Origin of the sequence: Spirosoma terrae (genome assembly GCF_010435915.1) — a bacterium.
GTDB lineage: Bacteria > Bacteroidota > Bacteroidia > Cytophagales > Spirosomataceae > Spirosoma > Spirosoma terrae.
Genome location: NZ_JAAFZH010000018.1, coordinates 1 through 115343 on the forward strand (window position 1 = coordinate 1; position 115343 = coordinate 115343).

The following is a 115343-nucleotide window of genomic DNA, read 5'->3' on the forward strand; positions in this document are numbered from 1 at the left end:
TATTCATTCAGGCATCCATACCATCATAGGGGTGGCAGACTGATTTTCCACCCCTTCAAGATAATCAGGAAACAGCCTCTGAAGGCATGCTACTAACTGCAATAAGCGTTTTTCAAAACACTCCCTGATTATACGTTTTATGAAAAATTGGCATAAGACAACCCTCTATGCACTTGGCAGTTTAGCGGTATTGAGTTTGATTGGCCGAGTCAACTATATAGACGACCTCAACCAGATTACCAGTCGACAGGTGCAGCAAAGAGCAGCCGTGACCCAGGCCTCCAGACCCAATGCCAAGCGAGATTTAGTGATCACTCGATTCAGGTGGCAGAAAAACAAAGTGGGTACAGTAGCCTATCATTGGTTCACAATTAACAATGGCTCCAGACGGCATACCTATTTAAGAATACCGGTACGATTTAGCTATTATTCAGAGGCAGGCGATGAGGTAGGTCGTATAGAAAGGGTGATTGTCAAAGCCATAAAAGTAGGGGAAACCATTCAGGTGGATAAAGTAGAAACAGCATTACCCTATCAGCATGCTGATGGCGCAGACCTGGAAATCATGGAATGAAGAACCTTGAAGATGACCCACCAATTTATTGGTTCGATTACACCACTTCCCCAAAACAAACCTGGCTACATGCTATTTCTTTCGCGCATAGGTAAGGAGTGATTATTAATTTGACTAAAATGTAATCCTTTTGCCTATCCAGTTGTTAGTAAGGTAATATTGCAATTCACGCGTGCTAACGGGCAGTCAAATGTCTATGATAATGGTGACCCTACCAGACGATGCCTGCACGATTCGCCCCATACTTATCTCCCGTCAAACTCAGCTAGCAGCTAGCTTTAGAAGTTGGGTAAGCCACCGAAAAATGTATAGGAAACCATTTTTCGTTCCTTGAAAACAAACCGTTCAGTTAGTCGACTAGTCAATCATGGTCTAAAACCAAATGAAACGGTGTATCCTGCTAGCGTATCGTTTCAGCCGCGTAAATCGCGCTACTAGACACGACAGTTGATTCATCCCGAATGGATTGATAGCCAATTCGTTGTATCGATTGATTCGATTCTTCTATGCTTTCCCCGATAGCTCTTGGGGCAGACAAGTACAGACCCTACAAAAAAGGCCTCGTTATGGGTGGGTTCTACTCCCATTACGTTGCTTCTCTTTCCGAATCAGCTTATCTCCATTTTATCTCCATTTGTTAACGAACGATCCTTATGGCTAATCAACAGCGGTCAATCAAAAAAGTGGCCACTAAACCAGTTAAAGTAGCGGGTACTTCGAAAATCCCCGCCTATAAACAACGCGAAGCCGATTCTGTCCCGATTCCTGCAACGGGTAAAAAAGGCGAAAAGGGCAAATGATTTTCAGACGAACCACCATGATAGTTTACTTAAAAAAAACCAATATATGCTAACCTACCTCATTGAAGTTATCAACTGGCTCACCCTACCAGACTGGATCATTCGACCGGTCTATACCCCTAACCCAATCCGAACCAAATGGACTGAATTCGTTGATCACAGAAGCAACTTTTTGTTTTAATCCCCTTTTCTTTCCCCTTAGAACACCTATGACTAACACACCGATTTCATGTAACGATTCCCTACTTCGGATATATACTCTAATCGATTCACCTGAGTTTCGAATTGATTCACAGGAGGATGGGCCTTGGAAGCAGGTATTTATTCAACTCATCCCCTTGGTTCATACGCTATTGCAACGGGCTGATGCGGCTGGCAAACGGATTGACTTTATACGGGGTGTTGGTGTCCATGGTAAAGTGCAGGATATCACTGCACTCGTAGCATGGATGACTAAACACTTACCAGAACTGGACAGTGATCAACCTGGCCAACTGTCTACCAATCATTTGAATCGCTACCGGAATGCCGGAACTGGTTATTTCGCAAATGGTGCTTTTTTTACCGTAGAATTTGATGATGAACTCGCTTTCTTTATTGATAATCAACGGATTTACCTCAATCGCCAGATCAAACGATCCGTTTTGGAAGCAGAACAAGCCCTTGCCAACCAGTTGTAGGGATGCCCAATGCTCAACAGATCGTTGTCTTTTTGACCACTCATCGTATGCCTGTGAGTATATTGGCAGCAGATTTTCTGACTACCAGCAGGCTTTGTTCGACTGCTAGAAAAGAATGGATTAATATAAAGAATATACCATTCAGCAGGAAGAGGAGCTGGAATGCTCGTATAGTCAGCCAAGTTTTTGAGATTAATTTCAATCGAGTGCGCAATCGCGGTACCAGATGTTGGCGACTCGAGCTTCACACCATCGATCCTAGTCTGTTGGTTCGGAAGTCCGGTAATAGTACAATACAGGTACCTAGAATAGCTGCAATAGCGATAGGAATCTGAAAAGTCCAGGGAATGAGCCAGTTGCTAGTAACGACCAGTTTTGTGATTAAGAAAATAAAGCAAGCCTGGCGAAGGATAATCGGAATATGAACGTACTAGAAATCGTGTTATGAAGCGGAATTGGCCTGTTGATTTACCGTTTGGTAGTTGTTAGTATAAGCTTGATAAACCCATGAGCTGCTGCCCACATCGTATCGTGACCCAGGGCAGCAGCTCAATACGACCGGTTATACATGGAGAATGCTTGATAAAGGAGGTAAGGATAGGCGTTGCCAGCGATACCTGTCCTGACAAAAAACCATAGTCGCAGATAGTCAAACCGCTTACATCAATCGATCAAGGAAAAACTCCCAACTATGTATGAAAGAAAGCCCAATACCGGCCAGGCAACGCCAAGCCTTTGTCAATCAAGCTATAGCGAAAAACAACCTCCTGGAACGGTATATTAAATCGGTGAAGAAAAGCGCCAAGCCGCCATTCACTGATGATCGACCCATCTATATCTGCTTGAAGAATAGAGTCGCTTTTATGGATATCCTCCACTAACCGTGAGTTATACTTTGCTAATTCAAGGGTCAACGAGCCCAATTCCTGGTTAGTCATCTGTAGCTGGCGTAAAAGCATCAGGTTATGCTACTCCCCGCATGTTGGACAGGTTTTGGGTTAAATTAAGCTTGCTGATAGCGGGGTAGAATTTGTACTTTTCCGTTTTCCTTGCCCCTTTCATACCACTCCGCAGGTGTCTGGTACCCTAACGACTGGTGCTTACGTTCTTGGTTGTAGAACCGAAAATAAGTACTCAACCCCTGATGCAAACTTCGACCATCCGGGTAAGCCCTCAAGTAAAGATGCTCGTGTTTAATCGTCCGCCAAAACCGCTCGATGAAAATATTATCCAAAGCACGGCCTTTGGAATCCATGCTTATCTTTATCTCATTGCCTATCAGTGGCTTAAGAAAATCATGGCTGGTGAACTGACTGCCCTGATCGGTCGGGGCCGCCCGCGCGGTTAAAGATTTCGGGTTTACCCCTCTTAATTAACGACTCCTCTAGGGCATCCACACAAAAATCGGCTAACAAAGTATTACTCAACCGCCAACTTAAAATAAATCGGCTGAACCAGTCGATGATCGCACATAGGTAGAGGAACCCATTAGCCATCGGCACGTAGGTGATGTCAGTGGACCAAACCTGATTGGGCCGCTCAATCACCACCCCGCGCAGCAGGTAGGGATAGACGGTATGGCCGGGCTGGGGCTTGGAGAGGTTGGGTTTGGGTCCAACGGCCTCCAGACCCATCAACCGCATCAGTCGGCGCACTCGCTTAACATTGATAGGCTGCTCAGGTGTGGTCAGTTCCTGGCACATCCGCTCAACGCCCAACTCAGGTCGAGCCGTAAAGAGTTTATCAATCCGCTCCATCAGAGCTAGATTCTGAGCTGATTCACCCACAGGCTGATAGTAATAAGTCGAGCGGGCCAGCCCCAGCAAATTACACTGTCGGTTCACCGACAGGTCTGCCTGAGTGGGGTCGATCAGCAGGCGCAGGTCGGTACTTAAGTCGTCCGTATTTTTTTTTGAGCCAATCGTTTTCGACCTTTAATTGCCCAATCTGTTGAAAAAGAGGCCCTTCGATTTCTTCGCGTTGTTGCTCGGAGAGTGCGGGTTTGACAGGGCCACTCTCGAAAAGGGAGGGGAATCTGTCGAGAGCTTGTTTTTTCCAGTCGGTGATTTGCTGGGGATGAATGCCAAACTCGCTGGCGAGTTGAGGCAGGGTTTTGAGTCCTTTCAAGGCTTCGAGGACAACTTTGGTTTTGAAGGCGGCATCGTGGATGCGCCGAACGGGATTGGCCATTGTTGGACATTTTATAGGTTTAAAGTTAACTGTTTCAAGTTATCCTACCTGTCCAGGTTTTGGGGAGTACTATAATAATCCACTCACCAGAAAGAAGAATGGTAGTGTCCATCTCCCAATTATTCCTAATGCTACCAGAAGAGATAAATGATCTGCATATACACTATGACTAATAAAGACTAAACAGGCAGCTATAAAGCGAAAAACATCAACACTTACATTTCGTTGATCCATAACTTATCTGATGCATGATGTGGCGGCAATACGTTTAATGGCTACCTACAACAACTAGTCTCATTAGGTGGACTATGTTCTGCAAGTAGTATTTTGTAGTCAACAAAAACTATATTGTATACTAATTAGACGCATTTACCACTTATAATATAATTATTCTATTTTTTATTTGACCAATACAAATAATTATAAACAACATATGTACAAATGATGAATATAAATTTACTATAGTATATACAGTAGATCACATCATCTATTTATATATAAATCAATAATGATATAGTATAATAATAAAGATAAAACCCACCACCTAAATAGATGTATATTTCTAATTATCAGCCATTTACAAACTATATTAATCCACTATGTATGCATGGGACTGCCTATCAATGCTTGTCGGTATTTTGTGCTTAGCTGGCTATATTTAAATTAGAGGGCAACTAAAAATTTTCTATCTTTTGTTTTATTTTCGCTACAAAATCTACAAAGTTTTATATGGAGACGCCCACAACTGAAAAGACTTACCCCTGGTTACGCTTTTACCCTAAAGGTGTTCCTTATACGATAAATCCCGACGCATATACCTCTATATCGGCCTTGATTGAAGAGGGCTGTCGACGGTTTAATGATAAACCGGCCTATGCCTGCATGGGAAAGCAAATCACCTACGAAGAACTCGATCGATTGTCGCAACAGTTTGCTTCATTTCTTCAGAATGATCTTGGCCTCCAAAAGGGAGATAAGCTGGCTATCCAAATGCCTAATACCCTTCAGTATCCGATAGCCATGTTTGGTGCCTTAAGAGCAGGCTTAGTAGTGGTCAATACAAATCCGCTCTATACCCCCCGCGAAATGCAGCATCAATTCAAAGACTCAGGTGTAAAGGTCATTGTCATCCTAGCGAATTTCGCAGCCAACCTGGATAAGATAATCGACAAAACTGATATTAAGCACGTTATTATTACACAGCTTGGCGATTTGCTGGGTTTTCCCAAAAAGCAGATTGTCAATGCGGTAGTAAAATACGTCAAGAAACTAGTTCCTACCTATACGCTTCCTGGTGCTATTTCATTTAATGAGGCTTTGAATCGAGGCAGCCGTCAGGCATTTAAACCCGTATCGATTCAGAGTAATGATCTGGCTTTCATTCAATATACGGGCGGAACAACCGGCGTATCGAAAGGTGCTATGCTCACGCAACGTAACATTATCTCTAACGTAGAAGGTCAACATGCCTGGATGAAGCCCTCCGGAATTCCGGAAGGTAGCGGAGTTTTTGTGGCGGCTTTACCCCTTTATCACGTCTATGCACTAACAACCAATGCCCTGGCCGCGCTGAAGAGTGGTTGTATGAATTTATTGATTACGAATCCCCGCGACTTAAATGCCTTTATCGATGATCTTAAAAAGTATAAAATTACTGCCTTCACCGGGGTTAATACGTTATACAATGGCTTACTAAATCATCCTCGTATTGGCGAGGTCGACTTTAGCCATTTAAGAGTTACCTCGGCGGGAGGTATGGCTCTGCAAACTTCTGTGGCAGAACGTTGGACTAAGCTTACAGGCAACACGCCCTGCGAAGGGTATGGATTAACTGAAACATCACCCGTGTTATCTTCTAACCCTATTGATGGTACGGTACGTGTCGGCACTATTGGTATTCCTTGGCCCAGCACAGAAATGAAGATTATTCGCGATGACGAATCCAATGCTCCTTTGGGCGAACCCGGTGAAATTGTAGCTCGTGGCCCTCAAGTATTTATAGGCTATTATAATCGCCCCGAAGAAACAGCCAAAGCCATGATGGGCGACTGGTTTAAAACAGGCGATATAGGTGTAATGAACGAGGACGGTTTTTTCAAAATCGTGGATCGCAAAAAAGATATGATTTTAGTATCAGGCTTCAATGTGTATCCAAATGAGATAGAAGACGTGGTGGCGCAGTGCCCTGGCGTTCTGGAGGTAGCCTGTATTGGCGTGCCCAATGAAAAATCAACCGAAATCGTCAAAATATTTGTAGTCAAAAAAGATCCAGACCTCACAGAAGATACTATAAAAGCCTTTTGCCGCGAGAACCTTACCCCTTATAAAATTCCTAAGGTCATTGAGTTTCGAAATGAACTTCCCAAATCGAATGTTGGCAAAATTCTTCGTCGTCCATTACGTGACGAAGAGCTGGCCAAATTAAAAAAATAAGCAAGGCAACTCTCTATGAAATTCCTTCCAGTCTCTCAACTGGATGGGGTTTCATAGAGAGTGACATAGGTAGTTTAACTAAACACTTCCTAGTGATTCAATTTCTTCATGAAAGCCTTTTACTTGCTTAATAAAGCGGCTGGCTTTACGACGAGAAACCTCTACTCGGTCTCCATTGACTAAACCAGCGCTCAATTGGGGTCTTCCGGAGTGTAGCGTATCTGGATAAATGCCCTCCAGATATAAAAGATTGATAATATTCTTCTTGTGAGGCCGCACAAAACACCTTGGCGACAGCCTGCTTTCCATTTTCTTGAGTGTTAGAGAAACCATGAGCTGGCTTCCATCCGAAAAATGAAATAAGGTGTAGTTACCTTCGCCCTCAAGACGAACAATTTGATGCATTGGCATTTTTTTGCGGTAACCCCAGAAAGGAAGTGTGAGATCAGGCATGCCGAACTGCTGTGCAATTTGTTCGACATAGGCATGCGATAGCGGCTTAGGCACTAAGACGGCTTTCATAACAGTAAATTAAAAGGTGTGAATAAGTATACCCTCTACCGAAAAAGTTAACTTTTCAGAAAACTTCTCTTCGAGTCTACAAGCAAGTTCATAAAAATTTCACTATCAACAAATTAAGCAAGCAAAAAAATTAATGCTATCTCCTTAGTGAGGGAGTAATGAATCACTAAATGCTTTGCTGGCGTTTAGTGATCATCGGCAACACGAACTTATTAATTGAATTTGTCCTTAAACTCAGACATAATTACTCCCATTACGTTGGCATGGCAACCCTCCTCGATTTTGTTGGCAATACGCCATTAGTAGAATTAAATCGGCTAAATCCAAATCCAAATGTTCGATTGTATGGCAAACTGGAAGGTACAAATCCGGGTGGCAGCGTAAAGGATAGAGCTGCCGTTAGTATGATTCAGGGCGCACTGGCCCGAGGAGAGTTAAAACCAGGCATGAAACTCATCGAAGCAACCAGTGGCAACACCGGTATTGCCTTAGCGATGATTGCCCGGCTATATAATATTGATCTGGAACTGATTATGCCCGAAAATTCCACGCGGGAACGGGTTTTGACCATGGAAGCCTTCGGGGCAAAAGTTATTCTTACTGAAACGATGGAAGCCGCCCGCGACTATGCGGAAGCTCAGGTTCAGAAAGGAGGCTATGTAATGCTCAATCAGTTTGCCAACCCCGATAATTACTTAGCTCACTACCGCTCTACTGGTCCCGAAATCTGGCGCGATACAGAAAGTCAGGTCACTCATTTTGTTTCCTCGATGGGAACAACAGGAACAATTATGGGCACCTCCCGCTACCTGAAAGAGCAAAATCCGGACATACAGATTGTTGGGTGTCAGCCAACCGATGGTTCCTCGATTCCGGGCATTCGGAAATGGCCCATAGAATACTTACCCAAGATTTTTGACCCCAAATGGGTAGATCGGGTTATCGAGGTATCCACGGAAAACGCTACGTTAACCACCCGACAATTAGCGAGCGTTGAAGGCATTTTTGCGGGTATGAGTAGCGGAGGGTCGGTATGGGCAGCTTTGCAGCTCGCTCAGGAGTTGAAATCAGGTGTTATTGTCTGTATCATTTGCGACCGTGGTGATCGGTATTTATCATCAGACTTATTTGGCTAAACAGCAACGGAATGAGTCACCTTATTCATTAAGGAAGTACCTTTGCATTCATGTACAAGCGCGTTATACTCCCGTTGCTGTTCCGCATTGATGCGGAGTCAATCCATCATTCTGTTACCACGCTGCTCAAGTTTGCGCTGGCGATCCCTGGCGTGTCGGCCATTTGCAGAAGGTTATATCTCGTCGAAGACCAGCGATTAAAGAGAACCGTTTTTGGTATAGATTTTCCAAATCCGGTTGGAATGGCAGCCGGATTTGACAAAAATGCAGACCTGGTCAGTGAACTGAGCGACCTTGGATTTGGCTTTGTTGAGATTGGCACCGTAACACCCAGACCGCAACCCGGTAACCCCAAACCCAGACTATTTCGCCTGAAGGCCGATGGCGGATTAATTAATCGAATGGGGTTTAACAATAAGGGAGTTGGTCCGGCGAGTGGCCGTTTACGCCATTTTTCGCAGAACAAAGACGGTAGAACGGTAATTGTCGGTGGAAACATTGGCAAGAACAAGGATACCCCTAATGAAAATGCCCTACACGATTACTTGATTTGCTTCCGCGAACTATTTGACACTGTCGACTATTTTGTTGTCAATGTCAGTTCACCAAACACACCGGGACTACGGGATTTACAGGAGCGAGAACCGTTGACCCGTTTGCTGGCTCACCTTCAGGCCGAAAATAATCAACGAGCAACCCCAAAACCAATTCTATTAAAAATAGCTCCAGATCTAACTAATGGTCAATTAGACGATATTATCGCTATTGTAGCGGACACAAAAATTGCCGGCGTTATAGCTACGAACACCACCATTAGCCGCGACGGTTTATCAACGGCTCAGGACGTAGTAAATCAACTGGGAGCAGGTGGCGTAAGTGGTCGTCCATTGCGAGATCGTTCAACGGAAGTGATTCGCTATTTATATCAACAATCGGGGGGTGTCTTTCCAATTATTGGCGTTGGCGGTATTTTCTCGGCAGAAGATGCTCAGGAAAAGCTACGGGCGGGTGCCAGCTTAGTCCAGATTTATACAGGATTTATTTACGAAGGTCCTGGTCTGGCCAAACGTATCAACCAATCGTTGCTAAACGAGCCAATTAGTACTCCGCAGCCAACCCTATAATTTCCTCTTTCTTCACTCTATAAGACCGTTCCCGCGTTTTCCCCGAAATCTGCTCATTTCAGTACGGTTTTTCGTTAAAAAATGGGAAATTTACCACTGCCGCTATAGCCCTACCCCAACGCATGGCACAACCAACGACATCATCCCGACAGAATACAGTCCGTCAAGCTATACCTGACCGTAATCGGCAAAACACGCCACGTTCAGGACGAGATGGCTCGTCATCAACTGGACCACGCGCCAAACAAACCTCCATTAATTGGGGAGCTGCTCTTGACCGTTGGTTCACTGATCAGCGATCAACACTTACCTTAGGCGTTTTATTTATGCTGGTCGCCATTGGCCTGTTTGTTTCATTTGTATCGTATATCATTTCAGGGCAGGCAGATCAGAGTGTTGTTGATGCTGCCTTCTCGCAACCCGTAACGGAGTCAGGAGCCGATACCCGTAATTGGGTAGGCCTGGTTGGTGCCTTTGTAGCCCACGTTTTTGTTTTTAGATGGTTCGGGGTTGGCGCACTGGCGCTGCCCATCATCATGTTTTTGGCGGGCTATAAACTTACTTTAGGCCGGGAGCTTTTACCATTAAAGCGAACAACCGTTGGGCTTCTTTTTCTGGCCATCTGGAGTAGCCTGGTGCTGGGTTACGTAGTGCTGGTAACCAAATCGGCGGAAACCTCCAGCGTATGGTGCGGTGGCATTGGCTACGAATTTAATGAAACACTTTTTAGCCTTTTTGGCTGGGGAAATCTAGCATTCATAGGCTTTGTATTATTTCTGTTCATCGTCTATTTCTTTGATGTACGTAGCATAAAGTTACCCCAATTCTCACCGTCATCTCTAACAGACAGCATTCGGCGCGAGCGGTCGCATCGTCCTGATGAAACCTTACAGTCTTATGAGGATAGCGAGCAGAAGGAAGACAGTAATGCTGATTTTTACGAAGAAAAGCAGCCCAGTCAGCCAGTAGTCGATCAGTTTACCACCGAAGAACCTACTACGGCCAGTAATCCTGTTTCTGAACCGGAAGTTACTACGGATATTCCTGTTCGGCAGGAAGAGCCAGCATCTGAATCGATAGCCAAATCATCAGGCGTTACGTTAACCATCAAGAACCGGGAATCAGTTTCTGATACGTCCCCGGAGGAAGAAGATGATTTATCGCAGACTTCTACATCAGCTTTTGAACCTGATCCATTTGAAGATGATAGTCTGGTAGCCACTCATGGTTTATACGATTCAACGCTCGATCTGCCTAACTATCAGTATCCAACGACCGATCTGCTAACCGAATACCAGAATAACCGGAAGGCGCAAGTTTCAGAGGATGAGCTAACAGCCAATAAGGAACGTATCGAAAACACGCTACGTAATTTCGGTATTGAGATCGACTCTATTCAGGCTTCTATTGGTCCTACAGTGACCCTCTACGAAATCGTACCAGCCAAAGGGGTACGAATTTCTAAAATCAAGAGTCTGGAAGACGATATTGCGCTTAGCCTTTCTGCCCTGGGTATTCGGATTATAGCACCAATGCCCGGTATGGGAACTATTGGGATTGAGGTGCCGAACAAAAACAGAGAAATGGTGTCCATGCGCTCCGTAATTACAAGCGATGGTTTTGTTAACAGTAAATTTGATTTACCCGTTGTTCTGGGGAAAACAATCTCGAACGAGATATACGTAGCTGATTTAGCCAAGATGCCGCACCTCCTCATGGCCGGAGCAACCGGGCAAGGAAAGTCGGTTGGTCTGAATGTGCTGCTAACGTCACTGATTTACAAAAAACACCCGTCTCAGTTAAAGCTAGTATTGGTCGATCCAAAAAAGGTAGAGCTAACGCTCTTTAACAAACTTGAACGGCATTTTCTGGCTACGCTTCCTGACTCAGAAGAGCCCATTATTACCGATACGAAAAAAGTAGTCAACACGCTCAATTCGCTGTGCATTGAGATGGATAATCGGTACAACTTGCTCAAAGATGCGGGCTGCCGTAACCTGAAGGAGTATAACGCCAAATTCACGAAGCGCCGGCTAAATCCAGAAAAGGGGCACCGCTACCTGCCGTATATAGTTCTCATCATCGACGAGTTAGCGGATCTGATGATGACAGCGGGTAAAGAAGTAGAACAACCGATTGCCCGACTAGCCCAGTTAGCACGGGCTATTGGTATTCATCTGGTGGTAGCAACCCAGCGGCCGTCGGTAAACGTTATTACAGGTCTGATTAAAGCGAACTTCCCCGCTCGGTTGTCGTTCAAAGTAACCTCAAAAATCGACTCCCGAACCATTTTAGATACGGGAGGAGCAGAACAACTGGTTGGTATGGGCGATATGCTATTGTCGTCAAATTCAGAGATCATTCGTCTTCAGTGCCCTTTTGTCGATACCAACGAGATTGAGGAGCTTTGTGAATTCGTAGGAAATCAGCGCGGCTATGACGAAGCCTATTCACTCCCTGAGTTTGTGGGTGATGAAGGCGGGCAAGGCGAAGAAAAAGACGTAGACCTTGGTAACCGAGACCCAATGTTCGACGAAGCAGCCCGTTTGATTGTTATTCATCAGCAGGGAAGCACATCGCTTATCCAGCGGAAGCTAAAACTAGGCTATAACCGAGCGGGTCGGCTTATCGACCAGTTGGAAGCAGCCAAAATTGTAGGGCCTTTTGAAGGAAGCAAAGCCCGCGACGTGCTCGTTCAGGACCTGCAGATGCTGGAAGAAACCTTAAAACGGTTAAAGGGCAATTAAACTAAACCAATAATCACCTAGTTATCAATAAGCTAGAGCGATTGCTACTGTTAAACTTTTCGTTGCGATTACGATCTAACTAGAGCACAGCAGGAAACAAACACGGCTGTAATACAATCTGAATTTTGGAGTAAACATATAAAAATGAAAAAAGCAATATGGATGCTGGTGCTGGCATTAATAACAATATTACCTGCCGTAGCCCAGAAAGATAAACGAGCGCAGACGATCCTGGATGCCATGAGCAAACAATATAAAGCGCTGAAGTCCTATCAGGCTGCCTTTACGTATGCTAGTGTAGGAGCAGGAGCCAACGAATCATATAAGGGCGATCTGGCAGTGAAAGGCTCTAAATTTCATTTAAAGTTAGGCGGCCAGGAAGTTTTCTCTGATGGACAAACCATGTCTACTTACATTAAAGAGTCAAATGAAGTAAACGTCCAGGATTATGAGGAAGCAGCAAACGGGGAATTGAATCCGACTCAAATCTATACAATATACAAGCGCGGATTTGATTACCGTTTTTTAAAAGAGCAAAAGTCTGGAGGTCGCACATTGGAGGTTATTGAGCTTACACCTAATCGCCAAAAAAGCCCCATTCAAACGATTCAGATTTCAGTAGATAAAGCCGACAAATCAGTACGTAATTGGCTTATCATCAATAAAGACGGAAAACGCACTACGTATACGATTACAAAGTTCACCCCAAACGCATCCGTTCCCGACGCTTATTTCCTATTCGACAAATCGAAGTATCCTGGTGTCGAAGTAGTTGATTTACGGTAATCACCTATATACTATCCGTTCCAGAGCAATTCTGGAACGGATAGTATGTTTTCTAGACTTTTGCTCCATACGCTAAGTCTCCTGCGTCGCCCAGCCCCGGCACAATATAAGAATGTTCATTTAGGTGTGTGTCAATTGCCCCCAGCCACAAATGACATTGTGGCAACTGCCGCTGAACGTAGCGTACTCCTTCAGGGCTGGCAATAACCGCTGCAATATGAGTTTGTGCCGGAATTCCGTATCGCAGGAGTGCATGATATACTTTTTCTAGCGAACGGCCCGTCGCCAACATAGGATCACTTAGGATAAGTGTTTTACCACTTAAATCCGGACCAACAATATAGTCCATAGCAATCTCAAATTCGTCCTGATCAGACGGGTTATAACCTCTATACGCTCCAGCAAACGCATTCTCCGCACCATCAAAATAATTGGCAAACCCTTGATGAAAGGGCAAGCCAGCCCGTAAAATAGTAGCCAGAACTGGCTGTTGTCTAAGAAGTTGCGTTTCAGACGTCCCCAACGGAGTTTTTATAGTAACATTGTTGTAAGGCAATGTTTTTGAAATCTCGTAAGCCATCAGCTCACCGATTCGTTCGAGGTTTCGACGGAAGCGTAAACGATCTTTCTGAATAGAAACATCACGAAGTTCGGCCACAAATTGATTGGCTAGCGAGGGCTGTTGCGCAAAAACAAACATAGACAATAAGATATCTTTCCCCGTAAATTAGCCCGATGACTGCCGTATATCCAAACCAATTGCCTAATTTGTCGGTCAGATGAAGCAAATTGAGAGAAAGAACGGGGTAGAGCGAGCTATCCAGTGACTTGTATGCAGCGTTTTTTTTACGTTTTCTTTTTTTTAGTAGTATCCTACTCGGCTCGGTCCCAAAGTCCATTCGTACCCTTAAACGTGGACTATTATCACCTGATCGATCGGTTGGAAATTAGGCAGGGCCGATGGGCTGATGGCTTTCATAGCTCAGTAAAGCCTTATAATCGTCAAAGTATTATTCAGCTTACGGATAGTATACTGGCTAAACCTACACGCGACTTTTCGGATACCGATTATTTTAATCTTGGCTATTTGCAGGACGACAGTTGGGAATGGGTCCGTGGCTCAACCGACTCTACGAAGCGAGATCCCTTTACCAAGCATTTACTGCCACCACCGGCTCCAGGCGATAGTAAGACCCTTATAGGCCAAAAAGTGCCCTTCCTTAAGCCGTTTTTTAAGAAGAAAGCCGATTTCTATAGCGTACAAACGCCCGACTTTGATCTGCACGTAAATCCTGTTGTTTCTTTCGGGATTGGTGGCGAAAACGTCTCTGATCAGCCTGGAAGCACTCCAGAATCAATGCGTTACCCATTCGTCAACTCCAGGGGCTTAGAGTTAAGAGGTACTATTGGAAAAAAACTCGGGTTTTATACATTTTTTGCCGAGAACCAGGCTATTTACCCGTACTACATTAGTGATTATGACAGCCTTTACCGTCCCAAAGATGTAGGAGGAGGCTTTGCGCCCGGAGAAGGCTTTACCAAAATATATCGTCAAAAAGGGGCTGATTTTATAACAGCACGTGGCTATTTCACCCTGAACATTCTCAAAATTATTAACCTACAGTTTGGGCATGATCGTAACTTTTTTGGAAATGGCTTTAGATCCCTATTACTGTCCGACAATAGTGCACCTTACCTCTTCTTAAAACTAACGACAAAACTCGGACGTAACATTCAGTATACCAACCTATTCACTGAGCTTCAGAATACACAGGGCAACCTCCAGCAGAGTATGCTTATACCTCAGAAATTTGCCGCCATGCACCATCTGAGTATTAATATTACGCCTAAGGTTAACGTAGGTATTTTCGAAGCAGAAGTATTTAGCCGTGATCGCGTGGATTTAAATTATCTAAATCCCATTATTTTATACCGGTTTGTCGAATCATACCGTGGGAGCGCTGATAATGCCATGATTGGTATCGATTTCAAAGCTAATTTCCTGACCCATTTCCTGGTATATAGCCAATTTATGCTTGATGAATTTATTCTAAGCGAGCTGACCTCAGGCAAAGGAAGCTATACGAATAAGTTTGCGCTACAGGCAGGCGCCAAATATATCGATGCATTTAACGTACCCAATCTGGACATACAGGCTGAGCTAAATTTAGCTCGCCCCTACACCTACTCGCATTTCAACACCACGTTCTCATCAGCCGGCCAGGGAAATTACGCTCATTATAGCCAGCCAATGGCTCATCCGCTCGGTGCCAACTTTCTGGAAGGTCTTGCGATTGCCCGATATCAATATAAGCGGTGGTCGGCTAATGGAATTTTTAGCTTGATGATGTATGGAGCGGATATTCCCGGCCAGAATTATGGAGGTAATATTCTTTTAGATTATAGAAGTAACGTACGGGATGAAGGTAATTTCATTGGTCAAGGACGTAAAACAATCGTTACGTATGCTGAACTACGAGCCTCCTACATGATCAAGCACAATATTTTTCTTGAAAGTCGTTTTATGTATCGTTTCAAGGATAGTCAATATCAACCGGCTAGCTATACCGACGCGTTAGCCAGTTTTGCGCTACGTTGGAACCTCCCCTACCGAAATTGGGTCTTTTAAATTAATTTTATTTTTTGCTTGTGAGCTTTCGGCACAGAATCAGCAACTTTGATACGCTTTTATAGTACTGCTTATTACGACTGACAGCCGAAACCCAAACTGCTTTCCAATGCTCGACATTATTCGTCATGAACTGACTGAAGCTCAGACCGTTTTAGATACCTTCATCACAAACCCAGATAATCTTAGCGCCATTGAGCAAGCGGCTATCCTGATGGCCGATGCCCTAAAAAGCGGTCGTAAAATTATATCCTGTGGAAATGGCGGGTCACACTGCGATGCTATGCACTTTGCCGAAGAACTATCAGGGCGTTACCGCGATGATCGTCGTTCTTTAGCCGCCATAGCCATTTCAGATGTTAGCCATTTATCGTGTGTTAGCAACGATTACGGATTTGAGTTTGTATTCTCCCGGTTTATTGAGGGCTTAGGTAATGAGGGCGACGTCTTATTAGGCCTAAGTACAAGTGGAAACTCCGCTAATATCATTCGAGCGGTTGAAGCCGCCCGAACCAAAGGAATGAAAGTTGTACTATTAACTGGTAAGGATGGCGGTAAGCTAGCCAATAAAGGCGATGTTGAGATACGCGTTCCCCATTTTGGGTATGCCGATCGCATTCAGGAGATTCATATCAAGGTCATTCATCTCTTTATTTTGCTGATTGAAAGGCAGCTATTTACCAGCAATAACTAGGGCTTTACAGCAAACGTAACAGCCTATACGTAGCCTATTAGTCTCTTAGTGTAAAATAGGTTTTTACGCTAAGAGACTAATAGGCATAGCCGTACATAAAGCCTTACGAATTACAGCCACTTAATACATTCGTTCTTCAGCAAGTTCATAAGTAGCAAGGCCAGTCTCATTAATCAATTATAGATTTAACATATAATCTACACATAGCATAAATCATTACTTGATACTACGTATAGCTGTAATCAACAGATACAGATTACCCAAAAGAAAACACAATCTCAATATAGTATACTTTTAGAGTAGCTTGATGCATTGAAAAAGTATCTATTGTACTCTTATTTTACCCTAGCAATAAATAGAGAGTTGATCAGTAAAGATTCGGTTAGTATATATTAACCACAACCCCTTATTTTAGTCAAAATTGCTATCAAAAAGCGGGCTATTTTATTCATAGCTAATAATCTCACTCTTTAGCTACAATTTCCAGGTTTATATTTAACATCTATTTAAAACTCAGGCTATGGCAAAATCCAGATGTCCTCGTTGCCAGCATACATCATTCGAAATGCAACCAGCTGCGGTGAAAAATAGTGTCTATCAATTATATTTTATTCAATGTTCGGCCTGTGGAACTGTTGTGGGAGTAACTGATGATAGCCTTCATCTAGTAACTACGTTACTTGAAACTCTGAATATTAAACTATAATATGTATCCTAGATTATAGTAAATGAGAGGGAGACGGAGCCATATCAGAGGAAGCAGGTAGAATAAATATAAATGTAGTTCCTTCGCTAGCCCCAGAATGTACCTCATAACGTCCTCTGACAGCATCCATACGAGCCTGAATATTACGTAAGCCCATCCCACTTGCGTCGGCAGGATCCATACCACAACCATTATCTTTGACAATCATATTTAGTTCGTTAGCAAAACGGCGGAAAATAATATCCGCTTCCGTCGCTTCAGAATGACGTAATATATTGCTACATAGCTCAATACAAATTGAATACAGATTAAATTCTGTTGTTTTGTCTAAACGCGGCAATTGAGCATTATCCAGACGGAATGTTATTTTCTGCGACAAATTAAGTTTGTTAATTAATCGCGTTAGCGCTTCTGATAAGCCTTGCTTTTCTAGCTCATCAGGCTGAAGATTGTGTGACAGATATCGGACTTCCGCAAAAGCCTCTTTTGTCATTCCTAATAAATTACGATAGATCTGTTGTTCTCGCTCCGGCATCTGCGTAGGATTCAGTGCCGACAAACTCACTTTGATAGCCGCTAGCAAACCACCCAGGCTATCATGTAAATCAGCAGCCATCCGCTTCCGTTCGAGCGTTTGGCCACGTAGCAAAGCTTCTTCTATTTCCCGGTTCTTAGCCCGTAGCTGATCATTGGCTAATTTAAGCTCGGCAGTACGTTCGGCTACTTTATCTTCCAGGCCTCGGTTAAGCTCTTCAATCTCCTGCTTCTGCCGAGCAATCAATCGATTTTTACGGTAATAAACAGCTAAGAATATTAAGACCATGATCAGGCCAAACACCAGAAACAGCCGCATTAATGACTCTTGCTCAATGGTGTGGCTTAGTGATTCAATACGCGCGCGTTGCTCCAGACGACTACGTTGAGAATCGGCACGTAAGCGCTCAGTTTCAATACGTTGACGAAGCTGATTCATTCGGCTTTCACCTTCAATTTGTTCGCGTTCAGCTTCAGCTCTTAGCCGGGCGATTTCAGCCTGACGACGTACATCCATCAACTCCCTTTGCTGAATTAATTGTCTTTTCTCCGATTCTTCACGTATCAACCGAATAGCATGCTCGTTTTGTAAGGCTAATGTTTCTTCAACTCGTTTTTGCTTGTTGAGACTGTCTTTAACCATATTAAACTCCTCAAACAGCTCAAGAGCTTTCTCAGTCTGCTTATCAGCCCTGTAAGCACGGTATAGAGCATGGCTGGCCATTTGCTGTATACGTAGATTATCCTGCCGACGAGCTACGGCCATCGCCCGCTCACCATAGGAGATTGCTAATTTACTATTACCAGCCTGGGCATGACATTCTGCCAAACGAGCCCAAACCGATGCCTCACCAACAGCACTGTTTAATTGTTTCCAGCCTGCCAGTGCTTCTTCATAGTATGGTATAGCTTTATCAGGCTGCTGGCGCGTATTATAAAAATCACCAAGTCGCTCGTCGGCGTAAATGATGTTGGTTAACGAAGAAGTTTCCCGGGTGAGTCGTCGGCTTTCTTCAAACTGGAGCCTGGCAGCATCGACTTTACTTTGCCGATCGTAAACCTCTCCGATCTGACTAACCACCTGAGCCATTAGCAATTTTTGATTCTGCTTCGACACAAGTGTATTGATCGGTAATAAGGTTAAGGAAGCCTGATAGCTTTGTAATGCTTTGGGATAATCACGTAACACTACGTATATATCGCCCATATTCATTTGCACCTGCCAAAGCGGAGAACTAGGTCTGGGTAACCCCGAGCACAATTTTGATGCTTCCTGGTTAATTTGTAAGGCCTTAGGATAATCGTTTTTTCGAACCCGGTAGAAATATTCCTCCAGCATTAGGCCCCGAACCTGATAAAGAGGGTTATTGAGGTGTTTTGCCTGTTGAACCAGCCGATTGGCGTAGTAGAAGCTACTATCGCTTTTATCATGGCGCCATTGTTTGAAGACAATGGCTAAATAACGTAACCCCTCTAGCCGAATAGTATCATTCTTTGACGTATGCGGTAATCGTTCTGTCGATTTTATATGTCGATGAGCCAAATTGCGTAGACTATCCATATAATGGAAGTCCCCTCTCCGGTCAAAGTTCAAATCAGGCAGAACCGGGCGTAGCTGTGCCCGACAAAACCCAATAGTATTGAACAAGAGGAACCAGATTACTAACCTTTTCATGAGTAGCCATTCAAACGGGGTTGCCGTTGATCTGGATGTTAAAAGTAAACACTAAAACCAGATAATCAATTATTTAACTCGAAAAACTTCCAACTCTATAGAACAGTACACTCTTAACGATCCTTCTCTGGAGTATTTCGTTTATACATGAATAGCCCGGTATGTATTTTTTTTTCGATTTATTTTAAACGCTACGACATCAATATGAATCTATAGTGTACGTTCTTTCGTAAATACAATGTTTTCTTTAAATAAGCCCTTACTGGTTTTATGTTTATTTTAGAAATCAATTCAACACCGCACGCGAAATTTTCCAAATATTACCGGCCGTTTGGCAACTTTTTTGCACTATTCATTTGCAAATGAGTGGGTAAACGATTTACTTTGATACTCTCATTACCTGGAATTACAAAAAACATAACCCCCACACACACTATCGGAACACTGCTCTACGTTACCTAATTGTCTTACTGAAAATGGAAAAAGCCCAGGTAAACGACAGTGAGTTGATTTCCCTGTATATCCGTGGTAATGAAAAAGCCTTTGCCAAACTAGTGCAGCGGCACAAATCGAAAATTTACACGACTATATACCTGATTGTTAAGGACCAGTATATAGCCGAAGATTTGATGCAGGATACCTTTATTAAAGCGGTAGACACACTCAAATCTGGTAAATATAACGAAGAAGGCAAATTCTTACCCTGGATTATCCGAATTGCTCACAACTTGGCCATTGACTATTTCCGAAAAGATAAACGCTACCCCAGTGTGGTGTTTGAGGACGGAAGCAGTGTGTTCAACACGCTTGAGTTTGCGGAGGATTCAGTAGAGTCCTTACAAATTCGCCAGGAAACACACGAGCATTTGCGCGAACTGATCCAGCGATTGCCGGAACAACAGCGTCAGGTGCTTATTATGCGGCACTACGAGGAAATGAGTTTCCAGGAGATTGCCGATGCAACCGGTGTCAGCATCAACACAGCTTTGGGACGTATGCGTTATGCGCTGATTAATCTGCGCAAACAACTGAGCAAACGTTCGCTGAGTTATGATAAAAACATTTACCCAAGATGATGTAATCCGGTACGTCTATGAGGAGACCTCACCAGAGGAAAACCTGCTCATTGAAGACGCAATGATGTCAGAACCGGAATTGATGACATTTTTCCTTGAAGCTCTTGAATTAAGGGCTTTGATGAATAAAATTGAGCGCCAACCCCGCGAAAGCACGGTTCAAGCCATCTTACAGTATTCTAAAGACCATCCGGCAAACCCACCGGCACGCTTGCGGCATACGTAAGCCTGAAGGTGGGTTTTGCTATGCTTCAGCATTGTTTACTAGCTTTTACGTGACGAACTTTAGGTTATGTTCAGCACGTAAAAGCTAGCATTCAGTGTTTATTGCCTTATGCAAAAAAAAGAGCGCTTCAAGCGATTCCTCGATTATTTCACCCAGCATTTTCCAGAGCCAAAGACAGAACTGAATTTCAGTAACCCGTTCGAGTTACTGGTTGCGGTTATTTTGTCTGCACAATGCACGGACAAGCGGATCAATCAGATTACTCCTGCACTCTTCGCTCGATTTTCAGAACCAGAATCCTTAGCAGCGGCTTCTGTCGATGAAGTGTTTACTTACATAAGGAGTGTGTCCTATCCTAATAACAAAGCCAAGCATTTAGTTGGCATGGCTAATATGCTTATGGATCGGTTTGGAGGTGAAATTCCGGCCACAGTCGATGAATTACAAACATTGCCGGGAGTCGGTAGGAAAACCGCTCATGTGATTTTGTCGGTTGTTTATAACGAACCAACCATGGCTGTCGACACGCATGTCTTTCGAGTGTCCCATCGCCTTGGACTAGCTCCTTTAACGGCCACAACACCGTTGGCTGTGGAAAAAGCATTGATGGCACATATACCTAAACAATACGTTCCCAAAGCGCATCACTGGCTGATCTTACACGGGCGCTACGTGTGCCTGGCTCGTGCCCCCAACTGTAAAGAATGTGCGCTAAAAGACTTTTGCAAATATTATGAGAAGTATCCGATTAGCATTTAGCAGCTTGAGGGATTAAGCTGCTAAATGCCGGTCCGGATTAGAATTGTTCAGTTGCTGCGAAGAAGAAACTACCCTCTATCTGGGCGTTCTCGTCAGAATCGGAACCATGAATAGCATTAGCCTCGATAGACTTCGCATATAATTTACGGATGGTCCCCTCTTCTGCCTGAGCAGGATTAGTAGCCCCGATCAATTTACGAAAATCAGCAACCGCGTTTTCTTTCTCTAAAATCATCGGAACGATGGGTCCCGACGACATATAGGCCCGTAGGTCATTATAAAACGGCCGATCGCGGTGGACCGCATAAAATTGTCCTGCCCGCTCAGCAGTTAACTGAGTTTTCTTGATTGCAACAATGCGGAAACCCGCTTCTTCAATCATTTTAATAATTGCACCAGTATGCCCGTCCTGAACAGCATCGGGCTTAATCATGGTGAATGTTTGGTTTGTAGCCATTAGGAATTTATCCAAATTTATTTACCCTAATCAGATTGGGCGCAAAGGTAAGTACTTTCAATAGAATTGTCACCCCTCTCAATGCACCCATACGTATCTAAATTATTCGTACTTTTGGGTTTCGATTACAGCCCAGGCTGTTTATTTATGCAAGATATTGACGCAATTGGCACAGTTCTCCAACAACCACAAACTGTGCTGATTACCACTCACCAGAACCCCGATGCCGACGCTGTGGGCTCCTCATTAGGACTGGCGGGCTACCTCCGGAAAAAAGGGCATCGCGTTACGGTTGTAACTCCGACCGATTACGGTCAGAATCTATACTGGATGTCGGGGAATGAGCAGGTGATTCCCTTTGATGAAAAAATACGGGTGTCTGTAAACCAGCTTGTAGAAGAAGCTGATCTTATCTTTTGCCTTGATTTTTCAAGTCTTGACCGCATTCGGGAATTAGCGCCAATGGTGCGGCAGTCGCGGGCTAAGAAAATTTTAATTGATCATCATCTAGAGCCTGAATCCTTTACGGATCTAGCCCTTTGGGACCCTACTGCTGCGGCAACCGCTGAACTCGTTTTCCGATTAATTGTCCAGCTGGGCGATAAGGCTTTAATTGACGTTCCGATTGCTGAATGTCTGTATGCTGGCTTAATGACAGATACAGGCTCATTTCGCCACTCCAACACAACTGGCGATGTACATCGTATGGCCGCTGATCTAATCGATATCCACATTGATGTCAGTAGCATTCATCGCCGAATTTTCGATAACGTCGCTATTGACAAATTTCGCCTTTTAGGCTATGTTCTTAATGAAAAGCTTAAGGTTTTACCAGACTATAAGTTTGCTTATATAACGCTAACTGACGCTGAGTTAAAACAATATCGCTCCAAAACCGGCGACACTGAAGGCATGGTCAACTACGCATTGGCGGTTGAAGGTGTTGTCATGGCCGCTATTTTAATTGATCGTCTGGAAGAGATTCGGATTTCATTCCGTTCCGTTGGTGATTTTTCCGTTCGAGAACTAGCCAGTAAACATTTTAACGGAGGTGGTCACCGCAATGCAGCAGGCGGCCGTTCCAAACTAACCTTAGCTGAAACCGAACGAAAGCTTTTGGAAATTTTACCTGAATATCAGCAACGACTCCTGGAAACAGTTTAGCCCCATCGTGTAATTGCTTATAGCCAAGTGGCCCACAGTTCGACAAGTGAAGACTATTAAACTGAAAACTAATTTTATTTATGTCTCTTAAAAATTTCGGGAAAGCCGCCCTGATCGTCGCTGTTGTAGCGGCTTGCGGTAAAAACCGCGTTCAGGTTACGGATAATGGCCTGAAGTACCAAATCCACGAACAAGCCGATAGCCCCCGTAAAGGTAAAGTAGGCGACATCCTGAGCCTCCACCTAATCCTGCTCAATAGTAAAGATTCTGTTTTACGTGATACGCACAAAGAAGGAGCTCCTTTCCAGATGTTACTTCAAGTGCCACCCTTTAAAGGTAGCTACGAAGAAGGACTAACAATGCTTGGCAAAGGCGATAGTGCTACGTTCTACGTTAGTGCTGATTCATTGTTTACCCGGGCCATGCAACCACTTCCTCCTGGTGTTACGAAAGGATCAGACATCGGTATCGCCGTAAAAGTGGTCAATGTTCAGTCGGAAGATGAGTATAAAAAGGCGCAGGCTGCCGAATTTGAGAAGCAAAAAGGTATTGATACCAAAACCATTGAAGCGTATATTGCTAAGAATGGTTTCGCTGGTAAAGCTCAGCAAACCCAGTCAGGCGTTTATTATATTATTAACCAACCTTCTACAGGCGCTTTACCTAAAGCTGGCGACGTAGTGAAAGTACGCTACACAGGTAAGCTTCTAAATGGTACAGTTTTCGACAGTTCGGAAAAAAGCCTTAACCCACAGGCCAGCGGAGATCCTATCCAATTCCCAATTGGCGTTGGTCAGGTTATTCCAGGCTGGGAAGAAGGGGTTATGAAACTGCACAAAGGCGAGAAGGCAACGTTGCTAATTCCATCAACGCTGGCATATGGACCAAGAGCCAATCCGAAAATCCCCGCTAACTCAGTATTAATTTTCGACATTGAACTCGTTGATATTCAGAAAGGTCAAATGGGCCCTCAGCCTGGAATGCCTCAACCTGGACGTTAATCTGTTCGACCGTTATTTAATTTGTATGAAAGCCGTTCGTAGTTTTACCTATGAACGGCTTTTCTATTACTTATGGAACTTTGCTTTGCTACGAATAACAATCACAAACTAGAGGAAGTATCTACTTCATTGGGAGATGCTTTCCTGCTTAAGACGCTCAATGACATTGGTTGCACGGATGAATTACCTGAAACCTCTGGCACAATCCCCGGCAATTCTCGTCAGAAGGCTGAATACGTATGGACGAACTTTGGTGTTTCCTGCTTCGCCGACGATTCTGGCTTAGAAATAGATGCGTTACAGGGCGAGCCGGGAGTCGACAGTGCTTTTTACTCTGGCAGCCGTAGCTTCGAAAACAACATCAAAAAAGTGCTGACTAACTTATCGGGCGAATCCAATCGTAAGGCTCGCTTTATCACGGTCTTCACCCTGTTGCTGCATGGCGTTGAACACCAATTTGAAGGTATTGTAGAAGGCCAGATTTTACAGGAACCTCGTGGCATTGGTGGGTTTGGCTACGATCCTATTTTTCTTCCCGACGGCCATGATCGCACCTTTGCGGAAATGTCGCTGGACGAAAAAAGCAAGATCAGCCATCGCTCAAAAGCACTCGCTAAAATGGTGGCTTATCTGAAAGATCAGGTAAAGCAATAGCTAGCTTGTTTCGCAAATAGAAAGCCCCGACCTTATTGTAGATCGGGGCTTTCTATTTATATGTGCAGATCGATACTAGTAGAACTTAGCGCGACGATCTTCAACTTTAGCCGCTTCTTTAATCGCTTCGTTGATGTAGAAGCCTGTCCGGGACATACTATTTTGTTGCAGCTGTGTTTTGTATAAGCTGTAATCAGCAATAGCCGGAGCTGGTGTAAGTTTCGTTGTTTCAACAACCAGAACACCGCCATCGCCAGCAAACGGCTTCGAGCGCTTACCTGGCTTCAAACCAAATGCTTTGCCTAGCGCAACCGGATCAACACCTGCACTACGTAGGAAACCAGTAGCTAACGATACATCTTCTACCGACTCAACTAATGCACCAGCACCGTATTTCTGAGCAATAGCCTCAAGCGTACCGCTTGCACTACCAAGTTTACTGATAATCTGTTCGCCTTTTAGTTCGTTACGTACCTTAGCCGTCAGTTCAGCCCGGTAATCATCAACTTTTACATCATCTTCGTCTGTTTTGTTGGTCAATACGGCAATAACGTACTGATCACCTATTTCGAATGGCTCAGAAACAGAATTCAGATCCGTTTTGTCATCGAACGCCCAACGAACAACCGAACGAGCATCTGCCAGTGCGTTAATGTTGGTCGCATTTTCGGGAACACGATCAGCCGTGGCTACCACGATTGACTTATCTTCCTTCACTTTAGCATCAAATTCTTCTTTCGTCCGAACTTCTGATGCAAACTGATCGGCTTTCCGAAGCGCTTCATCACGAGTTGTCTGGCTAGGAATGATCGTCTTTCCAATAGCAGCTACCCGATATAACAGATTCGTTTTCGGCTCGGTTACTTTAATAATATGATAGCCGAAATCCGTTTCAACTACGCGAGGTAACAATCCTGCCGACGTAGCGCCAAACACTGCGGTTTCAAACGGCTTCACCATCTGCCCATTATTCTTGAAATAGCCCAGATCGCCACCGTTCTGAGCCGATCCATCCGCACTGTTCGTTTGCGCCATTGCTTCAAAAGCAGCACCGCCCTGAATTTGCTTCAGGATGCTTTCTGCTCTACGACGCGCTTCGGCTTTGGCTGAATCGGTCTGTGCTGTTGGCCGAATTAAAATATGGCTGGCCCGCGCTGTGAAACTCGTGTCGCGTTTGGTACCGCCGTATTTATAGATAAAATACGTATTACCTTCCCGGAATGGCCCGTAAATACCACCTGGAGAGAAAGTTGGGATAGCGGCCCGGAGTTGCTCTGGCATTTCACCTGCCGTCATGTAAAGCGGAGTGCGAACATCACTATTCTGTAATGCAAACGTAGAATCGTTTTGTGCAGCGCCTAATCCACGCGCCAGTGATTTTATCTGGTTGTAGAGCGTTGCACTATCCTCTTTAGACGGTGCGATCGAAAACGTTACGTACTGAAGCGAGCGGGTATTAGCTCCCGGATACTCATCTTTATGTTTATTGAGATAGTCCTGCAATTGCGAATCCGTCACCTTAACCGTAGTATCGTTAATGGTGTAGTACGGCACGAACAGGAACTTAATATCCGCTTTTGCATTTTGAGCCTGATATTCTTTTTGTGCTTCAGCGGTGGTCACATAGGTCGATAAACGCATCAACCCTTCGTATTTCTCACGCAGCCGATCAGACTCCAGATTTTTCTCAAAACTTGCCCAGGCAGCCTGTTGCTGAGGAGGCAGATTTTTTAACCCTTTCAGGTAATTGATAATGGTACTTTTGTCGAATACGCCCGTCTGAGGATTCGTGAACGCCTGACGAACGGCCGGGCTAATATTATTCCCCTGAACCATGTCAACCAGCTCTTCTGGCGATACTTTCAGACCAAGTTTATCAAACTCTTTCTGATAGGCAATTTCAAAAAGTAACTGATTCCAGGCTTGTTCGCGGAGCTGAACCAAATCCTGCTCAGCTGGGGCACGGCCAGTTTGTTGCTCAAACTGAGCCCGAAGCTCGTCCACTTTGGCATTAAACTCTTGATAATCGATGGATTGGCCAGCAATTTCACCGACTTCCTGTTGGTTTCCGCCGAACAGCAGACTACGACCGCCGAGCAAATCCCCCCCCACGATGAACAGAATCAAACTGACGGCAATAACGCCTACAGCCAGTCCTGAACGTTCTCTGATCTTGTTAATGACAGACATTTCGCTTTATACGTACAATTTAGCCCGCAAAATAACAATTTTCCCTCCTGGAATACAAGGCTTTCTGAGCAGATCTTATCAACTTTTATATACTACGATCAATCATTGTATCAAGATTATACGACAAACCAAGAGGAAATCGATATAGACGAGTAATTCGTTGCTAGCTGAAAACAGCTATATGGCAATGATAAAAATTTACAAACAGGTCCTTCAGGAAAATAAGTCCATCACCGACTCGCGAATCTGATGTAGAAATATCTCCTCAAAATTCCACAAAAAGAAACGCTGACCGTGGCCACGGTCAGCGTTTCTTTCAACTTGTTTTATGCAGTAACCAGCACTTAGTTTTTATCCAGTTTGTCGCCCGCTTTGTCAAATGCGTCTCCAATGTTGCGACCGGCTTGTTTAAAACCTACTTTGATATCTTTCCAGGCATCCTCCGTAGCATTTTTTGCTTTATCGATGTCGCGGCCTAGTTCTTTACGTTCGTCTTCGAGTTTAGCCAGTTGCTCTTTTGATTTTGCCTTTGCTTCAGCACTTTCCTGCTTCATATCGGCTTTCATCTTCTCAATTTTAGCATCCAGCTTATCTTTCTGCTCATTCATTTTAGCAACGGCCTCATCGCGTTCACGTTTAAAATCAGCAACAGCCTCATCTTTTTTCATTTCAGCCTCCTCACCTGCTTCTTTCATATCCGCTTTTGCGTCCTCTGTTGCGTCTTTAGCATCGGCAGAAATAGCATCGCCCGTTTTTTCCAGCGCATCTTCTGTCCGGGATTCTTTTTTGCCATCGGAGTTACATGCCTGCAAAAAAACGAGTGACGAAGCCAGCATTATAGTACCAGCAATGTGTTTCAGTTGGCTAAAATTTAAGCGTGACTTTTCCATTAGGTTTTGTGTAGTTTGATTTTCATCAACCCATTTGGCAAATGGTGTGCCAGAACCTTACTACTTCCATTTGATCGCGCAGCCGATAGGCTTGGTAATGGGCGACTGAACGGGGCGACCAGCCAACAAACTAGTCACAGCTTCGTCAACGTAGCGTCGTTGTACATTAGCCGCATCCTGCGGATTATCATCAATTGTACCAACGTATTCCAGAATGAACTGACCATTGGTTCGTTTCATTACGTAAACCTGGGGCGTCCGGTTAGCCCCAAATGCCTTCGCGGTTGTTTGAGTCTCATCTATCGCGTACGGAAATGGAAACGCTTTATCCCGTGATCTGGCTTTCATATTCTCAAAAGAGTCGTCCTCATAGGCTGCCGGATCGTTCGGCATAATAGCCAAAACGGGATATCCCTGAGAAGCAAACTTACGGTCAAGCGCAATCAGGCGATCCTCATAGGCTTTAGAGAACGGACAGTGATTACTGGTAAAAACGACAATCAATCCTTTTTGCGATTGATAATCGTTAAGCGATAGTGTACGGCCATCTACATTTTTTAGTTGGAAGTTGGCAATGGCATCGCCAAGGTTGTATCCTTTAGACAATTGTGCCACCGCACTCAGTGAATTTCCACAAGCCAACCACCCAACCAGTAACAGGCCCATTAAACGGTTCATACGTCGTTTTTCTTTTGGCATTTGTGTATTAGATAACCGATGAAGCCGAAAGATTAACCAGCTGCCGTATATAATGACCCCTGTTTTTACGTTACCGTTCGCTCATTGCTCAAATCTACTTAGCCAATGGGTAGTATTTGTTACCGCAGACGACTTATTTCTCCACTTGTCGTATTAAAAATCACTTACTCAGTAATTAAAGCATATTGATTCACAGTGTTTCCTGTTTTCCGGCTCTCAGCAGTCCGCTCCAGTTTGAGCGTGGTTCCATCTGGCTGGGGTAAGATATAGTATTCGATAACTCCGCCCGTATTGGATGGTTTTGGATTCAGATTTTCCAGGATGAGCCGTTTATTATCGGTCGAAATGGTGTACGTTCCCGTAATCAGCCGTCCGTCAATATCAATAAGACTGACTTTGCTGGGTTGACTCAAATCGAGCCGAAAATTGACGTAGCCAGGCTTGGCATTGCTGGTCGCCCCTTTTGTGTAAACCAGAATATCGCCTTCTTTTACCGTTTCGGCCAGCCATACTTTACTGATCAGATCCGTAATCGGTTTTATCGTTTTAGGCTGGCAACCAACAAGCCCAATCAGTAAGGCAATAAAGAGCGCTTGTTTTTTCATGGCAGTACAATACGTTTGGTAAGCGTCCGATTATCAGCAACTATAGCTACGATATACACACCGGCAGGCCATTGATCCAGTCGATAGCTCCACGTATCAGCTATACCAACGCGCCGATGATCGTGCAACACCGGCTGCCCTGTTACCGTAACGACACGAATATCAGCCTGCATCACCTTATACCAGTTGGTAGCAACGTTCAACGTGCGATCAGTCGAAAAGATAGTCGTATGCGTATCAAGCTCATCTTCGATGGCAATAATGATCTCCTGAATTTTTGCAATGGCTATATTTGAATACGCTGAGCTTCCGGCAGCATTTTTAAGCTGAATCCGATAGTAGTACGTCGTAAACTCCTGTAGGCCTTTGTCGAGATAGGTCGTTTGCGTAGCTGGCTGTTCGTTAATGGGAACAAAACCGCTGTTTGGATTGGTGGAACGCTCAATAACAAGCGTTACGGCTTTCGACGAAACGGGGTCCCAGCTTAGCTTAGCCTGATCATAGTCGGCCACTTCGGCCTTCAGATTCGTAGGTGTTGCTGGCGGAGCTAATGGCGTTGTTGCACAGACTGGCTCTGTAAACGCCGACGGACCAGCCGCATTGACAGCCCGTACCCGGAAGCAGTACTGCGTTTCGTCAGCAAGCCCTTTCACTTCGTAGTTTGTCGACTCTGCCGGTAACCGCGTAATGGTTGTGAACGTACCCGTTGCGCTATTGCTCTGCTCAATCTCAAATCCGCTTTCATTCGTAGACAAATCGGCCCAGGCCAGATCGATCTGGCTAGATGACACGGGTTTAGCAGTTAATCGTGCTGGGGCAGCAGGAGGTACATCGGGAGTTGTCGCATCAGCTACGTTACTGACCGGGCTTGTCCCGCTTACATTGGTTGCCTGAATTCGATAATAGTAGCGCGTGTTGGGCGTCAGATTGTTATCCGTATAACTGGTTGTCGTTCCCGCTACAGTCGTCAGTGAAGTCCAGCCACTCATTCCGGTTGTGCTTTTTTCAATCAGAATAGTGGCGGCCGTAACAACAGTCGTCCAGGTTAAACTGATTTGGGTGGTTGAGATGGCTGTTGCTTTCAAATCCTGGGTTACGGCCGGAGGACCAACCGGCGTTGTTACGTCAACAGGAGTCGTATAAGCCGACGGACCGGCCGCATTGATGGCCCGTACCCGATAATAATACTTCGTTTGAGGCTGTACCGTTTTGTCAATATACGACGTAGTGTTAAACACGACTTCATCAATCTTAGTCCAGGCACTGCCATCTGGCGATCGTTCAATCTGAAAGCCTGTTTCGTTGTTGCTAAGATCGGCCCATTGCAGACTAACCTGATTATACGTAACAGCCGTAATAGCCAATCGGGCAGGAGCAGTTGGCGGAACGTCGGGCGTTATAGCCGATGCAACGCTGGAAAAATCACCCGGTACACCGGCACTGTTTAACGCCCGAACGCGATAGTAGTAACGTGTATTTGGCGTCAGACCATTATCGACAAACGTAGTAGCCGTAGCGGGTGATGGTCCAATGTTCTGCCAGGTATCGGCTCCATTCGGGCTACGTTCTAGCTGATACCCACTGGCGCCGGCAACGGCATTCCATGTTACGCTAATCTGGGTAGTAGACGTAGCAACGGCTGAGAGATTCTGAGGTACGCCCGCCGGTGGCGCCGGTGTAGTAGCACAGGCAGGCGGATCGGTATAACCACTGGCCCCAATCTCATTGACAGCCCGTACCCGGTAACAATACGTCTTATTCCCCTCTACGCTATTGTCAGTATAATTCTGCGTATTGGCATCAACTTCTTTAATTTTTGAATAGGCTCCCGATAGTCCATCAGCCCGCTCAATATCGAACCGACTTTCGTTGTTCGATAGATCAGCCCATTGCAGGTCGATTCGGTTATAGGCAATCGCCTGCGCCTGCATACGACCGGGCGAACTGGGCGCACTCTGTTGTGTTTTAGCGCAAACCTCTACTGAATACTCATGACCACTTTCACCAATACGGTAGCAATAGTCGGTATTGGCTTCCAGACCCGTATCGGTGAACTCGCCACTGTCGGCCAGCCAGTCCTTGATTTTGCTGAAACTACCGGTTTGCCCTTTCCGTCGCTCAATGGTAATGCCTGATTCTTTTCCGTAGGGCGTCCAGCTCAACTTAATGGAGCTGCTGCTAAGTGACGTAGCCTGTACGTTCTTTAGGTTGGTAGCTGCCAAGGGTATTGTCTGGCAGGCGGGCCCGGCGTATCCCGACGAACCACCTCCATTAACAGCCTGAACCCGATAGCAATATTGCTGTCCACCCTGTACGCCATTGTCGGTCAGGCCGGGTGTTCGACTATAGGAAACCGTTTGTAACAGGCTGTAGGCTCCTCCCTGAATAGATCGCTCCACGCGATACGTTGCAGCGGTACCCCCATTGCCATTGGTCCAGGATAGGACCACGCTGCCATTTTGCAGCGTCGCACTAAAACCGGTTGGTGTTCCGGGCGGCTCCTGCGGAGTTGTCACGGTGAGCGTATTGGAATACGTCGACGAACTCGTTGCAAAAACCGCCCGAACACGATACGTATACGTATTGAGAGCCGTAACCGACTTATCCTGATAAGAGGGCGTATTGGGTAAGGCTTCGCCAATCTTTACAAAACTTCCCGTCAAACCCAGCCGCTCAATGTCGAACTTGATTTCGTTCGTCGATTTATCGTCCCAGGCCAGATCGATCTGATTATAGGCCGTAGCCGTTACTCTCAGGTTCGTAGGCGCGTTGGATTGAGCAACCAGGCGAGTTAATGCCATCAGCACCAAGCTCAGTACTAGAAAACCGTTGCGTGATTTCATGGCTATTTGACATCAACTTTAACCCGATTGGATAGACCCGATTCGCGCCCATCCTGATAAATTACTTTGACCGCGTATTCATATTGCCCCTGCTGAATAGCTTTATCCGTAAAGGTCTGCTCCCGGTTAACGGCGTTGTAGGTACGCAGTGGCTCCCCACTAACACCCCGGTAGATGACGTAGCGAGCCAGGTTGTTCGGTAGTTTCCAGTTTAGCACTACGGCTTTCTGATCAGACGTCAGACTTGCTTTTAGCTGCTGTGCCGGACGCGGATACGCCTTAGGCGTTCGAACCTGCAACGGAAAGGATTCGGGCGACCGCAGACCGGCTGAATCAATCGCTATCAACGCATACTGATATGCCGTATTTGCCTTCGTAGCGGTGTCGATATACGTAAACTGGCCAGCCGATAGCCGGGCGTGTTCGCGCCAGCGTTCAGATGATTCGTTACGTCGAAGCAACAGCTGCTCCTTCACATCATCGCTGGCGCTGGGTCGCCAGGTGAGTTTGACGGTCGTATCAGTCGCGGCAAATGATTCGATGGCAGGAGCGGCCGGGGCAATTTTATCAGGGCGTGTCAGCACCAGAATATCCGATGGCGGACTGGGGTTATTTTTCTGGTCCCAGGCAATCACCCGATAATACAGCCGGCGAGTGAGGGTACGTAACGTAGTGCGATCATCGAAGGTACTGGCCGGCAAAAACCCCGCCGTTAGTGGCGTAAAAACATGGGTCGGATCATTGGCGAATACCACCGTATACCCCCTAATATCGCGGTCAGGACTAGGGTCCCAGACTACCCGAACGAAGCCCGTTGTGTCGATATAGCCCTGCAAGTTTTTAGGTTTAGCGGGTCCTTTCACATCGTTGAATCGGCAAAAGACGGCTGGTGTTGATGCAGCATTCCGGGCCGTATCGACCGCAACCACTACGTAGTACGTCCGTTCGTATGGGTCAGCATGTTCGTCAACAAATGTGGTCGTACCGGCTGGAAGCAAGGCAGTTGTTACGGGTTTGAATGGGCCATTGGCTTCTGAACCACGACCTACGGCGAATCCGGCCAGATCACCAGCAGCATTGCCATATTGCCAGTTGAGTTGAACCCGCGTACCCTGCTGATGCTTTACGTTCAGTTTTGAAACGGCTCTCGGTGGCGTCTGATCAATAGCCTGCGCCGTTAAGACAGCAGACAGACGGCTCAACTCAGCAAAAGGGGTTATCCCAACAATCCGATATTGATACGGATAATAATTCCGGGCCACAGAATCTTTATACTCAAAAACCGTAGCAAACTGCGCCACCGACGATTGCATCCAGGGGCGTTTGTTTAATCGACGAAAGCTACGTCCGCCATTGTCGGAGCGTTCGATGTAGTAAGCCGAAAACTGCTCCTGGGTTGCCATTCGATTCCAGCGCAGTTTAATGACCCGATCAGCAGGCTCAGCACTGACGGGAACCATGACGGGTGGTGGCGTCGGTCCATCGTTGACCACAGTAGCTTTTCCGAGCGAAGTAGGATAGTTTTTTGAGTTGGCCAACGGATAAATCGAATAGAAGTAAACCGCGTCTTTCTCAACGTTACGATCCGTAAATCGCAGGCCCATTCCCTCTGCATGACGGGCATTGGCATCGGCCAGCGTCAATCCAATCATCAACAATAAATCGTCCTGCGTTTTCTGCTGTACAAGCTGATCGAGCGTTACCGCCTGCCCCGCTTTTTGAACACTGGTTTTTCCATACAGGAGCTGCGCACACACGCCTGCCAACGTATCGCGCGGGCCTGCTTTCTGCTTCCACTCATCTAAAGTCCAGGGAGAAATTTTACGGGTAAAATCCGGTTTCAGTTTTTTGTCGGCTCCCAGGCTCCGGCGTGTCAGTACGTAACCACCGCCACGAACGGCAGCCCGAAACAACAAGGCATTGTTGGGTGCCCAACGTAGCACAATCGAGTCGCCATACGAACGAGTCAGTAGCATAACCTGAAACTGGCTCAGGCTATCAGCAGACGAATTTGTTGTTACCGTTGATGGAGCAACAGGTCGGGGTTTATTGTTTGGACGCTGTGCAATTGCCGAATAAGCAACCAAGAAAGCGATTAACAGGAATACGTAGCGATTCATCGATTGAGCAGATTACGGAATGATGAATGAGGATGGCGTGACGGACGACGACCAGGTGGTAAACAAATCAAGCTCCGGACAATCGCACTGATCGTCCCATAATAATGCACTACTCTGTGCATTAGCCGACTTGCCAATAAGCCACGAAAACGCCCCAAATTGCACGCCATAGCGCTTAAAAGGCACCGACGTACCGTGCCGGTTAGCAGCAAACTGATACGTACCAAGCTTATTGCCCTGTTTCCGGAGCACATAATTGTCATATAGTGCCTTGAAAACCGGATCATTTTGCTTCACTACGTTATCAACGGAAAACAAATAAACCAGCTTCAGAGCCGCCATAGCGGCCGCTGGCTTGCTGTTATTTTCCAGGGCATAGAATAGCAGAAAAGTATCTCCGTAACTGGCCCCGGCCTGCCCCGTCGCATACTGAATGAGTGGCGCCAATATGCCTATCGGGTCAGGTCCTTCAATTAGATTTTTCAGGTTCAACTTATCCAACTGATTATGCATGTTCATCACAAAAGGCGTATTCTCCTTATAGATGTCTTTTCCTTTATACACCGCATCGCTGTATAACCCCTGCGAACTCCCCCAGGCTTTCGCAGACTCAATGATCGCATAGATCATTTGGTCGACCAGCTCCTTATTGTTGTTAGGATTCAAATTGACGCTGGCCGCTTCGATAAAGTTGTCGAGATTGTTCAGAATCCGTTTTTGGTACAGATCTTTTACTAAGTTGGCGTTGAAAGCGATCCCGTATTTGCCCGGCTTGGTTTTCGCGTAAGTATCCGGAAGGTTAAGCTGACCGTTGATGGATGCTCCCACCACCGTAGTCGTGTTTTTCTGTGAGTTCCCATTGAAGGATGCTCCCGGCGATGCCATTACGTCCGACAGATTCGTGTAGGTACCATTCTGTGTCTGGCTCTGTGTTGGCTGGCTCCCCAACGTACCAGCGTTGACCAAAAGCGTCATATCGGTTGCAGTCATTGCTGGTACGCCAGCTTTCATCGGCTTCGCCTGCCCCCAGACATTACTTGCGGAGACAACAGCAACGAAGAACGAGAGGCTGATTAGTTGACAGTAGTTCATGGCTGAGTGAGCTTATTTTTTGGTGGATAGAAGCATAATTTCCTGATCAGTAAGTGGCGCTTCGGCACCTTCCAGCAGCCAGTTGAACGACATGATGGAGCGCATCAGCCGGTCGTAGTCGACCGGTTCGAGCGTAGCCTGCTGACCAGCCGGACCTTTGGCGGTGAACAGTTTTTGCCCATTACTCTTGGTGGCCGTAGCGAGTTTGTTGATCAGATCGACAGTTGGTTTTACAAAGTCATTGAACCAGGGATTACCCGCATCGTCGGGACGGAAAAGCACCAAGGGAGGACGAACGATCCCTTTTTTCAGTGTTTCCCATTCAAGTTCATACGTATCGAATCCCTCCTTCCCTTTCATCGGCACCACGAAATAGCCATCGGTAGTAGGATTCCCATTGACCAGGTTTTTCACCTCATTACTCAGAATCTGGGTATCGCTGAGTTTTTCGGCCAGCGTGTTGTAGCGGCTCGTCTGGAACGGATAGCTGTATAGCAACTGCTCGTATTTCTTCTTGATCTGGGTAGCCTGCTCTTCCGGCGTCAGTTTGACTTTGCTGTTGTCCGTTTGCGCCGTTGCCGTAACAGCCAGCCCCATAGTCGTACTACCCAGTTTCCCCGAACCTAACTGCTGGTATTCGACCGCATTCGATACGTACTGCGTAGACAGATCATTAATCGTTTTTGCCTGTGCACCCAAACCAGCTCCCGGTTTAACGGAAGCGGTTAGGTTTCCTGAAGCCATCGGGTTTGGTACCGAATTTGAATTACCGGAAGCCTGTCCACCAGCCTTCATTTGACCGGGCATTGGCGTATTACCCAGATTGGGTTGCTTACCAGCCATCTGCCCGGCCAGTGCACCCGGTGTCGACACGCCAGACAAAGTAGTACCTGTTGTTTTATCCGGCGCGTTACTAGTCGCTGTGAAGGAAGAGAAACCAGTATAGAACTGGGTTTGCATATTGGCAGCAACAGCCACCATCATGGCCATTCGAGCTTTTTCTTTCTGCTTCTCCAGCTCAGCGATCTGCGCTTGTATATACTTATCGTTCGGAACACGTACTACGTCGATTCGGTAGATCATCTGTTTTTTCAACCCCACGGGAATCGTATAGGACACCCGAATGCCATCATAGTTGACTTTACTGGCCAACAATGCATTATCGACGTTGAACGCACCGCCTGTTGGAGCAGCGAGTGGCACAAACCGTACGTTCAGATCAAAGTTTTCATCGCTCTTGATTAACTCATTACAACAGCTGATGGCGGTCTTCTCCACATACCCAACAGTGGCATCGCCCACGGTGAAATACCGCTGACCTTCGAAGGGGAACGAATAATTAACCGTAGCATCGGAACCCTCGCGCGTCAGCGTACCATTACAATCGCCCGTTAGGAACTGAACGGTCTGCGTGTCATTGACACTAGCGGGTTTATCCAGCTTACCGTCTTTTCCCTTACTGGCAAAGAGATATTCGGCCCAGTTGCCCTGAATACTACCGCAATTGCCAGGAAGCCCACTGTTTTTGTCCACGCAGTTGCTGGCTTTGATGTATACCTGAATACCGACCGTCAGCGAATAGCTGGTATTGGGGATCAGTGCCGCATCGCGGTAGAACGTAGCGTTATAGCTTCCTTCTTCAAAGTCATCCCCCGCAGTCTGATCCAGTACAAGTCGGCCTGTTTCAACATTGACGCATTGGACGTATTGGCTATTTACGCTGCCGTTGGCCGGGGTCAACTTAAATTGTTGCCCTGGTTTAAAATCGAGCCGGAAGGTGCGATACGTATCCAGTACGTTTCCGTCTTTGTCCACATCATTGACTTCAATCAGTGTTCGGATCGGGTAGTTGAAGCTGGCGTAAAGCGCGCTGATCGTGCTGATCGGATCTTTGCCACTGGGTAACACCATCGAAATGATCGGCATGCTGGCAAATGGGTTTGGCTGTTGCATCGCCACCACACACCGATAGTTTTTCTGGTACCAGAACTCCGCCTTTACCGATCCTTTGATCCGGCCACCCAGCACCCGGTATTTCAGCAGGGCGCTACCATGCAGCCATACCGGATTGACTACGCCCCCCTCCAGCAGAGCGGCTGCCGTAATTTTCAGCGCTTCGACCCGCCCGGAATAGAACCACATATCGATTTCGATGCCTAACTCCAGATCCAATGCCGCATACAGCTGTCCGTTGGCATACCAACCATTAATACCTGGATTCATATTACCCTTAGCGGCTTCCGAGCCCGGATCGGCCGATGGGTCACCGGCACAGGTTAGGCCATTTCTCAGCAACAGATCGAATCCGGCCTGCGCCGTAAAATCAATGTAAAACGGCCCGAAGTTATCGTTGTAGGTAAAGTTCATGCCTGCGCCAAAGGCCAGTGCATCCTTCGGTACGCTGGAGCCGCCTACATACCCCAATTGCTTCAGTAGGGCTTCATCCACTTTATAAGGGCTGGGCGGCAGTTTATTGATCCCAGCCAACTGTGCCTTACCCAGAAAGAAGTACGACGCAAAATCAAGGCTAAAGATGTTTTTGTCTTTAACGTCCAACCCGAACGTTACCGTCACCCGATCCTTGTCGCTGACGGGTTTGCCGAGGTATACGTAGAAATTATCCGTATTGACCAGGTCGATATGTAAGCCCAATTCGCCATGACCACTGGCAAAGAATCCACCTAACCGATAGTCGGCCACCAACGTAGCATTTCCGGTAATCAGTGTGGGGCTGTTATTGACGAAATCAATAGAAAAGATACCGCGCCCTTCGGCCAGTGGCTTATCGGCAACCAATAGCTGCGCATTCGCATCGAGCGTTACGTTGTTGAGACTCAAATCGCCGTCGCAATTGTTGAAGCCGACCGAGAGCCGCCCCGTCAGGCCAACGGCCGTACCGTCGACCGTTGTAATACCCATAGCTGCCTGAAAACCACATCCGCCACGTTGTGGAGCAAATTTAATGTTACCCGTAGGTTCGCCTTTAGCCGTTGTGTCCAGGGTCATCTTCATGTTATTGAATGCCCCACCGCCAAATTTCCGGAGATTGATGGCGGGCGCAATGGGCACGCCGACACCGGGCAATTCGGCATAACCGCCTACCTGCCAGTAGCGATACCAGCCTTGTGTATCGTGTTTACTGCCGAAATAGCCTTCCAGGGTAATCCCTCCAAAACTGGCGCCCAGCATGGTCACCGTTAAGGAGGACGAAACCCCTTTACCGTATACCGGGTCACCAAATCCCCCCCCGTCGAATCCGTATTTAACCAGGGAACCGTCTATTGTTAGCGGCCCTATCGAGCCATGAACCGAAGCATCTTTAATATCTGATGTTACGTACTTCCAGTCGGGTCTGCCCTGTCCATTATTACCAATCGAGAAGCGAACGTAGCCTGTTGCTCCGGCCGTTACCGACGTAATTTTGGTAAGATTCATAGCGCCCATCAGATTGATGTCATATTCCCCTGCTTTGTTGCTGGTCGCTTTCGCTACGTTAACACTCTTCAGCTCCAGCGGCAGGCCGCTCTCTTCAGTGTCACCGGCAATGTAGCGCTGTGGCGAGTTCAGCCCGGCCGTAAACGCACCGGGATCGAAAACATCTTCCCCAGACGGTGGATTAGTCTGAAAAGTCAACCCCTCTACCTTCATATTGGGGGCAATCAATATGCCTGTGTTCAGGCTGAGTGTCATATTCAGCACCGCCTTCGCGTTAAAACCTACATCATTATACGTAGCGGTAATAGCTGTTACGTTGGGCTGGCCGTTTTTGAGTGTTTTCAGTGTCTGCCCTTCTTTCTCAATGGATAACTTTGCCTTCCAGATGTCGACTTCCGCATCGTTTTTAGGCGATACCACAAACTGGAACGAGCTGCCTTTCTGCTCATCTTTGGTGTAGGTACAGGTCCAGGGCCACACAGACGACTTACCGGCGTTGTCGCCGGCGGTATACTTGAAAATAGGCAACACAACCAGCCCGTTCAACCCGCCCCCCGTGAAGCTGCTCTGTACAAACGTCAGCGAGAGCTGATCGGTGGAACAATACCAGCCGCCCAGGCTCCCTTCGCCCAGCGCAATCAGCGGTTCCTGAGTGGTTCCCGCTAAGGCAACGCCAGTAAAACCATTGGCATCGTAAATCATGTTTTTCACCGCAACGGGTACGTTCTTCCCGTTGTTGAGCGCCTTCATAAAGGGCATCGTCACCGACAGAGTCGGTAAATACAATCCCTTCCAGGTAGGATCTTTGCCCGGATCGTAGTTGGCAGGCATTGTGCCAGGGTTGTTGATATCGTCGTGGTCGTAAATGGCGGGGTGAATAGTCCCATTCTCATCTTTCATCGACATCACAAAGTCGGGCAAAGCGGATGCATAGAAATCGTCTTCGGTTTGCACGTTGGCCGTCCAGTTTTTGAAATCGGGCTTTGGCAAATCGGCCGATGGCATATCAAAGGTGGCCAGGAGTTCGAGCGGCTGGCCGTTAGTGGCCGGATCGTTCGATTTACGGAGCAAGCCGGGTGTATTGATACCCGCCGATACGTGCAGGGTCTTAAACCCATTTTCGTCAAAAACTACATGCGTCACCTTGTTCTGAAGTATTTTCAGGGCTACAGCTCCACCTTTTAGTGTGAGCAGGCTCGACGCAACCATATCTTTCGCCAGATAGAGCACTTTATCGCCACAGGTGCCGTCGGGTTTAATGCAAATGTGATAACCCGCCAGTGGTATGCCGTTGAACTGGGCACTCATCCCCGGCGCTTCGATAAACGTAGTGGCGTTGAAATAGGCGTCTTCAGCCGTGAAAATCACATCAGTAATCGCAATGTTCGTACTGATCGGCCCTAGGTTTTTGTCGATCCCAAAGGGTACTTCCATGCCCACGCTCTTCGCGACTTCGCCAGCCTGCGAGAGCAATTGGCCGGGAAATGCTTGTAGCTGATCACTGAGTTTCTGGACCTGCGCTCCTACGCTGTCGGCATTCTCGGTGCTGATAGTCGGCATTCCGGGCGGTTTGACGCTGGGCTTGCTGGCCGCCGGGAAAATGCTGGGAAATTTATTACTACGAACGGCCTGCACATAGCCGTTGATGACTTCGCCCTTCTCATTACACTGTACATTCACCAGCTGAACCCGCAACTTGAAATAAGGATTGTTGACAATCGGCATAGGAATGGTCGCATTACCCGTCAGTACGCCGTCCACTTCCTTGACCCCGTCAGCTGTTTTCAGAAAGGTTATCGGGAAGCCCGCAACGGTAGCTTTTCCGGCCTCCAGAGCCGGTTTGTTATTGCTATCTTTATTACCGGTAAAGGTGTATTTACACGAGCAGGAAGCGCCAATTTCGCCTGATTTATAGACGTATGCCACCGGTTTTTTATCGCTCAGCGTGTCAGAAGCTCCGTAAGTAAACGCACATACTGGACTTTTGCCATCGTTCTGAAAGTTCAGTTTGCGCGACCGATCAATGGCCTGCACGCGCCAGGCGTAACGCTTACCAACCTGCAAGAGCGGCTGTGTAGGCCCATAGAGGAACGTACTGGTCCGCAGATTCCGAATCTCGACACCCGATTTGGGCAGTGCTATAGCATCGATAAATACGTTTGGATCAACATCGGTCTGCGGTAGTTCCACAACACGTAGTGTATACTCGACCGACGCTGGCGATACGCCTGCTGGCGGTGTCCAGGTGAATACCATTGCCTGGGGCATCGTAGCGGTTACGGTAGCCTCGCAGAAGGGCGAAATCAGAATGGGTGGCTCTACCGACCGAACCACGATTGGGGCCGAGCAACCGATTGGGAATTCGGCCGAAAGCGGCTGCCCAAACGCAACGGCAGCCGTATTGGTAGGAGTTTCGTTATACGCCCGAACGCAAAGCTGATACGTACCGTCGGGCAGTGGAAAACCTCTCGACAACAGATTTTTGTCGATACCGGTTACCTCAACCTGATTCAGATCGAAAAGTCCTTCGAGATCATTCCGGGTCAACAGCGTCTGGCCGGGCGGAATGGTTACGGGTCTGGGTGGCCGGTAGTTGGGCGACGTATGAATGTCGATACCGTTATCGCCCGTCAACTGGCCCATGAGCCGAATCTGATACGTAGTACGGCTGGTATTAATGATAAAAACGCGCACCTGCTGGCCCGTTCCGGGATAATCCTGCAAATAGGCACTGTAGGGAGGCATTACGTTTACCTGTATCTGCAAGGGGAAAACCTGCGCGAACAACGACTGACTCAGCGACGTACTAAGCCATACGATCCACCACATACAGACAACCCGCCCCCATCGATAAGGTCGTCGGTTGGTTATAACAGGCAGCTGTTTAGAAAGAAATTCCATAGCCGAGATTGCCTCTGAGTTCGTTAAAGGTCTGTTCCTGAATACCCGTATTTGAGTTCAGATAATTGAATGATACGTTGATCGTCTGCCGTTTGGCGATCTGATAGCCACCATTCGCCGACACGGTCAGTACTTTACCCGTTATTCCCGACTGCTGATTGACCAGATAGCTGGCATTGAAAGATGTGGTTAGCTTCTTCTCCACAAAAGATTGGGTAGCGCCAATCGTTGGTCCGAAGAACCGGACGGTCTGATTCGTATCGCCAACGGCAATGGGGAGCTGCGTTTGTGTGTACGACAACATGCCGTTGATACCCCATCCGGTTGTGGTCTGTTGGTAGAAATAGCCCAGATTCAGGTTAACGTTGTTATTCTCGGTCTGGCTGGCGGTAGTGGCGTTCAGATCGCTCAGTTTCTGATACGTAGTGGTCAGTGTGAAGACCTGCAATACGTCCTCTTTCTGAAGCGTATAACGCGTATTAACCGTGGCCGACAGATTGTTCTGAGCCAGCTTCAACGTATCGATTATCGGCCGAAGACCCGCCTGCTGGCTAATGCCATAGTTCGACAGTTGCACGTCGAGTCCGAATTTGTTAGCCGGATTATAGGAAACAACCAGCGAACCGATAGACCGACCAGTGCGGGCATTTTTGTTGTTGGCCAGATTGTCGTACTGAATACCATAGCTCCCCGACAGCCGCAGCTTTCCTTCCATCAGCGTCAGGCTGGGCGCAATGGCGTAGCTTTCGATATCGCTTTGGAAGTAATACGCTCCCATTGTCTGGAAATTCGGGTCAATCCGTTTGTATTGAAGCTTGAGACTAGCCCCCTGCCCCTGATAGCCAACCGATGCCTGCGTAGCCTGCGTTAGCTGGGTCGATAAACGCGGGGTCAGGAGCTTACCGAAAAAGCGGACCACCGGATTACTTCCTTCTGCCGAAACAATGGTGCTACGTACATCGCGCGTAAAGGCGCTAACCGCGCCATCTAATTCAACCGTAATGTGCTTCAGGATTAGCAGCCGGGTAGTTATGCCCACAACCAGATTCTCGGCAGGTGAAACGGTTTGTGTAACAGATTGAGGTGTGGTAGTAATGGAAGCCGAGTCGTCTTTGGCCCGTAGCATGATAAAATCGACGTAGTTGCCTGGTTTACCGTAGCCCACTTTCACGGCATAGCCGCTACGCTGATAGGCCGGAATGATATCAGGCTCAGCCAGGTTAGAAGAAATCGCCTTATTGAAGCGACCGTAGACAGCACCAAGCCGGAGTTTGCCGGGATTCAGTTCGACACCGCCACCCAGAAATGTATGGCCAGCCAGCGTAAAGGGCGAAAACGATACGTTCCGATAGCCCGCGTGAACCGTTGCCCATTTATAGGATGGCGATACACCAAACTGGTTGAATGGTTGCCGAAAGCTACTTCCCTGATTGCCCAGCACCGCCGAAAACGGAAGTGAAATACCGCCCGGTAACGCCACCGTAACCGATCCACTGATACCAAAAGGAGACGGTTGATTTCGGGCGGTAATCCCACTGGCTGTATAGAACCCGGCATAAGCATTCAAGCCGCCCGATACTTTTACCGGTAGGTTTTTACCAGCCGGGGTATCCGTCTGAGCCCGTACCGGACAGATCAGCCAAAGCCCATAAACAAGTAGCAGTAGAGAGGAACGCATTCGCTGACACAGATTAGACTAGACCGTCGAAAACCTGTGTCAAAACTACCTACGTCCTCTACGTCGATCAATCGGATAAATGTATGATAGGGAAACTACGCTTAGCAGCCAAACAAAGAATAAACCACTACAAATCAGCACATTATATCAAAACCCAAGAAATAACAGAGAAGACAATACACGTATAACTACCCAATCCGAGCGGAGCGTTTTGCCTTGATTTGGGAATATAGGAAGAGTAACAGAAAACAGACCGATAAACCAATGCTGAGCAATGGCCCCGCCCACTGCTCAGAAAATGACTGAATAGCTCCCGATTCGGGCGACTCCGGATCATAGATTACCGCTACCTGATCGCCGATTGAATAAGCGGCTGGACTGGAATAGGTGTTCCCGGCAAGTTCGTAGGTTTTTCCGTCAACGGAATACCGAACAATGGGCGCGCTTGTATTGCCTTTTATTTTACGGACCATATCTACTACGTTGCCGCTGGTGGTAACGCCATGCACAAGAAGCCACCATGAACGACCTATTTGCTGCACACTGAAATAGATAACCGTAATCAGTAAACCGCCAATAACGATACGCCACCCCCAGCCTCCCGATTTCGTTTCAGACGTAGCAGGCTTATCGACTTGCAAGCGAGCCATTCCTTCCTGAACACTCATCGAACCAGTAGACACTAAAACAAGCGTCTGCCGTACTAGCTCCGGTTCTAAATAGGTTCTTTTTCGGCTTAATGCGCTTATCCCCAATAGACTGACCACTACGAGCGCCCCTCCTAGGCCGCCAAAGAATAAGAGCGGTAGCCAGTTGATCCAGAAGGATTTGATTGCGGCTTTTTGGGGTTGGCCTGGATCATACGTAACAACCACCTGCTCACCAACTGTATAAGCTGGTGGGCTCGACGCTACTTCACTCTCAAACGAATAGGATTTCCCATCGACCTGATACGTAACGACCGGCGCCCACAACCGACGGCCCGTGGTTTTACGTACCATCTGGGCTACGGTTCCGTTGGTTTCCCGGATATTGGCGTTCTCCGACGCCTGGCTCATTGTTACCTGCCAGGCGTGATACACTAAAAAGATACCAACACTAAAAAATACCAGTAATAAAAGCCAGGAAAAACCCGCTTTCAGTCTATGCAACGACGATTTTTCATTGACCTGAACATACGATTCAGCTTCCGCTACGCTGAGCGAACCCTGAGCAAGCTGCTCTAGAATGGACTGAGTAGTCGAAGCGTTCATAGCAGAAAGAGCCACTGAAATAGACAGGCTAGCTTATCGGTCAAACCCAACCCCAATAGTAACAACAATAGGATTTAGTACTTGCAAATTCGGAATCGATGATACGAATTGGCTATCGCCCATAACCGAGTTATACGCTTTTTCCTGTTTGGCAGTCATTATGGCTGGCGGACCGAAGGTTATTGTAATGGGCGTTTTCTTAGCGAGCTTACTCATCTGACCACCCTGCCAGTCGGAAAGTACTCCGCCATAATCCCACGCAAAACCCCAGATTTTGAATGGCTTTCCGTTACGTTGTTCCAGCTCTTTCAAGGTCGTACCGATACGTAGTCCATCAGTTGTGTGCCACTGCGAAGCCGCTAAGCCGGGAATTGGATTACCCTCATCATCAACCAGCGTTGGCCGAATAAGTACCGTTTCGGGTTTACTACGTCGCTCATCGCTATAGATAATCTGCACTTCGTCTGGAGTGCCTTTGTAGAGCGTAGTGCCGGAAAACGTAGACCCTTCCGGTCCATACAACGTATCGCCTGCCGTTACGACCGATTTGCCCAACTGCTCAAGCAAATCCGCTTCGGATGTTGTGGCAGTAACCGGGCCAACACGTTCGCCGGGAACTACCAGAAAATCATTATCAGCCGTCCCCGCTACACGCGTAGAGGAAACCGTTATGGTTGAATCAGCCGGCAGCGAGTCTGTTTTCGATGATTTTGGCTGACAGGCCGATAAGGCTGTGATCAATAAGCAGAAAGCAGGGAACGCATTGATAGTCATAATCCGTCTTTTGCTGGTGTCGTAAAAACGTAGACCAGGCTTTATTTAAATAATCCCGTTTTCAACGCCTTAGCGACTGCTTCGGACTTGGAATTGACGTGGAGTTTTTCGTAGATATTGACAATATGCGTACGAACGGTTCCCATGCTAATGTTACAATGGTGCGCGATGAGTTTGTAGCTATCTCCTTCTACCAGACGTTGCAGTACGTCTTTTTCCTTGTCGGTCAACAAAAACTCATTTGCCTTTGGTTGCCGAAAGGCTTCCAACACTTTGAGCGCAATAGACGGAGACATAGCCGCTCCGCCCGACATGACTTCCCGGATGGCTTCGATAATCTTATCGGCGGGTGTTTTTTTCAGCAGATAGCCGACCGCCCCCGCCGAAATAGCCGCAAAAATCCGTTCTACGTCTTCAAACACCGTAAGCATCAGAATTTTAGGGCGTGTGGTACGTTCCCTGATCAGTTTAACCGCTTCGATACCCGTACGACCAGGCATGTCAATGTCCATCAGAATGACATCGGGCTGACTGTCAACGACATTCTCTACCGCCTGAAGCGCATTCGGGTATTGTCCCGTCACGATCAAATCGTCGGTAGCCTCGATAATCAGGGCCAGTGTTTCTCGTAACGACGTATTATCGTCAAAAATAGAGACTCGAATCATAGATTCTCTACGGGTACTTTAAAGGTTCCATTTGTTATTACCACCTCCCGTTTTTGTTGAGTAGTATAGGTTTTCATCGAAAAGGTACCTTCGATTGTAGACCCATCGAATTTTGTTACGTCTGCCTTGTCTTTCTTACCACATCCAGACAGCAGCGCCATCAGACTGATTAGTAACCCTATGATGATCTCTTTTCATGAAATCGTCCGTTTGCCAGCAATACCTGACAAAAGTAACCTACTCATGAATACCAATAAATCGGATAAATGTATGACCCTTATGGATTGACAACCAGTTGTAAACGAGTACCCTGACCCGGTGCCGACTGAACATCCAGCGAACCACCCATTGCTTCGGCCCGTTGCTTCATACTGGTCTGACCGGTACGTTCGCGGGGCTGCGTCAGGTCGAAACCCTGGCCATTATCTTCAATCACGACCTGAAGTTTGCTGTCTTTTCGTTCAAACCGAACGGTAGCTTCTGTCGCTCCTGAATACTTAACCAAATTATTGATAGCCTCTTTACCAATTAAATACAAACTCCGCCGAACCTCCATCGACATGGGGGCAGTCTCCAGGGTTGGATCAATCACGAACGAAAAACGAATAGCCTTCGATTCCATCAGCGGCTGGGCATATTCCTGCAAACGCAGAGCAATTCGTTGCAGCGAGTCGTTGCCGGGATTGATTGTCCAGATGATTTCATCGATCGATTCGAGAATCTGGCGCGCATCGGTATAGATTTTCTGCACCATTTTCTGAGCCGTTTCGGGGCGATTCTGGCTGAGCAGGGCATCAGTATGCCCACTCAGCATTGAGATGCTACTTAACGTACTGCCGACTTCATCGTGAAGATCATGCGCAATTTGCCTGCGTAAACGCTGGGCTTCTTCGAGCCGTCGAAGCCGGGACCGATTCAGCAGCCAGGCACTCACACTAGCCCCCAGCAGCAGAAGCAGCACACTGCCCGCAATCAGGACATTGGTCTGAAAACGGGTGCGCTCGTTCTCCTGCCGGTTGAGTTTGGCCTGCTGCTGCAGGAGCTTAATTTGAGCTTCTTTCTTCTCTGTTTCGTATTTGGCCATCATTCGCTGCACTTCGGCCGATGTACGAACGGTAATCGTGGAATCCATGTGCTGGTTTCGTTCGAGCTGAAAGACGTAAGCCTGCTGGAAATCTTTCATACCCCCGTACAGATCGGCCAGTCCCTGCGTGTAGATGGCTATTTTCTTACTGTCATCCAGCTCGTTGGCCAGCGCCAGCGCCTTCTTCATGTTCAACTCCGCCAGCTTATAGTCGTTGAGTTCCTCGTAGACTTGCCCCAGATTGAAATAATCCGTAGCCATTGCTCCTTTGTTCTCCTGCTCGATGGAAATAGCCAATGCCTGCTCGATAGCGCGTTTAGCTTCGTCCAGCCGTTTCAGCTCTCGTAAGACCAGACCCGTATTGACTAAGATATCCGACTGTAGCAACCTCGATTCAGACTCTCTGGCGTGTTTAAGGGCCGTACGGTAGTAAGCCAGCGCTTTGTCGTACTGGTTCAGGTCATCGTAGCATCGACCAATATTCTGTTCAGTAATAGCTATACCGTACGGCGCTTTCAACTGCTGGTTCAATGCCAATGCCTGTTGGAAATAGCCGATGGCTTCGCGAGGCCGTCGGGCCTCTTTCAACGCCAGCCCAACCCCATTGTACGTATTTTCGTTGCGCGGCTGAATGTTGTACTGTTCCTGCATACGAAGCGAACGTAAGGAAATGTCGATGGCTTTTTCGTGCTGATTCAGGTTACGATAAGCCGTTCCGAGGTTCGTCATCGCGTTGGCCAAAACACGCGGAGAAAGCTTCTTCGCTTCCGCAATGGCTAGTGCCTTCAGCAGATAATCCAGGGTTTGCTGCGGCCTGCCTGATAGGTAGTAGTTGGTCCCCAGAAAGGTGTTGGCCTGATAGATACCACGATCAAAACTAAGTTTGATGGCCAGTTTTTCGGCCACGCGTAATAAGGAATCAGCCCGGTCGTAATTGGCCCTGGCCCGTGTAGTCAGATTCCCCATTTTCAACAGAGCATTCACGTAATTGGTATCGGTTGGAGAGTGACTCTGAACATAATTTTCCAGCGAATCGAGCGAGCCGGGTATTTGCGCGATTAGCCTATCGCTACTGATCAGAAGCAGACAGAACGTAGTGAGCAGGCAATAGTAAATTGGTTTCATCGATGTCAGAGTAGACTTAGGTCGTTTTTATCCGGCAATAGAGGTTGTCAGCACTAAGCGGGTACCTTGCGTAGGAGCAGATTGCACATCCAATGATCCTCCTATGGCTTCAGCTCGCTGTTTCATACTGATCTGGCCAGTACGTTCACGAGGCAATGCTACGTCAAACCCCCGGCCATTGTCCTCAATCAATACCTCGAGCTGATTATCTTTCCTGGCAAACCAGACCTTGGCCTGCGTTGCCTCCGAGTATTTGATTAAGTTATTGATAGCCTCTTTACCAATTAAATATAAACTCCGGCGAACCTCCATCGACATAGGCATATCGACTAGCGCTGGATCAATCTGAAACGAGAAGCTAATGTTTTTGGACTCCATCAGGGGCTGAGCATATTCCTGAAGTCGCATGGCAATTCGTTGTAAGGAGTCATTACCGGGGTTGATCGTCCAGATAATTTCATCCATAGATTCCAGAATCTGGCGGGCATCGGTGTTAATTTTCTGAATAGCCCGCTCCACAGCCTCCGGTCGTTTTTGCGCAATGAGGTGGTTGACCATACCACTGAGCAACGAAATACTACTAAGCGTACTGCCGACTTCATCGTGAAGATCATGAGCAATTTGCCTGCGTAAGCGTTGGGCCTCTTCCAGACGCTGGAGCCGGGCCCGATTGAGTAGCCACGCGCTTACGGCTGCAATCAGCAAGAGCAGCATAGTGCCACCAATCAGTAACGCATTCCGTTGAACCTGCTCACGGTTCAGCTCTTCATTACGTAGCTGAGCCTGCTGACGAAGTAGTTTTATCTGTGCTTCTTTTTTTTCGGTTTCGTACTGAGCAATCAGCCGCTGCACTTCGGCATTGGTCTGAATGGAAATCAGCGAATCCTTCCGGTTGTTCTTTTCGAGTTGCAGAGCATAAGCCTGCTGAAAATTTTCCATACCACCGTACAAATCGGCCAGGCCCTGGGTATAGTCTGCAATTTGTTCTTTGTCGCCCCGCTCTTTTGCCAGTTCGAGTGCTTTCTTCAGGTTCGCTTCGGCAGGCTTATACTCTTTTAGTTCTTCATAAATCTGGCCCAGATTAAAATAGGCCGTAGCCATGGTGGCTTTATTGGCCTGTTTTTGGCCAATGGACAGCGAACGCTGCACAAAGGGGATACCCTCTCCGGGGCGGTTTGACAGCTTCAAGGCCAAACCAATATTGACCAGAATATCCGCCTGCAATAGGTCAAAATTAACTTCCTGCGCATGATTCAGGGCCGCTTTATAAAGACCTAACGACTTATCATATCGTTTCAACCCATCGTAGCAGATACCCATATTGTTTTCAATGATGGCGGCCCCTCTTCTGTTTTTTTCGGCATGCATCAAGACCAACGCCTGCCGATAGTAAGCCAGTGCTTCAGTGAATTTATGGAGCTCCCGGAGTGCATTACCAAGGCCACCGTAGGTGGTTGCGATGCGAGGTTGTATGTTATATTGTTCCTGAAGACGTAGTGAACGTAGCTGCATAGCTGCCACTTTCTCATATTGACCAAGTTTACTCAACGCGGCCGCTACGTTCGATATGGCCCCGCAGATAAATCGGGGTGTCAGCTTATACTCTTCTGCCGTTGTGAGGGCTTTCTGAAAGTACATCACGGCCAACGGCTGTCGGTCGGTCAGATAATAGATAGAACCCCGGTTGGTATAGGCTTTAGCCAGCCCCATACCGTACTGAAGTTTGGTGGCCAATTGCTCCGATACCTGTAATATAGAGTCAGCTTTATCATAGTCAGGATTAGCCCCCGAATGAAGTTCGCGACCCAGTACATTGAGGGCACGCACATAGTTTGTATCCTGACTCAGATGCGTTTTCAGATAAACCCGTACCGAGTCGAGCGAATTAGGAACCTGGGCTGCTACCTTATATCCACCCATCAGAGACAGGCCCATGACTACCAATAAATAGCACAAACGTAGCAGTCTCTCCATACACATATGAATTGCCGTTCAGCTATTTACCATTTTTTTTAAATAAAATAATGCATCGCTGATTCTACGGTAACTATTTACTCTAGTTTATTGGTCGTTTAATCAATTTTTAATCAAAAAATAAGACTAGCTTGCAAAATACTGAACAGTGTTCATTAAGTTTGCAATGTTAATAAATCAGATCATGGGCATTACAGAACGGAAGGAACGGGAACGAGAGGAGATGAGAAAGCTAATTCTTGATGCTGCTCAAACCCTATTTCTGGCTAATGGCTATGAGAAAGTTAGCATCCGCAATATAGCAGACACCATTGAGTACAGCCCAGCCACTATTTACCTCTACTACAAAGACAAAAACGAGCTGCTGTATGCCCTGCACCAGCGCGGTTTTGTCAAAATGGTTTCTGAGTTTCAGTCTTTAAGATCATTGAGTGATCCATTTGAACGATTAGTTGAAATGGGGCGGGCCTACATCCGGTTCGCGGTCGAAAACCCCGAACTGTTCGACCTGATGTTTATCATGACGGCTCCAATGGACAAACTCGATAAGGAAGATTGGGTTGAAGGCGATCAGGCATTTGGCCTGTTGATGACTATTGTGCAGGAGTGTATGGACGCTGGCATTTTTAAAAAGCACGACGTTCAGGCAACCTCTATGATGATCTGGAGTGGAATTCATGGCTACACCGCTCTGTTTCTGCGCAAACGATTGGGCATGTTCCCGGAATGCGACCGCCAACCCATTATGGATGAAGCATTTGACCTATTTTGCAAAACGTTACGGCATGGCTTGTAAATGAGCTATGCTATTTTTTTATCCGTCCACTAAACACTGTTCATTAACTAATGCATGATCATGAAGCATCTTCTAAGACGTATCCGCTTTTTGGGATTACTGCTTCCCCTCACGGCCATAGGCCAGCCAACACCGACCGGTAAATCGGTCATTCTGGACGGTTACATCCGGGATGGATTGGCCAATAATCTGTCGCTCAGGCAGGAGTCGCTGGAAATTAGCCGCGTGACCGAATCGCTGAACCAGGCAAAATCGCTGTTTTACCCACGAGTCGCTTTTAATCCTACGTATTCCATTGCAGCCGGTGGGCGACGATTGCAGTTTCCGGTGGGCGATATGCTTAATCCGGTCTACAAAACACTCAACCAATTAACCGGCGCCGATAATTTTCCCACCAACATTGCCAATGTCAATGAGCTGCTGGCGCCCAATAACTTCCACGACACAAAAATCAGTGTCAACTACGCAATTTTCAATACTGACATTCAGTATAACTACCTCATTCAAAAACAGCTGGTATCCGCTCAGGAGGCCCGGAAGCGCGTCGTCGAAAACGAACTCCGTTATACCATTGCTACGGCTTATTACCAGTATCTGCAGACACTCGATGCTATTCGGATTTACGCGAATTCACGTAGCGTTTTGAACGAGTTAAGCAGGCTCAACGAAAAGCTGGTCAGCAATAACGTAGCGACCAGAGAGGTCCTAACCTCGGCACGCTATGAAATCAGCAAAGTTGATCAGCAACTGGCTGTAGCCGAAAAAAACCGCGCAACGGCTCAGGCTTACTTTAATTTTCTGCTAAACCGCGACCTGACTACCTCCATTGATGTAGACTCATCTCTGACAAGGATTCTTCCAGAATCGAAAGAAAACCTGCCCGATCTTCAACAGACGGCTTTACACGGACGGCAGGAATTAGCTCAGCTGGGCGGTTCGTTACAAGCCGCACAAACTGCCGTTCGACTCAATGAAGCCAACGCTACCATTCCCAACGTATACATCGGCGGTAACACAGGGTTTCAGGGTTTTGGCTATACCTTTCAAAATCAGGCCTACGTAGTCGCTCAGATCGGTTTACAATGGGATCTGTTTCGGGGGTATGAAAAACGGTCAAAAATTCAGCAGGCTAAAATTCAGGCCGATGCCCTGCAAACCCGCCTGACCGAAATTCAGCGACAGATTCAGCTTCAGGTAGTCCAGGCGTACTACGACCTCAACGCGGCCAATGAGAGCCTTACCGCTACGCAGAGCGGCATGACCAACGCCGATCAGACGTTTCGCGTGATCGATAGTAAATACCGTAACGGACAGGCGCTGCTGATTGAGTTTCTGCGCTACCAGAACGACCGCCTGACGGCTCAGCTTCAGCATTCAGTGGCCCGAATGGACGTACTAATCAAACGCGCAGCACTCGACCGCGCTGTAGCCGTACCATAATCCATCCTATTCTCCTTAGCGTCAATATGTTCCTACTGATTTTACAATCATGAAAACACTACATCTTATTCTATCGCTGGCCCTGACCGTTACGTTATGGGCCTGTGGCAGCAAGGCTGAACGTAATCCCAACAACGACAAAGCCGATGAAGCCGTCGTGCCAGTCAAACTTACGCCCGTACAAACTGTCGTTCGGGCCGAGCCGGTTGTTGCTTCGGGACTCGTCTCATCAGCACGGGAAGCCCGGCTATCTTTCAAAATCGGAGGCATCATCAATCAGCTATTCGTTGAGGAAGGACAAACCGTTCGCAAAGGTCAACTATTGGCCACCCTCGACCTAACCGAAATCAATGCCCAGGTTAGCCAGGCTCAGTTGGCCAACGAAAAAGCCGAACGCGATCTGAATCGGGTGAAAAGTATGTATGCCGATACGGCTGCTACGTTGGAACAACTGCAAAACGCAACCACCGGAACCAACGTAGCGAAACAGAACCTGACCATCGCTCAGTTTAACCGCAGTTACGCCCAGATTCGCTCCACGGTAGATGGGACCGTAACCCGCAAAATGGCTAATGCTGGTGAGATGACATCACCCGGTGCTACCATTTACCAGATTTCGTCGAATCGGCCAAACGACTGGGTCGTTCGGGTTGGTGTTTCGGATAAAGACTGGGCCAGACTTCGGCTTGGAAACCGCGCCAGCGTGGCACTCGATGCCTACCCTGACCAAACGTTTAATGGCACTATCACCGAACTGGCGCAGGCGGCCGATCCCGTTAACAAGCTCTATGAGGTGGAAGTACGAATCAATCCCGGCGCAGCCAAATTAGCACCCGGCTTGTTTGCCAAAGTAACGCTCGTTCCGGCACAAAGCCGCAGCTATGCCGTAGTTCCTATTGAAGCCATTGTGGAAGGAAACGGAAAAGAAGGTTTTGTTTTTGTCTTAGCCGACGATAAACAGAACGGTGGATCATTACATGTCCGCAAACTACCCCTTCAGATCGGCTTTCTCGATAACGATAAAGTGCTGCTCACCAATGGCCTAAGCGATAGCCAAAAGGTAATAACCGCCGGATCAGCCTATCTGACTGAAGAATCAAGTGTAGTTGTGAGATAACCCTTTAACCACGGAGGACACAGATAATGCAGTCATCCCGCCTTGTAGACAGGTGGCGATTCCTGAGCAACTCTGTGTGGAAAACAACATGAACTTATCTGAATTTTCTGTCAAAAACTGGCAGTTTATGCTGGTACTTTTCCTGGGCGTAGCGGCCTTGGGCATCAATTCGCTGTTTAATATGCCGAGGGGCGAAGACCCTGAATTTACAGCGCCCAGTTTTGCGGTGGCGGTTATCTATCCCGGCACCGACGCGCTCGATATGGAGAAACTGGTTGTCGATCCCGGCGAAGCCCGATTCAACTCGCTCGAAAGCATGAACCACGTCATCACTAATGTTGACGATGGGCTGGCTGTTTTCCGCCTGGAATACGATTATGGTGTCGATCCCGATGAGAAATACCAGGAAATTATTCGGGAGGTTAACGCGCTGAAATCGGAACTCCCTACCGACATATACCGGATCGATATCAAAAAGTTTTCACCGACCGATGTTAACATTGTGCAGGTGGCTTTGCTATCGGAAGTAGCGTCATCCAAAGAACTGGGCGACTATGCCGATGATCTGAAAAAAGAATTTGAAAAACTAAAAAGTCTCAAAAATGCCGAAGACTGGGGGTATCCGGCATCGGTTGTACGTATCTCGCTGAACATCGAGAAAATGGCGCAGAACGGTGTAGCCATCAATCGGGTGATCGGCGCTTTGCAGGCCGAAAACCTCAACATTCCCGGCGGCAGTATTCAGGCAGGTACTCGTAAGTTCAACGTAAAAACGTCCGGGGATTATCAGTCGCTCGACGAAATCAGAAATACGATTGTGTCGACGAACGGGCAGAAAATTATCTACCTGCGCGACATAGCGGATGTTGATTTTAATTACGAAGACGAAACCCATATCACCCGCCTGAACGGCCACCGGGCCGTGCTGGTAACAGCGGGGCAGAAAACGGGCGAAAATATTGCGAAGGTTGGCGAGCAAATGAATCCGGTTATTGAGCGATTCGCGAAGAAACTTCCTCCGCACATTACGTTGGTCAAAAACTTCGACCAGACCGAGAGCGTCAACAAACGACTCGATCATTTTGTGCAGGATTTCGCCCTGGCCATTCTGCTCGTATCGCTGACCTTGCTGCCGCTCGGTTTCCGGGCTGCGGTGGTCGTTATGATTTCCATTCCGTTGTCGCTGGCCATCGGTTTGGCGGGCCTGGATTTTCTGGGTTTCAGTATCAATCAGCTAAGTATCGTTGGCCTGATCGTAGCGCTGGGCATTCTGGTCGATGACTCGATTGTGGTGGTTGAAAATATTGAACGATATCTACGCGACGGCTATTCCAAACGGGAGGCCGCCGTCAAGGCAACCAAACAAATCACACTGGCTGTCATTGGCTGCACAGTAACGCTAGTGCTGGCCTTTTTACCCCTTCTTTTTCTTCCCGAAGCTTCCGGCGATTTCATTCGGTCGTTACCGATGGCGGTTGTCACCACCATTCTGGCGTCACTGCTGGTTTCGCTCACCATCGTACCCTTCCTGTCGAGCCGTATCCTGAAAGAAGAGCATAATCCAGAAGGAAACATCTTCATGCGTGCGCTGAAACGAGTTATCAGTGGTTCGTATAGCCGGTTACTGCATTGGGGACTTCGCCATCCGGTTGTTACGTTGCTGTTTGCGGGCATCCTGTTTGCGGGCGCTTTATACATGTTTAAAATTGTCGGTTTCGGCCTATTTCCGGCTTCTGAAAAACCACAATTCCTGATCAATATCGAAACACCCGATGGCACCAGCCTGTCGGAAACCGACCGCGTGGCGCGTTACGTAGAAGGTCAGCTGAAGCGGGAACCCGATGTCAAATACGTAACAACAAACGTAGGACGCGGACAGCCTCGCATCTATTACAACATCATCCAACGTAACGAATCGCCCAATTACGCCCAGTTTTATGTACAACTGGTGGATATGGAGCCAGCCGTAAAACGAGTGATGATCGATAAATTACGCGACCGATTTACGCTCTATCCGAATGCGAAAATTGAGGTCAAGGATTTTGAGCAGGGCCCCGATCAGGAAGCACCGGTAGCGATCCGCGTTTTTGGCGAGAACCTCGACTCTCTGAAAGTGATGGCCGCGCGCGTCGAGAAAGCGTTTAAACAAACGCCCGGCCTGATTTATGTCAATAACCCCCTCGCCAATCAGAAAACCGACCTGCGCGTACGGATCAACAAAGAAAAAGCGGGATTGCTCGGCATCTCGATTGCCGACGTGAACCGTACGATCCGGTTGGCCGTGGCGGGTTTACCGATCGGTACGTTCAAAGAACCCAACGGTGATGACTACACGATCAACGTAACGCTGCCGAAAGGGAAAGTGGCTGATCAGCGTGTTCTCAGCAATCTGTATGTCAATACGCTGACAGGCTCGGCGGTGCCGCTCCGCCAGATTGCCGATCTCGAATTTGAAAGCAGCACGAATCAGATTCGTCACTACGATAAGGATCGCTACGTAACGATCACGGGTTTTGTCAAAACGGGTTATCTGGTCGATAATGTCTTCAACGACGTATTAGCGAAACTCGATACCATGAAGTTTCCGGAAGGATTCAGCTACCAGGCTGCGGGCGAATTAGAAAGTCGGGCGAAGTCGTTCGGTGGTTTGGGCACGATTATTCTGATTACGATTTTCGGATTTATAGCCGTGCTCGTCCTGGAATTCGGTACGTTCAAAAGTACGTTGATTGTACTGTCGGTGATTCCGCTCGGTATTATTGGCGCGGTGCTGGCGCTGTATTTTACAGGTAATCCGTTTTCATTCGTGGCTGTTATCGGTCTGATTGCTTTAATTGGTATTGAGGTAAAAAACTCGATCCTACTGGTCGATTTTACGAATCAGCTCCGCGAACAGGGCATGCCGTTGATTGACGCCATTCAGGAAGCGGGCGAAATCCGTTTCGTTCCAATCGTTCTCACATCGTTAACGGCCATTGGCGGCCTGATTCCGCTGGCTATCGAAGGGAATCCATTGTATTCGCCCCTGGCCTGGGTACTCATTGGCGGTCTGATTTCCAGCACATTACTATCCCGCGTAGTAACGCCGGTATTATACAAGCTGTTACCACCAGCAGTAACCGTGAAGCAGGAGACTGTAAACGAAGAAGAGCCTGCACTAGCGTAGCTCAATCTCAGTAGGGAGAGCTAATCTTGTAGAGGATTTTACGTGAATGATAAAGTAGGTTTGTTGTTACGCTATTTACCACCTACAAGATTAGCTATTGGAGCCGAATGGTTTAGTCTCTCCCTACTGAGGTGGAGTTCAACAACTACTTTACCATCACTTTCTGCACTACGCTTTTCGCTCCTGAATAAACACGTAGCAAATAAATACCAGTTGAAAGGGGTTGGGTGGGGATTAAAATTTGTGAGCCATCGACCTGCGTATCAGCTCTGACTACTATCTCCCGGCCAGACAGTGTAGTCAGGCGATACGTAGCATTGGGCATGTTACGTATCACTACGTGTATAGCCTGGCCGTTGGTTGGGTTGCCGATTAGCGCCAGCGAAGGCGTTACGTCGTCCATACTAACCGATACCGGTTTGAAATACGTTACCTGACCATCCACATCAATCTGTTTGAGTCGGTAGTAACTTATGCTATCCAGCGGATAAGGGTCAACGAAGGTATAGTATTGACGCTGATCAGTGGTTCCGCTGGCCGCAACGTCGCCGATTGATACGTATTCGCCCAGATCACGGCTGCGCTCAACGACAAATCGGTCAGCGCCACGTTCAGACGTTGTTTCCCAGTTTAGTTTAACCTGATTTCCCTCGGGTTTGGCGGTGAACGAAACGAGTGTAACCGGTAAAACTCCGCTAATATCGCGCATCAGTATATTCCCTATCTGCACCACACCGACGCCATCGTTTACCCGGAACTTAAAATTATTGATGGACTGTCCCGGCGACAGAACAGCCTGATCATTAGCAAATTTTGTTGACCCAACCCATATATCATACGTATCGTTCGGCAGGTTTTCCATTGCGCCGGTTGGAGATACGTAACGCAGTGTAGCACCCGAATTATTCATGGCAAACGTAATGGTTTGCCGCCCAGAAAACGTAGCACTCGTTGTACCTCCCCCACCCGACGGCACGGTACGAGCCTGAAATTGCCCGGAACTAGCTGGTGCCGGTGCTAACGCAATACCCAATCGGGCATACGTATCAGCATTGTTAGGGTTTGTAGGGCCGGAGCTGAATCCACTACCCACGTAAAACATGACGGCACTGGTGCCCGTTACGCTGGGATCGTGGGATATGACCTCAAAACTAAACTGGACATGTAAGGAAGTAGGTGTGCCAGCAAAATTGGAGGAGCGGGATATGTAGCCTGTTCCACTATCGGTAGGCCGCGTAAACTGGACGGCGTTGTTAGTGATCGTAGCACTCAGGCCCGACAAGCCATCCACCTGATTTACGCCGGGCGTAGCACTGACGTACGAAGCGGTGGTACCACCAGCCGCAAAGTTCTGGTCAAAGTAGGTTGTTTGCCCGTATACGTTCGCTGCTTGTATTAGTAAAAGCCCTGCACTGATTACGTATATCTTTTTCATAAAATGGTGCCGTCTGGGTGGAATAATCCTTTCGGCACCAAGTTATTGAAAAGCAAATAAGTAACCTAATAAATAAATTCACCTACTTCGCTCTGAATGGTCACTTTCTTACCACTATATGATTCAACCCGGCCGATTACCTGAGCATCAATACCGAACGATTTAGCCATATCGATAACGATCTGCGCTACGTCGCCGGGCAGATACACTTCCAGTCGATGCCCCATGTTGAAAACTTTGTACATCTCCTGCCAGCTCGTACCACTTTCCTGCTGAATAAGCGAGAACAACGGCGGCATGGGGAACAGATTATCTTTTATGATATGCAGATCATCAACAAAGTGAAGCACTTTTGTCTGTGCTCCACCCGAGCAATGCACCATACCATGAATATGTGGTCGCAGCTCGTCAAGCAAGGCTTTTGCAACGGGCGCGTAGGTACGCGTTGGCGACAGGATCAGTTGGCCAACGTTTACGGTTTGTCCGTTTCCAACAGCGATTTCGTCGGTTAGTTTTTTTGAGCCACTGTACACCAGACTACGATCAACAGCTGGGTCAAAGCTTTCCGGGTACGTATCGGCCAGATAATGTGCCAGTACGTCGTGTCGGGCCGAGGTCAGACCGTTGCTGCCCATACCACCGTTGTAAACAGTTTCGTAGGTTGCCTGCCCAAACGATGCCAGCCCCACAATAACATCGCCAGCCTCAATACGGTCGTTGCTAATCACCTGATCGCGTCGCATCCGGGCAATCACCGTACTATCTACAATAATGGTCCGAACCAGATCGCCCACATCGGCGGTTTCGCCACCCGTGCTGTAGATCTCAATACCATGATCACGTAGCATTTGCAGGACTTCTTCCGTTCCGTTGATAATCTCGGCAATGACCTCACCGGGAATCAGATTTTTGTTACGTCCGATCGTCGATGAAAGCAACATCGGTCCTGTAGCGCCTACGCAAATCAGATCGTCGGTATTCATAACCACCGCATCCTGAGCTATGCCTTTCCACACACTCAGATCACCTGTTTCGCGCCAGTACAGATAGGCTAACGACGATTTCGTACCGGCACCATCGGCATGCATAATGGTACAATAATCAGGATCGCCAGCCAACGTATCGGGTACGATTTTACAAAAGGCTTTCGGAAACAGCCCCTTATCGAGTTGGGCTATGGCGTTATGAACGTCTTCTTTGCTTGCGGAAACTCCGCGCTGAGCATACCGGTCTGTCATGCCACAAAGGTAAGGAGAAAAGGGGGCTAATACGTAATGCCAGCCTCAGCCCGAACGTCGTCAAGAATTTTTATCAGGTTCAGGCTATCGGCCAGCGACCAAAGCGGGCTTTCAGTTAACTGATCGGTCAGACAATCCATGACGTGTCTGATTTCGTACTCGTACCCGAACGTTTCCCTGTCAAACTCAAAAACGGCTGGCTCCTGCCCTTCCAGCTGTACCGTAATCGCTTTTGTTTCGTGAAAACGACTGTGGAGCCGAATCTGCCCCAGTTCGCCCTGAATAATTCCCACACAGTCGGTTTTGGCCTGAAGCGTGCAATCCAGCAAAGCAAGCTGCCCGTTTTCGTAAGTCAGTATCATGCCGCATTGCTCATCAGCACCGGTCTGCCCAAAACTGGCCGATGCTTTAATCGACTGCGGTTTTCCAAGCATCAAATAAGCCAGAAAGAGCGGATAGATGCCAATATCCAGCAAAGCACCTCCCCCCAGCGATTTGTTGAAAAGCCGTCCTTCGGGCGAAAACTGTGCCTTAAAGCCAAAGTCAGCCTTTACGGAAACAACCTTACCAATCGTGCCAGACGTAGCCAGATCAAGCGCCTTGACTATACCGGGCATAAACCGGCTCCAGAGCGCTTCCATCAGGAATACACGTTTCGTCCGGGCCGTTTCGACCATGTCGCGAACCTGTTCGCTGTTCATAGCAAACGGCTTTTCGCCCAGCACAGCCACACCACCATTGAGCAGCATCAAAACGTTTTCGTGGTGATGCGTATGGGGCGTTGCTACGTAAACCACGTCCAGATCGGGTAAGGTGAGCAGTTCCTGATAAGATCCCAAGGCGTGTGTCGCTCCGTATTGCTGAGCGAACTCCTGCGCCCTGCCCAGGTTGGACGAAGCTACGGCATAAAGCTGTGCATCAGGCACAGTGAGCAAATCCTGTGCGAATTTATGGGCAATTCGGCCCGGTCCTAAGATTCCCCAGCGGATCATGATAAATGGGTAGAGCGTGAAGGTAGTTTGGTAAATAGATGCCGTAGCTGTCGGCCAAATCTATAGTTTTTTCCTAAGTTGCGGCTGTTACCATCTCAACACTCCGTGAAAAATAGTCGTTTTTTTGTCGTTCTGCTCCTCTTTTTCCTCATCAATGTCTGTGCAATTGCTCAAATTGTTGAACAGCCCGATCCATTACGTCCATCGTTGTCCGATACCGTAAAAACAGTCAAATCCGACTCGATCACAATAAGCACAACCGATTCGACTCAGGTAGTTATCAAAAAAGATACGATAAAAGCGGAGCCACCAAAACCCACTCGTCCTCCCCTACGCTACCGCTTCACCGCCGACGGCACTATTACGGCTGGGAACGTAGATCGGGCCTTACTACAGCTAACCAGTGCCATCGATTATCAGCTCAGTAACTACTTCAAGCTATCCAGCAACCCGTCGTTTGTATACGGTAAGCAAAACGGACTCCTGGCCGAACGCGAGTGGTTCGGTGATCTGCGAACCACGTTACGTCATGAAAAGCGGCTCTATTATCTGGCGTTTGGTTCGTATGAACGTAGTAACCTGCGGCAGATTACGCATCGCTGGACGGTGGCGGCTGGAGCGGGGTTCAAACTACTTGATCGTAAACGAGCCTATATCTCGATCACCGATGTTGTAATGCAGGAGTACACCGACTTCGTAGAATTGGATGATATTAACATCTTCCGAAACTCAACCCGGCTCTATGGCGAATATACGTTTGATAAAGACCGCTTTACGATTTCTCATACGGCTTTTTATCAACCCGCTATAGGCCAGTATAACGTTCGATGGAATGCGAGTGTCAGCGTTCAGGTTAAATTAACGGCTGCTACCAGTCTGCGGACAACCCTGGCCAATGCCTACGAAAGTCTGGTCGTTCCCGGCCGGCAAAACAACGACCTCCGCTTTACGGTAGGGTTAGTCTACGAGAAGAAGTAAGTAGCCTGGACGTCCACGTCCGGGAGTAATCGTTTGTTCACTCCCGGACGTGGACGTCCAGGCTACTCTACTGTTTATCCGGATACGGAATAATCAGTTTCTCACCACGATTGGCAATATCTTTATCGCGCTTGTTGGCCCGCATCAAGGCTTCTTTGCTAACGCCATATTTCTGGGCGACTACACGTAATACGTCGCCGGGGCCAACCGTATGAATAGCCATGGCTTTTACTTTTAATTTCGTAACGCCTGCTTTTACGTCGCTTTCCGATACGTTGGGGTTCATTTCTTTCAACGTACTCAGCTTCATGTTGTACCGATTGGCTACACTGTAGAACGTTTCTCCCGCACCAACGGTATACGTACTGGATACGCCCCCCGGCTTGATTTTCGCTTTTTCGACAACAACCTCTTCTTTAGGTTTCTCCGTTTTCGGCTTTTCTTCCTTCTTCTCTTCGTTTATTTCTTTCTTAGGCGCTTCCGTTTTTGCCACAACTGGCTTAGCAGCAGACTCTTTCTCATCGGGAGCCGGCTGACCATCCGTTGTTTCCCGATTACTTTTTGCTACGTCTTCGGCAACGGCATTTGCTTCGGGAGCTTCAGCGGGCGCTTCGGCCTGCGACAGATCGACTGGAGCGGGCTGTGTCGACGTATCGGATGTTTCTTCGGGAGCCATCAACATCTCCGAGTCGTTGTTTTGAGCCAGCGGTTGCTGAGATGTCGTATCTAACGATACACTCGTCAGTTCGTCGGACCCGTTGGTATCATCGGCAATGTATTCATAGCCAACGTATAGCAACGCAGCAATCAATCCAACCAGCACAACAAGGGTTATGGCTGGCAGGCTGGTATTGTCACCTGGACGGGGATTTGTTGTTTGTTTATCGGCTTCCATTAATCCAATATGGGTTAGGATGTGGTTAGCTGGCGACTCATATCGGCCACTTTCTCTTTCAATTCTTCCTTAAATTTCGTCAGCTTTTCGGAAACCTCTTCGTCGAAGCTTCCAATAATTTGGGCCGCCAGAATGCCCGCGTTACGTGCTCCATCAAGTGCCATAGTCGCTACAGGAACACCCGCAGGCATTTGCAAGATCGACAAGAGCGAATCCCAGCCATCAATGGAATTACTTGATTTCACAGGAACACCAATCACAGGCAGGGTCGTTAAGGAAGCAACCATTCCGGGCAGATGGGCTGCACCGCCTGCTCCGGCAACAATAACGCGTATACCACGAGCACGTGCCGTTTTTGCGTACTCAACCATTTTTTCGGGTGTTCGGTGGGCCGAAACAATATCCATTTCCCAGGATATACCCAGCGTTGTCAGAAAATCAGCGGCCTCCTGCATCACGTTGCGATCGGAGAGGCTACCCATAATAATACCTACCATTCGGTGGAAAACAAATTGACTCTTTGCGAAATAACGCAGATTAACCCATACTTCTATACCGACAGGCTGAAATATTATCGTAATGCAGTAAGCGGCAACGGCTACTAAACAATTTTCAGCGATTCAAATTTACGCCCTAGAATAGCCGTATCATCCGCCTTCAGATAATCGCGCAGCAACGTAGCGTAAATCTGCCGAAAATCAACGGAATACGTCAGATCACCATCGGTCAGTTTCGTTAGATTCGGCGCTTCATTAAGCACCCGGCGCGATGGCATACCACCGCCAATCAGGAAGACATTATTAGCCGTTCCGTGATCGGTACCGTTGCTAGCGTTTTGCTTTACCCGCCGACCGAATTCCGAGAACGTCATCAGCAATACGTCGTTCTGACGGCCAATCAATTTCAGATCAGTCATGAACGCTCCGACGGCCTCGGCGTATTGTCCCAGCAAACGTTCCTGCTGACCGGGCTGATTGATATGCGTATCAAATCCGCTGATCGATACGTAGTAAACACTCGTTCCGACACCCGATTGAATCATTTGCGATACAGTACGTAGCCGATTACCCAGTTCATGGTTGGGGTAAGTCGTTGATGAGGACTGAATTTTCGCTTTACTATACACATACTCCGCCGATGAAACCGTTTCGGCCAGCGTTTTGTAAAGATAGGCTACCGACTCGTGGTCGTCGTGGTGCTCCTGGCTCAGCTTTGCGGTGAATCCGCTACGTGTCTGATTGTATAATTTTTTGGGGTCCAGTACGGCCAACCCATTCAACTGGCTACCCTTCAGGGCAAGGCTCAATGTATCGTCGACCTCGATGGTGCGAAATGGCTGCTGCTCTTTACCGGCACACGCAGCGTCCAGGAAACGGCCAACCCAACCCGTACGCAGGTAGTTGTCCGAATCGCTGGCGGTCTGCCAGATATCCATCGACCGAAAGTGCGACCGATCAGGATTCGGGTAGCCAACATTGTTAATGACCGTCACCAGACCATCATCATATAACGCTTTGAGCGGACTCATGGCCGGATGCAGCCCAATTTCGTCGTTCAGGGGCAACACCTTTTCCGAGCGAATAGCGATGGTCGGTCGCTCCCGGTAATAGATGTCATTCCGATAAGGCACTACGGTGTTCAGGCCATCGTTTCCACCCGAAAGCTGGACAATGACCAGAATTTTACCGTTCGATGTGTCCAGCCCACCCATAGCCTGCGCTTCGTAGGCTTTCAGAAAATGCGGGATCAACATGGTTCCCGCTGTTGTCAGGGCCGATTGCTTAATGAAGTCTCTGCGGTTCATACTGAATGTAGAATGAGTGACTGATAGGATGATTGAATGCTAGAATTGACAGTTTGTTACGTCATCAACTCTATCATTCACTCATTCTATCAGTCAACATTACGTAAGTTGATATTCGGGCAAACTCATGAGTGCGGCCGTTAGGGCATGAATCCGTTCAGACTGCGTTTGAGTGGAATTAGTCTGTTTGGCAATCAGTGTTCGCTGATCCGTATTGAGCGGAAAGGGCAGCAACGTAGCGGCAATGGCGTCGGCCAGATCGGCCTCGGGTGTTTTAAGAAAAGGCTTCTCAAAATCGTCCCAATTAACCTTTACCTGAAATCGCTGCCCGCCTTTTCGCGCCAGTGCCTGTACATTTACGTCGCCCTCATCTTTGGGACGTACCGTTACTTCCTGTGCTTTCAGTACGTAGCTTGGCAGTTGCATTCTGAAGAGCAGACTCGACGAATCAATCCAGTTCTTACCCCCTGGCCATCCGGCTACGTTGGGCGGATAAAATAGAATCTGCCCGAGTGTCCGCTGAACAAAAATTTGTGGTTGCGGCTGATCGAATGATAAACCCAGGGCATGACGCATCCCGGCCAGCAACTCAACCGGCGATTTAATATGCGATCCGATGTTTTTAGGTTCATAGAACCAGTCGGCCGTAAAGATGGACTCCATCAATCCGGTAATGTCGTAGCCACTTTTATAGAATTGGTCGGCCAGTTGATCGATCCGACTTTTATCTTCATTCTCATTGACAAAGAACCGGTAGATCTTGCTGGTTACGAAGCGGGCCGTTTGCTTGTTATCGAGGAGCATGGCAATAACGTCTTCGCCTTTGAAGGTTCCGGTTTTTCCAAAAACCGTCTTTTCACCTTCATCATGAACGCGCTCCCGAAAAACGAACTGCCCGTCGGGCGTAAACTGCCAGCCCGTGAAGGCCCGAGCCGCTTCTTTGATATCGTGTTCCGAGTAATTCCCCCGCCCGAGCGTAAATAACTCCATCACCTCCCGGGCGAAATTCTCGTTCGGTGCATTTTTTCGATTCTGCTGGTTGTTCAGGAATTGCAGCATAGCCGGTTCTTTCGACACCGCCATCAGCAAATCGCCGAATCGGCCGAGCGCATTTTTCCGAATCGTATTGGCATATTGCTGCATAAAGAGTGGATTCTGCCCCATGGTCCGGCAGGCAAAATGACCATGCCAGAAAAGGGCCATTTTTTCCCGTAGCGCTCCCCGCCCTGCCGTCATCTGATCGAGCCATTGCAGGTTTAGATCGCGAACTTTCTCGGCATTCAGACGGATACGTTCTTTCAGCATATCCCGATCCAGCTGTCCATCGCGCACCATGCCACGTAGCGTTTTCTTCGTTACATTGTCATCGGGCTCAACAACACGTAGTTCTACTACGTCCTCGCTATCCTGAATCAGCTGACGTACCAGCTTGCGCAGTGATTTCTGGGAGGCAGTCTCAAGTTCGGCGGGCGTAGCACCAAAGCCTGCCCGCGCTAACAGGTAACGAGTTTGTTGCAGTCTTGTCTGTTTGTCCATACACCCTATTGGTTGACTGTAGAGCTAAGACAATCCGCAGCGGTAAGCGTTTAATTCGCACCACTCCTTTTTTAGAAAATAGATCACCTACTTAGGCACTATCCCTGAGCACTTTGTGAAACGCTGGTACGTCATTAGGCCCGACTAACTATTGGCTGCTACCCTATCCAGCCTTTAGCTAAACGGCGCTACTCAACGATTATTCATACAGTCAAATCTGATTCACGGCCAAAGAATTAGAAGTATATTAGGGAAAAATCGCATTATTTTGTTCCGTGAAAGCTATGGGGGCAACCGATCAGGAAGATCAACTCTATTGGAATCGTTTCAGGAACGGAGAAGAAGTCGCTTTTTCCTGGCTCTATCAACGCTATGTCCGCGTGTTGTATAGCTATGGGATGAAACTAAACCGCGATTCGGATCTAGTGGAAGATGCCATACAGGATATGTTCACCGATTTGTGGCGCACTCGTTCGCAGTTAGCCGAAGCCCAGTCCGTTCGCTTTTACTTATTTCGGTCGCTACGTCGTAAAATTCATCGGTCGCTACGTCCTGACACTGAACTTGCCCAACCATTTGATGAGGGAACAGACCTCTGGCAGCCCACCCTTGCTTCAGTGGAAGCCAGTATGATTTCTGACGAAGAAATTGCGCTCCAGTCTTCCCGGTTAAAATCATGGCTAACCAGTTTACCGGCTCGCCAATATGAGGCCTTAATCCTGCGCTATTACCAGGATTTTAGCTACGCCGAAATCGCTTCAATCATGAATATAAGTGAGCAGGGGGCTCGCAACATGATTCAAAAGGCACTCCATACCCTCCGCCGACTAGCCATCGTTCTCTCGCTTTGCTTTTTAGGCATTGGCTGGTTGTTGAAAATTTTTTTCAGGTAAATAGGTTTAAACGAACGGAATGCAGTCTCTTGCTTAGTGAATTGAAATAATACTAATTTCTCACTAAAAAGAACTGTACTGTTGTACCAGAATTACACGGCTGATGATTTTTTGCAGGATACCGCTTTTCGCAAGTGGGTATTGCAGGGAGCGCCCAGTGACGATGCGTTCTGGGCGGATGTGCTGCTAAACCACCCGGAACAACGGGACACGATCAGGCAGGCACGGGAGTTACTGCTCATGTTGCATGAGCAGATCGAGGCTGATTTCCCATCGGAACAGCAAGTGGATTTACTGTATAAGCGTATTTGGGCAAACACGCAGGAAATCCCCGTTCCTCTCTGGCGGCAATGGCGTGTCTGGGCAGCCGCTGCCTCCATTAGCGTAGTGCTTGGGTTAGGCGGGTGGTGGCTTACTCAGAAAAGTAATCACCTGATTAACAACGATCAGGCCGCTAATCAGGTTGTTTCAGATCAACTTGAACAAGTTAACAACAATACATCCAGGGTATTGACCGTAAACCTGCCAGACGGAAGTCAGGCCTTTTTAGAACCTCGTACGCAACTCCACTATCGGAAAGCATTTGCCGATACCATTCGCGAGGTCTTTCTGGTAGGGGAAGCTTTTTTTGAGGTGCAAAAAAATCCGGATAAGCCTTTTCTGGTTCATTCGAATGCCATCACCACCAAGGTGCTGGGGACCAGCTTTCGGGTCAAAGCGTATCAACAGGATCAGCAGATCAATGTAATGGTGAAAACCGGACGGGTCTCTGTTTTTCCCGTTCAAAGCAATAAACACCTTGATCCCGAGCAGGATGGTTTGATTTTAACCCCTAATCAACAGGCTACGTTTACGAAAGCGGATGCCCACTTCACCCGGACTCTTGTTGCAAAACCAGCTCCTCTTCTGCCCCAGGCCGAGTTAAAGCTTTTTTCGTTTCGGAATGCTCCCCTGGTTGAGATCCTGCAGGCAATTGAAAAAGCGTATGGGGTAGAGATCATTTTCGACGAGGATCGGCTGAAGAATTGCCGACTAACCACTTCATTGGGCAGCGAAAATCTATTTGAAAAAATGGATATCATCTGCGAAGGAGTGGGTGCCAGCTATAAACTGGTAGATGCACAGATTATTTTCGACAGCAAAGGCTGTGACTAAACCCTATTTCGATAACCCCAAACCTATCTGCCTATGCTCGTATAGTTAAAGCGGCAAACTCAATAAAAAAACCGGTAACGGTACCAGCGTTACCGGCCATTACATGACCTTCTCTGCGCTCATAAACAGTATCCCGTACCAGCGGGTGTGAAGGTTGTTTTTGTGTCTACTACTTACAAAAACTGTCAAATCAATGAAAAAAACAGTACGATTCCAAAAAGAACTGATTCTCCTCATGAAACTATCGCTCCTGCATATTTCGATAGCGATCATTTTCGCGGGGGTGTCTTTGGCCCGGGATGTAACAGCCCAAGAACTCTTAGATCGAAAAATAAATATTCACCTAGCGAATCAGGATTTTATTCATGTCCTGACGGGTATTGAAACGCAGGCCGATGTTAAGTTTACCTACCGGCCTCAACTCCTGACCGCTACCCAACGTATAACGGTTAACGCTGTCAACGAACCGCTGAGACAGGTGCTCGATCGATTGCTCCACCCCTTACAGCTCAAGTATAAAGTCATCAAGAACCAGATCATTTTATCCCCCCTGATGACGAAGGCCGATAACCTGAGCAGTCAAACAGAACCGCCTATATCCATTGAAGAGCTTTCTGAGGTATCTATTTCCGGGACAGTTCGGGATGAAAAAGGGATAACGCTGCCGGGGGTTACCGTTATAGTTAAAGGAACCAGTCGGGGTACAACAACAGACGCGCAAGGTGTATACCGAATTGGCGTTCCTGATGCGAACACCATTTTGACGTTCAGTTTTGTTGGTTTTACTACAAAGGATATTGTCGTCGGCAATCGGACAGAAATCAATGTTCAGCTGGAAGCAAGTAATAACCAGCTTACCGAAGTCGTCGTAACAGGCTATACTACTCAGCAGAAAAAAGACATTATCGGGGCGGTATCCGTCGTAAAAGCCAGCGACCTGAACGCTACGCCTTCGGCGAACCTGGTCGCCCAGCTGCAGGGCCGGGCAGCAGGCGTTACGGTGAGTAGCACGGGCGACCCCGGCAGTTCGGCCTCCATCCGAATTCGCGGGTTTGCCTCGTATGGTAACAACAATCCGCTCTACGTCATCGACGGCGTTCCCACTACCGATGCGTCGCGTATTAATCCGCAGGATGTAGAGTCGATTCAGGTGCTGAAAGATGCTTCTTCGGCCTCGATCTACGGAGCCAGAGCCGCTAACGGCGTCATTATTATCACAACCAAAGGAGGCAAAGCAGGCAAAACGACGCTGTCGTATGATACGTATTATGGTATTCAGATAACGCCACTGAACCGGATTCCCAAACTGTTAAATACAAGTGAGTTACTGACGTATCTGGATAAAACAACGGCAACTACGTTTGTTGACCCGGTTTTTGGGCAGCATGGTTCGTTCGCCATTCCAGACCGTTACGTAGTCAGCAATACGTTCAAAGGGGGCGTATCAGCAACCGATCCCCGTGCCAATCCCGATTTATATACCATCGCTGACTACACCAATCCGTACCAGATTTTTCAGACCAGTCCGGGTACCAACTGGTTCGATGCCATGTCGCAACAGGGTGTTATCCAGAGCCATCAGCTATCGGCCAGTGGCGGCAACGACCGATCTACGTATTCGCTGGGGCTGAATTATTTTAACCAGCAAGGCACCTTCAAAAACACGAGTTATGATCGGTATTCCATGCGACTGAACTCGTCGTTTAAAGCCACTGACTTCCTGACTGTAGGAGAAAACCTTCAGGTATCGTACGACAATCGGCAGGGTGATGCCACTGTGATTGGCGAAACCAGCGCCTGGGGCTATGCGCTACGTAGCGCTACGTTTATACCGGTTTACGACATAAAAGGCGGTTACGGCGGCTCCTTAATTGGTGGTACAGCCGGGGTCGGGTATAATCCGGTATCGTATCTGGATCGCCGGAAAGACTGGTTCAACCAAAATCTGCGGGCTTTTGGGAATGTGTTTGCGCAGGTGAATGTCAACGCTGACCTGGCTTTCCGAACCTCTTTTGGCGTGGATACCTGGAACGGAACCCTTCAGCGGGCCTTCCTGAAAGAATACGAAGCCAGCCAATCCAGACGAGTAACCCAGCTAACCGAGGCCACCAACAATTTTCTGAGCTGGACGTGGACTAACACGCTGACGTATCAGAAAAAGTTGGCGCAGATTCATGATGTGAAGGTCCTGGTAGGTACCGAAGCCATTAAAAATGCCGGACGGGGGTTGTTTGGCGCCAAGAGTAATTACGACTTTGAATCAACCAATTTTCTGTCGCTCAACACGGGTCTGCCACAGTCGCTGGGCGATATTAGTGCCAACGATGCTGACATTAACCGAAATGCACTGCTGTCGCGTAGCTCGATGTTCTCGTATTTCGGCCGACTCGATTATAGCCTGAAAGATCGGTATTTGTTTAACGCTACGTTCCGTCGGGATGGCTCCTCGCTCTTCGGTCCCGATGTTCGATATGCCAATTTCCCATCGTTAGGGGTCGGCTGGCGCATTTCTGACGAAGCGTTTATGAAATCGTTCGGTTGGCTCGATGACTTAAAATTACGGGCTGGCTGGGGACGAATGGGCAGTATTTCTAACGTACCAGCCTTCAATCAGTATTCAACCTATAGCGCTGCCCCAAGTAATAATTTCTACGATATCAATGGGGTAAATATTGGCTCTACGCAGGGGTATGGAGCGAGTTCGCAGGGAAATCTGCAAACCAAATGGGAAACGACCGAATCGACCAATATTGGCCTGGATGCCAGCCTTTTGCGGGGAAAATGGAGTATCGCCGTCGATGTATACACCAAAAACACGCGTGATTTGCTGGTTCCCAGCCTACGTAACGGCCTGGAATTGCTCGTGACCAAACCATTGGTCAATCTGGGAACAATGCGTAACTCAGGTATTGACCTACAAATCACGAACCAGGGACAAATCACGTCTGATTTGAAATACGATGCAACCCTGACAGTTACCCACTACAAAAACCAGCTGACCAAACTAAATAACGAAAATACAGCGCAACTGGTAGCCGCAAGCCGGATCACCAATGCCCTGATTACAACCCAGGGACAGGCCGTCTCTTCGTTTTATGGGTATCAAATCGATGGGTTTTACAACAATCAGGCAGAGGTCGATGCGGGGCCTAAAATTAACGGAGCTCCGGGCGTAGTAGGTTCATGGAAATATAAAGACATAAACGGTGATGGCAATATTACCACGGCCGACCGAATCGTACTGGGGTCTCCCCACCCCAAATTTCAGATGGGATTGAATCTTGACTTCAGCTGGAAAGGGTTCGACCTGAGTACGTTTGTGTTCTGGAATCAGGGAAATCAGCTCTATAATTACACGAAGTACTTTACCTACATGGGGGTTTTAGGAGGCTCTGTGGCTTCTGGAAAGCTATATGACGCCTGGACACCCGAAACGGCGGCTACTGCCAAAACACCTCAACTGGGTGTGGGTGCGGCCAATGGCTATACCGCTTTTGTGACGGGCAATTCGAGTTCGTTTTACGTAGAGAATGGCTCGTATTTGCGGGGCAAAACCATTCAATTAGGCTACTCCTTTCCGAAGACATGGCTGAAAACGATTAAAATGAGCAACCTGCGGGTTTATGCGCAGGCGCAGAACTTCTTCACCATCACAAAATACACCGGAGCCGACCCCGATTTAGGACTGGTTTCGGGTGCATCGGTTGAACAAACGGCCAGCAGCGATCAGAATCTGGGCGTCGATTATTCGGGCTATCCTAATCCGCGTCAATTCTTACTGGGTCTAAACGTATCTTTCTAAACCCCACCATGTCTGTTATGAAACCGATTCTAAAATATACTGCCTATACCTTACTGCTTTCGGCCGTTACGCTTTCTGCCTGCAAGCAACAATTTCTTGACCTGGGTCCCCAGGGTGTCTATAGCGAAAGCGATTTATTGAGCAAAAAAGGAGTCGATGGGTTTCTGATCGATGCCTACGCTACGTTGGACGGCTCACAGGCGGCTAATTTCCTGGGATTCAGCGGATCATACAACTGGATATGGGGCAGTATCGCCGGTGGCGATGCCTACAAGGGAGGTACCAACTTTACCGATCAAAGCGAAATCAATCAGGCGATGCAATATGCAACTCCCAGCACGAACTCGCAGTTGCTCGCCCGTTGGAATGGGATTTTCGATGGCATTGGCCGGGCCAATATTGTGTTGCAGGCACTAGCCAAAACAACCGACCCAGCCCTGACCGATGCCCTGAAAAAACAAGTGGCCGCCGAGGCTCGTTTTCTGCGGGCTTTCCACCATTTTGAGGGAAAGAAAATCTTTGGCAACATTCCGTTTGTGGATGAGAAAGCCACCGACTACAAAATCCCGAATACCGATGCGAGTGGCAATTACATCAACATCTGGCCCCAACTGGAAACAGATTTCAAATTCGCTTACGACAATCTGGACGAAGTGAAAACGGGTAAAGGGCGGGTCAATAAATGGACTGCCGGAGCCTATCTGGCAAAGGCCTATCTGTACCAGAATAAATTCACCGAGGCCAAAGCATTGTTTGATGTAATTATCGGGCAGGGGAAAACCAGTCAGGGCGTTAAGCTGGACCTGACAGCGAATTTTGGTGAGAATTTCCGCATTGCCACCCAGAATAGCAAAGAGGCTATGTTTGAAGTTCAAAGTGCGATTGGCGATGGTGCCAGCGACAATACGAACGGGTTTCGGGAAGCAATTTTGTGTTATCCGAATGGTATTGCAGGGGGCACAAACTCCTGGTTTTATCGGCCATCGCAAAATCTGGTCAATGCCTTCCGTACTGACGAAAATGGTTTGCCCCTGCTCAATACGTATAACGACGTCGATGTTACGTCGAATGAGACGGTACCAGATGCCAGCCCATTTACCCCTTATTCGGGCAATCTGGACCCTCGTTTAGACCATACCGTGGACGTCGGGGCATTCCTTATCTGGACTGGGGCATGATGAGCGGCTTAGCCTTTACGGCTCCTCCGGGCGAGTCGATCACCAATGGCGGGCCATTTACGGGAAAGAAGCACGTCTTCTCATCGGCCGAGTATAGTTCCGGGCAGGTCGTTCGGGCGAGTTTTGGTATTGCCAGCGCGCTGAATTATGATCTGATGCGTTTTGCCGATGTACTGCTGATGGCGGCAGAATGCGAAGTGGAGGTGGGTAGTCTGGATAAAGCCCGTGAATACGTCAATCGGGTTCGTGCCAGAGCAGCGGCCTCACCCATCAAAACAATAGACGGAACTACCAACGCGGCTAAATACGTAGTAAACCCCTATACAACAGCCTGGGCGAGTCAGGCGATTGCCCGGCAGGCTGTTCGGTTCGAGCGGAGAATCGAATTAGGAATGGAAGGCCACCGCTTCTTCGATCTGGTTCGTTGGGGAATAGCCGATCAGGTGATCAACAACGAATATTTACCTAAAGAAAGCACCCGCCGTTCGCTGGCACTGGGCAATGGCGTTAAGTTCACGAAGAACAAGAGCGAATACCAGCCTATTCCAGACTATGCGATTACCCAGAGTTTTGTCAATGGACAACCAACCTTAAAACAGAATCCTGGTTATTAAGCGCTGATTCTCGGCTTTTGTTTCGAAGGCATTCTCCTCTCTCTACGGGGCTAATCGTGTAGTTTACCACCCCCAACCCCCTCCTAAAACAGGAGGGGGCTAAAAAAAGCTCTGGAGTTTTGGAGTCCCCTCCTGTTTTAGGAGGGGGTTGGGGGTGGTAAATAGGGTAAAACAAACCAAATTTACCATTCACATGAAGCCCTTACAAGACTGGCCCTAACAGAAGTTGAAAACTGGCCTCATTATCGAATACATATTGTTAGTAATCAACCTGTCCCTTCAGCATCCATTTGTTCCGAAACGTAATGAAACGCATCCTTTCACCTGTTCTTTTCCTGTCAGTGGTTCTCTTAACGGCTTTTCAACTAACCTATAAAGAACGAAAAACGGAGTTGAGTACCGAATGGCCTGAATATTTGGGCGGGCCTGATCGCAATCATTATTCGACCCTGGATCAGATCAACACCAGTAACGTTAACCAGCTTAAGATAGCCTGGGAATATCACTCCCGCGACTCGGGGCAGGTGCAGTGCAATCCAATTATTGTCGATGGCACACTCTACGCAGTGACGGCCTCGAATCAGCTGGTGTCGCTCGATGCAGCTACGGGTCAAGAAAAGTGGCGCTACGTAGAACCGGGTACCAAAACGTTCAATACGAACCGGGGTGTTACGTACTGGAAAAGCAATCGGGCCGACGATACCGAGCCCGCACGTATCCTGTACGCCTACGGCTCCTCGCTTTACGCCATTGATGCACAGACCGGGCAGCCAATCACCAGCTTTGGCGAAAACGGGCGAGTTAGTCTTAAGGCCGGACTAGGTGAATCAGCGAAAGATAAATTTGTTATTTCGAACACGCCGGGTACCCTGTTCGAGGATTTGCTGTTCATGCCGCTACGTGTCTCGGAAGGGGCGGATGGAGCACCCGGATCTATTCAGGCGTTTAATGTACGAACGGGTAAACTGGCTTGGGTTTTTCATACGATTCCGCATCCGGGCGAATTTGGCTATGACACCTGGCCTAAAGAGACCTATAAAAACACTGAAGTAGGCGCGGCCAATAACTGGGCGGGTATGGCCATTGATCGCAAACGCGGCATCCTCTATGTACCGACGGGCTCAGCCGGATTTGATTTTTACGGCGGAAATCGTAAAGGGCAAAACCTGTTTGCCAATTGCCTGCTGGCCCTGGATGCCCGAACCGGGAAACGGATCTGGCACTACCAACTTGTTCATCATGATGTTTGGGACCGTGATTTGCCCGCTCCACCAAACCTGATCACGCTTCGGATGAAGGATCGATCGGGCGCCACGAAAACAATCGATGCGGTGGCTCAGGTAACCAAGAGTGCCCACGTCTTTATTTTTGATCGGGTGACAGGTAAGCCGCTTTTCCCCATTCGGGAGGTTCCCGTTCCTAAATCGCCTTTACCGGATGAAGCGACCTGGCCTACGCAACCCATCCCAACCTTACCCGCGCCTTTTGCCCGGCAAACCATTGCCGAAACAGATTTAAACCCCTATGCTACAAACCGCGATTCGCTGATCGCGCAGTATCGTCGGGCCAGAAAAGGAACTTATCAGCCGCTGAGTAAAACCCCAACGCTACTATTACCGGGAGCAGATGGAGGGCCGGAATGGGGTGGTGCGGCCGTTGATCCCGAAGGGATTATGTATGTGAACGCCAATGAAATGGCCTGGATGTTTAGCCTCAGCGACAATCCTAAAGTAGATGAGCTGGCGCATTTAAGTCCCGGCAATCGACTCTATACAACCTATTGTGTCGCCTGTCATGGAACGGACCGAAAGGGGAATCCATCCAGTGGCTATCCATCGCTCGTAAACATCGGTCAACGGCGCGACCGGGAGTACGTATCCAAATTGATTACCAGCGGGAAAGGAATGATGCCCGGTTTCGCAGGTATTACGGCCGAGCAAAAGCAGGCGCTACTGGCTTTTTTGTTTAACGATGAGAAAGTAGAAACTGTCGCTACGTCTCCCGGTTCGAAGCCCAAACAGGGGCCTTACGTTCCGTATCGGTTCAACGGTTACACGAAATTTTTAGACAGCAAAGGCTATCCCGCCATCAAGCCACCCTGGGGTACGTTAACGGCCATCAACCTCAATACGGGACAGCAGGTTTGGCAGAAAACACTGGGCGAGTTTCCTGAACTAACCCGGCAAGGAATTCAGCCAACCGGGACAGAGAACTACGGAGGTCCGGTTATTACAAAAGGAGGGCTGTTATTCATTGCGGCAACGAAAGACGGTATGTTCCGGGCTTATGACAAAAAAACCGGCCAATTACTTTGGCAAACCCAATTGCCAGCCGCCGGTTTTGCCACGCCCAGTACGTATGAGGTGAACGGGAAGCAATATATCGTAGTCGCTTGTGGAGGCACAAAATTAGGGACTAACAAAGGGGATAGTTACGTTGCCTTTGCTCTTCCTTAAAAAGGATGACTAGGCTGCGTTACGTTTATGGGTAATGCTCACTACGTATCAATAACCACTACGTACTGGTAATCAGCACATAAAGTCGCTAACCTGAAAAATAGTAAAATACCTGTACTGTAAAATTTTTACCAGTTAGGATTAAGGATAGGTTTGTAAAATCCCGGCGGAATTTCTGCCGGTTTTTTTGTGCCTTAGCCCGATATCGAATGCTGGTACACCATTGGTATAATTACGCAGCGGAGTTCTTTTAGAATGAGTTACCACACTCATTATTCTCTATGCGCTGCTCATTCGTCATTGGCTGGATAACTGCCGTTCTATTGGTAGGATCAATCAGTATAGGTTATGGACAACCAACAGCTGTACTGACCGGCTATGTAGTGGATGCCGCTTCCGGAAAACCCATGCCGTTTGCCAATGTGTACGTGAATGGGAGCACGCGGGGGGCCGTAACCGACGAAAAAGGAGCGTATAGTCTTACAGGTATCCCCCTGGGCACGGTGGAGATTGTCGCTTCCTTCATTGGCTACCAACCCGATAAACACACCTTCCGATTTGATAATCCCTCCCCACAAAAAGCCACGTTTCGACTAACACCAAGTGAGCAAATGCTGGCGGCCGTAACCGTACGAGGCAATTCGAAACTTTGGGAGCGACACCTTCGTCAGTTTCAAAAACAACTCTTCGGCGAGCCGTTTGGTGGGCAGTGTGTGCTGGTCAACAGCGACGTTCTCAGTTTTAAAGAAGAGAACGGCCATCTCTATGCAACGGCAAACGAGCCTTTGACCATTGACAATCAAGCCTTAGGCTACCGACTCATCTATGATTTGCAACATTTCGATGCGGCTGCATCAGGTAATGTATATCTGGCCGGTACCGCCCGTTTCGAAGAAGTAAAACCAGAAAACGAACGCCAGGCCAACCGCTTTCGACGGAACCGGCTTACCGCCTACACAGGATCGATTCGTCATTTAATGGCTAGCCTGATTGACGATACGTTCGGGCAGGCTGGCTTTCAGGTTTATCAGGAAGATGTCTCCAAGGCGATCCCCCTCGACCATCGGACAAGTACACTTACCGCTGCTATTCATGACTATAAACGTCTGATACCCATTAAGGCATCTACGGCCATACAACCTGGTCGATTATCGACCGAGCGTCGATTGGTCTCGCCGATGAAGCTGATCATATTCTATACCCATGCCGTCTCGAATTTTTCGCCATATCCCGATGCACGCTACGCCTATACGGAAATAAAACTACCAACCGGGCAACTGCAAATGACCGTCGATGGAGTAATTACCATACCTGAAGGGATGGAAGCGAAAGGCTCGATGGGCAACGACCGACTATCAACGATGTTACCCGCCGACTGGAAACCCGATGGTAATCAGCAGGAGGCTCTGGCAACAGATCAGTTGGCAACTCAGGGCAAGCTCGCTCCACCCGATGCCCGCCTGGAACGTATCGCCACCACCTTCAACGAGCGCTTCAAACTACTGTCGCCCAGCTTGTTTGTACATATCGACAAGCCCCTTTACGCCACAGGAGATCGACTCTGGATGAGTACCTACTTGCTCGATGCGGCCAATCACCAGCGACCCAGTGGCGAAACGGCCATTCATGTCGACTTGCTTTATCCCGGTGGAAAATTGGTACAGCACCAGTGGGTACGTATCGCAGAGGGACGGGGCGAAGGTCATTTCCGACTATCGGATACGCTCAGCACGGGAACGTATCGCCTGCGCGCCTATACCGATGAGGATAATGCCCAACGGCGGCCAGCCTTCGAGCGATCGGTGGCGATCTATAATCTGTTTAAGAACGAGTTACCAATACGTAGTGATTCTATTTCTCCGCCAGTAGACATTCAGATTTTACCGGAAGGAGGCCGCTGGATGTCGGGACTACCCGCGCGACTGGGCATAAAGATTGTTCAGCCCGATGGATATGGTTTACCCATTGACGGACGTATCGTCGACGATCAGGGCGCTGACGTTGTTCATTTCAAAACGAATCGGCAAGGAATGACCAGCGTATTGATGGAGCCAAAGCCACAGCGGACGTACTACGCCGACATTACGTATAACAACCAGCCACAACGCGTTCCGTTGCCCAAACCCGACACGGAAGGATTACTGCTGTCGGCCGATGCCACCAGCGACACCACTCGGCTCGCGTTAACCATCTTAAGCACCAACCGATCCACTATCGACTCCGCCTATATACTGATTCAGCAGCGTGGCCGGGTAGTTGACCAGCGAAAGATTCTCCTGCAAAATGGGTTGGCGAAGGTAAGCTTGCCCATGATGAGCTGGTTGCCGGGACTAGCCCAAATTACCCTGTACGACGCCAGCGCTAAGCCGCAAGCCGAGCGATTAGTTTTTATACCCGAATTCATTGCGCCGGTACGAGTCTTCATGAGCGCTAACAAACCACGCTATCAGCCTCGTGAGCAGACCACGCTGAGTATCAACCTGACCGACAATGGATCGCCAGCACTAGCCGCTCTATCTGCGTCGATTACCGATGCGGATAAAGTACCCGCCGATACTGCCGACGCTACGTTACCAACGCACTTGCTGCTAACGGGCGAGCTCCGGGGACGTATCGAAAACCCTAACCAATACGTAGCGAATCGCTCTTCCGAGATCAGTAAAGCCCTGGACGATCTGCTGCTAACCCAAGGCTGGCGACGCGTGCGTGGCACATCCAACATGGATTCGCTGGGTGGCGTATCGCTGATGGGTCGCATTTTGACGGCAAAAAATCAGCCCATACCTGGCGCGCAGATTATGGTGGCGTCGACTGCGACCGGGCAATCGTTCGTCAAATCGGCGGGAGCGGATGAAAAAGGGCATTTCCGGCTGGCAGGGCTTGCCATTCGTGATACGATTTCATTAGTTGCCCAACTCATGGATCGTCAATTAAAGAAATTTCCGACCAACGATGCCCGTCTGATTCTGGAGACACCGGGCGCCCAATGGGAAACTGAAAAAATGACCCGTGTATCAAACTGGTCGACATTGCGCTCTCACCTGGATGCCGCCCGCGTCCGGCAGGAAGCAAACGTCGATTTATACCGCGATCAATCAGCGAAAGTATTGCAGGAAGTGGCGGTCCGCGCCCGAAAATACGAAGATCGGCCTGAGGATATCCAAATGCGTAGTTTGCACAATCAGGCCGATGCCGTTCTGGTATTCGACGATAAATCACCCGCCTACCAGAACCTATACGAAATGATTCAGGGGCGACTAACAGGCGTAACGGTTACTCGAGAAGGAGCCTTTGTCGCGCGTAGCTATAAGGTGTTTATACGGGGCGTGAGTAGTTTCAAAAGTGGTATGCAACCCTTGTATTTGATGGATGGGACGCCCATTCAGGACCCCGACGGCAATGCGTTGCTGCAATTCAACCCAGGCGATATTGAACGTATTGAATTAGTAAAAAATGCTGGTTCAGCCGGTATATATGGGGTTCGGGGCGGGAACGGAGTCATTGCTTTTTACACCAAACGCAGACGGTCTATGCAGGGCAAAGCGAATTCTAAGGAAGGTATGACCCCCATTCAATTCATTGGTTATCCGTCGTTGCAACGTGAGTTCTACGTACCACGCTATGATACGGACGTAGCGCCCGGCAGCATTTCTGGTCCCGTTGATCACCGGGACGTATTATACTGGAAACCACTCATGCAAACCGACAGCCAGGGGCGCAGCCAATTGCGTTTTCCGCTGTCGGACGTAGTACGAACGGTACGCGTGGAGATACAAGGCATTACAGCCGATGGCCGGCCTGTGCTGGGCGTTCAGTTAATCCGGGTTCAGTAACGTAGCTGGTTATCGATTCCGGGAGTTATTTTACCTGCGCTACAACTAACCCCGTATAAACAATAACCCATCGCATAAGCAACTTATCCAACGCTCACCTTTGACAAAGTTTTGAACCGCCCGGCGGTCCGATTTGTCAAAGGTGAGCGTAAAGCAGACGAAAATCAATTAAAAGTAAGTTAAGTCTTTTACAGAAAAGATTGACTACGCAACAGGAAGCCCTGTTTTATCGTACTATAGGATACAATTCGTCCTGAAGACGAACTGATCCTTATTTGATTAAGAACAGGTAAGCGTTATCGTCGTCGCGCGGGTCGTATAAGATAAGTTAATCTTCAAGCTCCTCAAGCTAGCGCAGAAAAAGAGGTAGCAGGAACTGCCCCCACTCCTTCACGCTTGTATCGCAAACGAACAGGCTCGATTCCTAAAACCGTTGATATTGAACGTTATTACGAGCTAGTAACAGCATTTTTTTCTTGCGATCCAGGATGGTGAAATAATGTTTGAATGCCGGTTTGAGCGTATCAGCCCGATTATCGCATAGATACAAGCTACGTACTTGGGTAAATGATGAATAGTAAGGATCGGGCCTATAAGTATAAAGCCAAAAGTCAATGCTGGTGTCATGATAAACTCCTGACACAAAGTTTCGATTCAGGAAGCTTAACAATAACAACAAGCGACGGACCTCCCCTTTTTTCATATCCTTAAAAGCCGGATTGGCAAAGGTGAGCGTATCGAAGCGACCAACACTTTCTCCTCGAAAATACATGATACTATCCCAAGGCTGAACAACACAATTCATAAATTGGGGAGCTTTGATGGTCTCGATATTTTGACAAATCTGCCGTAAAGTCCGTATAGAGTCCTCCATGGCTTGAGCAGAATCAACAAACCGGATTTGCTGTCGTTCGAGAGGGGGCTGATAATACTGATACAGTCCATAACCCAGGCCACTTAGTACAGCCAGCACCAGCAAAAACTTGATTCTCTTACGTTTACTCATTGCATTCCTTTAAAAGTAGTTTTCTCCCCTCCGTGCTTGAAACGTAGACGATTGGGGAGAAAACTACTTTGACTTAACCCTTTTTGCTCACTTTGCCGGAACCTTGGAGCTATAGTTCCTAGGCATATACAGCCGTTCAACCTCGGCATCTGACTTGTACAATATGAAATCGACGTGAGTATTAGGGAGGGTTTTACCTCCTATGCCTTCTGGAATCGCTAACCCGGTATTGCGCAATGTAATGGTCATGCACTCACTAACCCTAAGAATATACACATACATTGTACGACCTTTTAGATACCGTTGCCAAGGAGAGTCAGATGCCGAATAAACGGTCGCTGGAAATGCTCTAAATGTTTTTCCCGTCTCACGCTCAATCATGGTACGCAACGAATCGAACGAATAATATTTATTGCGAACAGTAAACCTATATTCCAGAATAGGTTCGTCATAATTATCCTCAGCACGCTCTCTAGGGTCATTATCAAGAGTAATTTGGTACTTCGCGTGCTTTAAAGAGAAGCTTATGATCGACTTATCTTTTTGCTGGAGGAGCGTCGTATCTTTCGTAAAGGTCCCTCCTCCCCAAAATTTCATATTGTATGATTGGGCAATCTGCCCGACTGTGGCTGGATAAGGAATTCGTAGATCGCCAAATCGAAATTCTCCTGCCAGGCAGATCGCTGGTTGTTGTTTTCTGATTTGGAATCCACTAATAACGCCAACCAATACAATGAATAGTACGCTGGATAGACGCATGAGCTATGAACTGAGTTAGTAATTGAGTTAATCTTATCTCCAGTCTTACTAAGGAGTTCGACATGGGCTTTCTTGTGGGCAACCTGATAATTTTATCATCTCATGATTTAAATATGCGGTACATAGATAGTCCAAAATCGCATCCCAAGAACAATGGCCACCTAAGGTGGCTTTATAACCAATAGCGTTATTTCAGAACGCTGCTGACCTTTGACAACGTTTTGAACCTCGTCAAAGGTCAGCGTAAAGCAGACGAAAATCAATTAAAAGTAAGTTAAGTCTTTTACAGAAAAGATTGACTACGCAACAGGAAGCCCTGTTTTATCGTACTATAGGATACAATTCGTCCTGATGACGAACTGATCCTTATTTGATGCGTATGTTATACCGTTTATGGTTCTGCGGAAGTCGGTTTTTAGCCATTCTCTTTCTTTTGATTTCCAGCCACTTATCCGCTCAGCAGCTTCCTTATTCTCTTGGGCAGCGCCAGCAGTTGGAAACACTTCGGCAAACCATACAGAAAACCTACGATGCTAACTATACGCGCGCCGTTTCGCTAGCCAATAAACTCGGACGACCGATCACTCAACTACGTAGCAATGGACAACAGATTACCCTGGCGGGGATCGATGATCGGGGGAATTTATTATACCATGCCACCAGTGTCGGAAACTCGCAGGTAGCGAATGCCACTCGTACGTCGGCCCTCTATGCGGGCGGTAGTCTTGGACTCAACCTATCGGGCAGTAGCGCTTCCGTTCAGAATAAACTGGGTATCTGGGATGGGGGTGCTGTCCTGTCGACTCATGTTGAGTTGAGAAATCGGATTACCCAAAACGACAAAGCCAGCACGGCTGTCGCTGATGAGGAACACGCTACTCACGTAGCCACAACCATGATTGGCACGGGTGTTAACGCATTAGCGCGCGGCATGGCCTTTGGTGCCAAACTACAGGCATGGGATTTTACCAATGATGTGTCTGAAATAACGGCAGCCGCGCCGAACCTGCTGATCTCGAACCACTCCTATGGCTATCAGGCTGGCTATCAATATAACCCTGATCGGCAGGGTTCCGTAAAATGGGAATGGTATGGCGATACCACCGCCAGTAAGGTATATGATTACAAATTTGGCTTATACGAATCCAACGCCCGATCGCTTGACCTCATCGCAAATTCAGCCCCCTACTATCTGATGGTCAAAGCCGCCGGTAACGATCATGGTGCCAGTGGTTATACGGCCGGACAATCGTACGTTCTGGTTAATCATGGCAATCAGATCAGTACCGTACCGCGCGATCTGCAAACAGGATACGACCAGATGTCGACATCGGCCATCGCCAAAAATATACTGACGGTAGGCGCTGCTTTCTACCCTGTTTACGGCTATAAACGACCAGCCGACGTAGTACTGGCCGATTTTAGCAGTTGGGGACCCGCCGACGATGGCCGGATCAAACCCGATATTGTCGGTATTGGCGTCAATATTTTATCCGCCAATTCCACCAGCGACAGCGCCTACGTAACGCTTAGTGGTACATCGATGGCCACGCCGAACGTATCGGGTTCGCTGCTGCTGCTTCAGGAATATTTCACGCAGTTGACTGGCCAGCCTATGCGCTCGTCAACGTTACGGGGGCTAGTGTTGCATACGGCCTTCGAAACCGGACCATCCATTGGCCCCGACTATCAGTTTGGCTGGGGCTTACTGAATACCGAACAGGCGGCTCGTCTTATTCGTAATGACGACAAAACGCATTTGTTGAGCGAACGGAGTCTCACCCAGGGTCAACGCGACTCCATTCAGGTCATTGCATCGGGAAATGGTCCGTTGGTGGCCACCATCTGCTGGAATGATCCGGCAGGAGCCATCACCACCAAGATCAATGATCGTACTCCCAAACTCGTCAATGATCTCGACCTGCGTATCACCAACGGCACAACCATCAACCTGCCGTGGATACTGGACCCCGACAACCCGAGCAAAGCCGCTACCGCTGGCGATAACACCCGCGACAATGTGGAACAGATACGGATCGAGAATGCCGTTCCCGGCAAAACATACACCATTGCCATCACGAACAAAGCAACGCTCAGCGGAGGCAAACAGGATTACGCGCTCCTTGTAAGCGGAGTTGGCGGACAGGTTTATTGTACGTCTGCGCCCAGCTCGTCGGCCGATAGCAAAATCAGCGGTGTTACGTTCGGTGGCATCAGTCAGACCGGCACCAGCGGCTGTACGACGTATAATGACTTTACACAACAAACAGTCGGTACGATTCAGGCCAGCCAGACATTGCCACTATCCGTCACTACCGGCACTTGTGGAGCGACCCGTAACGTAGTCGTTAAAGCCTTTGCCGACTGGAACGCAAACGGCAATTTCACCGACGCTACCGAAACGATTGCTACGTCTGGTGTTCTGAACGGTCCCGGCGTATTTACCACCAACGTAACGATTCCGCAAAGCGTAACGGTTGGCCAACTCATCCGGCTACGTATCGTAGCAACCGAAACCAGCGATCCGAACGCTGTTAACCCTTGCGGTACGTATGGCAACGGCGAAACCCAGGACTATCTGGTTCGGGTCGTTACGTCAACAAATGACATTGGCATCACGGACATTCCTTTCCCATCCAGTACATTCTGCGTGAACGACGCTACCGTATCGATACAGGTGCAGAATTTCGGTCCTCAAACGCAAACCAATATTCCGGTTACGGTACAGATTACCGATGCGGCCAATACAACCGTTGCTACGTTGTCGGGTACGTTGGCTTCGTTAGCTGCCTATGGAACGGGACAGGTAACGCTGGTGCCGACTACCGCCCTGAATCTGACACCCAATCAAACCTACACCTTTACCGCATCGGCGGTGCTGGCGAATGATCAGAACCCATCAAACAACCAGCTCACCGCAACCCGCACCGTCGCTCCACCGACAACGGGCGGTATTTTTACCGCAGCTACCTGTGGCATCGATACCGCTTTTTACCTGACCAACAAAGGCAATGCCACCGCCTTCTGGTATGATGCCCCAACGGGAGGCAATTTGCTGGCAGCGGGCAATGCCGTTTCCTTTTCGGGTAAACCAGCTACTGGCGTATTTTATGCTGCGCTGAATGAATTTAGTGGTCGGCTCGGCCCAACGGCGAAAAGTGCATTTGGCGGAGGCACATACGGCTACAATTACGGTCCGGCTCCGCTGATTACGACGACCGTACCAATTACGTTATCGAGCGCCCGACTCTATATTGGTCATTCCGGTACGTTAACCTTTACCGTAGCCACCCTAAGCGGATCAACGGTATCGTCGTTGACTATTCCCGTCACCGCAACCCGGACCTTACCGCTCAGTGCAACCGCTACGAGCGGCCAGCTGGCCGATGACCCCAACGATCCGGGTGCGATTTACGATCTGAATCTAAAAATCCCGCAGGCCGGTACGTATCAGGTTACGATTGACTACGCCGACAGCGCGGCCATTTTCAGGAGTAATGTAGGCGTTTCTGGTTTTCCATATCGGTTGAATACCGCCAATGGCCAAACCGTTGTGTCTACAAAAGGGTCGCTGTTTGAGAACGCATCGGGCGGTTATGATACACTGACTACAGCCTGGTATTATTTCTACGACCTGCAAATCCGTGCGGCCGATTGCCCATCGGCTACGCGGGTGGCCGTTACGCCTTCCTCAGGCCAGGCCTCTGTAGCCACCGTTACGCCCAACGTATCCACCAGCATTTGTCAGGGTTCCAGCGTTACGTTGCAGGCCAATACAGGTAGCGGATTGCTGTACCAATGGTACCGGAATGGAACAGTTATTTCCGCAGCAACCAGCAGTACGCTATCGGTGGCATCGAATGGTAACTATGCCGTGCAGGTAACCGGTATATGCGCCCCCGCCCGATCAGCGGCTGTGACCATATCGATTCGGGCCGCCCAAACGCCAACCATTACGGTCAATAGCTTTACGTTAACCACGAACGCTACGTCCGGCATTCAGTGGCTGCTCGACGGCGTTCCCATTTCTGGCGCTACCAGTGCTACGTATGCTGTCACGAAAACGGGTCGCTATTCGGTTCGGGGCAATGTAAACGGTTGCGGTGAACTCATTTCGACAGAAGTATATCTGGTCATTCTGGACGCGGAGCCAGTGGCCGAAGACAATACGTTGCTGGTTTATCCCAATCCGGCTACGAGCAAGGTAACGGTTTCGCTGTCGTCGGCTACGTCGTTTCCACAATCGCCAACCGTTCGGCTGGTCGACATTCGAGGGGTAACGTTGCATACAACCACCCTGCAACGGGACGGTAAATCATATTCTACGCAATTAGACGTAACAGGCTTAGCAGGCGGTACATTTTTTGTTATAGTTTCAGATGACAAAGCCCAGAATAGCTGGGTTAAACGCATCCAGAAACCATAAGTATCGTATCCTGAATCAGTTTTACACATCAAAGCTCATAAGCGTATTCATTACCGTTTGGGGTAACCTGATCAGGGCTAAACGCGCTGGCTGGATCGTGCTGTGTCTACTTATTCAACAGGCCAGTTTTAGTCAGTCAATACGTTCTGACTGGAGAACGGAACTTGTTCAGCGATACAGCGCGCTACGTACGCGAACGACCCAGTTGGCGAAACAACAGGGCTGGCCAGTCTACAGTCACTATGCTACTAATCGCCAATTGGTTTTGCAACGAATTGACTCACTCGGGCAGCCTGTTTACTACACCCTTCATAATACAGAAGCAGCCCGAGCCACCCGTACCCAGTCGCTTTACCAGAACGGCGTGCTACAATTGGCGTTATCGGGAAGTAGTAGCGCCTTGCGTGGTAAAATAGGCTTGTGGGATGGCGGGCGAGTTCTTACTACTCATCAGGAATTCAGCCCAGCTACTGCTGGCCCAGCTATTTTGCAGCAAATGGACACTACCGGTTCATACAGCGATCATGCCACTCATCTGGCCGGAACGCTGGTTGCCCGAGGCATCAACGCCCAGGCCAGGGGCATGGCCTACGGTGCCCAGTTGTCTATCTGGAATTATAGCGACGACATTAGCGAAATAGCTGCTGCGGCCCCAAACCTGTTGCTCTCTAATCACGCGTATGGCCCAGTGGTGGGCTGGGTATATAACCCGTCTCGCCCCGGCACCGACCCGGCCCAGAAATGGGAATGGTGGGGTAATACGAGAATCAGCACAACGGAAGATTATTTATTCGGTTTCTACACCTCACAGGCCCGTGATATTGACCAGATTGCAGCCAACAACCCTTTTTATCTGATGATCCGGTCAGCCGATAACAAACGCGCCGAAACCGGACCGCCCGCCGGAACGCCTTATTACCTAAGAAATACCAACGAAACCAGTACGTTAAACCGCAGCCGGAATGATGGGTACGATGTCATTCCTGCCGAAGCTACTGCCAAGAACGTATTGACCGTAGGAGCCGCCGACGTTACGTTTAATCAGCAGGATCAGCCAACCACTATTAACTCGACCGCCTATAGCGGCTGGGGCCCAACCGATGATGGGCGTATTAAGCCCGATTTGCTGGGTATGGGCACGAACGTGTTCTCAACCCTATCCGATGCGCCATCGTCTTACGGCACCTACACCGGAACATCAATGGCGTCGGCTAACGTAACGGGTTCGCTTGTGCTGTTGCAGGAACTCTACATGCAACAAAAAGCGGCCACATCAACCAATTCCACGCAGGCCAGTCAGTTTATGCGTTCGGCCACGCTGAAAGGATTGGCCCTGCATACTGCCAGCCGGACAACACCCGCAACTGGTCCCGACTATCGTCAGGGCTGGGGTCTGTTAAATACGGAAGCCGCTGCACGAGTCATTTTAAACACAAATCAGGCTCATCTGATTCTGGAGCGAACGTTAGAATCGGGCGGGACATTCACCCAACGAATTGTCGCCCAGGGCAATGAGCCGCTCATCATTACCTTGTGCTGGACTGATCCGGAAGGTCCAGCGACAGCCGTTGCAGCCGCTTCGCTCGACCTACAAACGCCTAAACTGATCAATGACTTAGATGTACGGGTTGCTGCCGGTGCCAATACGTTCCTGCCGTTTGTTCTCGATCCAGCAAATCCGTCACGAGTGGCCACATCCGGCGATAACATCCGCGATAACGTCGAGCAGATCTATATCCAGAATCCTGTACCAGGTCAGGCTTATACGATCACAGTATCGCACAAGGGCAAAATGAAGTACACGGGCCAGCCCTTTTCTATTGTTGTCAGCGGTCTATACCGGCTGCAATGTCAGTTTCCGGTGTCAATTACACCCGGGCGCGATACAGTTCTCTGTTCTGGTGCCCGTTTGCAACTCAGCGCTGATAATAGAGCAGGTTTTACGTACCAATGGCTGCTTAATAATTTGCCCATTGCCAATGCCACTACGTCGACTTACCAGACGGCCACCGCAGGAGCCTACGCACTGCGGATGACCGACGCATCCGGCTGTTCGGTTACCTCGTCAACTGTTCAGGTACGAACCATCGATGATGCAGTAAAAATAACGCCTGCCAGCACGCAATGGCTTTGTCAGGATGGCGCACCGATTCAGCTGACGGCAACGTCTACGACTAGTTCACCCCTGGTTTGGTTACGTAACGGAAACGTGCTGACCGATGTTCAGTCGACTACGTTAAATGCTACGTTGCCGGGTCGTTATCAGGTTCGGCTTTCGCAGGAAGGCTGCCAGGCGCTGTCTGATCCGGTCGTAATCAGTGCCACTACGGTTGACACTATTTCTCTAACGCCCGAAGAAACGGACTTAACCTTTTTGCAGGGAGCAACCGTAACTCTTTACGCAACCACCGGGAAAGATTATCAGTATCAGTGGTATCAGGACAACCAGCCTATTGCCAGCGCCACCCGCGATCGATTTTCGGTCAGTACGCCCGGCATCTATAAAGTACGTATTACCCAACAGACCTGCGTGGGCTGGTCGACAGAGCGCTACGTTCATTTTCCGATTGTTACCAGTGTGGCACCGCTTTCTGATTCGCTATTTACAATTTATCCGAATCCGGCCGAGCATACGATTGACATTCAGTATGCGTACCCCAATGTTCGCCAACTACGTATTAGCGTTATTGATCAGCAAGGTCGTGTGCAGCTCGAATCACAACTTTCCAACAGCCGAAACGGCCAGTTTCAGGGCTCGCTACGTCTCAATAACCTGGCTACCGGACTCTATTTTCTGAAGCTGGACGATGGCGAACGGACTCAGCTCAGGCGATTTATCAAGAAATGAGCTTGCCTCACATCATTTATTCCTGACCTTTCTACAAATCCCGGCGAAAAGATACCCCAGTCCGTATATTTTTCAGCAAATTCGTTGGCGATCTAAGTAAATTCATTTCTTGATTAGCTTACCTGTAGAGCTTGATTTGTAGACCGTCAACATGAAAAGTAAACGCCGAACGTTTATCCAGCAACTTGCTGCTTTGCTCGCCTTAGGTACTCTTAATGGCACCAAAACAGTTGCCAAAGCCTCAAAACCGTATGTAGTATTTGTCACTGGCGACCATGAATACAGTGGCGAACTAACCTTGCCACTTATTGCCGCCGAACTGGAAAAGAATTATGGCATGCGTACGACCGTGCTGAAGTCAGTTCCTGATTACAATGGCGAAAAAGATATTCCCGGCCTGGAGGCTTTGCGCGAAGCTGATCTGGCCGTATTTTTTCTACGCTGGCGTCTGCTCCCCCAGGATCAGTTGAACTATATCGACGAGTATCTTAAATCAGGTAAGCCGGTCATGGGGTTCCGCACAACGACACACGCCTTCAATTATCCGGACGGCGATGACCGAAAACGCTGGAATGCGTTCGGTGAATTTGCGTTCGGCGCTCCTCCGGGCTGGGGCGGTAAAGCGCAGCACACCCATTACGGTCACAACAGCACCACCGACGTAACGATTATTCCGGAAGCGGCTAAAAACCCTATTCTGACGGGCGTAGCACCATCCTTCCACGTAGCGTCCTGGCTATATCGCGTTCTACCCGATTACCCAGCCAAGGGAGCGGTGCCGCTATTAATGGGCAAATCGGTTAATCCCGACAAGGCCGCCATCGACAATCCCGTAGCCTGGACCTGGAAAAATCAGTGGGGAGGTAAGGCCTTCATGACGACTCTCGGCCATCCAGACGATTTTCAGGTAGAATCCGTCCAACGACTGGTTATCAATGCCATCCATTGGGAGCTGGGGTTGCCCGTTCCTAAAAAATGGAAAGGAAAGATTGCTATTAATGTTCCTTACGGCCACCCTAAAAAATCCTGATCATGATCCTAGCCAAAAAACGTAGCGTTGTTGGATTACTAGCCGGATTTGGGTTGGCATTCCTCGCCTTTACCGCTTTCCAGCCCAATCAATCTGATCCACTGAAAATCGACAAGGGATCACGTATCATTCTGCTGGGCAACAACCTGGGCTCCCGAATGATGAATTTCGGTTCCTTCGAAACGGAGATGTTTCTGCGCTATCCGGATAGCCAGTTGTTTATTCGGAATATGTGCGATGGTGGCGATACCCCCGGCTTCAGACCTCATGCGAGTCGCAATAATCCCTGGGCTTTTCCGGGCGCCGAAAAATTTCAGACAGAATACGCTAATCCATCGGAAAGCGAAGGGCATTTCGAAACACCCGACCAATGGCTCACCCGCCTGAAAACCGACGTCATTGTTGCCTTTTTCGGCTATAACGAATCATTCCAGGGAAAAGCAGGGCTGGAAAACTACAAAGCCGAGCTGGATGCTTTTATTAAATGGACGCTGAAGCAGAAATACAACGGAACCAGCGCTCCTAAACTGGCCATTGTATCGCCCATTGCCTTCGAAGATTTATCGAGCAAATTTGATCTGCCAAATGGTAAAAAGGAAAACGAAAACCTTTCCTTGTACACCAAAGCCATGAAGGAAGTGGCCGACCGCAACGCCGTCCTGTTCGTCGATGCGTTCACGCCCTCTCAGCAATGGTATGCCGCCAGCACCGAGCCACTAACAATCGACGGATCGCAACTCACGGAGGCAGGCTACCAGAAGTTAGGTCTTTTACTGGCCGATCAGCTATTTGGTAAGGCGCCATCCAAAGCCGAAACAAACCGACAGTTGGTTCAGAATGCAGTGATCGAAAAAAACTGGATGTGGCATAACGATTACAAGATTCCGAACGGTGTGCACGTATACGGACGTCGTTATAATCCGTTTGGTCCCGACAATTACCCGGCTGAGATCGAAAAAATTCGGCAGATGACGGCGGTTCGGGATACGGCCATCTGGCTGGCGGCCACTAAAGGCCAGAAAATGGATATTGAAGCGGCCGATAAACGGACCAGAAACCTGCCAGAGGTCAAAACCAACTTCAATCCAGAGAAAAACGGCAGTCTTACGTACCTCTATGGCCAGGATGCACTCAGCAAATTAAAAGTACCGTCTGGCTATAAAATTGAGCTTTTTGCCTCGGAGCAGGAATTCCCGGATCTGGCAAAACCCATGCAGATGTCGTTCGACAACAAGGGGCGGTTGTGGGTGGCCTGTATGCCTAGTTATCCGCATTACAAACCGGGCGACCCTAAGCCAAACGATAAGATCATTATTCTGGAAGACACCAACAACGACGGTAAAGCCGATAAAGAGACGGTCTTCGCCGATAAACTTCATTTGCCGCTTGGTTTCGAAATAGCACCTGAAGGTGTTTACGTTTCTCAGGGTACCAATCTGAAGTTTTTCACGGACACCAATGGCGACGACAAGGCCGACAAAGTCGAAATTCTGCTCAGCGGCTTCGACGATCATGATACGCACCACAACAGTCACGCTTTTACGGTCGATCCGTCGGGCGCTATTTATTCGGGTGAAGGTGTTTTTCTGCATACCAACGTCGAAACATCGTATGGCCCTGTTCGGGCTACCAACGGTGGTTTTTATCGCTACGCCCCCCAACTTAAAAAGCTGGAACGTACTGCTCAGTTGTCGATTCCCAATCCCTGGGGTATTGCCTTCGATGATTGGGGCCAACCATTTTTTGCCGAAACCTCAAGTCCCGACGTTCGCTGGATGATGCCTGGCAGCGTTCTACCTCGCTACGGCCAGGCAACGCACAAATCGGTTCAGTTGATCGAAGATGCACACAGGGTTCGGCCTACCTCGGGTCTGGAATTTGTTTCCAGCCGTCATTTCCCCGACGAACTTCAAGGCGATCTGCTGATCAATAATACCATCGGTTTCCTGGGTACGAAAGAGCACACGCTGGTCGATGATGGCACGGGCTACAAGAGCAAACACCGGATGGATCTGGTCGTGAGCGAAGACCGAAATTTCCGGCCCGTCGATATGGAATTTGCGCCCGATGGCTCCCTGTATGTCATCGACTGGCACAACATTCTGATTGGTCATATGCAGCATAATGCCCGCGATCCGCTACGTGACCATTCGCACGGCCGCGTGTATCGCATTACGTATCCATCACGGCCGCTCGTAAAACCGGCTAAAGTCGATGGTGCCAGCATTGACGAATTGCTGGATAACCTGAAGTTACCAGAGTATCGCACCCGTTATCGCACCCGGCGCGAACTTCGTGGACGCGACGCGTCGCAGGTGCTCGCCAGGATAAACAATTGGGTGGCAAAGCTGGATAAAAATGATCCCCGCTACGAACACCACGTACTGGAAGCGCTCTGGGTTAGTTGGGGATTGGATAAAGTCGATCAGAAACTGCTCCGGCAGATGCTTCACGCCAAAGACTATCACGCTCGTGCGGCTGCAGTTCAGGTAGTTCGTTATACCGGCCATCAGGTGCCCGATCAGGCGAATTTGCTGATGGAAGCCGCCAAAGACGAGAATAGCCGGGTTCGGCTGGCCGCTATTGTAGCAGCTTCCTGGATTGGCAAGGAAAAAGGTTTACCCATTCTGGCCGAAGCGAAGAAAAAGCCGCTCGACGACTGGATGATTCATGCGTACGAAACAGCGGTTGCGCACCTGAACGGCGAAAACGTTAAAAAGGAGAAGGACGTAGCGACGGCTTCAACCCTGAAAGGTAATGAACTGGCTCTATTCAACTTAGGCAAAGAAATATACACCAAAGAGGGCTACTGCATTACGTGCCACCAGGCCGATGGGAAAGGACTTACGGCTTCCGGCTTTCCGCCATTAACGGGCACGCCCTGGGTAACCGGCAATGAAGATCGTCTGATCAAGATCGCGCTAAAAGGACTTCTCGGGCCTCTGGACGTAGCGGGCAAAAAATATCCCGGACAGGTTCCGATGACTCCTTTTGGGGGTTTATTGAAAGACAACGAAATCGCGGCTGTGCTGACGTACGTACGGAACTCGTTCGGCAACAAAGCATCGGCCATTTCGCCCGAAAAAGTGAAGCAGGTCCGCGCGGCTACCGACAGTAAAAAAGACTTTTACTCGCCCGAGCAGTTGCTCAAGCAACACCCTATGGAGAAATAAATTAACCCTTTTCCTATGCCAACTTTAGAATCATCGCCCGTTGGATTCAATTTATTAGCCTGGTCGGCCCCGATTTCCGAGAAAATGCACCCCATCGCGGAACGCTTGAAAAAAATTGGCTACGACGGGATCGAATGCTTTATTGACTATCAGGACGTAGCGGCTTATCAACAGTTTGGTAATCATCTTCAGCAGCTAGGCCTGAAAAGTACCTGCGTAATGGTGATGAGCCCCGACGAAAATCCGGCCAGTGAATCATCGACCATTCGTGAGCAAGCCCTGACTCGACTAAAAGATGCCATTGATCGGGCACAGGCGATGGGCGCTTCTGTGATCTGTGGCCCGTTTCATTCCGCTTTTGCTACGTTCTCACGGCAGGAACCTCAGGACGCCGAATATTCACGTAGCGCTGAGGTGCTGAACGCTGCCGGAGAGTACGCCAAGCAGGCCAACATCATCTTAACGCCAGAAGCGATCAACCGATTTGAGTGTTATCTGTGCAACACAATGGCTCAATTGGCTGAATTGATTCGGCGTGCTGATCATCCGAATGTACGGGCGATGTTTGATACGCATCACGCCAATATAGAAGAGAAGCGATTCCCAGATGCTCTCCAAACCATAGCACCGGTTTTGGCGCACGTGCACATCAGTGAAAATGACCGGGGCACGCCGGGAGGTGGGCATATTCCCTGGGATGATACGTTCCGGACGCTAGCCGAGATCAATTACAACGGCTGGATGACCATCGAAGCCTTCACCCGCAACGATATTGATTTCGCGAATAGCATTAACGTATGGCGCGAATACAACGATCCGTGGGATATTGCTGAAAACGGCTATGCTTTTATTAAAGCCATGCAGAAAAAGTATTCGAATTAGCTTCATATAATCAGAAAGTTGGTACGCCATATCTCCAAGATATGGCGTACCAACTTTCTGATTATATGAAGCTAATTATGCTTCTCCTACCTCTTTTGGCCGTAACTCTTCAGCCAGCATCAGACGAGTTTGAGGTAGCCCCTGCGGATACTCATCGCGAATGAAGGCGATCAATTGTTCGCGCATGTGGCAGCGTAAATCGAAAGCCGAAGGGGCATCCTGCGCCGAAGCAAGTACACGCACCTGAATACAAGTCGGCGTGGTATCGGTTACCTGAACGGCAAAGCTTTCCCCGGTCCATAAGGGATCGTTCTCAACAATTTCGCGGGCCTTTTCGCGTACTTTATCGATGGGTACATTATAGTCGAGATAGAGAAAAATGGCCCCGATGATAGAAGCATCGGAACGAGTCCAGTTCTCGAACGGATTTTCAACAAAATACGTAATCGGCAGAATCAGACGCCGACGATCCCAAATCCGGACAATGACGCTGGTGAGATTGATTTCTTCAATACGTCCCCATTCTTTTTCGACCACAACGGCATCGTCCAACCGAATCTGCTGATTAAAAGCGATCTGAATACCAGCCAGTAGATTGGCCAGCGTTTTCTGGGCCGCAAAACCGATCACGACCGATACGACCCCCGCCGAGGTCAGAACGCTGAGTCCAACACGCCGGCTTCCCTGAAAAGCGATCAGCACCAACGATACGCCAATGACAATGACGCCGATTGCCACTAACCGGCGGGCAAACCGAACCTGCGTAACAAACTTCCGCTGCGATAGATTAACATCTTTGGTCGTATCGTACTGCCTCACAACCAGCAGCTCACCTACTTTCAGCAACTGAACAATAAACCACGTAGCGGCAATCAGGAATAGTACTTCGGCCGTTTTATCGGCAATGGGATGTCGGCGTAAAAAACGGCCGGACTGAATGCTTGTTCCCAGTAAAAAAAACAGCGAAGGTATAAATGACCAGAATGCCCAGCGCGCGTGTGCACTAAGCAATTGCAACGTCTGAAACTGCCGACGACGGGCAATAAATTGAATAATCTGTGTGATGACAAAATTGACAATCAGACCCAGTATTACCGACGTAATCAGTAATACCCAGCCCGATAGATCACGATTTGGTACGTAGCCAAACCAACGAACAATCGCCCGTATCCATGATTCCAATTGCTGTTGCATACAGTCTAAGATCTTGCTTCATCGTCTAGCAGAAGAAGCAAGCGGGTATGATGATAGGCACAAAAATAAGGGCCAGCGTCGAAGCGGCCCTTATCGAGGGCTATTTCATCCAAATAAAACTAGCGTCGGTAACGTAGTGGCTGCTAATTCCAGGAAAAGCAACATGTATCGGGCACCCACTAGCCGCCGAAACGACTGGTAAACATTGCTATCTATTTTTCCGGTGATATTAGGCTCGGATTTACACCGAGACCTGCCAGAAGATTCCATCCCATTCCTTGCCAGACTGCTTATTAAGTTGTTTTTTTAGGCATTAACCGATAGATCAAACTCGTTTCCATGAAAAGTTACAAAGTTGAAGGCCTAATCTACTACACCAAGCTCACACTCGACTCCAAACACATTTTGAACGATTCCCAGGCCGACGTACAAGCCAAACTTGATGAGTATGCGCAACAAGGCTATCGGCTTACTTCCACTAACACCGTTAGTTTTGGGGCGGCCATATACATCTATCTATACTTTGAAAAAGACCTGGATTGACTCCTGTGGGCATGACCCGATTTACACTAGATTTTCTACACATTCAATCGTCACCTAGATGCTTATTGCAGTAATTATGGAATGGGCCTGGTTTCTTATCAATATTGGCTTCATCGCCTTTGTTGTGGCTCTGCTCTATTATGCGTTTCAATTTTTCAGGAGAAGCTCCAGGAATCAATAAATTGAAGAGCAGAGGGAAATGGGGAGGCTCAGCCCTTTCCATTTCCCTCATACAATTGATAAATACGCCCTTTTTCTTAATTTCAGAACAGCTATGAAAGACTGGCAGTTTACCCTACTTAAATTGATTTGGTACGGCGTCGTCTACCTGTTGATCTGCGGGGTACTGCTCTTTTTCTGGATATTTTTTTTCCTAACCCCAAACGTCCCTCCAATTTGGCAGCAAGTGATAGGCTGTCTACTATTCCCTTTTGGCTTATTGATCAAAATACCCGCTGACTCCTATGGAGGTATTGCTATCTGTACGTTTCTAAATACGCTATTCTGGGCAACGTTTGTGCTGTTTATAAAAGAACGCGTCTTTTACAAGCGGTAGCGGCCCCTTATCAACAGGTTCGGCAGTACTAGTTACCTTTCACAAATCGTATCGGAATCTCGCCAGCTATAATAACCCGATCACTACGTCCATTTTATTGGCGCGCCGATCAGGTTTTCATTTTGCCTCAAGAGCGAAAAACGTTGGTTTAAGCAAGCAACGGCTTCACCACTTTGCCATGCACATCCGTTAAGCGATAGCGTCGGCCCTGGCTTTTGAAGGTGAGTTTCTCGTGGTCGATTCCCAGCAGATGCAATACAGTGGCCTGAAAATCGTGTACGTGGACTGGCTCCTTTACTATGTTATAGCCAAAGTCGTCGGTTTCGCCATAGACAAGTCCTTTTTTCACTCCAGCTCCTGCCATCCAGACCGAGAAAGCCCGAGGATGATGATCGCGGCCATAATTATCCCGCGTTAGCTTGCCTTGTGAATAAGCGCCACGACCAAACTCGCCCCCCCAGATCACCAACGTATCGTCCAGCAAACCGCGCTGCTTCAAATCCATAATCAGCGCGGCCGATGGCTGATCGACGCTCTTCGTCTGGATTTTAATATCGTTTGGTAAATTACCGTGCTGATCCCACCCCTGATGGTAGAGCTGGACAAACTTCACGTCTTTCTCGATCAGTTTACGAGCCAGCAAACAGTTGGCCGCAAACGTACCTGGCTTGCGACTTTCGGGCCCGTACATATCGAAAATATAATCCGGCTCTTTCGAAATATCGAGTGTTTCAGGAACTGAGGTCTGCATCCGATAGGCCATTTCATACTGCGCCATCCGGTTATTGATTTCCGGATCGAGGACATGCTTATATTGCTCCTGATGCATCTTCGTCAGATAATCCAGCATTCGCCGACGACTGGTTTTATCGATTCCCGGCGGATTGTTGAGGTAATAGACCGGATCGGGGCCCGACCGGAATACAACGCCCTGATGAACCGACGGCAGAAACCCATTACTCCAGAGCTTGGCATACAAGGGCTGATCACCGTTACGTCCTTTCGAAAGCAACACAACAAAAGCGGGCAGATTTTGATTATCAGCGCCGAGCCCGTAGCTAATCCATGACCCAAAACTGGGTCGACCCGCCTGCTGACTACCGGTCTGGAAGAACGTAATGGCCGGATCGTGGTTGATAGCCTCCGTGTGTAATGATCGCACGAATGTCAGATCGTCGGCAATGCGAGCGGTGTGTGGCAGTAGTTCGCTGATCCACATCCGCCCCGGTCCGTACTGAGCAAATTTATATTTCGAGGCTGCCAGCGGAAAATGGCTCTGCCCGGCACTCATCCCCGTCAATCGCTGCCCATTACGTACCGACGCGGGCAAATCCTGCCCCCACATGGCTTCCAGTTTGGGCTTATAATCAAACAATTCCAGCTGCGATGGGGCGCCACTCTGAAACAGGTAGATGACCCGCTTCACTTTCGGAGGAAAATGCGGTTTCCCAACCGATGGATTTTCGCCCGGCGTGGATTCGCCCGGCGTGGTTGTTCCTGCGAATAGATTTTTAGGATTCAGCAACGACGCCAAGGCAATGGTTCCTAAACCAGCACTCGTCTGGCCCAGAAACGTTCGACGGCTTAACTGATCATGTATTTGATCCTGAATGTCAGACATAGCTATTGCTTTTTTTCCGTTTGCGAAGCAAACCACTGAATGATCTGCGGATATAAATCAGCCAACGTTTTTCCCGAAGGTCGATCTCTATACAGCGGTACTAAAAACTGGTCGAATTCGGCAAATTTTTTGAAGCCCCGGTAATTGACCATCATGTTTTCGACATTCTTCTGCAGAACGGGTAAATCTTCTTTTGGCACCGTATCGACGTAGCGTAGGCACACCAGACCCCAGTTCATGTATTCGTTAAAACACGAATAAATATCGTTGTAAGAGCGTTTCGCGGGTTTGCCGTCGGCCAGCCACATATCCAGATTCGTGATCGCGGCCTTCAGTTGGTTGCTATACTTATCAGCTTCTGGATTGATAAAAGCATGATTCAATTCCGTAAAGACAATATTACCCCGTCGTATGTCGACAGCCGATGACGTAACGGATGTGTCTTTGCCCGAAACGAATGGATAATTGACGTGGGCCTGTGCTTCTTTGAACCCATTATTTTCAAACCAGTTAGCCGACTGATTGCCGCTCACCAAAGGCGAGAAAATAATTTTGAACGACTGATACGTAGTACCCGGAAAGTTTCGGTTTAGCCAGGATTGCATGCCTGCTACGCCCAGTGAATCCTGATAGGACGTAATGAGTTGCTTATAGAACGGACGCTGTTGTCTGTAAAACTGAACAAAGTTGCTCCGTTTAGCAAACTGCTGTAACAGTGGAATATAAGGACGTACTGTATTCAGGTAGCCCCACGAAGCCCGATCATACACCGAACTCTGGCGAATGTTTCCTTTCGCATCCATAGAAAACGCATAGGCGTCCATTTTCAACGGAAAGTACTGGCTTTCATCCTGTTTCAACACAGAATCTATTACGGCTACGATACGTTCTGAACGGTAGGGCTCAAAATAACGTAGCAACTCCTGATAATACGGCGTCTGTTTATTGATCAGATCCGGGCTTTTCCGACCGGCTTCGGTCAGCGCAAACACGACGTTGATCAGTTCGTATACCTCCGGAATCTCAACAAACGTTTTTCCGGTATGTGTCTGAACGTACTGTTTTGTGAAGACGGCTGGTTCATCGAAGGCCGTACTTTTTATTCGGGTCAGCGCGCTATCGCCCTTTGGCGTCAGAATAATAAAATCAATTATTTCACCACCGCGCAGGGTCCGAACCAGCGAGTCTTTCTCTGAAACAAAAGCAACTCGTAGTGTTTTGCCTCTGGGCACCCACACTTCATATACATCTGGTTTTACCGTAGCATCAACACCCCAGCGACCGGGGTAGAAATCATTTCCGATCCGCATTGACACTGCCTGGCCCGACGCCTTGAGAATAGGTAGTGCTTTTTGTGCAAACAGTGAACCACCGGCCAAACCGAACCCAATTACGCCAATCAATAAAACAAGCCTGTATGTCATTATCGCTTAATTATTGCTTCGTCGAAATTCATAATAGTGCTCGTCACCACTGTCCAGGCGGCTAGTTCGGCAGGATTGAGTTTTTTGTCTACCGGATACTCCCCTACTGCCAACAGTTCAGTGGCTCGTTTGGGATTCGTTCTGAAATCGGCAAGCTCTTCGTCATAGAGCTGTTTCATCAGCCGCGTCTCTTCCGGGCGGGGAATCCGGCTGATCACTGTTTTAAACGTAGTTTGAATAACATTATCAGCCGACGTAACGCCCACTCCCATGCTACGTTGTGCCAATACTCGAGCCGCTTCTACAAACTGAGGATCATTCAACGTAACGAGCGCCTGGAGTGGCGTACTGGTTTTCTGGCGTTTAACGATACAGGTATGCCGCTCGGCCGCATCGAAATTCAGCATCATCGGTGGTGGCGAACTGCGCTTCCAGACGGTATACATCGAGCGCCGATACAGGCTATCGCCGTGATTCTGGACATACGTAACGGCGTTACGTGTCGCTAGCGCTTCCCAGATGCCAGCCGGTTGATACGGTCGAACACTAGGCCCGCCAATACGTTGATTTAATATCCCACTGGCCGCTAGCGCATTATCGCGAACCTGCTCCGCCGACATCCGATAACTTGGCCCACGGGACAGAAAAATATTGTCAGGATCAGCTTCTCTTACTTTCTCCGAAACGCTCGACGATTGCCGATACGTAGCCGACATAACGATCAGCTTGTGCATGGCTTTTGTGTTCCAGGCCGAACCTGGCTCTCCCGTTCCTTCCCGGAATCGAACGGCCAGGTAATCCAGCAACTCAGGATGGCTTGGCAGCGCACCCTGATTACCGAAATCATCACTATTTTTGGCTAGCCCCTGCCCAAAATATTGCTGCCAGAACCGATTGACCATTACACGGCTAAATAGCGGATTTTCGCCCATTAAAAGCCATTTCGCCAATCCTAGTCGGTTTTTCGGTACGTCATCGGGAATGGGATTCATACTGTGAAGAACGGCTGGCGTTACGATCTCGCCCGGTGCGTCATAGGCTCCTCGTTTCAGCAAATGCGTTTCGCGCGGCACCGTCCGTTCGTGCATAACCATCACCTGATCCGAATTGGTATACAGCATGATCTGCTCACCCCGTAGTTTCATGGCTTTGGCAAATTCTTCTTTGTAAGCCGGATCGTGATTTGTTACGTAATAGGTATACAATCCAGATCGCTGAGCCGGTGTCCGCTTGGTAACAGGCGTTTGTAAAGTGGTTTTAATCGCATCCGGCCGACCAGCCAAAGCAGGCATTTCGAGCGGAGTGAGACATCGATCGTAAATCCGTAACTCATCGACGGCCATATCCCGGTAGAAATTGTCGTGCATCCGCCCCACATAAAACGGATGTTGCGCCCAATGCGTACGGTCTTTTCCAAATACGGTACTATGAATCAGATTATCGTCCAGTACGTTAGCCCGCATCGGCACTCCGTTCAGGTATAGCTTCAAACCACTGGCTTTGCCCATACCATCATAAGAAAAGGCAACCTGAAACCACTGGCGAACAGGCACTTTATCGACAGATTCAATATCGATGGCATTGGCGGGCCATACATGCGCAAACGTGAGTTTCAGCCGCCCATCGGCCAGCAGATCGAGCTGATAACCGCGCTGTCCATCCATCGGTCCGGTGGTACGTCCCATCAGCGTAAGCGCCATGTTGGGCTTGGCCAGATTAAACCAGCTACTGATCGTGAACGGTTGATTTTGCTCGAAGGCAGCCACATTGCCGGGCAGCTCAATATAACTATCACCCGGCAGAAAGCGAGCCTTCCCGAATCGGCCCGGAACCATATAGGGAACCTTGTCGGGATCGCCACCGAGCCGGGCGGGCAACGTACCGTCTACCGTATTGGCGAACGCATTACGTGGATCTTTCCAAAGTTCTTCTTTCGTTTTACGCTTGGCAGCTTCTTTCTTTTCCGGTTTCTTTTCTTCTTTCCTGCCCGCTTTCGCCCGAGCCTCTTCTTCCTGTTTACGCTTTGCTTCTTCCAGTTTTCGTTTCTCGTTCTGCACTTTTACGTAGGCGCTCACGTCCTCCCGGTCGGCTTCATCGAACGTATAATGCGCAATCAGCCCCGAATCAACCAGCGATACAGGCATATGTTGAGCCGTCGACAGCCACTGCCCAAACCGTTGCTGGTAATCGGGCCGATTCGGATTCAGTTTCTGCTGGATTGGCGTCAGCTGTTCACGAATAAATTTCAGTTTGGCGTCGGTTTCGGGCTTGGTTAACGTGATGGTTGGTGCAGCTTCGCCATTATACGGAATCTGCCCGCGTTCGTCATTGCTGTTAAAAAACGCGTACAGCGAGAAATAATCTTTCTGGCTAATAGGGTCGTATTTGTGGTCATGACAACGGGCGCATTCTACCGTCAGGCCAAGCATGGCTTTCCCGAACGTATTGGCCCGGTCGGCTACGTATTCGACACGGTATTCTTCATCCACAATACCACCTTCCTGACTCTGCTGATGATTTCGGTTAAAAGCCGTCGCAATGAGCTGGTCGCGGTTAGGGTTCGGTAGCAAATCCCCCGCCAGTTGCCACGTAACAAACCGGTCGAACGACAGATTTCGGTTATACGCCCGAATCACCCAGTCGCGGTAGGGCCACATTGTCCGCAAGCCATCATCCTGATAACCATGTGTGTCGGCGTATCGGGCTACGTCGAGCCATTCAACCGCCTGCCGTTCACCGTAGTGCGGACTATTCAGCAATCGATTCACTACGTTTTCGTAGGCTTTAGGTGATTTGTCGGCCAGAAAAGCGTCGACCTCTTGTGGCGTTGGTGGCAAACCCGTTAGGTCCAGCGTTACCCGACGTAGCAACGTGGTACGGTCTGCTTCGGGGGCGGGTGTAAGCTTACGTTCTTCCAGCTTAGCTAGCACAAATCGATCAATATCGTTTCTGACCCACTTTTCGTTGTTGACCTTCGGCAGTTCGGGCATCGTCGGCGCTATCAGCGACCAATGCTGCTTATACTCGGCTCCCTGCTCAATCCAACGTAGCAGTAATGCTTTCTCCTCCGCATTCAGACTTAAGTTCGACTGAGGTGTCGGCATTATTTCTTCGGGATCATCCGTAAGAATCCGATGAACCAACTCACTTTTTGCCAGATTACCGGGTACGATAGCGGTATGGCCACTTTTCGTCAGTGCTTCATAAGCCCCTTCGGACGTATCGAGTCGCAGACCAGCCTGCTGCTTTGCCTTGTCGGGGCCATGACAGGCGAAACATCGATCAGACAGGATCGGCTTTATGTGCAGATTATAATCAACTTTTTCGGGCAAACGAGCTTCAGCCGCAATAATATCGGCTGGTTTGTCAACCGAATGCTGGCAGGCCGTTAGCCAAACAGAGGTTATCAGCAAACCGCCTGCAGCCAGTAAAAGAGAAGTTCGAAAACGTATGTCGGACCAGGCTGACATGCAAATCAAGTTGTTGATTATTATACGATTTTACAAAAATATCAACCATATAAGCAACAGTTCAATACTATTTTACCCGGATATCGTTCAATTTTAACACTGGCCTATCAGGTTCAAGCAACGTGATAGCTATGGGCCAGAGGCTTCTTTCGCAAAATCGCACATTATGTGCGAAATCGCACAGATACACCCTCAACAAATCCAGCTAACATTCTACTAATCAATCGATTAGTAATTGGTACAGTGTTTGGCATACTAGTAGGCATACTACACTGTACTATGGACCGCGAACTAGCCCCCGAACTGATTACGAAATCTCGCCGAAAAAGCTGGACAATCGGGGCCATCCTGCTGATTAGCCTGATTGCCATCATCGCCTGGTTTAAAGGAATTCTTGTTACGTCAGTTGAAGCCAGCCGGATCAGATCGGCAGTCGCTCAAACCGGCTTTGTCGAAAACACAATCAGTGCTACTGGCGAGGTTATCCCGGCCTACGAACAGATCATAGCCAGTCCAATCCGCGCCAGTATCCGTCGGGTTTTACTGACGCCCGGCACTCGGGTAAAACCCGGTCAGCCTATTCTGGAACTGGATAAATCCCTGACTCAGCTGGAATATGATAAAATTGCCGACCAGCTGGCCCTGAAACAAAACAGCATTGAGCAACTTCGGCTCAAATTGAACAAAGAATTGTACGATGCCGATGTTAACGATCAGATTAAATCACTAACCATTAACAAGCTTAACGCGGAAGTTAACGATGCCAAACGGCTACTAAAAGTTGGTGGTCAGACACCGGAGGACGTAACGCGTGCCGAAAATCTGCTCCATATTGCTCAACTGGAAAAAAAGCAGTTGGAAAATACCCTGAGCTACAATCGTCAGTCGATGAGCGCCAGCCTGAAAGAGTATGAGATTGAGGCACGTATTGAAGCGAACAATCTGAAAGTATTAGACCACAAGCTTAAACAGGCCGATATTTTAACCGACCGGGCGGGCGTACTGACCTGGGTGAATGAACATGTAGGCTCGGCCGTCAGCGAAGGCGAAATGCTGGCCCGCCTGGCCGATCTCGGAAGTTTCCGCGTCGAAGGCTCCTGTTCCGATATGTATGCCGAACAGGTAAAAACGGGGCAGCCCGTTATCATCAAGATTAATGAAACGCCATTACGCGGCCAGATTACGCAGGTAAAACCCGCTGTCCAGAATGGGGTGATTCAGTTTGCGATTGAGCTTGATAATAATCGGCATACGGCGCTACGTCCAAACCAAAAAGTAGAAGTGTTTATTGTCACGAATCGGGCCGCCAAAACGATACGTGTGGCCAATGGGCCAGCTTTTAAGGGTAAACAAAAACAGTACGTCTACGTACTGACGAGTCCAAACGTGGCCAAGCGCCGGGAGGTTGAGATTGGGCTATCCAATTTCGACTGGGTCGAAATCAAGAGTGGTTTGCAGGTGGGCGAGCGGGTCATTCTGACCGACTTGAGTGAGTACGAGCATCTTGAACAACTCACGATTAAGCAATAACCGCCCGGTCATGAAGAAGCTATTACTCTTGCTTTTCTGCGCTCATCTTGCGCTGGCTCAGTCGCAAAAGCTTACGCTTGAGAACGTTGTGTTGCTTGCCCAAAATCAGTCGATTGCCTCCAAACAGGCTGCTACGTTGCGAAAAACCAATTACTGGAAATACCGCACGTTTATGGCCGATTTCAAACCACAGCTGAGCCTGGATGGATCATTGCCCAGTTTTACGCGTTCGTTTGTTCAGGTAACTCAGCCCGACGGTACGGTCGCTTTTCAGCAGGTTTCCAATAACAATTCGATTCTTAGCCTTGGATTGAGCCAGAACATTCCGTTGACGGGAGGAGCCGTTTATGTGCAGCAACAGCTACAGCGATTCGATAATTTCCTGAATAATACCACCTTATATAATGGCGTACCCTTTGAAGTAGGACTGAGCCAGCCTTTGTTTCGTTTCAACCAAATGAAGTGGGACCGGCAAACCGAGCCCTTACGCTATGCCGAAAGCACCCAACAGTATATCGAAGCCTTAGAAAAAGTGGCTCTCGATGCTACTGGCTTATATTTCGATTTATTGGTGGCGCAGGTAAATCTACAGATTGCCGAAACCAACCGGGTTAATAATGATACGTTGCACAAGATTGCGCTTCATAAACTCGATCTGGGCAAAATTTCGCAAAACGATCTGTTGCAACTTCAGCTCAGTGTTCTGAATGCGGAGAAAGATCTGGCATCGGCTCAACAAACGGCAGAAGTCGCTTCGCTTAAATTACGATCGTACCTGAATGCGCAGGATCATGACCCTAGCCGTCCACAAGCGTTCGAGCTGGCGATTCCCACACAACTAACACCGTTCATTGTCGATATTAAACAAGCGCTACACGAAGCCTTTACCAATCGGTCAGCCGCTACCGGCTTTCGGCGTCAGGTGCTGGAAGCCGATCGTGATCTGGACAAGGCCAAGAAGGAAAACGGGCTGAACGCTACGTTAGACGCTACGTTTGGGCTATCGAACCGGGGACTTCAACCACGCGATATTTATGTTCGTCCCCAGGATCGGGAATTCGTGGAAGTTCGTTTTACCCTCCCGATCATGACCTGGGGGCGCGCCCAGGCACGTACTGAAACCGCACGCGCCAACCAGCAGCTAACCGTACAGACGGTAGAACAGGCCAAGCGAACCTTTGAACAGGAAATTTATACCCAGGTAACCCTGCTCGACATGCTACGTAAACAGGTAAAACTAACAGCCGACGCCGATCAGATTGCGCAACGACGTTATCAGATTGCGCAGGACCGATTCAAGCTCAGCGATCTGAGCGTTACTGATCTGGGTATTGCCACGCAGGATAAAGACCGCGCCCGTCGCGACGCTATTCTTGCGCTGCGCGACTATTGGCAGGCTTATTACACACTACGTTTATTAACGCTCTACGATTTCGAAACAAACCAGAAAATTCATTACAACTAACCTCACCCCTGGCCCCTCTCCTTCGTAAGGAGAGGGTGACTTGCCAATAAAAACGAAGGAAGATAGCACAACTCTAATAGCCATGATTACACTAAAAAACATCGAAAAAGTGTACCGGACCAGCAGCATCGAAACGCTGGCCTTAACGAATATCAATCTCAGCATTCAGGCGAGGGAATTCCTGTCGATCATGGGTCCAAGCGGCTGCGGCAAGTCGACGTTAATGAACCTGATGGGTTTGCTGGATCTACCGAGCCAGGGCAATGTAGAAATTGGCGGCCAGGTTGTTACGCAGTATGGCGATAAAGAACTGGCTCAATTACGGAATCAGAAAATCGGGTTCATTTTCCAGAGTTTTCATCTGATCAACGACTTGTCGGTACTCGATAATGTAGAAATTCCGCTGCTCTATCGAAAAGGTGATCCCACCGGAAAATCGCGCCGGGACCTGGCTAAAGAAGCCCTCGAACGGGTTGGATTGAGCAATCGGATGAAACACTTCCCGAATCAGCTATCGGGCGGTCAGAAACAGCGGGTTGCCATTGCCCGAGCTATTGTTGGTCGTCCTGAAATTATTCTGGCCGACGAACCAACCGGCAATCTGGACAGCGCAATGGGCAACGAAATCATGGCAATTCTTCAGCAACTGAACGCCGAAGGCAGCACCATCGTCATGGTTACGCACGACGAGTCAATGGCGAAAAAAACGCATCGTCTGGTACGTCTTTTCGACGGGTCGATGGTAGGCGATTCAACACTTCAAACGGTCTAAATCCATGCTACTCAATTACATAAAAATTGCCTGGAAGGTTCTGCTACGTCATCCGTTCTACACCTTCATTACGCTCTTCGGTATCAGCCTGACCCTAACGGTACTGATGGTACTGACTTCCTTTCTCGACCATTTGTTTGGCACGCATTATCCCGAAAGTAAGCGTGATCGGTCCTTGTATATCATGCAAATGAAACAAATGGACTCTAGCCGTACCTCCCAAAACTCTGGGCCGATGAGTTTTAAGTTTTTGGCGGATCACGTCAAAACGCTAAAAACGGCCGAACGCGCTACGATCTGTACGTTTGTCAATAGCTCCAACGCATATGTTGGTTCGCAGAAAATTAAGCTCAATACTAAATTCACAGATGCCGATTTCTGGCGAGTTACTGATTTCGAGTTTCTGGAAGGAAAGCCGTATAACGAGCAAAACATTGCCAACAGTGACTACGTAGCCGTTATTACTGACAATCTGAAAAAGCAGTATTTCGGCAATGCGACGGAATCGGTTGTCGGCAAGTCGATCGAAATTGAAAATATTCACTACAAAATAATTGGCGTAGTACGTAGCGCGCCGATTACGCGGCTGTTTACGGCGTCGGATGTTTATTTTCCGTATACAGCGCCGAAAAGTAACTATCAGCAAACGGGCATGCGCGGAGGCTATGTGAGTATCATTCTGGCTAAAGACAAAGCGGATATGCCTGCTATTCAGAGTGAGTTTCAGAGCCGGATTGCCCAGATTCCTTTACCTGGTACGCAAAACGGATTTAAATATTGGTTAATCGATGTGAAATGCGAGCCTTACGCCACCAACTTCATTGAAACGCTTCTGGAAGCCGGACCGGGTTTGAAAGCTGTTTTCTTCGGAATCATAGGCTTCGTGTTATTCATGTTGCTTGGTCTGCCAGCCATCAATCTGGTCAACATCAACGTCAGCCGCATTATGGAGCGCGCTTCAGAGATTGGTATTCGGAAAGCATTCGGAGCCCCGGTGAGTACGTTGGTCTGGCAGTTTATTGTGGAGAACCTGTTCATTACGTTCATTGGCGGGGCCATTGCCCTGGTTCTAACTGCAGGTATCATTTACCTGATCAACACCAGCGGCATGATTGCCTATGCAGACTTAACCATCAACCTGACCGTATTCGCGATTAGTCTGGTCGTGTGTCTGGTTTTTGGCTTTCTGTCGGGGGTTTTACCCGCGCTACGTATGTCGAAACTCACCATTGCCGAAGCACTCAAAGGTTAATTTTCATTGATAGAATGAGTGAATGATAGAATGACTACAGCTGCTTTTTATTCATTTATTCGACTATCCAATCAACCAACATTGACATGATACGTCATCTATTTAAATTAATCTGGAATAAAAAAGGAAGCCACGCGCTATTGATCGTGGAAATCTGGGCTTCATTTATGGTTCTTTTTGGCCTGGCCACGCTCATCGTGATCAACGTGGGTAACTATCGTCAGCCGTTGGGCTTTTCCTACGATAATGTCTGGGCTATTAGTCTAAAAAGCAATCAGGACACCGTTGAGGTTGCCCAAAAACTGCAACGAGCTATGCAACGCCTGCAATCGTACCCAGAGGTGGAATCTGTTTCACGAATGAGTAGTAACTTTCCGTTTTCTGCCAGCCAGATGAGCAATGGCTATGAATATGGGAAGCAGAAAGTATCGGCTGATTCATATGTAGCGGACGAAAACTTTGCCAAAACGCTCGATATGACTGTAACGCTTGGCCGTTGGTATCGAAGTGCCGACAGCATAGGAAAATATACGCCCATCGTTATCAATCAGAAAACGCGTGAAGCGCTGTTTACCAACGAAAATCCGCTGGGCAAGATTATCGATAAGCGATTAAAAGTGGTTGGTGTCGTCGATAATTTTAAGGCTAAAGGCGAATTCATGACAAATAAACCCGCCATTTTTGAATTACTCAAAGCTGACCAGCCCTGGCACGATACCATGCTGATCAAAGTAAAACCAGGAACGGACGCCGTTTTTGAGGCCAAAGTGGTGAAAGACATTGCCATTATGATGAATGGCTGGAGCGTAGAAGTTGACTACCTGACCGATTCACGTAAGAATCAGCATAATCTGGTGCTAGTGCCTGTCATTATTGCCTTGATTATCTGTACGTTCCTGCTGATCAACGTAGCACTGGGCCTCTTCGGCGTACTGAACCTGAGTATTGCCAAACGCCGGGGGGAAATTGGCCTTCGCCGTGCTATTGGCGCTACGGGCAACGGAATTTCGAGCCAGTTTGTTGGTGAGATCTGGGTATTGGCGACCTTCTCCCTACTGATAGGTTTGCTCTTTGCCATGCAATTTCCGTTACTGAATGTCTTTGATGTGGAATCAGGTATCTACGTAACAGCCATACTTATTGCCGTACTGGTTATTTATGCCATCGTTACGTTATGCGCTTTATTTCCAAGTCGGCAAGCCGCAACCATTCAGCCTGCTGTAGCTTTGCACGAAGAGTAGAGACGCAATACCTTACGTCTCCAATGCGTCAGCATTAGCGTACAAACCACCCGATTCAATTAAGAGACGCAAAGTATTGCGTCTCTACAGAAAAATATGCTCCTCATCATTGACGACGATATTGCGATTCAGACATCACTTTCCTTACTTTTTCGGAAAGAAGGATTTACGGTACGTATTGCCGATGGGCCGTTCGATACGTTTGAGATTCTGAAGGAAGAAACGCCGGAAATTATTCTGCTCGACATGAATTTCTCGGTCGATACGTCGGGGGATGATGGGCTGAGGTTGTTACGTCGAATACGGGAAAAACTGCCCAACGTACCGGTCATTCTGATTACGGGCTGGGGCAGCATCGACCTGGCCGTTGAAGGCATGAAAGCCGGAGCCAGCGATTTTATTACCAAACCCTGGCAGAACGACTACCTGGTTCAGTCGGTACGCACTACGCTCAATCTGGCCCAGCCGGACGTAGTATCGCCCAATCGCCAGAAACTGGATCAGCAATTTCGGTTTGACAACATCGTTGGCGAAGATCAATCGTTGCTAAACGTATTGACCACCATTGGACGGGTAGCGGCTACCGATGCGCCAGTACTGATCACGGGTGAGAGCGGCACCGGGAAAGAATTAATAGCCGAAGCCATTCACCAAAATAGTCGGCGTAAGAATCAGCCCTTTGTGAAGGTCAACCTGGGTGGCATTTCCTCTACGCTGTTCGAGAGCGAGTTATTCGGTCATGTGCGGGGAGCCTTCACGGATGCCCGTACGGACCGGGTTGGGCGGTTCGAGCTGGCCAACAAAGGCAGTATTTTCCTGGACGAAATCGGTGATCTCGACCCGTCCAGCCAGGTCAAGCTTCTCCGGGTGTTGCAGGATCGTACGTTTGAACCGCTGGGCAGTAGCAAGAGTCGGACGGTTGATGTTCGTGTCATTTGCGCCACCAACCGAAATCTCGAAGAAATGGTCGCCAAAGGGCAATTTCGGGAAGATTTATTTTATCGGATCAACCTCATAACGGTTCGACTTCCTGCCTTACGGGAACGCGCCGACGATATTCCCCGACTAGCCAATTTTTTTATTAACAACCTGAAAACACTATACCGAAGGCCCAATCTTCATATCAGCAAAGAAGCGGTCAACTGGCTCAAAAATCTCTCGCTGCCGGGTAATATTCGTCAACTCAAGAACATAGTGGAACGTACTGTTTTATTGTCTGCCAACGACGAGCTTCAACCCGACGACTTCCGGCAGAATCTGGCCCAGCCCAATAGTATGACCATCGCTTCTGCAAACTCGCTGCCCGCCGTTGGCACCATGACACTCGAAGAAATGGAGTATCAGATGATTCAGCAGGCCATGGCTTTTCATAATAACCGGGTGGCCAAAGTGGCCCGTGCGCTGGGGATTACCCGCTTTACACTCTACCGCCGATTGGAGAAATTTGGCATTCCCTATAACACGGACAATTCTGAACTGTGATTAAGTTGAGCGTCTAATGCTGCTACGAACCAAATACCTGATTTACATTATCGTTGTACACCTCGCTCTGATCGTACTGACCTGGTTGGTATTGCAGGAGAACAAAATCGGGTTTATTGTTTCGGAGTTGTTTATTCTGGGATCGGCGCTGGTCGCTTATCGCCTATACGTTGCGTTTCGCCAGCCATCCGAGTTTATTACGGCTGGCGTTGAAGCCATTCGCGACAAAGATTTTACGGTTAAATTCGTACCAACCGGCAATGAAGAAATCGACGGGCTGATTACGGTCTATAATTTAATGATTGATCAGCTTCGGCAGGAACGTACCAAACAGGCCGAACAGCGGTTTTTTCTCGATAAACTGGTTGAAGCCGCTCCGATTGCCATTCTGATTTTTGATTACGACGACCGTATTGCGTCCATTAATCCGAGGGCTAGTCAGCTTCTATCCGTCCATGCCGATCATGTAGTTGGCAGACCTCTTTCCGAACTCGGTTATTCGCTGCTGACGCAAATGGCCGACATTGCCGATGGTCAGTCGCGCATCATGAAACCCAACGGGCTTGAAACGTATAAAGTCATTCGGTCTACTTTTATTGATCGCGGTTTTCGGCGGTCGTTTTTGATTATTGAAGAACTGACGCCCGAGATTCTGGCAACCGAAAAGAAAGCCTACAGTAAAGTCATTCGGATGATGGCCCACGAGGTCAATAACTCCATTGGAGCCGTTAATTCAATTTTGACCATCACCGAATCCGAAATTCCCGAATCCGATCTTAAACAAGCCGTTCGGGTGGCCATTGACCGAAATGATCGTCTGAATCGCTTCATGCGACGCTTCGCCGACGTAGTGCGCCTTCCGCAGCCCAACCTGGTCTCGACCAACATGACGACGCTCGTTCAGGATGTTATTCGCCTGATGCAGCCGCAGGCCGAAGCGGTAAACGTAACGCTGACAGTAGTGCCGTCCACTACGTCTATCACAAAAACAATCGACGTAGCGCAGATCGAACAAGTATTGGTCAACGTCATCAAAAATGCGATTGAAGCCTGCCGCCCCGGCCACTCAGTGGAGGTCGTGCTCACTACGTATCAGTTATTGATACGGAACAATGGCGAACCCATTCCCGAAGAAATTGCCTTGAGCCTGTTCAATCCATTTTTCAGCACCCGGCCAAGCGGACAGGGTATTGGTTTAACGCTCACCCGCGAAATCCTGCTTAATCATAACTTCACGTTTTCGCTGCAAACCGAAGCTAATGGCTGGACTGTTTTTGCCATCAACTGGTAACGCTACGTTAGTTCTTTTTGTCGGTTTCAGTTTTACTATCTGCGGCATTGGCTTTCGCAAATTCAGCAACGGCTTTTTCGTCGATTCCACCAACGATTTCCAGAGACGGCATTGCCTTTTTGAGATTATCAATCCCCTGCGCGGTTGCTTTCGTCTGCCACAGATAAACCTTTTTCAGGCTTTTAATTCCTGCTAATTCTGCCAGACCAGCGTCAGTCACTGCGGTTCCATACAGATTCAGGTATTCCAGATTCGTCAACCCTTTAAGTTGCTTCAGCCCGGCATCGGTCACGCCTGTTCGTTCGAGATGGAGTTTTTGCAGGTTTTTCAGTTTAGCAACAGCGGCTAATGAAGCATCGGAAATCTCCGTATCGCCCAGCTTCAACCACACCAGCTGTTGGCTCAATTTTGGCAACAAGGCTGCCTGGGCGTCATTGAACGTCCGCGCATTGACAGCGCTCACTTCCAGCTGATTCTGCTCCTTTGATAGCGGCAAAACCAGCAAGCCCGTTTTTTTCAATTCGTCGACCACCTTCGGATCGACTGCGGGTAATTTCATGGTCAAAACGGCTGATTCAGGAGCTGGTGATCCGGTATTACGGCCAGTAGTAGCTACGGCAGACCCATTCGTACCCGCCGACTCTCCACCCAGCGCGGCCAATACGGGTCTAATGGCATCATTAGTCGTTAAATCAGCTACTTTTTTATCAAATGAAGCACCCTGGTCAATCCACCAGGTCAACAAAGCAACCTGCCCTTCCGTCAGCTGTGTTTTTCCTTTGGGAGGCATGTGATGATCATCTTCTTCCGGCAACAGACAAACTTTCACCAACTGGCTCGCCGTACCCTTTCCCGCAACAAAGACAGGGCCATCTTCAGACCCTTTTCTGATCATATCGGGAGAATCCAGCCGCAGTCCCGCCTTCGACTTGTCCGCATTATGGCACTGTACACAACGCGTTTGTAGAATTGGATTGACGATTTGCTGATAGACCAGTGCCTGATTCACATCAGTGATGGGTTCTGCTTTAAACTCGTTTTGTTTGGCTGGAAGCCCGGCCATGGTACGGACTGATTCGGGAGCGTACTGAGTCAGAAAATCGGAGCCATGCGTTAAGTTTCCGCCCTGATGCCCAGCGGCCAATAGCATTACCAGCGCAACTGCCAGAGCGGGCAAATAAATCAGCTGAGCAAATGGGATCAATCGACCCAGATTCTCTGACTTCACGGCCCAGGCAAGCCAGGCAAACACCGCCACAGCAATACCCTGCCACTGATGAGAACTAAGCGCTTCAGCATCATAACCTCCCTCCTGCGACAGCATGTAGCCAAATACACAAGCCATTGTAGCACTCACCGCCGACCAGAACAAAATCAACGTAATGGTGTGTGGACTGACCGTATTCCGGCGGGTTAGCCGATCTAGTTCAAGCAAGCCGGCAATCAGCAGGAAACCAATCGGTAGATGAACGATCAGCGGATGAAAGCGCCCAAAAAACAACACCCAGTCGGCAGGCGCTGCCGGAGTAGCCTGTAAAAAAATGGATACGTTCGTCATTGAAGTACGGAGCTACGCAACACGTTCTAACTTAATTGGATAGGTTTTCCTGGAGGCCCACTGCGCCACGTAGATATTATCATCTTCGTCGACCAGCACATCGTGCGGATGCAAAAACGTTGATGTACTGCGATCCTTTCGCTGCTCGGTCAATTTATTACCCTGATAGATTGGCTCGGTCCCGCCGGGCGTTGAGATAACCCGGTCGTTTTTGTCGAGGATAGTGATATATCCTGAATCGGGATAACTGTCGGACGTACTTCTGAAAACAGCGCCGTAAATATTCTCCCGATGAATAACTGGGCGACAAATGTAGGAGCCGGGCAGCGCAATTGTCGATACGTATTTCCCATCGAGCGTAAACCGTTTCAGAGCGTTATGCCGACGATCAGTAATCAGCAGCGTTGAATTAGACGCATTACGTCGATCGACCACAATACCATGACAGCAATCGAACGTAGCGTCAGTATCGCCCTTACCGCCCCAGTAGCGGATCAACTTACCGTTTTTATCGTATTGCGTTACGTAGTTCAGGCCGTAGCCATCCACTACGTAAATGTCGCCATTAGCTGGGTTAACGGCGGTTTCAGTGGGTTTAAACTGAGAGGGATACGCATAGGCCCCTGTTTCTCTGGGATAGTCCAGCTTCATCAGCTCGCGCCCTTTCAGATCAGTTTTAACCACCTGATGCCGATCTGTATCGGTTATTAACAGGTATTGGTCGTTACCTTCTCCACCGAGCGTCAGGCCATGTCCTCCTGGATACTCATGCCCCCAGGACTCCAGAAGCTTACCTGACTTATCGTAGATAAGGATATTGTTTTTGGTTTCGTTGGTCAGCAGAATAATCCGTCCTTTAGCGTCCTGCACCATTTCGTGGCAGTCATTGACGGGATTTTTACCCGCATCTAATACGCCCCAGCCCGGAACAATCCGATACCGAAAGCCATTATGACCTAAAATGACCGCATCGGCCTTTTTTGAGCTGGTTTTAGCCGAAAGAATGGTAGGTGCTGCCATAGCGGCAGCCGTTATTGACGTATCCCGAATAAATTGTCGACGAGAAAAAAAAGACATAGCCCCTGGCGAATTTCTCAAAAAAGGAAACTCACCAAAAACTTTACTGCAATTGTTAATTTCCTGTCATCCGGCCGTTAGGACGAATCGTTTCCTGATCATCAATTCCTATTACTAACAATTAACCCCCAATCCTTGCCTAGAGGAAAGTTGGGGGTTAATTGTATCAATCGTTCTAAATTAGTTCTGGTCGTCCTTATCGCTATTGTTGCTATCTCGGCCCCTACGACCCCGCATGGATTCAAATTTGGTGTATTGATCCGGTGTCAGAATGCTCTTCATTTTACTTTTGAAGTCATCGGCATTCGCTTTCAATGCCTGGGCCTTCGTCTTATTATCATCGGAGCCTTTCTGAATAGCGTCTACTTTCTCGGCACGCGCCAGTAGAACATCGTATACTTTTTTAGACGTAGCCTGATCCAGTTCAAGTTGCCTGGTCATTCGATCCGTCATTTTCTGAGCCCGTGTAGCCGGATCTGCTGCCTGATACTGTTGCATACCCCGACCTTTTCCCATCCGGGCAGCTGGTGCATCCGGCGTTGTTGTTTGCTGAGCAAGCAGAGGTAGTGCAAACATCGTTAACACCAGGCCACTTAATGCGATTTTCTTAAGCATGGTTCGTTACAGTTATTTTGTACCTAAGACGACCAGACCAGTCAATCGTTTAACCTGTTTAGCGGATTTAATTACATCTTAACAACGCCCAGAGGCCAAAGTCTACTCAGCTCAAACACGAACGGGTAATCAAAGCGGCTATTTTGTCCAAACCTTTCACATCAATGTCGCAGAAGTCGTTAAGCTGATCACTATCAACATCCAGCACCATGCTGACCTCGCCATCAGCGCTAAACACAGGCACAACAACTTCAGACTTTGAGGCAGAACTACAGGCAATATGACCTGGAAAAAGCTCCACATCAGGCACAAGAATCGTTTCTTTACGGGTATAGGCCGCCCCACATACGCCCTTGTTAAATGCAATGCGCGTGCAGGCAATAGGTCCCTGAAAAGGCCCAAGAACCAACTGATTATCTTTCTTTAGATAAAAACCAACCCAGAAAAAGCCAAAGGCCTGCTTTAGCGCTGCTGCTACGTTAGCCAGATTAGCGATCAAATCTGTCTCACCCTCAATCAGTGCAGCAATTTGTGGTATCAGGCTATCATAAATGGCCTGCCGATCTGCGGTTTGGGGAATTACTAAGGTTTCTGCCACGGCGTAAGATGTATGAAGTGCGATGTATGCTATACGAAATTCTCTCCAGAGATATCATCGTTCATATACCATACATACATCCTACATCATTTAGTTTCTGGTAAAGAATTGAATCAGCACAATGCTCACCGTTGTAAACAGCGTACTGGCTGCTACGCGAATCAACGTTGGAATGAGTAAGCTGACGCTACTGGCTTCGATAAAGAAAAGAGCAGAATGATGAAGCAAAGCCATAATGAAGACGTAGCGAAAAAACACGCCTACACCCAGTTCCTTCAATGTGAATTCGATACGGGATTCCATA

General features: G+C 48.4%; 78 protein-coding genes and 1 pseudogene (1 of these 79 running past the window's edge). 42 read left to right on the plus strand and 37 right to left on the minus strand.

Features of this window, described 5'->3' with window-relative positions; genetic code table 11:
* Window positions 1-139: 139 nt before the first annotated feature.
* The 4 genes from GK108_RS26615 (at window position 140) to GK108_RS26620 (ending at window position 2054) form a co-directional block, all read left to right on the plus strand.
* A complete protein-coding gene (locus GK108_RS26615; RefSeq protein WP_163954633.1) occupies window positions 140-574 on the plus strand; it encodes a hypothetical protein in 435 nt (144 codons plus the stop codon).
* Between the two features lie 653 nt (window positions 575-1227).
* Window positions 1228-1374: a hypothetical protein gene (locus tag GK108_RS31115; RefSeq protein WP_170305421.1), complete on the plus strand. Its 147-nt coding sequence runs from the start codon at window positions 1228-1230 to the stop codon at window positions 1372-1374.
* Window positions 1375-1420: 46 nt separating this feature from the next.
* The gene (locus tag GK108_RS31450; protein ID WP_262887464.1) at window positions 1421-1555 is read left to right on the plus strand and encodes a hypothetical protein; all 135 of its coding nucleotides are present in this window, start codon (window positions 1421-1423) and stop codon (window positions 1553-1555) included.
* Window positions 1556-1583: 28 nt separating this feature from the next.
* On the plus strand, window positions 1584-2054 hold the full coding sequence (locus tag GK108_RS26620) for a hypothetical protein (RefSeq protein WP_163954634.1): 471 nt from the start codon (window positions 1584-1586) through the stop codon (window positions 2052-2054).
* Window positions 2055-3057: 1003 nt separating this feature from the next.
* Here GK108_RS26620 and GK108_RS26625 read toward each other — a convergent pair.
* A pseudogene (locus tag GK108_RS26625) lies at window positions 3058-4244 on the minus strand (IS3 family transposase).
* Between the two features lie 729 nt (window positions 4245-4973).
* Between GK108_RS26625 and GK108_RS26630 the strand changes: the two are divergent.
* Window positions 4974-6677 (plus strand): AMP-binding protein, encoded by a 1704-nt coding sequence (locus tag GK108_RS26630; RefSeq protein ID WP_163954635.1) that lies wholly within the window; start codon window positions 4974-4976, stop codon window positions 6675-6677.
* 78 nt (window positions 6678-6755) lie between these two features.
* On the opposite strand, the gene GK108_RS26635 is transcribed toward GK108_RS26630, so the two are convergent.
* Window positions 6756-7199, minus strand: coding sequence for a LytR/AlgR family response regulator transcription factor (locus tag GK108_RS26635; protein ID WP_163954636.1), 444 nt, complete (start codon window positions 7197-7199; stop codon window positions 6756-6758).
* A gap of 263 nt (window positions 7200-7462) precedes the next feature.
* On the opposite strand from GK108_RS26635, the gene cysM reads away from it, so the two are divergent.
* From cysM to GK108_RS26655, 4 genes are all read left to right on the plus strand, one after another.
* On the plus strand, window positions 7463-8335 hold the full coding sequence (gene cysM, locus GK108_RS26640) for a cysteine synthase CysM (RefSeq protein ID WP_163954637.1): 873 nt from the start codon (window positions 7463-7465) through the stop codon (window positions 8333-8335).
* A gap of 50 nt (window positions 8336-8385) precedes the next feature.
* A complete protein-coding gene (locus GK108_RS26645) occupies window positions 8386-9459 on the plus strand; it encodes a quinone-dependent dihydroorotate dehydrogenase (protein ID WP_163954638.1) in 1074 nt (357 codons plus the stop codon).
* 122 nt (window positions 9460-9581) lie between these two features.
* Window positions 9582-12206, plus strand: a complete 2625-nt coding sequence (locus GK108_RS26650) for an FtsK/SpoIIIE family DNA translocase (protein ID WP_163954639.1) — start codon at window positions 9582-9584, stop codon at window positions 12204-12206.
* 144 nt (window positions 12207-12350) lie between these two features.
* On the plus strand, window positions 12351-12992 hold the full coding sequence (locus tag GK108_RS26655) for a LolA family protein (protein WP_163954640.1): 642 nt from the start codon (window positions 12351-12353) through the stop codon (window positions 12990-12992).
* 52 nt (window positions 12993-13044) lie between these two features.
* Here the strand turns inward: GK108_RS26655 and upp are convergent, their stop codons facing one another.
* Window positions 13045-13692 (minus strand): uracil phosphoribosyltransferase, encoded by a 648-nt coding sequence (upp, locus tag GK108_RS26660; protein ID WP_163954641.1) that lies wholly within the window; start codon window positions 13690-13692, stop codon window positions 13045-13047.
* A gap of 213 nt (window positions 13693-13905) precedes the next feature.
* Between upp and GK108_RS26665 the strand changes: the two genes are divergently transcribed.
* Both GK108_RS26665 and lpcA read left to right on the plus strand, forming a co-directional pair.
* On the plus strand, window positions 13906-15621 hold the full coding sequence (locus tag GK108_RS26665) for a hypothetical protein (RefSeq protein WP_317166582.1): 1716 nt from the start codon (window positions 13906-13908) through the stop codon (window positions 15619-15621).
* Between the two features lie 109 nt (window positions 15622-15730).
* Window positions 15731-16315: a D-sedoheptulose 7-phosphate isomerase gene (gene lpcA, locus GK108_RS26670; RefSeq protein ID WP_163954643.1), complete on the plus strand. Its 585-nt coding sequence runs from the start codon at window positions 15731-15733 to the stop codon at window positions 16313-16315.
* Between the two features lie 719 nt (window positions 16316-17034).
* Here the strand turns inward: lpcA and GK108_RS26675 are convergent.
* Window positions 17035-19230: a tetratricopeptide repeat protein gene (locus GK108_RS26675; protein ID WP_163954644.1), complete on the minus strand. Its 2196-nt coding sequence runs from the start codon at window positions 19228-19230 to the stop codon at window positions 17035-17037.
* Window positions 19231-19706: 476 nt separating this feature from the next.
* On the opposite strand from GK108_RS26675, the gene GK108_RS26680 reads away from it, so the two are divergent.
* The 3 genes from GK108_RS26680 (at window position 19707) to nth (ending at window position 21291) form a co-directional block, all read left to right on the plus strand.
* Window positions 19707-20306, plus strand: a complete 600-nt coding sequence (locus GK108_RS26680) for an RNA polymerase sigma factor (protein ID WP_163954645.1) — start codon at window positions 19707-19709, stop codon at window positions 20304-20306.
* The gene (locus GK108_RS26685) at window positions 20281-20532 is read left to right on the plus strand and encodes a hypothetical protein (RefSeq protein ID WP_163954646.1); all 252 of its coding nucleotides are present in this window, start codon (window positions 20281-20283) and stop codon (window positions 20530-20532) included. The genes GK108_RS26680 and GK108_RS26685 overlap by 26 nt, the downstream gene beginning before the upstream one ends.
* 108 nt (window positions 20533-20640) lie before the next feature.
* Window positions 20641-21291 (plus strand): endonuclease III, encoded by a 651-nt coding sequence (gene nth / locus GK108_RS26690; protein ID WP_163954647.1) that lies wholly within the window; start codon window positions 20641-20643, stop codon window positions 21289-21291.
* Window positions 21292-21328: 37 nt separating this feature from the next.
* On the opposite strand, the gene GK108_RS26695 is transcribed toward nth, so the two are convergent.
* On the minus strand, window positions 21329-21748 hold the full coding sequence (locus GK108_RS26695) for a nucleoside-diphosphate kinase (protein ID WP_163954648.1): 420 nt from the start codon (window positions 21746-21748) through the stop codon (window positions 21329-21331).
* 147 nt (window positions 21749-21895) lie between these two features.
* Between GK108_RS26695 and GK108_RS26700 the strand changes: the two genes are divergently transcribed.
* The 3 genes from GK108_RS26700 (at window position 21896) to rdgB (ending at window position 24567) form a co-directional block, all read left to right on the plus strand.
* Window positions 21896-22912, plus strand: coding sequence for a DHH family phosphoesterase (locus GK108_RS26700; RefSeq protein WP_212592896.1), 1017 nt, complete (start codon window positions 21896-21898; stop codon window positions 22910-22912).
* Window positions 22913-22992: 80 nt separating this feature from the next.
* Complete coding sequence (locus GK108_RS26705; protein ID WP_163954649.1) at window positions 22993-23913, plus strand: FKBP-type peptidyl-prolyl cis-trans isomerase; 921 nt, start codon at window positions 22993-22995, stop codon at window positions 23911-23913.
* Between the two features lie 72 nt (window positions 23914-23985).
* Complete coding sequence (gene rdgB, locus GK108_RS26710; protein ID WP_163954650.1) at window positions 23986-24567, plus strand: RdgB/HAM1 family non-canonical purine NTP pyrophosphatase; 582 nt, start codon at window positions 23986-23988, stop codon at window positions 24565-24567.
* A 75-nt stretch (window positions 24568-24642) separates the two neighbouring features.
* Here rdgB and GK108_RS26715 read toward each other — a convergent pair whose 3' ends face one another.
* The 14 genes from GK108_RS26715 to GK108_RS26780 all read right to left on the minus strand — a co-directional run bounded on the left by GK108_RS26715 (window position 24643) and on the right by GK108_RS26780 (window position 49898).
* A complete protein-coding gene (locus tag GK108_RS26715; protein ID WP_163954651.1) occupies window positions 24643-26757 on the minus strand; it encodes a peptidylprolyl isomerase in 2115 nt (704 codons plus the stop codon).
* Window positions 26758-27101: 344 nt separating this feature from the next.
* Complete coding sequence (locus tag GK108_RS26720; RefSeq protein WP_163954652.1) at window positions 27102-27647, minus strand: sll1863 family stress response protein; 546 nt, start codon at window positions 27645-27647, stop codon at window positions 27102-27104.
* Between the two features lie 60 nt (window positions 27648-27707).
* A complete protein-coding gene (locus GK108_RS26725; RefSeq protein ID WP_163954653.1) occupies window positions 27708-28325 on the minus strand; it encodes a thioredoxin family protein in 618 nt (205 codons plus the stop codon).
* Between the two features lie 185 nt (window positions 28326-28510).
* On the minus strand, window positions 28511-28951 hold the full coding sequence (locus GK108_RS26730) for a hypothetical protein (protein ID WP_163954654.1): 441 nt from the start codon (window positions 28949-28951) through the stop codon (window positions 28511-28513).
* Window positions 28948-31794, minus strand: a complete 2847-nt coding sequence (locus GK108_RS26735; RefSeq protein ID WP_163954655.1) for a fibronectin type III domain-containing protein — start codon at window positions 31792-31794, stop codon at window positions 28948-28950. The genes GK108_RS26730 and GK108_RS26735 overlap by 4 nt, the downstream gene beginning before the upstream one ends.
* 2 nt (window positions 31795-31796) lie before the next feature.
* A complete protein-coding gene (locus GK108_RS26740) occupies window positions 31797-33914 on the minus strand; it encodes a fibronectin type III domain-containing protein (protein ID WP_163954656.1) in 2118 nt (705 codons plus the stop codon).
* Window positions 33915-33926: 12 nt separating this feature from the next.
* A complete protein-coding gene (locus GK108_RS26745) occupies window positions 33927-35006 on the minus strand; it encodes a hypothetical protein (protein WP_163954657.1) in 1080 nt (359 codons plus the stop codon).
* A gap of 12 nt (window positions 35007-35018) precedes the next feature.
* Entirely contained in the window at window positions 35019-41342 is a 6324-nt protein-coding gene (locus GK108_RS26750; protein ID WP_163954658.1) for a hypothetical protein, read from the minus strand.
* Window positions 41326-43020, minus strand: a complete 1695-nt coding sequence (locus tag GK108_RS26755; RefSeq protein WP_163954659.1) for a hypothetical protein — start codon at window positions 43018-43020, stop codon at window positions 41326-41328. Before GK108_RS26755 ends, GK108_RS26750 begins: the two co-directional genes overlap by 17 nt.
* 188 nt (window positions 43021-43208) lie before the next feature.
* Window positions 43209-44273, minus strand: coding sequence for a DUF3592 domain-containing protein (locus GK108_RS26760; RefSeq protein WP_163954660.1), 1065 nt, complete (start codon window positions 44271-44273; stop codon window positions 43209-43211).
* Between the two features lie 33 nt (window positions 44274-44306).
* Window positions 44307-45047 carry a hypothetical protein gene (locus tag GK108_RS26765; RefSeq protein WP_163954661.1) on the minus strand — a complete coding sequence of 247 codons (741 nt, stop codon included), beginning with the start codon at window positions 45045-45047 and terminating at the stop codon, window positions 44307-44309.
* Window positions 45048-45088: 41 nt separating this feature from the next.
* On the minus strand, window positions 45089-45715 hold the full coding sequence (locus GK108_RS26770; protein ID WP_163954662.1) for a response regulator transcription factor: 627 nt from the start codon (window positions 45713-45715) through the stop codon (window positions 45089-45091).
* A 277-nt stretch (window positions 45716-45992) separates the two neighbouring features.
* Entirely contained in the window at window positions 45993-47924 is a 1932-nt protein-coding gene (locus GK108_RS26775) for a tetratricopeptide repeat-containing sensor histidine kinase (RefSeq protein WP_163954663.1), read from the minus strand.
* Window positions 47925-47951: 27 nt separating this feature from the next.
* Entirely contained in the window at window positions 47952-49898 is a 1947-nt protein-coding gene (locus tag GK108_RS26780) for a tetratricopeptide repeat-containing sensor histidine kinase (protein ID WP_170305422.1), read from the minus strand.
* A 184-nt stretch (window positions 49899-50082) separates the two neighbouring features.
* On the opposite strand from GK108_RS26780, the gene GK108_RS26785 reads away from it, so the two are divergent.
* The 4 genes from GK108_RS26785 (at window position 50083) to GK108_RS26800 (ending at window position 56417) form a co-directional block, all read left to right on the plus strand.
* Window positions 50083-50694, plus strand: a complete 612-nt coding sequence (locus GK108_RS26785) for a TetR/AcrR family transcriptional regulator (protein WP_163954664.1) — start codon at window positions 50083-50085, stop codon at window positions 50692-50694.
* 60 nt (window positions 50695-50754) lie between these two features.
* A complete protein-coding gene (locus tag GK108_RS26790; RefSeq protein ID WP_163954665.1) occupies window positions 50755-52134 on the plus strand; it encodes a TolC family protein in 1380 nt (459 codons plus the stop codon).
* A gap of 49 nt (window positions 52135-52183) precedes the next feature.
* A complete protein-coding gene (locus GK108_RS26795) occupies window positions 52184-53251 on the plus strand; it encodes an efflux RND transporter periplasmic adaptor subunit (RefSeq protein WP_163954666.1) in 1068 nt (355 codons plus the stop codon).
* An 88-nt stretch (window positions 53252-53339) separates the two neighbouring features.
* Window positions 53340-56417: an efflux RND transporter permease subunit gene (locus GK108_RS26800; protein WP_163954667.1), complete on the plus strand. Its 3078-nt coding sequence runs from the start codon at window positions 53340-53342 to the stop codon at window positions 56415-56417.
* Between the two features lie 145 nt (window positions 56418-56562).
* Here GK108_RS26800 and GK108_RS26805 read toward each other — a convergent pair whose 3' ends face one another.
* The 3 genes from GK108_RS26805 to GK108_RS26815 form a co-directional block, all read right to left on the minus strand.
* Window positions 56563-57852: a T9SS type A sorting domain-containing protein gene (locus GK108_RS26805; RefSeq protein WP_163954668.1), complete on the minus strand. Its 1290-nt coding sequence runs from the start codon at window positions 57850-57852 to the stop codon at window positions 56563-56565.
* A 65-nt stretch (window positions 57853-57917) separates the two neighbouring features.
* Entirely contained in the window at window positions 57918-59090 is a 1173-nt protein-coding gene (locus GK108_RS26810; RefSeq protein ID WP_163954669.1) for an AIR synthase related protein, read from the minus strand.
* Between the two features lie 26 nt (window positions 59091-59116).
* Entirely contained in the window at window positions 59117-60082 is a 966-nt protein-coding gene (locus GK108_RS26815) for a Gfo/Idh/MocA family protein (RefSeq protein ID WP_163954670.1), read from the minus strand.
* 105 nt (window positions 60083-60187) lie between these two features.
* On the opposite strand from GK108_RS26815, the gene GK108_RS26820 reads away from it, so the two are divergent.
* Entirely contained in the window at window positions 60188-61060 is an 873-nt protein-coding gene (locus GK108_RS26820) for a DUF481 domain-containing protein (protein ID WP_163954671.1), read from the plus strand.
* Between the two features lie 67 nt (window positions 61061-61127).
* On the opposite strand, the gene GK108_RS26825 is transcribed toward GK108_RS26820, so the two are convergent.
* The 4 genes from GK108_RS26825 to GK108_RS26840 form a co-directional block, all read right to left on the minus strand.
* On the minus strand, window positions 61128-61955 hold the full coding sequence (locus GK108_RS26825) for a LysM peptidoglycan-binding domain-containing protein (RefSeq protein WP_163954672.1): 828 nt from the start codon (window positions 61953-61955) through the stop codon (window positions 61128-61130).
* A gap of 14 nt (window positions 61956-61969) precedes the next feature.
* The gene (purE, locus tag GK108_RS26830) at window positions 61970-62452 is read right to left on the minus strand and encodes a 5-(carboxyamino)imidazole ribonucleotide mutase (RefSeq protein WP_163954673.1); all 483 of its coding nucleotides are present in this window, start codon (window positions 62450-62452) and stop codon (window positions 61970-61972) included.
* Window positions 62453-62556: 104 nt separating this feature from the next.
* On the minus strand, window positions 62557-63759 hold the full coding sequence (locus GK108_RS26835) for a DUF1501 domain-containing protein (RefSeq protein ID WP_163954674.1): 1203 nt from the start codon (window positions 63757-63759) through the stop codon (window positions 62557-62559).
* 99 nt (window positions 63760-63858) lie between these two features.
* Window positions 63859-65295: a DUF1800 domain-containing protein gene (locus GK108_RS26840; protein WP_163954675.1), complete on the minus strand. Its 1437-nt coding sequence runs from the start codon at window positions 65293-65295 to the stop codon at window positions 63859-63861.
* A gap of 284 nt (window positions 65296-65579) precedes the next feature.
* On the opposite strand from GK108_RS26840, the gene GK108_RS26845 reads away from it, so the two are divergent.
* From GK108_RS26845 to GK108_RS26875, 7 genes are all read left to right on the plus strand, one after another.
* Window positions 65580-66188 carry an RNA polymerase sigma factor gene (locus GK108_RS26845; RefSeq protein WP_163954736.1) on the plus strand — a complete coding sequence of 203 codons (609 nt, stop codon included), beginning with the start codon at window positions 65580-65582 and terminating at the stop codon, window positions 66186-66188.
* An 81-nt stretch (window positions 66189-66269) separates the two neighbouring features.
* On the plus strand, window positions 66270-67343 hold the full coding sequence (locus tag GK108_RS26850) for a FecR family protein (RefSeq protein ID WP_163954676.1): 1074 nt from the start codon (window positions 66270-66272) through the stop codon (window positions 67341-67343).
* Between the two features lie 193 nt (window positions 67344-67536).
* Window positions 67537-71145, plus strand: coding sequence for a TonB-dependent receptor (locus GK108_RS26855; RefSeq protein WP_163954677.1), 3609 nt, complete (start codon window positions 67537-67539; stop codon window positions 71143-71145).
* Between the two features lie 17 nt (window positions 71146-71162).
* Entirely contained in the window at window positions 71163-72323 is a 1161-nt protein-coding gene (locus GK108_RS26860; protein ID WP_163954678.1) for a RagB/SusD family nutrient uptake outer membrane protein, read from the plus strand.
* Window positions 72320-72937, plus strand: coding sequence for a RagB/SusD family nutrient uptake outer membrane protein (locus tag GK108_RS26865; protein WP_163954679.1), 618 nt, complete (start codon window positions 72320-72322; stop codon window positions 72935-72937). The genes GK108_RS26860 and GK108_RS26865 overlap by 4 nt, the downstream gene beginning before the upstream one ends.
* Window positions 72938-73242: 305 nt before the next feature.
* Window positions 73243-75393, plus strand: coding sequence for an outer membrane protein assembly factor BamB family protein (locus tag GK108_RS26870; protein WP_163954680.1), 2151 nt, complete (start codon window positions 73243-73245; stop codon window positions 75391-75393).
* A gap of 281 nt (window positions 75394-75674) precedes the next feature.
* Window positions 75675-79226: a carboxypeptidase-like regulatory domain-containing protein gene (locus GK108_RS26875; RefSeq protein WP_163954681.1), complete on the plus strand. Its 3552-nt coding sequence runs from the start codon at window positions 75675-75677 to the stop codon at window positions 79224-79226.
* A gap of 424 nt (window positions 79227-79650) precedes the next feature.
* Here the strand turns inward: GK108_RS26875 and GK108_RS26880 are convergent, their stop codons facing one another.
* Entirely contained in the window at window positions 79651-80232 is a 582-nt protein-coding gene (locus GK108_RS26880; protein WP_163954682.1) for a hypothetical protein, read from the minus strand.
* A gap of 87 nt (window positions 80233-80319) precedes the next feature.
* The gene (locus GK108_RS26885; RefSeq protein ID WP_163954683.1) at window positions 80320-80991 is read right to left on the minus strand and encodes a hypothetical protein; all 672 of its coding nucleotides are present in this window, start codon (window positions 80989-80991) and stop codon (window positions 80320-80322) included.
* Between the two features lie 379 nt (window positions 80992-81370).
* On the opposite strand from GK108_RS26885, the gene GK108_RS26890 reads away from it, so the two are divergent.
* The 5 genes from GK108_RS26890 (at window position 81371) to GK108_RS26910 (ending at window position 93350) form a co-directional block, all read left to right on the plus strand.
* Entirely contained in the window at window positions 81371-85417 is a 4047-nt protein-coding gene (locus tag GK108_RS26890) for a S8 family serine peptidase (protein WP_163954684.1), read from the plus strand.
* On the plus strand, window positions 85371-88265 hold the full coding sequence (locus GK108_RS26895; RefSeq protein ID WP_163954685.1) for a S8/S53 family peptidase: 2895 nt from the start codon (window positions 85371-85373) through the stop codon (window positions 88263-88265). The genes GK108_RS26890 and GK108_RS26895 overlap by 47 nt, the downstream gene beginning before the upstream one ends.
* A 151-nt stretch (window positions 88266-88416) precedes the next feature.
* Window positions 88417-89295, plus strand: a complete 879-nt coding sequence (locus GK108_RS26900) for a ThuA domain-containing protein (protein ID WP_163954686.1) — start codon at window positions 88417-88419, stop codon at window positions 89293-89295.
* Between the two features lie 2 nt (window positions 89296-89297).
* A complete protein-coding gene (locus tag GK108_RS26905; protein WP_163954687.1) occupies window positions 89298-92468 on the plus strand; it encodes a PVC-type heme-binding CxxCH protein in 3171 nt (1056 codons plus the stop codon).
* 15 nt (window positions 92469-92483) lie between these two features.
* On the plus strand, window positions 92484-93350 hold the full coding sequence (locus GK108_RS26910; protein WP_163954688.1) for a sugar phosphate isomerase/epimerase family protein: 867 nt from the start codon (window positions 92484-92486) through the stop codon (window positions 93348-93350).
* A 75-nt stretch (window positions 93351-93425) separates the two neighbouring features.
* Here GK108_RS26910 and GK108_RS26915 read toward each other — a convergent pair whose 3' ends face one another.
* On the minus strand, window positions 93426-94544 hold the full coding sequence (locus GK108_RS26915; protein ID WP_163954689.1) for a mechanosensitive ion channel family protein: 1119 nt from the start codon (window positions 94542-94544) through the stop codon (window positions 93426-93428).
* A 339-nt stretch (window positions 94545-94883) separates the two neighbouring features.
* On the opposite strand from GK108_RS26915, the gene GK108_RS26920 reads away from it, so the two are divergent.
* A complete protein-coding gene (locus GK108_RS26920) occupies window positions 94884-95087 on the plus strand; it encodes a DUF4177 domain-containing protein (RefSeq protein WP_163954690.1) in 204 nt (67 codons plus the stop codon).
* A gap of 704 nt (window positions 95088-95791) precedes the next feature.
* On the opposite strand, the gene GK108_RS26925 is transcribed toward GK108_RS26920, so the two are convergent.
* From GK108_RS26925 to GK108_RS26935, 3 genes are read right to left on the minus strand one after another with little or no spacing between them, the layout of a single operon-like run.
* Window positions 95792-97264, minus strand: coding sequence for a DUF1501 domain-containing protein (locus tag GK108_RS26925; protein ID WP_163954691.1), 1473 nt, complete (start codon window positions 97262-97264; stop codon window positions 95792-95794).
* A gap of 2 nt (window positions 97265-97266) precedes the next feature.
* Window positions 97267-98688: a DUF4932 domain-containing protein gene (locus tag GK108_RS26930; protein WP_163954692.1), complete on the minus strand. Its 1422-nt coding sequence runs from the start codon at window positions 98686-98688 to the stop codon at window positions 97267-97269.
* Window positions 98688-102158, minus strand: coding sequence for a DUF1553 domain-containing protein (locus tag GK108_RS26935; RefSeq protein WP_163954693.1), 3471 nt, complete (start codon window positions 102156-102158; stop codon window positions 98688-98690). The genes GK108_RS26930 and GK108_RS26935 overlap by 1 nt, the downstream gene beginning before the upstream one ends.
* 279 nt (window positions 102159-102437) lie before the next feature.
* On the opposite strand from GK108_RS26935, the gene GK108_RS26940 reads away from it, so the two are divergent.
* The 7 genes from GK108_RS26940 to GK108_RS26970 all read left to right on the plus strand — a co-directional run bounded on the left by GK108_RS26940 (window position 102438) and on the right by GK108_RS26970 (window position 111191).
* The gene (locus tag GK108_RS26940) at window positions 102438-103688 is read left to right on the plus strand and encodes an efflux RND transporter periplasmic adaptor subunit (RefSeq protein WP_163954694.1); all 1251 of its coding nucleotides are present in this window, start codon (window positions 102438-102440) and stop codon (window positions 103686-103688) included.
* A gap of 10 nt (window positions 103689-103698) precedes the next feature.
* The gene (locus GK108_RS26945; RefSeq protein ID WP_163954695.1) at window positions 103699-105153 is read left to right on the plus strand and encodes a TolC family protein; all 1455 of its coding nucleotides are present in this window, start codon (window positions 103699-103701) and stop codon (window positions 105151-105153) included.
* Window positions 105154-105235: 82 nt separating this feature from the next.
* On the plus strand, window positions 105236-105925 hold the full coding sequence (locus GK108_RS26950) for an ABC transporter ATP-binding protein (protein ID WP_163954696.1): 690 nt from the start codon (window positions 105236-105238) through the stop codon (window positions 105923-105925).
* 4 nt (window positions 105926-105929) lie between these two features.
* Window positions 105930-107177, plus strand: coding sequence for an ABC transporter permease (locus tag GK108_RS26955; protein ID WP_163954697.1), 1248 nt, complete (start codon window positions 105930-105932; stop codon window positions 107175-107177).
* A gap of 86 nt (window positions 107178-107263) precedes the next feature.
* Entirely contained in the window at window positions 107264-108418 is a 1155-nt protein-coding gene (locus GK108_RS26960; RefSeq protein WP_163954698.1) for an ABC transporter permease, read from the plus strand.
* 96 nt (window positions 108419-108514) lie between these two features.
* A complete protein-coding gene (locus tag GK108_RS26965) occupies window positions 108515-109900 on the plus strand; it encodes a sigma-54-dependent transcriptional regulator (protein ID WP_163954699.1) in 1386 nt (461 codons plus the stop codon).
* Window positions 109901-109916: 16 nt separating this feature from the next.
* On the plus strand, window positions 109917-111191 hold the full coding sequence (locus GK108_RS26970) for a sensor histidine kinase (RefSeq protein ID WP_163954700.1): 1275 nt from the start codon (window positions 109917-109919) through the stop codon (window positions 111189-111191).
* Between the two features lie 7 nt (window positions 111192-111198).
* Here GK108_RS26970 and GK108_RS26975 read toward each other — a convergent pair whose 3' ends face one another.
* The 5 genes from GK108_RS26975 to GK108_RS26995 all read right to left on the minus strand — a co-directional run.
* A complete protein-coding gene (locus GK108_RS26975; protein ID WP_163954701.1) occupies window positions 111199-112749 on the minus strand; it encodes a c-type cytochrome domain-containing protein in 1551 nt (516 codons plus the stop codon).
* Window positions 112750-112761: 12 nt separating this feature from the next.
* Window positions 112762-113826 carry an NHL repeat-containing protein gene (locus GK108_RS26980; protein ID WP_163954702.1) on the minus strand — a complete coding sequence of 355 codons (1065 nt, stop codon included), beginning with the start codon at window positions 113824-113826 and terminating at the stop codon, window positions 112762-112764.
* Window positions 113827-114006: 180 nt separating this feature from the next.
* Window positions 114007-114441 carry a DUF4890 domain-containing protein gene (locus GK108_RS26985; protein WP_246225194.1) on the minus strand — a complete coding sequence of 145 codons (435 nt, stop codon included), beginning with the start codon at window positions 114439-114441 and terminating at the stop codon, window positions 114007-114009.
* Between the two features lie 106 nt (window positions 114442-114547).
* Complete coding sequence (locus GK108_RS26990; RefSeq protein ID WP_163954703.1) at window positions 114548-115039, minus strand: GAF domain-containing protein; 492 nt, start codon at window positions 115037-115039, stop codon at window positions 114548-114550.
* 90 nt (window positions 115040-115129) lie between these two features.
* A protein-coding gene (locus tag GK108_RS26995) for a hypothetical protein (protein ID WP_163954704.1) crosses the window boundary here: on the minus strand, window positions 115130-115343 show its end. Its footprint extends 293 nt past the window's final position; only the last 214 of its 507 coding nucleotides appear in the window; its start codon lies off the right edge, out of view; its stop codon occupies window positions 115130-115132.

Excerpts from the sequence above, each read along its gene's own strand:
- GK108_RS26970 (WP_163954700.1), top strand. The coding sequence starts at position 109,917 with ATGCTGCTACGAACCAAATACCTGATTTACATTATCGTTGTACACCTC.
- GK108_RS26925 (WP_163954691.1), bottom strand. The coding sequence starts at position 97,264 with ATGTCTGACATTCAGGATCAAATACATGATCAGTTAAGCCGTCGAACG.
- purE (WP_163954673.1), bottom strand. The coding sequence starts at position 62,452 with ATGGTAGGTATTATTATGGGTAGCCTCTCCGATCGCAACGTGATGCAG.
- GK108_RS26650 (WP_163954639.1), top strand. The coding sequence starts at position 9,582 with ATGGCACAACCAACGACATCATCCCGACAGAATACAGTCCGTCAAGCT.
- GK108_RS26735 (WP_163954655.1), bottom strand. The coding sequence starts at position 31,794 with ATGAAATCACGCAACGGTTTTCTAGTACTGAGCTTGGTGCTGATGGCA.
- GK108_RS26630 (WP_163954635.1), top strand. The coding sequence starts at position 4,974 with ATGGAGACGCCCACAACTGAAAAGACTTACCCCTGGTTACGCTTTTAC.
- GK108_RS26815 (WP_163954670.1), bottom strand. The coding sequence starts at position 60,082 with ATGATCCGCTGGGGAATCTTAGGACCGGGCCGAATTGCCCATAAATTC.
- GK108_RS26860 (WP_163954678.1), top strand. The coding sequence starts at position 71,163 with ATGAAACCGATTCTAAAATATACTGCCTATACCTTACTGCTTTCGGCC.
- lpcA (WP_163954643.1), top strand. The coding sequence starts at position 15,731 with ATGCTCGACATTATTCGTCATGAACTGACTGAAGCTCAGACCGTTTTA.
- GK108_RS26790 (WP_163954665.1), top strand. The coding sequence starts at position 50,755 with ATGAAGCATCTTCTAAGACGTATCCGCTTTTTGGGATTACTGCTTCCC.
- GK108_RS26980 (WP_163954702.1), bottom strand. The coding sequence starts at position 113,826 with ATGTCTTTTTTTTCTCGTCGACAATTTATTCGGGATACGTCAATAACG.
- GK108_RS26635 (WP_163954636.1), bottom strand. The coding sequence starts at position 7,199 with ATGAAAGCCGTCTTAGTGCCTAAGCCGCTATCGCATGCCTATGTCGAA.
- GK108_RS26805 (WP_163954668.1), bottom strand. The coding sequence starts at position 57,852 with ATGAAAAAGATATACGTAATCAGTGCAGGGCTTTTACTAATACAAGCA.
- GK108_RS26795 (WP_163954666.1), top strand. The coding sequence starts at position 52,184 with ATGAAAACACTACATCTTATTCTATCGCTGGCCCTGACCGTTACGTTA.
- GK108_RS26745 (WP_163954657.1), bottom strand. The coding sequence starts at position 35,006 with ATGAACTACTGTCAACTAATCAGCCTCTCGTTCTTCGTTGCTGTTGTC.
- GK108_RS26945 (WP_163954695.1), top strand. The coding sequence starts at position 103,699 with ATGAAGAAGCTATTACTCTTGCTTTTCTGCGCTCATCTTGCGCTGGCT.
- GK108_RS26835 (WP_163954674.1), bottom strand. The coding sequence starts at position 63,759 with ATGAACCGCAGAGACTTCATTAAGCAATCGGCCCTGACAACAGCGGGA.
- rdgB (WP_163954650.1), top strand. The coding sequence starts at position 23,986 with ATGGAACTTTGCTTTGCTACGAATAACAATCACAAACTAGAGGAAGTA.
- GK108_RS26680 (WP_163954645.1), top strand. The coding sequence starts at position 19,707 with ATGGAAAAAGCCCAGGTAAACGACAGTGAGTTGATTTCCCTGTATATC.
- GK108_RS26950 (WP_163954696.1), top strand. The coding sequence starts at position 105,236 with ATGATTACACTAAAAAACATCGAAAAAGTGTACCGGACCAGCAGCATC.
- GK108_RS26840 (WP_163954675.1), bottom strand. The coding sequence starts at position 65,295 with ATGGACAAACAGACAAGACTGCAACAAACTCGTTACCTGTTAGCGCGG.
- GK108_RS26770 (WP_163954662.1), bottom strand. The coding sequence starts at position 45,715 with ATGATTCGAGTCTCTATTTTTGACGATAATACGTCGTTACGAGAAACA.
- GK108_RS26905 (WP_163954687.1), top strand. The coding sequence starts at position 89,298 with ATGATCCTAGCCAAAAAACGTAGCGTTGTTGGATTACTAGCCGGATTT.
- GK108_RS31115 (WP_170305421.1), top strand. The coding sequence starts at position 1,228 with ATGGCTAATCAACAGCGGTCAATCAAAAAAGTGGCCACTAAACCAGTT.
- GK108_RS26915 (WP_163954689.1), bottom strand. The coding sequence starts at position 94,544 with ATGCAACAGCAATTGGAATCATGGATACGGGCGATTGTTCGTTGGTTT.
- GK108_RS26930 (WP_163954692.1), bottom strand. The coding sequence starts at position 98,688 with ATGACATACAGGCTTGTTTTATTGATTGGCGTAATTGGGTTCGGTTTG.
- GK108_RS26800 (WP_163954667.1), top strand. The coding sequence starts at position 53,340 with ATGAACTTATCTGAATTTTCTGTCAAAAACTGGCAGTTTATGCTGGTA.
- GK108_RS26780 (WP_170305422.1), bottom strand. The coding sequence starts at position 49,898 with ATGGAGAGACTGCTACGTTTGTGCTATTTATTGGTAGTCATGGGCCTG.
- GK108_RS26910 (WP_163954688.1), top strand. The coding sequence starts at position 92,484 with ATGCCAACTTTAGAATCATCGCCCGTTGGATTCAATTTATTAGCCTGG.
- GK108_RS26685 (WP_163954646.1), top strand. The coding sequence starts at position 20,281 with ATGATAAAAACATTTACCCAAGATGATGTAATCCGGTACGTCTATGAG.
- GK108_RS26775 (WP_163954663.1), bottom strand. The coding sequence starts at position 47,924 with ATGAAACCAATTTACTATTGCCTGCTCACTACGTTCTGTCTGCTTCTG.
- GK108_RS26955 (WP_163954697.1), top strand. The coding sequence starts at position 105,930 with ATGCTACTCAATTACATAAAAATTGCCTGGAAGGTTCTGCTACGTCAT.
- GK108_RS26875 (WP_163954681.1), top strand. The coding sequence starts at position 75,675 with ATGCGCTGCTCATTCGTCATTGGCTGGATAACTGCCGTTCTATTGGTA.
- GK108_RS26965 (WP_163954699.1), top strand. The coding sequence starts at position 108,515 with ATGCTCCTCATCATTGACGACGATATTGCGATTCAGACATCACTTTCC.
- GK108_RS26765 (WP_163954661.1), bottom strand. The coding sequence starts at position 45,047 with ATGACTATCAATGCGTTCCCTGCTTTCTGCTTATTGATCACAGCCTTA.
- upp (WP_163954641.1), bottom strand. The coding sequence starts at position 13,692 with ATGTTTGTTTTTGCGCAACAGCCCTCGCTAGCCAATCAATTTGTGGCC.
- GK108_RS26750 (WP_163954658.1), bottom strand. The coding sequence starts at position 41,342 with ATGGAATTTCTTTCTAAACAGCTGCCTGTTATAACCAACCGACGACCT.
- GK108_RS26845 (WP_163954736.1), top strand. The coding sequence starts at position 65,580 with ATGGGGGCAACCGATCAGGAAGATCAACTCTATTGGAATCGTTTCAGG.
- GK108_RS26810 (WP_163954669.1), bottom strand. The coding sequence starts at position 59,090 with ATGACAGACCGGTATGCTCAGCGCGGAGTTTCCGCAAGCAAAGAAGAC.
- GK108_RS26615 (WP_163954633.1), top strand. The coding sequence starts at position 140 with ATGAAAAATTGGCATAAGACAACCCTCTATGCACTTGGCAGTTTAGCG.
- GK108_RS26715 (WP_163954651.1), bottom strand. The coding sequence starts at position 26,757 with ATGTCTGTCATTAACAAGATCAGAGAACGTTCAGGACTGGCTGTAGGC.
- GK108_RS26960 (WP_163954698.1), top strand. The coding sequence starts at position 107,264 with ATGATACGTCATCTATTTAAATTAATCTGGAATAAAAAAGGAAGCCAC.
- GK108_RS26695 (WP_163954648.1), bottom strand. The coding sequence starts at position 21,748 with ATGGCTACAAACCAAACATTCACCATGATTAAGCCCGATGCTGTTCAG.
- GK108_RS26890 (WP_163954684.1), top strand. The coding sequence starts at position 81,371 with ATGTTATACCGTTTATGGTTCTGCGGAAGTCGGTTTTTAGCCATTCTC.
- GK108_RS26675 (WP_163954644.1), bottom strand. The coding sequence starts at position 19,230 with ATGAAAAGGTTAGTAATCTGGTTCCTCTTGTTCAATACTATTGGGTTT.
- GK108_RS26705 (WP_163954649.1), top strand. The coding sequence starts at position 22,993 with ATGTCTCTTAAAAATTTCGGGAAAGCCGCCCTGATCGTCGCTGTTGTA.
- GK108_RS26645 (WP_163954638.1), top strand. The coding sequence starts at position 8,386 with ATGTACAAGCGCGTTATACTCCCGTTGCTGTTCCGCATTGATGCGGAG.
- GK108_RS26825 (WP_163954672.1), bottom strand. The coding sequence starts at position 61,955 with ATGGAAGCCGATAAACAAACAACAAATCCCCGTCCAGGTGACAATACC.
- GK108_RS26870 (WP_163954680.1), top strand. The coding sequence starts at position 73,243 with ATGAAACGCATCCTTTCACCTGTTCTTTTCCTGTCAGTGGTTCTCTTA.
- GK108_RS26880 (WP_163954682.1), bottom strand. The coding sequence starts at position 80,232 with ATGAGTAAACGTAAGAGAATCAAGTTTTTGCTGGTGCTGGCTGTACTA.
- GK108_RS26985 (WP_246225194.1), bottom strand. The coding sequence starts at position 114,441 with ATGCTTAAGAAAATCGCATTAAGTGGCCTGGTGTTAACGATGTTTGCA.
- GK108_RS26700 (WP_212592896.1), top strand. The coding sequence starts at position 21,896 with ATGCAAGATATTGACGCAATTGGCACAGTTCTCCAACAACCACAAACT.
- GK108_RS31450 (WP_262887464.1), top strand. The coding sequence starts at position 1,421 with ATGCTAACCTACCTCATTGAAGTTATCAACTGGCTCACCCTACCAGAC.
- nth (WP_163954647.1), top strand. The coding sequence starts at position 20,641 with ATGCAAAAAAAAGAGCGCTTCAAGCGATTCCTCGATTATTTCACCCAG.
- GK108_RS26895 (WP_163954685.1), top strand. The coding sequence starts at position 85,371 with ATGACAAAGCCCAGAATAGCTGGGTTAAACGCATCCAGAAACCATAAG.
- GK108_RS26720 (WP_163954652.1), bottom strand. The coding sequence starts at position 27,647 with ATGGAAAAGTCACGCTTAAATTTTAGCCAACTGAAACACATTGCTGGT.
- GK108_RS26935 (WP_163954693.1), bottom strand. The coding sequence starts at position 102,158 with ATGTCAGCCTGGTCCGACATACGTTTTCGAACTTCTCTTTTACTGGCT.
- GK108_RS26740 (WP_163954656.1), bottom strand. The coding sequence starts at position 33,914 with ATGAATCGCTACGTATTCCTGTTAATCGCTTTCTTGGTTGCTTATTCG.
- GK108_RS26620 (WP_163954634.1), top strand. The coding sequence starts at position 1,584 with ATGACTAACACACCGATTTCATGTAACGATTCCCTACTTCGGATATAT.
- cysM (WP_163954637.1), top strand. The coding sequence starts at position 7,463 with ATGGCAACCCTCCTCGATTTTGTTGGCAATACGCCATTAGTAGAATTA.
- GK108_RS26940 (WP_163954694.1), top strand. The coding sequence starts at position 102,438 with ATGGACCGCGAACTAGCCCCCGAACTGATTACGAAATCTCGCCGAAAA.
- GK108_RS26655 (WP_163954640.1), top strand. The coding sequence starts at position 12,351 with ATGAAAAAAGCAATATGGATGCTGGTGCTGGCATTAATAACAATATTA.
- GK108_RS26755 (WP_163954659.1), bottom strand. The coding sequence starts at position 43,020 with ATGCGTTCCTCTCTACTGCTACTTGTTTATGGGCTTTGGCTGATCTGT.
- GK108_RS26900 (WP_163954686.1), top strand. The coding sequence starts at position 88,417 with ATGAAAAGTAAACGCCGAACGTTTATCCAGCAACTTGCTGCTTTGCTC.
- GK108_RS26760 (WP_163954660.1), bottom strand. The coding sequence starts at position 44,273 with ATGAACGCTTCGACTACTCAGTCCATTCTAGAGCAGCTTGCTCAGGGT.
- GK108_RS26785 (WP_163954664.1), top strand. The coding sequence starts at position 50,083 with ATGGGCATTACAGAACGGAAGGAACGGGAACGAGAGGAGATGAGAAAG.
- GK108_RS26920 (WP_163954690.1), top strand. The coding sequence starts at position 94,884 with ATGAAAAGTTACAAAGTTGAAGGCCTAATCTACTACACCAAGCTCACA.
- GK108_RS26975 (WP_163954701.1), bottom strand. The coding sequence starts at position 112,749 with ATGACGAACGTATCCATTTTTTTACAGGCTACTCCGGCAGCGCCTGCC.
- GK108_RS26855 (WP_163954677.1), top strand. The coding sequence starts at position 67,537 with ATGAAAAAAACAGTACGATTCCAAAAAGAACTGATTCTCCTCATGAAA.
- GK108_RS26865 (WP_163954679.1), top strand. The coding sequence starts at position 72,320 with ATGATGAGCGGCTTAGCCTTTACGGCTCCTCCGGGCGAGTCGATCACC.
- GK108_RS26730 (WP_163954654.1), bottom strand. The coding sequence starts at position 28,951 with ATGAAAAAACAAGCGCTCTTTATTGCCTTACTGATTGGGCTTGTTGGT.
- GK108_RS26725 (WP_163954653.1), bottom strand. The coding sequence starts at position 28,325 with ATGAACCGTTTAATGGGCCTGTTACTGGTTGGGTGGTTGGCTTGTGGA.
- GK108_RS26885 (WP_163954683.1), bottom strand. The coding sequence starts at position 80,991 with ATGCGTCTATCCAGCGTACTATTCATTGTATTGGTTGGCGTTATTAGT.